This is a genomic window from Roseibium marinum (assembly GCF_002906165.1).
In the GTDB taxonomy this organism is placed as follows: Bacteria; Pseudomonadota; Alphaproteobacteria; order Rhizobiales; family Stappiaceae; genus Roseibium; species Roseibium marinum.
This window is the reverse complement of record NZ_PPCN01000005.1, coordinates 230,687-346,029: the sequence shown is the minus strand read 5'-3', so window position 1 is coordinate 346,029 and position 115,343 is coordinate 230,687. Positions and strand designations below refer to the sequence as shown.

Annotated in this window: 98 protein-coding genes, 1 tRNA gene, 1 other RNA gene and 1 pseudogene (2 of these 101 running past the window's edge); 45 read left to right on the top strand and 56 right to left on the bottom strand. The window is 59.7% G+C overall.

What is annotated here, in order from left to right; all coding sequences use genetic code 11:
* The 5 genes from CLV41_RS14295 to CLV41_RS14280 form a co-directional block, all read right to left on the bottom strand.
* Window positions 1-329, bottom strand: the 5' end (the start) of a protein-coding gene (locus CLV41_RS14295) for a TIGR00282 family metallophosphoesterase (protein WP_103223064.1). It extends 502 nt beyond the left edge of the window; the window shows 329 of its 831 coding nt (coding positions 1-329); its start codon is at window positions 327-329; its stop codon lies beyond the left edge, outside the window.
* 41 nt (window positions 330-370) lie between these two features.
* Complete coding sequence (locus tag CLV41_RS14290; RefSeq protein WP_103223063.1) at window positions 371-949, bottom strand: 5-formyltetrahydrofolate cyclo-ligase; 579 nt, start codon at window positions 947-949, stop codon at window positions 371-373.
* A 42-nt stretch (window positions 950-991) separates the two neighbouring features.
* Window positions 992-1,146, bottom strand: a non-coding RNA gene (gene ssrS / locus CLV41_RS28455) — 6S RNA.
* A 96-nt stretch (window positions 1,147-1,242) separates the two neighbouring features.
* Window positions 1,243-1,623, bottom strand: coding sequence for a cell division protein ZapA (locus tag CLV41_RS14285; protein ID WP_103223062.1), 381 nt, complete (start codon window positions 1,621-1,623; stop codon window positions 1,243-1,245).
* 6 nt (window positions 1,624-1,629) lie between these two features.
* Complete coding sequence (locus CLV41_RS14280) at window positions 1,630-1,926, bottom strand: DUF4164 domain-containing protein (protein ID WP_103223061.1); 297 nt, start codon at window positions 1,924-1,926, stop codon at window positions 1,630-1,632.
* 452 nt (window positions 1,927-2,378) lie between these two features.
* On the opposite strand from CLV41_RS14280, the gene tkt reads away from it, so the two are divergent.
* The 9 genes from tkt (at window position 2,379) to CLV41_RS14230 (ending at window position 12,528) form a co-directional block, all read left to right on the top strand.
* Window positions 2,379-4,367: a transketolase gene (gene tkt, locus CLV41_RS14270; protein ID WP_103223059.1), complete on the top strand. Its 1,989-nt coding sequence runs from the start codon at window positions 2,379-2,381 to the stop codon at window positions 4,365-4,367.
* A gap of 160 nt (window positions 4,368-4,527) precedes the next feature.
* Window positions 4,528-5,532 carry a type I glyceraldehyde-3-phosphate dehydrogenase gene (gap, locus tag CLV41_RS14265; protein ID WP_103223058.1) on the top strand — a complete coding sequence of 335 codons (1,005 nt, stop codon included), beginning with the start codon at window positions 4,528-4,530 and terminating at the stop codon, window positions 5,530-5,532.
* 95 nt (window positions 5,533-5,627) lie between these two features.
* Window positions 5,628-6,251, top strand: a complete 624-nt coding sequence (locus CLV41_RS14260) for a LysE family transporter (protein ID WP_103223057.1) — start codon at window positions 5,628-5,630, stop codon at window positions 6,249-6,251.
* A 13-nt stretch (window positions 6,252-6,264) separates the two neighbouring features.
* Window positions 6,265-7,458, top strand: coding sequence for a phosphoglycerate kinase (locus tag CLV41_RS14255; RefSeq protein ID WP_103223056.1), 1,194 nt, complete (start codon window positions 6,265-6,267; stop codon window positions 7,456-7,458).
* Window positions 7,459-7,823: 365 nt separating this feature from the next.
* A complete protein-coding gene (gene fba / locus CLV41_RS14250; protein ID WP_103223055.1) occupies window positions 7,824-8,891 on the top strand; it encodes a class II fructose-bisphosphate aldolase in 1,068 nt (355 codons plus the stop codon).
* 130 nt (window positions 8,892-9,021) lie between these two features.
* Window positions 9,022-9,672: a thiamine phosphate synthase gene (locus CLV41_RS14245; protein ID WP_103223054.1), complete on the top strand. Its 651-nt coding sequence runs from the start codon at window positions 9,022-9,024 to the stop codon at window positions 9,670-9,672.
* Window positions 9,673-9,683: 11 nt separating this feature from the next.
* Window positions 9,684-10,868 (top strand): tetratricopeptide repeat protein, encoded by a 1,185-nt coding sequence (locus CLV41_RS14240; RefSeq protein ID WP_208987508.1) that lies wholly within the window; start codon window positions 9,684-9,686, stop codon window positions 10,866-10,868.
* Window positions 10,869-11,027: 159 nt separating this feature from the next.
* Complete coding sequence (efp, locus tag CLV41_RS14235; protein ID WP_103223053.1) at window positions 11,028-11,591, top strand: elongation factor P; 564 nt, start codon at window positions 11,028-11,030, stop codon at window positions 11,589-11,591.
* A 130-nt stretch (window positions 11,592-11,721) separates the two neighbouring features.
* A complete protein-coding gene (locus CLV41_RS14230; RefSeq protein ID WP_103223052.1) occupies window positions 11,722-12,528 on the top strand; it encodes an inositol monophosphatase family protein in 807 nt (268 codons plus the stop codon).
* A 992-nt stretch (window positions 12,529-13,520) separates the two neighbouring features.
* On the opposite strand, the gene CLV41_RS14220 is transcribed toward CLV41_RS14230, so the two are convergent.
* Window positions 13,521-14,111, bottom strand: coding sequence for a hypothetical protein (locus CLV41_RS14220; RefSeq protein WP_103223050.1), 591 nt, complete (start codon window positions 14,109-14,111; stop codon window positions 13,521-13,523).
* A gap of 526 nt (window positions 14,112-14,637) precedes the next feature.
* Here CLV41_RS14220 and CLV41_RS14215 point away from each other — a divergent pair.
* The 6 genes from CLV41_RS14215 (at window position 14,638) to ptsP (ending at window position 22,164) form a co-directional block, all read left to right on the top strand.
* Complete coding sequence (locus CLV41_RS14215) at window positions 14,638-15,627, top strand: flagellar motor protein MotA (RefSeq protein ID WP_103223049.1); 990 nt, start codon at window positions 14,638-14,640, stop codon at window positions 15,625-15,627.
* A 4-nt stretch (window positions 15,628-15,631) separates the two neighbouring features.
* Window positions 15,632-16,666, top strand: coding sequence for a peptidoglycan -binding protein (locus tag CLV41_RS14210; protein ID WP_103223048.1), 1,035 nt, complete (start codon window positions 15,632-15,634; stop codon window positions 16,664-16,666).
* Between the two features lie 440 nt (window positions 16,667-17,106).
* Entirely contained in the window at window positions 17,107-17,952 is an 846-nt protein-coding gene (locus CLV41_RS14200) for an MIP/aquaporin family protein (protein WP_103223046.1), read from the top strand.
* Entirely contained in the window at window positions 17,949-19,016 is a 1,068-nt protein-coding gene (gene dhaK, locus CLV41_RS14195) for a dihydroxyacetone kinase subunit DhaK (RefSeq protein ID WP_103223045.1), read from the top strand. Before CLV41_RS14200 ends, dhaK begins: the two co-directional genes overlap by 4 nt.
* Before the next feature lie 2 nt (window positions 19,017-19,018).
* Window positions 19,019-19,678 carry a dihydroxyacetone kinase subunit DhaL gene (gene dhaL / locus CLV41_RS14190; RefSeq protein ID WP_235867136.1) on the top strand — a complete coding sequence of 220 codons (660 nt, stop codon included), beginning with the start codon at window positions 19,019-19,021 and terminating at the stop codon, window positions 19,676-19,678.
* On the top strand, window positions 19,675-22,164 hold the full coding sequence (gene ptsP, locus CLV41_RS14185; RefSeq protein ID WP_103223044.1) for a phosphoenolpyruvate--protein phosphotransferase: 2,490 nt from the start codon (window positions 19,675-19,677) through the stop codon (window positions 22,162-22,164). Before dhaL ends, ptsP begins: the two co-directional genes overlap by 4 nt.
* A 12-nt stretch (window positions 22,165-22,176) precedes the next feature.
* Here the strand turns inward: ptsP and CLV41_RS14180 are convergent, their stop codons facing one another.
* The 10 genes from CLV41_RS14180 to CLV41_RS14135 form a co-directional block, all read right to left on the bottom strand.
* Complete coding sequence (locus CLV41_RS14180; RefSeq protein ID WP_103223043.1) at window positions 22,177-23,283, bottom strand: ABC transporter ATP-binding protein; 1,107 nt, start codon at window positions 23,281-23,283, stop codon at window positions 22,177-22,179.
* Window positions 23,280-24,074 carry an ABC transporter permease gene (locus CLV41_RS14175; protein WP_103223042.1) on the bottom strand — a complete coding sequence of 265 codons (795 nt, stop codon included), beginning with the start codon at window positions 24,072-24,074 and terminating at the stop codon, window positions 23,280-23,282. Before CLV41_RS14175 ends, CLV41_RS14180 begins: the two co-directional genes overlap by 4 nt.
* Window positions 24,071-25,078 (bottom strand): ABC transporter permease, encoded by a 1,008-nt coding sequence (locus CLV41_RS14170; protein WP_103223041.1) that lies wholly within the window; start codon window positions 25,076-25,078, stop codon window positions 24,071-24,073. Before CLV41_RS14170 ends, CLV41_RS14175 begins: the two co-directional genes overlap by 4 nt.
* Window positions 25,079-25,360: 282 nt before the next feature.
* Entirely contained in the window at window positions 25,361-26,467 is a 1,107-nt protein-coding gene (locus tag CLV41_RS14165; protein WP_103223040.1) for an ABC transporter substrate-binding protein, read from the bottom strand.
* 75 nt (window positions 26,468-26,542) lie between these two features.
* Entirely contained in the window at window positions 26,543-27,637 is a 1,095-nt protein-coding gene (locus tag CLV41_RS14160) for an NAD/NADP-dependent octopine/nopaline dehydrogenase family protein (RefSeq protein WP_208987515.1), read from the bottom strand.
* A 14-nt stretch (window positions 27,638-27,651) separates the two neighbouring features.
* Window positions 27,652-28,236, bottom strand: a complete 585-nt coding sequence (locus CLV41_RS14155) for a peroxidase-related enzyme (RefSeq protein ID WP_103223039.1) — start codon at window positions 28,234-28,236, stop codon at window positions 27,652-27,654.
* Window positions 28,233-28,730, bottom strand: a complete 498-nt coding sequence (locus tag CLV41_RS14150; RefSeq protein ID WP_103223038.1) for a hypothetical protein — start codon at window positions 28,728-28,730, stop codon at window positions 28,233-28,235. Before CLV41_RS14150 ends, CLV41_RS14155 begins: the two co-directional genes overlap by 4 nt.
* A complete protein-coding gene (locus tag CLV41_RS14145; protein WP_103223037.1) occupies window positions 28,727-30,214 on the bottom strand; it encodes an NAD(P)-binding domain-containing protein in 1,488 nt (495 codons plus the stop codon). Before CLV41_RS14145 ends, CLV41_RS14150 begins: the two co-directional genes overlap by 4 nt.
* A 35-nt stretch (window positions 30,215-30,249) precedes the next feature.
* Window positions 30,250-31,560: an MFS transporter gene (locus tag CLV41_RS14140; RefSeq protein ID WP_103223036.1), complete on the bottom strand. Its 1,311-nt coding sequence runs from the start codon at window positions 31,558-31,560 to the stop codon at window positions 30,250-30,252.
* A gap of 1 nt (window position 31,561) precedes the next feature.
* The gene (locus CLV41_RS14135; protein ID WP_103223118.1) at window positions 31,562-33,067 is read right to left on the bottom strand and encodes an aminotransferase class V-fold PLP-dependent enzyme; all 1,506 of its coding nucleotides are present in this window, start codon (window positions 33,065-33,067) and stop codon (window positions 31,562-31,564) included.
* An 88-nt stretch (window positions 33,068-33,155) separates the two neighbouring features.
* Here CLV41_RS14135 and CLV41_RS14130 point away from each other — a divergent pair, with 88 nt between their 5' ends.
* On the top strand, window positions 33,156-33,632 hold the full coding sequence (locus tag CLV41_RS14130; protein WP_103223035.1) for an Lrp/AsnC family transcriptional regulator: 477 nt from the start codon (window positions 33,156-33,158) through the stop codon (window positions 33,630-33,632).
* Between the two features lie 111 nt (window positions 33,633-33,743).
* Here the strand turns inward: CLV41_RS14130 and CLV41_RS14125 are convergent, their stop codons facing one another.
* From CLV41_RS14125 to CLV41_RS14110, 4 genes and pseudogenes are all read right to left on the bottom strand, one after another.
* Window positions 33,744-35,537 carry a TRAP transporter permease gene (locus CLV41_RS14125; RefSeq protein WP_208987507.1) on the bottom strand — a complete coding sequence of 598 codons (1,794 nt, stop codon included), beginning with the start codon at window positions 35,535-35,537 and terminating at the stop codon, window positions 33,744-33,746.
* A gap of 139 nt (window positions 35,538-35,676) precedes the next feature.
* Window positions 35,677-36,633 (bottom strand): TAXI family TRAP transporter solute-binding subunit, encoded by a 957-nt coding sequence (locus CLV41_RS14120; protein ID WP_103223034.1) that lies wholly within the window; start codon window positions 36,631-36,633, stop codon window positions 35,677-35,679.
* Window positions 36,634-37,045: 412 nt separating this feature from the next.
* Window positions 37,046-37,759, bottom strand: a pseudogene (locus CLV41_RS14115) (DUF1013 domain-containing protein); the annotation flags it as partial.
* Window positions 37,760-37,912: 153 nt separating this feature from the next.
* Entirely contained in the window at window positions 37,913-38,917 is a 1,005-nt protein-coding gene (locus tag CLV41_RS14110) for an NAD(P)H-quinone oxidoreductase (RefSeq protein ID WP_103223033.1), read from the bottom strand.
* A 148-nt stretch (window positions 38,918-39,065) separates the two neighbouring features.
* On the opposite strand from CLV41_RS14110, the gene CLV41_RS14105 reads away from it, so the two are divergent.
* Window positions 39,066-39,263: a DUF1192 domain-containing protein gene (locus CLV41_RS14105; RefSeq protein ID WP_103223032.1), complete on the top strand. Its 198-nt coding sequence runs from the start codon at window positions 39,066-39,068 to the stop codon at window positions 39,261-39,263.
* Window positions 39,264-39,678: 415 nt separating this feature from the next.
* Window positions 39,679-40,221, top strand: a complete 543-nt coding sequence (rcdA, locus tag CLV41_RS14100) for a protease adaptor protein RcdA (RefSeq protein WP_103223031.1) — start codon at window positions 39,679-39,681, stop codon at window positions 40,219-40,221.
* Window positions 40,222-40,316: 95 nt separating this feature from the next.
* Here the strand turns inward: rcdA and CLV41_RS14095 are convergent, their stop codons facing one another.
* The 3 genes from CLV41_RS14095 to CLV41_RS14085 form a co-directional block, all read right to left on the bottom strand.
* Window positions 40,317-41,285, bottom strand: a complete 969-nt coding sequence (locus CLV41_RS14095; protein ID WP_103223030.1) for a LamG domain-containing protein — start codon at window positions 41,283-41,285, stop codon at window positions 40,317-40,319.
* Window positions 41,263-42,363: a glycosyltransferase family 4 protein gene (locus CLV41_RS14090; protein WP_103223029.1), complete on the bottom strand. Its 1,101-nt coding sequence runs from the start codon at window positions 42,361-42,363 to the stop codon at window positions 41,263-41,265. Before CLV41_RS14090 ends, CLV41_RS14095 begins: the two co-directional genes overlap by 23 nt.
* 184 nt (window positions 42,364-42,547) lie before the next feature.
* The gene (locus CLV41_RS14085; RefSeq protein ID WP_103223028.1) at window positions 42,548-43,930 is read right to left on the bottom strand and encodes an FAD-dependent oxidoreductase; all 1,383 of its coding nucleotides are present in this window, start codon (window positions 43,928-43,930) and stop codon (window positions 42,548-42,550) included.
* 518 nt (window positions 43,931-44,448) lie between these two features.
* On the opposite strand from CLV41_RS14085, the gene CLV41_RS14080 reads away from it, so the two are divergent.
* Window positions 44,449-46,212: an HAD family hydrolase gene (locus tag CLV41_RS14080; protein ID WP_235867134.1), complete on the top strand. Its 1,764-nt coding sequence runs from the start codon at window positions 44,449-44,451 to the stop codon at window positions 46,210-46,212.
* 283 nt (window positions 46,213-46,495) lie between these two features.
* Complete coding sequence (locus CLV41_RS14075) at window positions 46,496-47,935, top strand: oligosaccharide flippase family protein (RefSeq protein WP_103223027.1); 1,440 nt, start codon at window positions 46,496-46,498, stop codon at window positions 47,933-47,935.
* A 202-nt stretch (window positions 47,936-48,137) separates the two neighbouring features.
* Here the strand turns inward: CLV41_RS14075 and CLV41_RS14070 are convergent, their stop codons facing one another.
* The 5 genes from CLV41_RS14070 to CLV41_RS14050 all read right to left on the bottom strand — a co-directional run bounded on the left by CLV41_RS14070 (window position 48,138) and on the right by CLV41_RS14050 (window position 54,896).
* Window positions 48,138-49,832, bottom strand: coding sequence for a GNVR domain-containing protein (locus CLV41_RS14070; RefSeq protein WP_103223026.1), 1,695 nt, complete (start codon window positions 49,830-49,832; stop codon window positions 48,138-48,140).
* The gene (locus CLV41_RS14065; protein WP_103223025.1) at window positions 49,829-51,868 is read right to left on the bottom strand and encodes a glycosyltransferase; all 2,040 of its coding nucleotides are present in this window, start codon (window positions 51,866-51,868) and stop codon (window positions 49,829-49,831) included. Before CLV41_RS14065 ends, CLV41_RS14070 begins: the two co-directional genes overlap by 4 nt.
* Window positions 51,865-53,262 (bottom strand): hypothetical protein, encoded by a 1,398-nt coding sequence (locus CLV41_RS14060; protein ID WP_103223024.1) that lies wholly within the window; start codon window positions 53,260-53,262, stop codon window positions 51,865-51,867. Before CLV41_RS14060 ends, CLV41_RS14065 begins: the two co-directional genes overlap by 4 nt.
* A gap of 68 nt (window positions 53,263-53,330) precedes the next feature.
* Entirely contained in the window at window positions 53,331-54,023 is a 693-nt protein-coding gene (locus CLV41_RS14055) for a class I SAM-dependent methyltransferase (protein ID WP_103223115.1), read from the bottom strand.
* Between the two features lie 147 nt (window positions 54,024-54,170).
* Window positions 54,171-54,896 carry a sugar transferase gene (locus CLV41_RS14050; protein ID WP_103223023.1) on the bottom strand — a complete coding sequence of 242 codons (726 nt, stop codon included), beginning with the start codon at window positions 54,894-54,896 and terminating at the stop codon, window positions 54,171-54,173.
* 320 nt (window positions 54,897-55,216) lie between these two features.
* Here CLV41_RS14050 and CLV41_RS14045 point away from each other — a divergent pair, with 320 nt between their 5' ends.
* The 5 genes from CLV41_RS14045 (at window position 55,217) to CLV41_RS14020 (ending at window position 62,077) form a co-directional block, all read left to right on the top strand.
* Window positions 55,217-56,401 carry a glycosyltransferase gene (locus CLV41_RS14045; protein ID WP_208987505.1) on the top strand — a complete coding sequence of 395 codons (1,185 nt, stop codon included), beginning with the start codon at window positions 55,217-55,219 and terminating at the stop codon, window positions 56,399-56,401.
* Complete coding sequence (locus tag CLV41_RS14040) at window positions 56,398-57,678, top strand: polysaccharide biosynthesis/export family protein (protein WP_103223021.1); 1,281 nt, start codon at window positions 56,398-56,400, stop codon at window positions 57,676-57,678. The genes CLV41_RS14045 and CLV41_RS14040 overlap by 4 nt, the downstream gene beginning before the upstream one ends.
* An 839-nt stretch (window positions 57,679-58,517) precedes the next feature.
* Window positions 58,518-59,174, top strand: coding sequence for an FkbM family methyltransferase (locus CLV41_RS14030; protein ID WP_235867133.1), 657 nt, complete (start codon window positions 58,518-58,520; stop codon window positions 59,172-59,174).
* Between the two features lie 553 nt (window positions 59,175-59,727).
* Window positions 59,728-60,747 carry a glycosyltransferase family 2 protein gene (locus CLV41_RS14025; RefSeq protein WP_103223114.1) on the top strand — a complete coding sequence of 340 codons (1,020 nt, stop codon included), beginning with the start codon at window positions 59,728-59,730 and terminating at the stop codon, window positions 60,745-60,747.
* A 163-nt stretch (window positions 60,748-60,910) separates the two neighbouring features.
* Window positions 60,911-62,077, top strand: coding sequence for a glycosyltransferase (locus CLV41_RS14020; RefSeq protein WP_103223018.1), 1,167 nt, complete (start codon window positions 60,911-60,913; stop codon window positions 62,075-62,077).
* A gap of 561 nt (window positions 62,078-62,638) precedes the next feature.
* Here CLV41_RS14020 and CLV41_RS14010 read toward each other — a convergent pair.
* Both CLV41_RS14010 and rpmE read right to left on the bottom strand, forming a co-directional pair.
* Window positions 62,639-63,370, bottom strand: a complete 732-nt coding sequence (locus CLV41_RS14010) for a hypothetical protein (protein ID WP_103223016.1) — start codon at window positions 63,368-63,370, stop codon at window positions 62,639-62,641.
* 259 nt (window positions 63,371-63,629) lie between these two features.
* On the bottom strand, window positions 63,630-63,854 hold the full coding sequence (gene rpmE, locus CLV41_RS14005; RefSeq protein ID WP_008196026.1) for a 50S ribosomal protein L31: 225 nt from the start codon (window positions 63,852-63,854) through the stop codon (window positions 63,630-63,632).
* Between the two features lie 307 nt (window positions 63,855-64,161).
* Between rpmE and CLV41_RS14000 the strand changes: the two genes are divergently transcribed.
* On the top strand, window positions 64,162-66,060 hold the full coding sequence (locus CLV41_RS14000; RefSeq protein ID WP_103223015.1) for an ABC transporter transmembrane domain-containing protein: 1,899 nt from the start codon (window positions 64,162-64,164) through the stop codon (window positions 66,058-66,060).
* On the opposite strand, the gene CLV41_RS13995 is transcribed toward CLV41_RS14000, so the two are convergent.
* Together CLV41_RS13995 and CLV41_RS13990 are read right to left on the bottom strand one after the other, a co-directional pair.
* A complete protein-coding gene (locus tag CLV41_RS13995; protein WP_103223113.1) occupies window positions 66,030-66,821 on the bottom strand; it encodes an SDR family NAD(P)-dependent oxidoreductase in 792 nt (263 codons plus the stop codon). The genes CLV41_RS14000 and CLV41_RS13995 overlap by 31 nt on opposite strands.
* 135 nt (window positions 66,822-66,956) lie before the next feature.
* Entirely contained in the window at window positions 66,957-68,864 is a 1,908-nt protein-coding gene (locus CLV41_RS13990; protein ID WP_103223014.1) for a propionyl-CoA synthetase, read from the bottom strand.
* 206 nt (window positions 68,865-69,070) lie between these two features.
* On the opposite strand from CLV41_RS13990, the gene CLV41_RS13985 reads away from it, so the two are divergent.
* Both CLV41_RS13985 and CLV41_RS13980 read left to right on the top strand, forming a co-directional pair.
* Window positions 69,071-69,835, top strand: coding sequence for a sulfite exporter TauE/SafE family protein (locus tag CLV41_RS13985; protein ID WP_103223013.1), 765 nt, complete (start codon window positions 69,071-69,073; stop codon window positions 69,833-69,835).
* 100 nt (window positions 69,836-69,935) lie between these two features.
* Window positions 69,936-71,570 (top strand): acyl-CoA synthetase, encoded by a 1,635-nt coding sequence (locus CLV41_RS13980; RefSeq protein WP_103223012.1) that lies wholly within the window; start codon window positions 69,936-69,938, stop codon window positions 71,568-71,570.
* Window positions 71,571-71,659: 89 nt separating this feature from the next.
* On the opposite strand, the gene CLV41_RS13975 is transcribed toward CLV41_RS13980, so the two are convergent.
* Window positions 71,660-71,839 carry a YdcH family protein gene (locus CLV41_RS13975; protein ID WP_103223011.1) on the bottom strand — a complete coding sequence of 60 codons (180 nt, stop codon included), beginning with the start codon at window positions 71,837-71,839 and terminating at the stop codon, window positions 71,660-71,662.
* A 454-nt stretch (window positions 71,840-72,293) separates the two neighbouring features.
* Between CLV41_RS13975 and CLV41_RS13970 the strand changes: the two genes are divergently transcribed.
* From CLV41_RS13970 to CLV41_RS13960, 3 genes are all read left to right on the top strand, one after another.
* The gene (locus tag CLV41_RS13970) at window positions 72,294-72,500 is read left to right on the top strand and encodes a YdcH family protein (RefSeq protein WP_103223010.1); all 207 of its coding nucleotides are present in this window, start codon (window positions 72,294-72,296) and stop codon (window positions 72,498-72,500) included.
* Window positions 72,501-72,689: 189 nt separating this feature from the next.
* Window positions 72,690-73,184, top strand: a complete 495-nt coding sequence (gene purE, locus CLV41_RS13965; protein WP_103223009.1) for a 5-(carboxyamino)imidazole ribonucleotide mutase — start codon at window positions 72,690-72,692, stop codon at window positions 73,182-73,184.
* A gap of 29 nt (window positions 73,185-73,213) precedes the next feature.
* Entirely contained in the window at window positions 73,214-74,308 is a 1,095-nt protein-coding gene (locus CLV41_RS13960; protein WP_103223008.1) for a 5-(carboxyamino)imidazole ribonucleotide synthase, read from the top strand.
* Between the two features lie 5 nt (window positions 74,309-74,313).
* Here CLV41_RS13960 and CLV41_RS13955 read toward each other — a convergent pair whose 3' ends face one another.
* Window positions 74,314-75,711, bottom strand: a complete 1,398-nt coding sequence (locus tag CLV41_RS13955; protein WP_103223007.1) for an MATE family efflux transporter — start codon at window positions 75,709-75,711, stop codon at window positions 74,314-74,316.
* A gap of 400 nt (window positions 75,712-76,111) precedes the next feature.
* Between CLV41_RS13955 and rpsU the strand changes: the two genes are divergently transcribed.
* Together rpsU and CLV41_RS13945 are read left to right on the top strand one after the other, a co-directional pair.
* Window positions 76,112-76,345, top strand: coding sequence for a 30S ribosomal protein S21 (rpsU, locus tag CLV41_RS13950; RefSeq protein WP_103223006.1), 234 nt, complete (start codon window positions 76,112-76,114; stop codon window positions 76,343-76,345).
* Between the two features lie 167 nt (window positions 76,346-76,512).
* Entirely contained in the window at window positions 76,513-77,367 is an 855-nt protein-coding gene (locus CLV41_RS13945; RefSeq protein ID WP_208987504.1) for a tetratricopeptide repeat protein, read from the top strand.
* A 42-nt stretch (window positions 77,368-77,409) separates the two neighbouring features.
* Here CLV41_RS13945 and CLV41_RS13940 read toward each other — a convergent pair whose 3' ends face one another.
* The 5 genes from CLV41_RS13940 to CLV41_RS13920 all read right to left on the bottom strand — a co-directional run bounded on the left by CLV41_RS13940 (window position 77,410) and on the right by CLV41_RS13920 (window position 82,914).
* Entirely contained in the window at window positions 77,410-78,081 is a 672-nt protein-coding gene (locus CLV41_RS13940) for an RluA family pseudouridine synthase (RefSeq protein ID WP_103223005.1), read from the bottom strand.
* A gap of 86 nt (window positions 78,082-78,167) precedes the next feature.
* Window positions 78,168-78,449, bottom strand: a complete 282-nt coding sequence (locus CLV41_RS13935; RefSeq protein ID WP_103223111.1) for an aa3-type cytochrome c oxidase subunit IV — start codon at window positions 78,447-78,449, stop codon at window positions 78,168-78,170.
* 255 nt (window positions 78,450-78,704) lie between these two features.
* Entirely contained in the window at window positions 78,705-80,084 is a 1,380-nt protein-coding gene (locus CLV41_RS13930) for an ABC1 kinase family protein (RefSeq protein ID WP_103223004.1), read from the bottom strand.
* Window positions 80,085-80,165: 81 nt separating this feature from the next.
* Entirely contained in the window at window positions 80,166-81,074 is a 909-nt protein-coding gene (locus tag CLV41_RS13925; RefSeq protein WP_103223003.1) for a heme-dependent oxidative N-demethylase family protein, read from the bottom strand.
* Window positions 81,075-81,093: 19 nt separating this feature from the next.
* Window positions 81,094-82,914 (bottom strand): M3 family oligoendopeptidase, encoded by a 1,821-nt coding sequence (locus CLV41_RS13920; RefSeq protein ID WP_103223110.1) that lies wholly within the window; start codon window positions 82,912-82,914, stop codon window positions 81,094-81,096.
* Between the two features lie 197 nt (window positions 82,915-83,111).
* Here CLV41_RS13920 and CLV41_RS13915 point away from each other — a divergent pair, with 197 nt between their 5' ends.
* Both CLV41_RS13915 and CLV41_RS13910 read left to right on the top strand, forming a co-directional pair.
* Window positions 83,112-84,677, top strand: coding sequence for a sigma-54-dependent transcriptional regulator (locus tag CLV41_RS13915; RefSeq protein ID WP_103223002.1), 1,566 nt, complete (start codon window positions 83,112-83,114; stop codon window positions 84,675-84,677).
* A 283-nt stretch (window positions 84,678-84,960) separates the two neighbouring features.
* The gene (locus CLV41_RS13910) at window positions 84,961-86,778 is read left to right on the top strand and encodes a DUF882 domain-containing protein (protein WP_103223001.1); all 1,818 of its coding nucleotides are present in this window, start codon (window positions 84,961-84,963) and stop codon (window positions 86,776-86,778) included.
* Between the two features lie 72 nt (window positions 86,779-86,850).
* On the opposite strand, the gene CLV41_RS13905 is transcribed toward CLV41_RS13910, so the two are convergent.
* From CLV41_RS13905 to CLV41_RS13895, 3 genes are all read right to left on the bottom strand, one after another.
* On the bottom strand, window positions 86,851-87,117 hold the full coding sequence (locus tag CLV41_RS13905; protein WP_068409682.1) for a DUF2312 domain-containing protein: 267 nt from the start codon (window positions 87,115-87,117) through the stop codon (window positions 86,851-86,853).
* Between the two features lie 174 nt (window positions 87,118-87,291).
* Window positions 87,292-87,588 carry a DUF1244 domain-containing protein gene (locus CLV41_RS13900; RefSeq protein WP_103223000.1) on the bottom strand — a complete coding sequence of 99 codons (297 nt, stop codon included), beginning with the start codon at window positions 87,586-87,588 and terminating at the stop codon, window positions 87,292-87,294.
* A gap of 39 nt (window positions 87,589-87,627) precedes the next feature.
* On the bottom strand, window positions 87,628-88,437 hold the full coding sequence (locus CLV41_RS13895) for an N-formylglutamate amidohydrolase (protein WP_103222999.1): 810 nt from the start codon (window positions 88,435-88,437) through the stop codon (window positions 87,628-87,630).
* Between the two features lie 411 nt (window positions 88,438-88,848).
* Here CLV41_RS13895 and CLV41_RS13890 point away from each other — a divergent pair, with 411 nt between their 5' ends.
* Complete coding sequence (locus tag CLV41_RS13890; RefSeq protein ID WP_208987512.1) at window positions 88,849-89,337, top strand: DUF1036 domain-containing protein; 489 nt, start codon at window positions 88,849-88,851, stop codon at window positions 89,335-89,337.
* Window positions 89,334-90,770, top strand: coding sequence for a pyruvate kinase (gene pyk / locus CLV41_RS13885; RefSeq protein ID WP_103222998.1), 1,437 nt, complete (start codon window positions 89,334-89,336; stop codon window positions 90,768-90,770). Before CLV41_RS13890 ends, pyk begins: the two co-directional genes overlap by 4 nt.
* A gap of 112 nt (window positions 90,771-90,882) precedes the next feature.
* Here pyk and CLV41_RS13880 read toward each other — a convergent pair whose 3' ends face one another.
* The 4 genes from CLV41_RS13880 to cpdR form a co-directional block, all read right to left on the bottom strand.
* Complete coding sequence (locus CLV41_RS13880) at window positions 90,883-91,545, bottom strand: tetratricopeptide repeat protein (protein ID WP_103222997.1); 663 nt, start codon at window positions 91,543-91,545, stop codon at window positions 90,883-90,885.
* Window positions 91,546-91,706: 161 nt separating this feature from the next.
* Window positions 91,707-91,832 carry a type B 50S ribosomal protein L36 gene (gene ykgO, locus CLV41_RS13875; RefSeq protein ID WP_006932207.1) on the bottom strand — a complete coding sequence of 42 codons (126 nt, stop codon included), beginning with the start codon at window positions 91,830-91,832 and terminating at the stop codon, window positions 91,707-91,709.
* Between the two features lie 148 nt (window positions 91,833-91,980).
* Window positions 91,981-92,055: transfer RNA gene (locus CLV41_RS13870), tRNA-Val, on the bottom strand.
* Between the two features lie 135 nt (window positions 92,056-92,190).
* On the bottom strand, window positions 92,191-92,550 hold the full coding sequence (cpdR, locus tag CLV41_RS13865; protein WP_068409675.1) for a cell cycle two-component system response regulator CpdR: 360 nt from the start codon (window positions 92,548-92,550) through the stop codon (window positions 92,191-92,193).
* Window positions 92,551-93,074: 524 nt separating this feature from the next.
* Between cpdR and CLV41_RS13855 the strand changes: the two genes are divergently transcribed.
* Both CLV41_RS13855 and hisN read left to right on the top strand, forming a co-directional pair.
* Window positions 93,075-93,965 carry an N-formylglutamate amidohydrolase gene (locus CLV41_RS13855; RefSeq protein ID WP_103223108.1) on the top strand — a complete coding sequence of 297 codons (891 nt, stop codon included), beginning with the start codon at window positions 93,075-93,077 and terminating at the stop codon, window positions 93,963-93,965.
* A 267-nt stretch (window positions 93,966-94,232) separates the two neighbouring features.
* Window positions 94,233-95,036, top strand: coding sequence for a histidinol-phosphatase (gene hisN, locus CLV41_RS13850; protein WP_103222995.1), 804 nt, complete (start codon window positions 94,233-94,235; stop codon window positions 95,034-95,036).
* Between the two features lie 22 nt (window positions 95,037-95,058).
* Here hisN and CLV41_RS13845 read toward each other — a convergent pair whose 3' ends face one another.
* Both CLV41_RS13845 and CLV41_RS27545 read right to left on the bottom strand, forming a co-directional pair.
* Window positions 95,059-96,147 (bottom strand): alpha/beta fold hydrolase, encoded by a 1,089-nt coding sequence (locus CLV41_RS13845; RefSeq protein WP_208987501.1) that lies wholly within the window; start codon window positions 96,145-96,147, stop codon window positions 95,059-95,061.
* A gap of 111 nt (window positions 96,148-96,258) precedes the next feature.
* Window positions 96,259-96,675: a hypothetical protein gene (locus CLV41_RS27545; protein ID WP_146048566.1), complete on the bottom strand. Its 417-nt coding sequence runs from the start codon at window positions 96,673-96,675 to the stop codon at window positions 96,259-96,261.
* 273 nt (window positions 96,676-96,948) lie between these two features.
* Between CLV41_RS27545 and CLV41_RS13835 the strand changes: the two genes are divergently transcribed.
* Complete coding sequence (locus CLV41_RS13835; protein WP_103222992.1) at window positions 96,949-97,395, top strand: Hsp20 family protein; 447 nt, start codon at window positions 96,949-96,951, stop codon at window positions 97,393-97,395.
* A 103-nt stretch (window positions 97,396-97,498) separates the two neighbouring features.
* Here CLV41_RS13835 and CLV41_RS13830 read toward each other — a convergent pair whose 3' ends face one another.
* The gene (locus tag CLV41_RS13830) at window positions 97,499-98,545 is read right to left on the bottom strand and encodes a threonine aldolase family protein (RefSeq protein ID WP_103223107.1); all 1,047 of its coding nucleotides are present in this window, start codon (window positions 98,543-98,545) and stop codon (window positions 97,499-97,501) included.
* Between the two features lie 345 nt (window positions 98,546-98,890).
* Between CLV41_RS13830 and CLV41_RS13825 the strand changes: the two genes are divergently transcribed.
* Complete coding sequence (locus tag CLV41_RS13825; protein WP_103222991.1) at window positions 98,891-100,390, top strand: tyrosinase family protein; 1,500 nt, start codon at window positions 98,891-98,893, stop codon at window positions 100,388-100,390.
* 1 nt (window position 100,391) lies between these two features.
* Window positions 100,392-101,132, top strand: coding sequence for a copper chaperone (locus tag CLV41_RS13820; protein WP_103222990.1), 741 nt, complete (start codon window positions 100,392-100,394; stop codon window positions 101,130-101,132).
* Window positions 101,133-101,178: 46 nt separating this feature from the next.
* Here CLV41_RS13820 and CLV41_RS13815 read toward each other — a convergent pair whose 3' ends face one another.
* The 4 genes from CLV41_RS13815 to CLV41_RS13800 all read right to left on the bottom strand — a co-directional run bounded on the left by CLV41_RS13815 (window position 101,179) and on the right by CLV41_RS13800 (window position 103,943).
* On the bottom strand, window positions 101,179-101,763 hold the full coding sequence (locus CLV41_RS13815; RefSeq protein WP_103222989.1) for a DoxX family protein: 585 nt from the start codon (window positions 101,761-101,763) through the stop codon (window positions 101,179-101,181).
* A 37-nt stretch (window positions 101,764-101,800) separates the two neighbouring features.
* Window positions 101,801-102,613: an HvfC/BufC N-terminal domain-containing protein gene (locus CLV41_RS13810; RefSeq protein WP_103222988.1), complete on the bottom strand. Its 813-nt coding sequence runs from the start codon at window positions 102,611-102,613 to the stop codon at window positions 101,801-101,803.
* Window positions 102,614-102,615: 2 nt separating this feature from the next.
* Complete coding sequence (gene bufB, locus CLV41_RS13805) at window positions 102,616-103,512, bottom strand: MNIO family bufferin maturase (protein ID WP_103222987.1); 897 nt, start codon at window positions 103,510-103,512, stop codon at window positions 102,616-102,618.
* 131 nt (window positions 103,513-103,643) lie between these two features.
* The gene (locus CLV41_RS13800) at window positions 103,644-103,943 is read right to left on the bottom strand and encodes a BufA1 family periplasmic bufferin-type metallophore (RefSeq protein WP_103222986.1); all 300 of its coding nucleotides are present in this window, start codon (window positions 103,941-103,943) and stop codon (window positions 103,644-103,646) included.
* Between the two features lie 607 nt (window positions 103,944-104,550).
* On the opposite strand from CLV41_RS13800, the gene gltB reads away from it, so the two are divergent.
* Window positions 104,551-109,278 (top strand): glutamate synthase large subunit, encoded by a 4,728-nt coding sequence (gene gltB, locus CLV41_RS13795; protein ID WP_103222985.1) that lies wholly within the window; start codon window positions 104,551-104,553, stop codon window positions 109,276-109,278.
* Window positions 109,279-109,393: 115 nt separating this feature from the next.
* Window positions 109,394-110,824: a glutamate synthase subunit beta gene (locus CLV41_RS13790; protein WP_103223106.1), complete on the top strand. Its 1,431-nt coding sequence runs from the start codon at window positions 109,394-109,396 to the stop codon at window positions 110,822-110,824.
* 464 nt (window positions 110,825-111,288) lie between these two features.
* Here CLV41_RS13790 and CLV41_RS13785 read toward each other — a convergent pair whose 3' ends face one another.
* The gene (locus tag CLV41_RS13785; protein ID WP_103222984.1) at window positions 111,289-112,164 is read right to left on the bottom strand and encodes a LysR family transcriptional regulator; all 876 of its coding nucleotides are present in this window, start codon (window positions 112,162-112,164) and stop codon (window positions 111,289-111,291) included.
* Between the two features lie 95 nt (window positions 112,165-112,259).
* Between CLV41_RS13785 and CLV41_RS13780 the strand changes: the two genes are divergently transcribed.
* Window positions 112,260-113,219, top strand: a complete 960-nt coding sequence (locus CLV41_RS13780; protein WP_103222983.1) for a quinone oxidoreductase family protein — start codon at window positions 112,260-112,262, stop codon at window positions 113,217-113,219.
* A gap of 212 nt (window positions 113,220-113,431) precedes the next feature.
* Here CLV41_RS13780 and CLV41_RS13775 read toward each other — a convergent pair whose 3' ends face one another.
* The gene (locus tag CLV41_RS13775) at window positions 113,432-114,616 is read right to left on the bottom strand and encodes an SGNH/GDSL hydrolase family protein (RefSeq protein WP_103222982.1); all 1,185 of its coding nucleotides are present in this window, start codon (window positions 114,614-114,616) and stop codon (window positions 113,432-113,434) included.
* Window positions 114,617-114,652: 36 nt separating this feature from the next.
* Window positions 114,653-115,343: the 3' portion of a lytic murein transglycosylase gene (locus CLV41_RS13770; RefSeq protein WP_235867139.1), read on the bottom strand. It continues 491 nt past the right edge of the window; 691 of the gene's 1,182 nt are visible here — the last part of the coding sequence; its start codon lies off the right edge, out of view; it ends in the stop codon at window positions 114,653-114,655.

Here is a 115,343-nt window from a genome sequence, read left to right as displayed (position 1 = left end):
TGCGCACCGTTGCGGGCGGTAAAAAGATGCGCACCCCGGCCCGGCGTCCCGGGCGGGTAGTTGACCGGCCGCAGCAGACGGTCCTGCCGCTCGATATAGACGAGCGTGTCGCGCTGGTCCCAGACATGATTGCCCGTCGTGACCACGTCGGCCCCGGCATCCAGAACGTCCTGAAGAATGGCTTCGGTGATGCCGAAACCGGATGCGGAGTTCTCTCCGTTGACGATCACGAAATCGAGCTGGTTGGCCTCCACCAGGTCCGGCAATTTCTCAATGACGGCGGTCCGGCCAACACGGCCGACGAGATCGCCCAGAAACAGAATACGCATCAAATCCTCATTGAACGATCCGCCGCGGCCCTTCCGGCCGGTCAGCCGAACGCCCTGTAGCCCTGTTCGGTCAAAATTCCAGTCAACGGCTTGTCATGCTCTTCCGCGGGCACGCGGTCAACCTCCTGCACGGCGAAGGCCAGGCCGATACACAGAAGAGGTCCCGTCTTTTCCAAGGCGGCGATGGCCGTGTCGTAGTGCCCCTTGCCGTAACCGATCCGGTTGCCTGCCGCGTCGAAACCGGCGAGTGGCATCAGCAGCACCTGAGGGCGCACGGCCGCGGCACCGGGCCCCGGCCCCATGGTGCCGAAACCGGCGGCGGCCAGCTCCGCGCCGCGCTCAAGCGTTCTGAAGATAAGATGCGGTTCGGCGACGACCGGCAGGCACAGCGGATGACCCTTGCGGCGCAGGGCGTCCATCAGCGGTCTCGGGTCAACCTCGTCGCGAATAGGCCAGAAGCCGGCGACGACGGCCGCTTCGGGGAGCGGCAGTTCGTCGGCGTGGTCCGCCAGCGACAGGCTTTTTTCGATCCGGTCCACGCCGCTCAGCGCCGCGCGGCGGGCGAGCGCTTCCTTGCGGAGGACATCTTTTTCAGCGGCGCGCGGAGACGAAACTTTCATGGGCTCTCGTATTTTGGCCCTTCTACCTGGGGAAAGGCAGAAAGTGCGGCCGTCCGACCGTTGGAAGTGCGATCCCGGGAAACCTACTACGTAGGTGGGCGCCGTGTGCAACAGGCCACGGCCCGAAGCAGGGACAGCTCCCTTGGGAATGCTTAAGGCCCCGGGGATATTTTTCCTGACGTATCGGCCAGCCGCGACTAACGCATATAGACCCGCGCCGCGGCAATTACCAGAGCGGCGTGATTTTCATCGAGAGCGGATTTTTCTGCGATCCATGCCGGACCGGTGCGATATCAGGAAGTCCCGGTCGGCTTCAAGCTCTTGGCCAGGCTTTCGGCGAGGCTCTCGATCCGGGCTGCCGCCGTGTTGATCGACCTGGAAAGATCCTGCTCGTTCTGGCTCATGTTGTCCAGCGCGTCCACCTGCTGACGCCTGGCTTCGCTGAGCTCCTCTTCAAGCCCGGCTATTTTTTTCTCAAGCTCGGACAACTGGTCGGTTGCCATGATCCCGGCCATGACCGTAAGCCGCTGATCGCCGATCTCGCCGAACGCGCCGCGCAATTCGGTAATCCATCCGTCGAACCGCTTGGACAGCCCCATCAGACGGTCTTCCTCGCCGTCGTCACAGGCCATGCGAAAGGACTTGCCGTTGATCGTGACGGTGATCTGCGCCATCAGTGCCTAGCCTCCATGAGCATCGAGCACGCTGCGTATGGTCTCCATGGCCGAGACAAGCCGCCGGGACACATCCTTGTTGGCCTCTTCCAGCCGGGAGGCCCGCGCCTGGCTTTCATCCAGCGAGACCGCAAGCTGCGACCGGTCCTCTCCAAGCCGTTGCAGATCGTCCTGCAGGGCATTCAAAGACCTGTCCGCGTCCATACGCCGCTGAACCGCCGTTTCCAGATGGCTTACGGCCTTTTCGAGGCGCATTGCCGCGTCGGCGAGGCTGGTCTTTTCCATGCAGTCGATTTCCGACATGTATTACGTCGTCCCAATATTTTCCGCGGCGGCCCGCCCGTTCCTTCCAAACCGTCATACCGGAGATTTGGCGCATTCACCCGCTCAACTGCCACCCGCTTTGAACATGCCCGCACCGGGCTTTCAAACGTTGGTTCGACGGCGAAAAAGCAAATCCTTATTAGGGCATCAAGCTTAGGCATCGCATCTTCTCTCAGTCAATGCCACCATCGGCAGAATCCTCAACTCAATGAACCTCAAAAGGGGAAATTTCTTTCCCCTCAGGGTGAATGCGGCCTTAAAGCTGCTTTGTTGACTCGTCGCAGGTTCCTGATATTTGTCTGGCGCCTGATCGAATTTTGCGAAAGTCGAATTCTGAGCAACGTACCTCATTCACGCCACGGTGGGCACTTGCGCCTGGCCTGGCGGTCCGCTCTGGAAGCTGGGGCTCCAAAGCAAGCAACGGGAAGACGATGACCGATCTTGATAAACACCAGCGCATGGCAAATGCGATCCGCTTTCTTGCCATCGATGCCGTGGAAAAGGCAAAATCCGGTCACCCCGGACTGCCCATGGGTGCCGCCGACATTGCAACGGTTCTGTTCACCCAGTTCTTGAAATTCGATCCGACCACTCCAAACTGGGCCGACCGCGACCGTTTCGTGCTGTCCGCCGGCCATGGCTCCATGCTGCTTTACAGCCTGCTCTATCTGCTGGGCTATGAAGACTTCTCGCTGGATGAGCTGAAGAATTTCCGTCAGATCGGTTCACGCACCGCCGGCCACCCTGAATACGGGCATGGCGCCGGGATCGAAACGACAACCGGTCCGCTGGGTCAGGGTCTCGGCAACGCAGTCGGCATGGCCATCGCCGAACGTCTGCAAGTCGAGCGCTTCGGCAAGGACCTTGTCGATCACTACACCTATGTTCTGGCAGGCGACGGCTGCCTCATGGAAGGCATCAGCCAGGAAGCCCTGTCGCTCGCAGGCCATCTGAAACTGAACAAGCTCATCGTCTTCTGGGACGACAACGGCATTTCCATCGACGGCAAGGTGGAAATCACCGACAGCACCGATCAGCAGGCGCGCTTCGCTGCCTCCGGCTGGAACACGCTGAGTGTCGACGGCCACGATCCCGAGGCGATCGCCGCCGTGATCCGGCAGGCACAGGCCAGCGACAGACCGACGCTGATCGCCGCCAAGACCACCATCGGCTTCGGCGCGCCGACCAAGGCGGGTACCGCAAAGGTGCATGGCGCTCCGCTGGGCGCGGAGGAAATCGAGGGAACCCGGGCGGCTCTCAACTGGCCGCATCAGCCTTTCGAGGTTCCCAGCGACATTCTGGATGCCTGGCGCATCGCGGGCCTCAGGTCCTCCCAGGCGCACAAGGACTGGCAGAAACGCTTTGCCGAGGCGGACGCTGAAAGCAGGGCGGAATTCGAGCGCCGCAACCGCGGCGATCTTCCGGCCACCTTCACCAAGGCGATGATGGACTACAAGAAGAAGCTCGCCGACGAACAGCCGACCATGGCGACGCGCAAGGCCTCCGAAGCCGTTCTGACCGTCATCAACGAGGTCGTGCCGGAAACCATCGGCGGTTCCGCGGACCTGACGGGGTCCAACAATACCAAGACCCCGCAAACCCAGCCGGTCACTCCGACCGATTTTTCCGGCCGCTACATCCACTACGGCGTTCGTGAGCACGGCATGGCGGCGGCCATGAACGGAATGGCGCTGCATGGCGGGCTGATCCCCTATTCCGGCGGCTTCCTGATCTTTTCCGACTATTGCCGTCCGTCGATCCGCCTCGCGGCCCTGATGGGACAGCGTGTCATTCACGTCATGACGCACGATTCCATCGGCCTTGGCGAGGACGGCCCGACCCACCAGCCGGTGGAGCATTTCGCCGCATTGCGCGCGATCCCGAATCTGACATTCTTCCGTCCGGCGGACATCACCGAGACTCTCGAATGCTGGCAGTTGTCGCTTGAAAACAGGAAGGGCCCGTCGGTCCTGGCCCTCACCCGCCAGAACCTGCCTTCCCTGCGCAAATCCTTCGAGGAAGACAATTTTTGCGCAAGGGGCGCTTATGTGCTGATCGACAGTGAGGACGACGCCGCGGTGACGATCTTTGCCTCCGGGTCCGAGGTAGAAATCGCCACCGACGCTCACCGGGAACTGAGCAACGCGGGCATTACCGCCCGGGTCGTCTCAGTCCCGTCTTTCGAGCTGTTCGAGGCCCAGTCCGACGACTACAAGGCTGACCTCATCGGCACCAGCCCGGTGAAGATCGCCGTCGAAGCGGGCATCCGCATGGGCTGGGACCGTTTCATCGGCAATGACGGCGCCTTTGTCGGCATGAAAGGCTTCGGGGCGAGCGGCCCCTACAAGGAACTCTATGAGCATTTCGGCATCACCAAAGACGCCGTTGTCGCTGTAGCGAAAGAAAGACTTGGGGCTTAACCAGGATCAATTACCGGCGGCATGCATTCCTCCTATGCTGCCGGAAAGGGAGCACAGGCGTGCTTATTGTCGTGGCCACACGTTTGTCGTGACCACAATCTGTGGGTTACCATTTGGCGTTGAAGCTTGAACTGAGCGCCGAAGATTGCGGGAGTGGAATATGGTTACCAAGGTAGCAATCAATGGTTTTGGCCGCATCGGCCGGAATGTTTTGCGCGGCATTATCGAATCCGGCCGTACCGACATCGAAGTCGTTGCCATCAACGACCTCGGCCCGGTCGAAACCAACGCGCATCTGTTGCGCTACGATTCCGTACACGGCCGTTTCCCGGCTGAAGTCTCGGTGAATGGCGACACCATCTCCATCGATGGCGGCAAGCCGATTAAGGTGACCGCGATCCGCGATCCGAAAGACCTGCCCTGGGGCGGCGTCGACGTCGCGTTGGAGTGCACCGGCATCTTTACCGCCAAGGAAAAGGCGTCATTGCTTCTGGAAGCCGGCGCCAAGCGTGTTCTGGTATCCGCTCCTGCGGCCGGTGCCGACAAGACCATCGTCTACGGCGTCAACCACGACGCGCTGACGGCGGACGACCTTGTGGTCTCCAATGCCTCCTGCACCACCAACTGCCTGGCCCCGGTTGTGTTTATCCTCAACGATGTCGTCGGCATCGAAAAGGGTTTCATGACCACGATCCATTCCTATACCGGTGACCAGCCGACCCTGGACACCATGCACAAGGATCTCTACCGCGGCCGCGCGGCGGCCATGTCCATGATCCCGACCTCAACCGGCGCGGCCAAGGCCGTCGGTCTGGTTCTGCCGGAGCTGAACGGCAAGCTCGACGGTGTCGCCATCCGCGTTCCGACCCCGAACGTCTCCGTTGTCGACCTCAACTTCATCGCCAAGCGCGAGACCTCCGTCGAGGAAATCAACGCCGCCATCAGGGACGCCGCCAACGGCAAGCTGAAGGGCATTCTGGGCTACACGGACGACAAGCTGGTCTCCGTGGACTTCAACCATGACAGCCACTCCTCGGTGTTCCATTGCGACCAGACCAAGGTCATGGACGGCACCTTTGTGCGCATCCTGTCCTGGTATGACAACGAATGGGGCTTCTCCAACCGTATGGCCGACACCGCCGTCGCGATGGCAAAGCTGATCTGAATGGAAGGGGGGATGACAAAACATCCCATCTGAAATTCCAGGCGGATGCGGTATGACTGCATCCGCCTTTCTTTTTTCCATGGCCGGAGACCGATTTGCTCGAACTTCTCACCGTCATTTCCCTGACCGTCGTCGCCGCGGTCGTACCGGGACCCGATTTCGCCGTGGTCCTGCGCAACGCCCTGATCGGCGGACGTTTCGCCGGCATCATGACGGCGCTTGGCATTGCCCTGGCGCTCGGCGTTCATGTCACCTACGCCCTGGCCGGCATCGGACTGATCGTCTCCCAGTCGATTTTCCTGTTCAACGCGCTGAAACTGATCGGCGCCGCCTATCTGATTTTCCTCGGCGTGACCATGTACCGAACCGCCTCAAGGGAAATGCCCGCTGAAGACGCGCTTGCCGGCATGCCGCCGCTGAAGGCGCTGCGCTGGGGCTTTTTCACGAACGTGACGAATCCGAAGGCAACCATGTTCGCGCTGAGCGTGTTCCTGCAGGTGACCTCTCCCGCGACCCCGCTGTGGACCCAGATCGGCTACGGCGTGATCATGGCCGGCGGCGTGTTCCTGTGGTTCGTTCTGGTCACCATGTTCTTCACTTTGCCGGCGGTCCGGCAGCAGTTCGCGCGCGCCAAACTCTGGATGGAGCGCTCCTTCGGGGTCCTGCTGACCCTGTTCGGCATCGGCATCGCCGTCACGACCAATTCCACCCGCCCCTGACAGAGGTGTTCCAATGGCTTTCAAATCTCTCGACGATCTGACCGGCATCGCCGGCAAACGCGTTCTGCTCCGTGTTGACCTGAACGTTCCGATGGACGGCGGCAAGGTGACCGACGCCACACGCATCGAACGTGTTTTGCCAACGATACGTGAACTCTCCGCCAAGGGGGCAAAGGTCATCCTGCTTGCCCATTTCGGCCGCCCAAAGGGCGAACGTGTGGCGGAGATGTCTCTCGCACCGGTCGCGCCAGGCGTTTCCGCTCTCCTCGGCAAGCCCGTTGCCTTTGCGGATGACTGCGTCGGCCGGCCTGCCGCCGATGCCATCGCGGCCATGGCCGATGGCGATGTTCTGCTGCTGGAAAACACCCGCTTCCACAAGGGCGAGGAAAAGAACGATCCGGACTTCGCCAAAGCGCTGGCGGAAAACGGCGATATCTACGTCAATGACGCCTTTTCCGCCGCCCACCGGGCGCACGGCTCCACCGAAGGCATCGCCAAACTCCTGCCGGCCTATGCGGGCCGCACCATGCAGGCTGAACTGGAAGCCCTCGGCTCCGCGCTCGGCGCGCCGGTCCGCCCGGTTCTCGCGGTTGTCGGCGGCGCGAAGGTCTCGTCGAAAATCGATCTCCTGGAAAATCTCGTCACGAGGGTCGACATGCTGGTGATCGGCGGCGGCATGGCGAACACGTTCCTGGCCGCGAAAGGCATCGATGTGGGCAAGTCCCTGTGCGAACACGATCTCGCCGATACCGCCAGGAAGATCATGACGGCCGCCGAGGCCGCCGGATGCGAAATCGTCCTGCCGGAAGACGCGGTCGTCGCGAAGGAATTCAAGGCCGGCGCGGCGAACGAGACCGTCGCGCTCGACGCCATTCCGGCGGACGCCATGATCCTGGATGTCGGCGCGGCTTCCATCGCGGCCATCGCGACCAAGATTGACGCCGCGAAAACACTCGTCTGGAACGGCCCGCTCGGCGCCTTCGAAATCGAGCCCTTCGACCGGGCGACCGTTGCGGCCGCCAGGCACGCGGCGAAAAACACCAGGGCAGGCAAGCTGAATTCCGTGGCGGGTGGCGGCGATACCGTGGCCGCTTTGAACCACGCCGGTGCGGCGGACGATTTCTCCTACGTTTCCACCGCTGGCGGGGCTTTCCTGGAGTGGCTGGAAGGCAAGGAACTGCCCGGCGTCACGGCGCTGGAAAGCTGAAGCTTGTCCGGGGTGCTGGAAAGCCTCCACCCCGGACATTCGCATGCGTGCCAGGCAAGTGGCAAAGACAACCTGGACCGGTTGCAATTCAGAACCCGGAGAAGTTTGCCTCGGTGCTTGTTTTGAGGAAAGTCTCCGGGGCGTGTTGTTTCGCGCGGCATTTAATTCACGCGCAGAATTAATTCTATCAATCAACTTTTCAAGCATGTCTTTGTATTTTAATTGATTTAAGCCTTTGCTCCCCTCTTTCAACCATGGAAAATCTTGATAGAACCAACGATGATTGATGCACCGCAACACCGGTGACGCGCGTCCGGGTTATCCTTATAGTGACCACGACGCACCGGACCCTGGGGAGATAAATAATGGCACGTATTACCCTTCGTCAGCTTCTAGATCACGCTGCTGAACACGACTACGGGGTTCCGGCATTCAACATCAACAACATGGAACAGGCTCTGGCGATCATGGCCGCGGCCGATCAGACCGATGCACCGGTCATCATCCAGGCTTCGCGCGGCGCCCGGTCCTATGCCCATGACGTGATGCTGAAACACATGATGGATGCGGTCGTCGAGATCTATCCGCACATTCCGGTATGTGTGCACCTGGATCACGGCAATGCGCCGCAGACCTGCATGACCGCCATTCAGGCCGGTTTCACCTCGGTGATGATGGACGGCTCGCTGGAAGCGGACGGCAAGACGCCCGCGAACTGGGACTACAATGTCGGCGTCACGAAAACCGTTACCGACATGGCTCATCTCGGCGGCATCTCCGTCGAGGGGGAACTCGGCGTGCTCGGCTCGCTGGAAACCGGCATGGGCGACAAGGAGGACGGCCACGGCGCGGAAGGCAAGCTCAGCCAGGATCAGTTGCTGACCGATCCCGAAGAGGCGGTGAAGTTCGTCAAAGAGACCAAAGTGGACGCGCTCGCCATCGCCATGGGAACCAGCCACGGCGCCTACAAGTTCACCCGCAAGCCGGACGGCAAGGTGCTCGCCATGCATGTGATCGAGGAAATTCACCGCCGCCTGCCCGACACCCATCTGGTGATGCACGGCTCGTCCTCCGTTCCCCAGGATCTTCAGGACATCATCAATAAATACGGCGGGGAAATGCCGCAGACATGGGGCGTTCCGGTCGAGGAAATCCAGCGCGGCATCAAGAACGGCGTGCGCAAGGTGAATATCGACACGGACAACCGCATGGCCATGACCGGCCAGATCCGCAAGATCCTGAGCGAAAACCCGGCCGAATTCGATCCGCGCAAATATCTGAAACCTGCCCGCGACGCGATGCAGAAGCTGTGCGTGGGACGTCTGGAAGCCTTCAACACCGCTGGACAGGCCTCCAGGATCAAGAAGGTCATCACGCCCGCGGACATGGCCACGCGCTATCAGGATGGCAGCCTGGACCCGAAAATCGGTTAGAATACAGGTCAGCCGGACCGGCAGATATTTTTACTTTCCTGAGAGAGGGGCCTTGCGTCCCTCTTTCGCCGTCTTTAGGGACAAGAACCCGACAGTCGCCTTTGAACCAGATTGACCAGGACCGCCCGCAGTGAACCGCCCTCGCCTCTTTCTCATCACACCGCCGGAATTCGACGCCGGCGAAATGGCCGCAAAGCTCGAACAGGCTTTTGCCGGCGGCGACATCGCCTGCGTGATGATCTACATGCCCGGTGCCGGAACCAAGGAAATTCAGGCCGCGGCGCAGGTTCTGGTCCCGGTCATCCAGCAGGGGGGAGCGGCGGCGATCATCTATCGCGATACCCAGGCCGCCGGCAGGAGCGGTGCCGACGGCGTTCATGTCGACACGTCCCTGGAGGACGTGAAGCTCGCCGTTGAAAGCTTCCACCCCGATCGGATCGTCGGCACCGGCGGCACGAAACTCAGGCACGAAGCCATGGAATTGGCGGAAACCGGTGTAGACTATATTTTCTTCGGCAAGCTCGATCTTGCCGAGAAGGAGAACGCCCACGCCAAGACCCTGTCCAGCGCCGCCTGGTGGGCGGAGCTCTTCTCGACACCTTGTGTCGCGCTGGCCGGAAACACGATTGAGACCCTGGAAGAGGTGGTGGCGACCGCAGCCGACTTTATCGCGCTCAAGGACGCCCTTTGGCAATCGGGCGGCGACATTGCGTCGCTCGTTTCTCAAGCCAACCGGATCCTGGACGCCCATCCGTTTCCCGAGGACAGCCAGGACGGGTGAGGAGCCAGCCATTGCACGGATTTGAGCAGACCTTTCCAGGACCCTCCCGTGAGGGAGAAGACCATGACGGAAACAAGCGGCGGAAGGGGTTTTCCGCCCTCTTGAACCAGGCCGCGCTCATCCTTGCCGCAGGCCTGCTCGTCACCGGTCTGCTCATCACCGCGCCTGCGCTCGCGCAGGACAGCGGGGAAAGCGGCGACGCCGTTGAAGCCGATCCCGCTGCATCCGCCGAACCGCGGCCCGTGCTGATCGATGTCACCACGTCGGACAAGACGCTTTTGAGCATCGTGGACGCAGGCCCGCCGCATTTGCGGGAAGGTGAGACCGCTACTTCGCAAACCGCCTATTCGGCTTTCCAGCGCGGCTGGTTTCTCACCGCTCTCGGCCTTGCCACCCCGCTCGCCGAACAGGGCGACAAGGCGGCCCAGGCGCTGCTCGGCGTCCTGCACGAGGCCGGACTGGGGATTAAACAGGACAAGGCCAAGGCGGCCGACTGGTATGCCCTCGCCGCGGCACAGGACGATGCCGGTTCGGCCATGCAACTGGCCCAGCTCTATCTGCTCGGCACCGGCGTTGAAACGGACAAGAAAAAAGCCGCCGACTACTTCGAGCAGGCTGCCAATGCGGGCAATGCCTCCGCGCTCTACAATCTCGCCCTGCTTTACCAGGAAGGCGAAGGCCGGCCCTTCGACGAACAGAAATCGCGCGAGCTTCTGGAAGAGGCCGCCCAGCTCAACGATCCGGAAGCCCAGTATGCGCTCGGCCTGTCCTATCTCGAAGCCCAGAGCGGCTTGAACGATCCGGGCCAGGGCGCCTTCTGGCTCGGCAGGGCGGCAAGGCGTGGCCATACATCCGCGCAGGTCTACTACGGCATCCTGCGGTTCCAGGGCAAAGGCGTCGATCCCAACGAGGCGGAAGCCGCGGACTGGTTCGAACGGGCTGCGACCACCGGCAACCCGGTCGCCATGAACCGTCTCGCGAGAATTTATGCCAATGGCCGCGGCCGGGAGCAGGATTTCGCCGCCGCGGCCGGCTGGCACCTGATCGCCCGCACGCTCGGTGTGTCGGACCTGTCGCTGGACCGCATTGTCGAAAGCCTCGATGAAGAGACGTTGACTGATGCCCGCAAACTGGCCGAGCAGTATTCGGCGACCCTGATGGCACCGAGCGAGGATCCCGCGCGGGAATCGCCATAATCTTTCCGGTTGCCGCGGCTTTGAAGACGGAATTCGCCTTTTTTTCTTGAATCCCGCCCGCTTTTGTGGTGGACAGGCGCGAGCAAAATTCAAGCGCGTCAGCCAAAACCTGCCGTCGTCCGCTCCAGATCCATACAAATCGAAAAAGTCGGTCGTTCCATGAAAATCAACGGAAACGAAATCAAGCCCGGTAACGTGCTTCAGCATCAAGATACGCTTTGGGCCGTTGTGAAGGTCCAGCACGTCAAGCCGGGAAAAGGCGGCGCCTTTGCTCAGCTAGAAATGAAGAACCTGATCGATGGCCGCAAGCTCAACGAGCGTTTCCGCTCCGAAGACAAGGTCGAGCGCGTCCGTCTGGAGCAGAAGGACTTCCAGTATCTCTACACCCAGGAAGACATGCTCGTCTTCATGGACACCGAGACCTACGAACAGCTGGAACTTCAGGCCGAATTCGTCGGCGACCGCGCCGCCTTCCTCCAGGACGGCATGATGGTGACCGTGGAACTTCACGAGGAACGCCCGATCGGCATCACCCTGCCGCAATTCGTGACCCTGGAAATCTCGGAAGCCGACGCTGTCGTCAAGGGACAGACCCAGTCGTCCTCCTACAAGCCGGCGATCATGGAAAACGGCGTACGCGTGATGGTGCCGCCGTTCATCACGGCCGGCGAAAAGATCATCGTCGACACCGGCTCGCTGGAGTACGTCCGCCGCGCGGACTGATCCGCCCTGACAGGCCCCCAGACAGGCCTTTGAAATGCCGGTGCGGCGCGCGCCCGCACAAAGGCAGACACGCATTCAAACCGGTTTGCCCGGATCCGCCCGGGCAAAACCCAACAACAAGTGACAATTCATGGCCCGCACAGCTCTCCTCAACGTGATGGTTCAGACCGCCTTCAAGGCCGGCCGTTCCCTGGTCCGCGACTTCGGCGAAGTTGAAAACCTCCAGGTCTCCCGAAAGGGACCGGGCGATTTCGTCTCGGCCGCCGACCGCCGCGCCGAGGACATCATGCGCAGCGAGCTGACGCGAGCCCGCCCGACCTTTGGTCTCGTTATGGAGGAAAGCGGCGAGGTCGAAGGCACCGACGGTCAGCATCGCTGGCACATCGACCCTCTGGACGGCACCACCAACTTCCTGCACGGCATTCCGATCTTCGCGATCTCCATCGCTCTGGAACGGGCGGGCGAAATCGTTGCGGCCGTCGTCTACAACCCGGTGATGGACGAGCTTTACACCGCCGAACGCGGCCGCGGCGCGTTCCTGAACGACCGCCGCCTTCGGGTGGCCGGACGCAGGGACCTGCCGGACATGGTCTTCGGCACCGGCCTGCCCTTCATCGGCATGGGCGATCACGGCCGCTCCCTGCGCGAACTGCGCTACGTCATGCCTGAAGTCGCCGGCGTCCGCCGCATGGGCGCCGCCGCGCTCGACCTTGCCTGGACCGCCTCAGGACGCCTGGACGGCTTCTGGGAGCGCAACCTGAACTCCTGGGACATCGCGGCCGGGATCCTTCTGGTGCGCGAGGCCGGCGGTTTTGTCAGCGATTTCGACGGCAAGAGCAAGATGCTGGAAAGCGGCGATGTGATCGTCGGCAACGAAGACGCCCACAAGCACCTTCTGCGCCTGCTGAAAAAGGCCGAGGCTCCCGCGCAGGAATGAGACCGGCTGCGAAGGCCCGACACCGATGCCGGGTCTTGAAATCATGATTTTTCAAAGTTTGAGACCCTGTTCTCCCTCATCCTGAGGAAGCAAATTCGGCACAAGCGCTCCCGCTGCGCCGACTTGCTGCGTGTGACATGGCCGACGCACGTCCCTCCCTGCCGCCCCGGACAAGCGAAGCGCAGATCCGGGGCCTGCTCGCACAACACCTTGCTGAAGCAAATTTCATGTTCGGTCAGGCCACTCAAAAGGCTGAAAGTCTCTGCAAACGAGTGAGCCCCGGGCCTCGCTCCGCTCGCCCGGGGTGACATTTTCATGTGCCGCACCGTGATCGCCAAACGCGATTGATTGCCCTGTCCGCATCCTGGGGAAGCGGGCAACGCTGTCTCGAAGGATGGGTTGCAGAGGCCCGGGATTACCGTTGTCTTTCGAGAGGTTGCGGACACGCGCGTGAGATATGGGCCGGTCTCGGCCCAAAGCTGACTCCCGTTCGCCTTCGAATGCTGCGTTGCGGCACGCCAATGCTGATGTTCGAGATCCGAGTATTTAGACGACAAACACACGCAGGAGATCCAGGAGTTGATGGTTTATCGGAAAATTGGCCTTGGCTTCCGCGTCGCATGGCAAAACTCGCTCTACATCTTTGAATTGACGCTCCAATGGACTAGGTATGAGGCATATTAATGGTGCGTTGTACTGCGGAAATTGATGGGCAGTGAGGTCCAATACTAGGCCCTCCATTTCCAACCAATAGTGCCACTCATCATTATTTTTGTTGTAGGCTTTAGCAATTCGTACGTCATATTTATACTTCAGGATAAAAGACAAGTGCGTAGAGATTATATCACAACAGCTATATGGATAGCTATAAAGGAACGGAGCATCAATCGAACTACTTTGTGCCAAAAGTAATTTGTTGGCCTCAGCCGCACACTCGCGAATATTATCGATTAATGTCATGGAATGAATAATTCGGTGGAATTTTATATCTCTTACTTGCGATGAGATCTACGCTCTTGCTTTTGTGAAAGCCTACCTCGCAAAAACGCCTTTGGGTCCCAATCACCGTTCAACTCAGCACTACTTTTTGCGAATATTTTGAATTCTTTTCGCAAATCATCCGCAAGTCCCAACGCATCCAAACCAAGCCAAGCATAACCTTCTTGGCGCGTTTCAAAAAGCTCTTCATATTCTGGCGGAAGCGCATGTTCAGCAGAGGCATCAATACGTCTATCGGTGCTGCGGGCTTTGTTCGTCAGGGCGAGCGCTCGGTGCATGAGTGGTTCTTTAATGCTGCGCCATGCAATATCCTCAGGATACTCCAGCGGATAAGGCTTGGCGATCTGAGGTGCATTGTATTCTTCGCCACTTTCAGTTCGGCCCGCAGGCTGCCCGTAGGCAGTGCCGTCGTCGCAAACGACATCAATGCATTTGTCTGCATATTCTTCTAAGATGCAAATAAGCCGTATCGCAGAGTAAGATCCTTCGCGCCGCCGCACAAGTTTTGATACCCACAAATCCTTCGAGATCGTGATCATGCTGCCCACCAAAACACCGGCCAGGCCAATAAATGCTTCGATCATGCAGGCACCTTTGTCGTCATCTCCGTAAACATATCAAGCCGAACTTCGTCCCTGATCCTGCACAGTTTTGTTATTGACCCTATGCGGCCATTTTCCAAGCCATATTCGCAAATATGCGAGCGGCGACTTTGAATGCCTCGAAACTTCGACCAAGCATCTGATCCAGAGTCCGCTTCCCACCCTTTTAAGACCTTCGCCCGACTCGCACCGAGCGGCGGCTCTCTACTCCAGTTCGAGAGCCGGCAACCGACCGAGTTGAGCGCGCAAAGCTGTCCTTGGATAAATTGGATTTTAAGGCCAGCTCAAGCCAGATCCAACGCGCGCTTGGTCAGGACAAATGCCCGCTTCCGCCAATTGAAATTCGCAAGCCGCCCCAGTTCACACCATTCTGCCCGCCCCGCAAACTCCCCCTGCTCACGCCCTTTCCCACCCTTATTCCCGCTTTCCTTCCGATAAGAGGTTTCCAACCTGTTAAAAATCACGCTATCAATCTGTTAGCTCCTCAACAGGTGACAGATAGCGCAATATGGCCCGAGAATTCGACCCCTACAGCCTGTCCAGCCCGCGGGCTTATCTGACTTTCATGATCATCTTTCTGGTGATCGTGGCCTTTATCGCCTTCATCCTGTTTCCGCAGATTTCCACCGCCTTCGTGAGCAACCCGGGCCTCAACGGCCTCATCGTCATGGTCGGCATCTTCGGCGTGCTGCTGCTGTTCGGGCGGGTGATCCGGCTGTTTCCGGAGATCACCTGGGTCAACAGCTTCCGCATCGGCGATCCGGCGCTCGACACACGTTCGCCGGTGTTGCTGGCCCCTATGGCTGCGCTTCTGGGCAACAAGGGCGGCGACATGGCGCTGACCCCGACGACCGCGCGCTCGATCCTCGACAGCATCGGCATGCGCCTTGAGGAATCGCGCGAGATATCGCGCTACCTGACCGGCCTTCTGGTTTTCCTCGGCCTGCTCGGCACCTTCTGGGGACTGCTGCAGACCGTCAGTTCCGTGGGCGCGACCATCCAGTCGCTCGATGTCGGTTCCGGCGACGCGAACGTCATTTTCGAGGACCTGAAGGCCGGGCTCGAAGCCCCGCTTTCCGGCATGGGAACGGCGTTTTCCTCCTCGCTCTTCGGCCTCACCGGCTCTCTCGTACTCGGTTTTCTCGACCTTCAGGCCGGCCAGGCGCAGAACCGCTTCTATAACGAACTGGAAGACTGGCTTTCCACCGTCACCGATATCGATCCGGAGGACAGCCTCTTCAGCGCACCGGATTCACCGGGTGTCGAACACATCCAGGCCTCGATCTCCGCGCTTCAGAAAAGCGTCGAGGAAGGTGGCGGCCGCAACGCCAACCAGGCGATGGCCAATCTGGCGGAAGGCATCCAGGGCCTCGTCAAGCATGTGCGCTCCGAACAGCAGATGATGCGCGACTGGGCCGAGGCCCAGGGCGAACAGCAAAAACGCATCGAGGGACTGCTCTCCTCCATCTCTGCCGCCTTCGACCGCGCGAAGGAGTAAGGAGATGGCAGGAAGTCTCCGCTCGCGCCGCCGGGCCCAGTCGACGGACTACTGGCCCGGCTTCGTCGATGCCATGGCGACGCTCCTGCTCGTCATCATCTTCATGCTGTCGATCTTCATGATCGCCCAGTTCTTTCTGTCGCAGCAGCTCTCCGGCCGCGACACGGTGCTGAACCGCCTGAACATCCAGATCAGCGAACTCACCGAACTGCTGGCGCTGGAACGGGCCAACTCGGGCGAACTGGAAGACACGATCCTCGGCCTTCAGGCAAGCCTGAGCGACGCCGAATCCGAACAGACCCGGCTGATGGGCCTGCTCGACAGCAGCTCCGGCGCCGCCGATACCGCCGGCGGCCGGGCGGCAAGACTGGAAAACCTTCTCGACGATGAACGCCAGGTCAGCCAGGAGGCGCTGGCACAGGTCGAACTTCTCAACCAGCAGATCGCGGCGCTAAGACGCCAGATCGCCGCCGCCAATGCCGCGCTCGAGGCGTCTGAAGCCAAGGAATCCGACAGCCAGGCCAAGATCGCCAGCCTCGGCCGCCGCCTCAACGCGGCCCTCGTCCAGCGCGTCCAGGAGCTGTCCCGCTACCGCTCCGACTTCTTCGGCCGCCTGCGCGAAATCCTGTCCCAGCGCTCCGACATTTCCGTCGTCGGCGACCGCTTCGTGTTCCAGTCCGAGGTGCTGTTCGATTCCGGTTCGGAAGACATCAACCCCGATGGCCGGCAGGAACTCGAAAAGCTCGCCGAAGCCATCCAGGAACTCAGCGGGCAGATCCCTGACGAGATCAACTGGGTGCTGCGCGTCGATGGCCATACCGACGCCCGGCCGCTGTCGGGCACCGGCCGCCTGCGCAACAACTGGGAACTGTCGGCCGCCCGCGCGATTTCCGTCGTCCGCTACCTGATCGAGAAGGGCGTCGACCCGAAACGCCTCGTCGCCGCCGGCTTCGGCGAATTCCAGCCTCTGGAAGAAGGCGAGACACCCGAAGTGCTCGCCAGGAACCGGCGCATCGAGCTGAAACTGACGGAGAGGTAGGAAACCTCCACCGCAGATGAAATCGGCGCGATCCGGCAGACGAAAAGGATAGACCGGCGGTTCGAAAATCCTTATTTTTACAGAGCTTGACGTCTTCCAGACTTTCGCTTGTCACGGGCTGAAGAAATCTCGTGTCCGCCTGCCTGATATGCATTTTCTCAAACTTATATCCATGCAAAAATTGAAAACTCTTGGGACTCCCAAGAAATTCTTCGGCGACCGCCTGAAAGCCGACAGATTTCAACAAGTAGGTTCCCAATCAAGTGTCGAGCCGGAGATAAAATTCGAAAGAATATCCGGCGTTGATCAGGATCAATCAAATTCGCGGCGCTCCTGATACGTTCCTTGCGTGCAACATTGCTTCCCAAAGGAGCAAATGGAGACGGCCGAATTGGCTGGCCCACAATGAAAGTTGCACCTATCGCGTGAGGAGCAAGATTATGAGTAAGGGCATAATTCCCGAAATGATTGCCGAAGGGATAGGAACTTTCATTCTTGTTCTCTTCGGCGTGGGATCGGTTGCGGTATCCGTGTGGACCGGCGGCTTGAGCCTGTGGCCCGTTTCGCTGATGTTCGCGCTCGGCGTCACCCTCGGTGTCTATGCATCCGGCAAGGTATCGGGCGGCCACATCAATCCGGCGGTCACACTCACCCTGGCGGTGTTCACCGGGTTTCCATGGCCCAAGGTCGCACCCTACATCGTCGCGCAGTTCATAGGCGCGATGCTCGCCTCCGCTGCCATTTACGGCTTTTACTCCGGCATCGTCGCGCACTATGAGCTTGGCGCCGGTCTGGTTCGCGGCGCGCCCGGAAGCCAGTTGAGCGCGATGGGTTTCGGAACCTACGCGCCGAATCCCGCCTTCTTTGGAACGGCTGAGGAGGCCTTCGCGCAGGTTTCGCTGGTGAAATGGTTCCTCTCGGAAGCCTTCACGACGTGCATTCTGGTCTTCGGCGTATTGTTCCTCACCGATCAGCACAATACGTCCGCGCCGTCGGCCAACCTTGCACCCTTCTTCATCGGGCTCCTGGTCGCGGCGCTGGTCGCCTATGAGGCACCGATCTCCATGACCGCCATGAACCCGGCGAGAGATCTCGGTCCGCGTCTCATGTCGTTCGTTTTCGGCTGGGGCGAGATGGCTATTCCCGGTCCGCGCGGCGGCTGGTGGATTCCCACAGTAGCCTCAATTGCCGGTGGTCTGGTCGGTGGAGCCTTCTATCGCGGTTACTATCGCGCGGTCTTCCAAGCCTACGACACCGAAACCCCGGAATGGGAGAAAAAGCCATGAAAAAGCTGATCAACAACGCCGAAGACGTCACTGTCGAGCAGTTGAAAGGCTTCGGGCTCGCCTGTGACGACATCGATGTGCATTTCGACCCGAACTTCGTGAATGTCGCCGGCGGCGTCAAGGACCGCGTTGCCATCGTGTCCGGTGGCGGCTCGGGACATGAGCCGCTGCACGGCGGATATGTCGGCTTGGGCATGCTGGACGCGGCGTGCCCGGGTCAGGTGTTCACCTCGCCGACGCCCGACCAGATGTTTGAGGCGGGCAAGACCGTGAATGGCGGGCGGGGCATCCTGCAGATCGTCAAGAACTACACCGGCGACGTGCTGAACTTTCAGATGGCCGCCGACATGTTGCGCGATGAAGGAATAGAGGTGCGCAACGTGATCATCGACGATGACGTGGCGCTGAAGGATTCCCTTTATACCGCCGGCCGCCGCGGCCTCGGGACAACCGTGATTGCCGAGAAGGTCTGTGGTGCTGCCGCTAGGGAAGGCTACGACCTCGACAAGCTTGCCGCCCTTTGCAAGAAGGTCAACATCTACGGCAAGAGCATGGGCATGGCCCTGACCTCCTGCACGACCCCGCAAAACGGCACGCCAAGCTTCGATCTGCCGGAGGACGAGATGGAGATCGGCATCGGCATTCACGGCGAGCCGGGCACCAAGCGTGATAAGATCAAGAGCGCCGATGAGGTGACCGCGATCCTGGCGGGCCGCATTCTGGAAGACGAGGCCTATACGCGCAATCTGAGCGAATGGGACCCGGCGAAAGGCGACTGGGTCGATGTCGAGGTCACCGACATCACGTTCCAGAAAGGCGACGAAGTCATTGCCATCGTCAACGGCATGGGTGGCACCCCCCTGTCCGAGCTCTACACGGTCTATGCCAAACTGGCCGAGCTGACGGCGCAGCATGGCGTGAAGATCGTGCGCAATCTCGTCGGAAACTACATCACCTCGCTCGAAATGGCCGGTGTCTCCATAACGCTGGTCAAGACCGATGAGGAGATATTGCGCCTGTACGATGCTCCTGTGAAAACACCGGCACTGCGTTGGGGGATCTGATCATGGCGGATGCGCGGGCGGGGGCCGGGACTGTCACCGGCCCCATGGTGCGGGCATGGATCGAAAAATCGGCGGAGGTGCTTGCGGAAAACCGCAAGTACCTCACCGAACTCGACTCGCCGATCGGCGATTCCGACCATGGCAACAACATGGACCGCGGCTACAAGGCGGTCGTGGAAAAGCTGCCGGAGGGAGACGACATCGGCGCCATGCTCAAATCGGTGGCGATGTCCCTGATTTCCAAGGTCGGCGGAGCGGCGGGACCGCTTTACGGAACCATGTTTCTCGATGGCAGCAAACCCTTGATCGGCAAGACCGTCGTGAGCGGAGAGGAACTGGCTCAGTTTTTCGCCGATGCGATTAACGGCGTCAAGAAACGCGGCCGTTCGGATGTGGGAATGAAGACGATGCTCGATGCGCTTGCTCCCGCCTCCGACGCCTTCAGGGCGGAATTCGCCAAGGATGGCGATATGCCTGCATCGCTTAAGGCAGCGGCGGCGGCGGCGAAGCAGGGAATGGAAGCGACCATCCCGATGCAGGCACAACGCGGGCGCGCAAGCTATCTCGGCGAACGCAGCATCGGGCATCAGGACCCGGGCGCGACATCCAGCTATCTGATCCTTCAGGCCTTCTCCGACGCCGTTGAAGAGGCGGCGAAGTGATTGGAATTGTCATTGTCTCGCACAGCGGAAAACTGGCTGAGGGCCTGAAGGAAATCGCCGACGTCATGAGCGGCCAGCCGGTGCCTGTCGCAGCGGCCGGAGGTGTGGACGATCCCGAAAGCCCTCTGGGCACGGACGGCATCCGCGTTCTGGAGGCCATCCGCGACGTCATGTCGGACGACGGCGTTCTGGTCTTTGCCGATATCGGTTCCGCCAGACTGAATGCCGAGATGGCGATTGACCTGTTGGAGCCGGATGAACGGGAAAATGTGCATTTTTGCGATGCGCCCCTTGTCGAAGGCGTGCTTGCCGCCGCCGTCCAGATAGGTGCGGGAAGCCCTCTTCAGACAGTCATGCGGGAAGCCCGTGAGGCGGCGCTGCAAAAAGCCCCCCCTCCCGGGGAACCGCAGGAAACGCGGACCGGCGGCGTGGTGCGTGAATTCACCATCCGCAATCCGATGGGCCTGCATGCCCGGCCCGCCGCGCTTCTGGTCACCACCATGAACGGGTTTTCCGGAGATATCCGGCTGGCCAACCTCAGCAAGGGCAGGAATCCGGTCAACGCCAAAAGCATCAACGGCATCATGCTGTCCGAAGTAACCGCCAACGACCGGATTTCCGTGACGGCCGACCCTGCCGAGGCGGAGGCCGTCTTCGCCGCGATCGAAGAACTGATCCGGGCGAATTTCGGCGAGGAAGGATCTGTCGCCTCCAGGCCCGCACCGGCCGGCGTCCCTCCCCGGCCGGAAACAACGTCTCCTGCCGTGAGCGCGTCCGGTGCGCTTGCAGGCATTTCGATCGCGCCCGGCTTCGCGCTCGGCCCGTTGCACCATGTCAGGAGCACCCTGCCGGAGATCGAACCGGTGGCGGTCACGGACCCTGTGGCCGAAGCCGAACGCTTCACACGGGCCCTGTCCGGCGCGGAGACCGAAATCAGAACGTCGCTGGCCGATGCGGGACAGCGGATCAGCGCATATGACCGCAAGATTTTCGATGCCCATATCAGTTATCTGCACGACCCGGAAATCATCGAAACCGTGAAGCAGCGCATTATCGGGGAACATGTCTGCGCGGAAGCGGTCTGGCGCGATGTCGTCGCCGGTCTCGCCCGAACCTACGCGGCATTGGAAGACCCGTTGCTGCAGGCAAGGGCAGGGGATGTGATCGATGTCGGGCAACGCGTCCTGCGCTTTCTGACAGGTGGCGAGACCTCGCCTGCCGCCGTGAGCGAACCTTCGGTTCTGGCCTTTGAGGACCTGCGTCCTTCGGATGTCCTTGCCATCGACGAAAAGACGATTCTGGGCATTTGCACCATGTCCGGCGGCAAAACCTCGCATGCCGGCATTCTCGCCAGCGCGTTGAGCATTCCGGTGGTCTTTGCAGTTGGAGATGCGCTGGCAGGCGTTGCGGAAGGCAGGCAGGTCCTGCTCGACGGCACGGCAGGCACGATCGTCCTCGCCCCTGACGCGGAAACCATCGCCGCCATGGAAAAGGACCGCAAGACCTGGGAAGACCGGCGCGCGCGCGCCGAAGCGGTCAGAACGCTTCCCGCGCGAACATCGGACGGTCACGAAATCCGGGTCGCCGCGAACATGGCATCCGTGGAAGAACTGGGCGTGATCGCCGGCAGCGGGGCGCAGGAAGTCGGCCTTCTGCGCACCGAATTCCTGTTCATGCACCACGATTCAGCGCCAGGCGAAGACGAGCAGTATGAGGTGTACCGCACCATTGTGGCAGGACTGTCGGGCAGGCCGCTGACTGTGCGCACGGCGGATATCGGCGGGGACAAGCCGGTCCCCTATATGGACCGGCCACCGGAGGCAAACCCCAATCTGGGCTGGCGCGGTCTGCGCTACAGCCTCGGCGTGCCGGAGTTTTTCGATGTGCAGCTTGCCGCGATCCTTCGCGCCAGCGCCCATGGCCCCGTGCGGATCATGTTTCCGCTCGTCAGCACCCTTCACGAGGTAAAGGCCGCGAAGGAACGGCTCCGGGCCGTGATGAAGAAGCTTCGGGCCCGCAACCTGGCCTTTGACGAGAACGTCGAAGTCGGTCTCATGATAGAGGTGCCGGCGGCGGCGGAGATGGCGGACATCCTCGCGCCGGAAGTCGATTTTTTCAGTATCGGCACCAACGATCTGACGCAATACGTCATGGCCGCCGATCGTGCCAACGCCAAGGTTCAGGATCTATTCGACCCATTCAATCCTGCCGTCCTGCGCATGATCGCCCGCTCGATCGAGGCGGCCCATGAAGCGGGCATCTGGATCGGGATGTGTGGCGCGATGGCCGGCAGCCCGGTTGCCGCCCCGATCCTGATCGGGCTCGGGCTAGATGAATTCAGCATGACGCCGTCCGACATCGCCGAATTCAAGCTCACCCTGAGTGGATTGTCCCTTCCGGCCTGCCGCGATCTGGCGGTGGACGTCCTGAAATTGAGCTCGGCGGACGCCGTTCGCGACCGGGCAAATGTTCTGCTCGGCCGCTAGGAACGCAGATCCTCAGTCCCGCAGGACCGCCATGGCTTCCTGCGACCAGCTGGCCCAGACCGGGGCTTCACCCAGCCCGTTGGCGAGAGACGTATCCACATAGGCCCGCATGGCGAAATCGGGAGCGTTTTCCGCGCGCAGGTCCAGTTCGGTCCGGCTGCCCTTGAAGGTCCGTCCGGCAATCCGGACGGCAACCGCGTTGGGCTGGTCCTCCGGCTTGTCGAGGGAAAGCTTCATGCCTTCGAGACGGATCGAGGCGGCCACCTGTTTGCCGGGCTGCAACCCTCCGGACACGGGCGGACGACCGGCCAGTTTCAGGCCTTTCCAGTCGAGCGTGACATCGGAGCCGCTGACGGCATCGACCCGCCCCTCGATCAGGTTCGTCTCGCCCACGAATTCGGCGACGAAGCGCGAAGTGGGATGGAAGTACAGCTCTTCCGGCGTGCCGTCCTGTTCCACCACACCGTGGTTCATGACAACGATGCGGTCCGACATGGTGAGCGCTTCGTCCTGATCGTGGGTCACGAAGAAGAAGGTCTTGGACGTCCGGCGCTGGATCGATTTCAGCTCCGCCTGCACCTGTCCGCGCAGCTTGGCATCCAGCGCGCCCAGCGGCTCGTCCAGCAGCAGCAGTGCCGGATCGGGAGCCAGGGCCCGGGCAAGCGCCACACGCTGGCGCTGTCCACCCGAAAGCTGGTCGGGAAGACGGTCGGCGAGAACCGAGAGCTCCAGAAATTCCATCAGCTCGTTGCAGCGCTGCGCGATATCTCTCTTGCTCAGGCCCTTGAGTTCCAGGCCGAAGGAAATGTTGCGGCGGACCGTCATATGCGGGAACAGCGCATAATCCTGAAACACCATGTTGACCTTGCGGCGGTTGGGCGGAAGCCTGGTCACGTCTTCGCCGTTGACGATGACCCGGCCGGAGGTGGGGGTCTCGAAACCGCCGAGAATACGCAAGGTGGTGGACTTGCCGCAGCCCGACGGCCCCAGGAAGGTGACGAATTCGCCCTCCCTGATCGTCATCGTCAGGCTTTTCAGGGCTTCCGTGTCGCCAAAGCGCTTGTTGATCGCTTCCAGGCGAACAATCTCCCCGGCACCGTTTTCTTGGGAGTCTGTCATGATTGTAATTTCCCTTGTTTCATCCGGCGCGTGGTCCGTTCGGCCCAGATGCCGAGGAGGCCGGTCAGAACCAGAACCACTGTCGCGATTGCGTTGATTTCCGGCGACATTCCCGAGCGAAGCTTGGCGAAAATGAGCACCGGGAGCGTCGGCTGATAGCCTCCCAGAAAGAAGGAACGCACGAAATCGTCGAAACTGATCAGCATGCAGAAGATGCCGCCGCCAATGAGAGCCGGCCGCAGATAGGGCAAGGTGACCCGAAGGAAGGCAATGATGGGATCGGCGCCGAGATCCTGGGCCGCGTCGAGATGGCTCTTCGGCAAAGTACTCAGCCGGGCCGCGACGATCAGCATGACGAACGGCACGTTGTGCACGGCATGGCACCAGATGATGGCGCCGGTTCCGGGCGGAATACCCCAGAGCTGCGCATAGATGCGGAAGGAAATCGCCGAGATGATGCCCGGGATGAGAGCCGGCAGCAGCGTCAGTCCGTAGATGAGGCCCTTGCCGATGAAACCGCGTCCGTTGAGAAGCACCGCGATCCAGATGCCGACGACCAGGGAGATGAGCGTGGAGGAGACGCCGATCAGCATGGAATAGCCGAAGGCCGACAGGACTTCCGAATCCTTGAAGACCTCCACATACCAGTCGAGTGTCCACGAGCGGATCGGGAAGCCGATGAATTTGGAATCCTTGAACCCCATCGTGATCATGAGGATCAGGGGAACGAAGATATAAAGGACGAACGCCCAATAAATCATCGACATCACAAGACGTGTGTGGCGGGTCATTTGCGCACTCCCTTCTGCAGGCGGGTCATCAGGCGCCCGAAGGCCAGGCTGATCGCCAGCGCCGTCACGAACATCAGACACGCGAAGGCCGCACCGGTCGGCCACTCATCGCCGGCCGTATGGAAGAAGCCGGCAATGGTTTCCGCGAAGACCGTCGTCGACGGACCGCCCAGCAGAACCGGGGTTGCGTAATATCCCGTCGAGATCAGGAAGACGAGCGTTGCGCCTGAGGAAATGCCTTCCAGCGAAAGCGGCAGCGTCACCTTCCAGAAGCGCGTCCAGGGTCCCGCCCCCAGGTCGGCCGCGGCTTCCGTGTAGCTGCGCGGCAGCTTCTCAAGGGCCGAATAAAGCGGCAGCAGCATGTACAGCGCGCTGAGATAGATGATGCCGACCGACAGGGAAAAACCCGTGTACATGAAGGGGATCGGCCGGTCGATCAGGCCCAGCCACTTGAGTGCGAGGTTCACCGCGCCGTTATTGCCCAGAAGGATCATGATCGCGTAGGTGCGCACGATCTCGCCGACCCAGAACGGGATCAGCAGGAGCAGCAGAAAGACCATCTGATTTGAGCGCTTGACGTGACGGGCCAGGAAATAGGCGACCGGATAGGTCAGGACAAGCGTCGCGAGCGTCAGCGTCGCGGCGAAGGCAAGTGTCCGGAAAAACGGCATGACGAATATGGCGCTGCCGAAGAACCGCGCGTAGTTGTCGAAGGTGAATTGCTGTTCGTAGCCGCGCGAAACCGGATAGGCATCGACGAAACTGACATAGAACATTTGCAGCATGGGGCCGAGATGCTGGGTCAGCACCCACAGCACGGGAAATGCAAGCAGTATGACGAATTGGCGTCGCGGCGAACTCAGGAGCGCGTTTGAGAACGTCTGATAGAGCTGCGAAGCCGCTATCGCTCCCCAGAAGGATCGTCCTTCCCGCTCACCCGTCCGGTTCCCGGCGCCGCGCTCTCCCGCCAGTGTCGCAGCGCTGGTCTGAACCTTTCCAGACATTGTTTTTCCTTCGAACAAGACTGCGGGCCCTGGTAGTGGCCGCGGTCATAAGAATTATATCCGGATTTCGAATTATGCCGTACCCGGTTGAGCGACGCCTTCCCCTCGAAGGTCGAACGCGATGAACCGTCCGGCACCTGAATGCATTCCGGCAAGACCCCCGGAGACGCGAAACGCGCCTCCGGAGGCTCGTCTTGCCGGTGCTCCGTCCCGGGACATTTTTAAAAAATGTGTCCGGGACGATGCACTTGCAGTCGTAGCCTGAAAGCCGGTCGTCAGCGATCAGGCAGCCTTGATCTCTTCCACCGCCGGGTCGACAAGCTCGTACTTCATCTTGTTGGCTTCCGCCCTGAAGAACCTCATGTTCGCGAGTTCTTCTTCCGGGAAGCTGGTCGAAGCCTTTTCGGCATCCGTAAGATGCTGCGAAGCGTCCTTGTAGGTCGAAATGAAGCCCGATGCCCGGCTCATGGACGCACCGATCTCGCCTGAAGCCAGAATGGCGTTCAGGAAGGTGTAGGCATTGTCCTCGTTGGGAGCGTTGTTGGCAATGTTGTAGGTGTACACAAAGCCGTAGCTGCCTTGCTTGGGAATGGACATGGCGACCGGGAAACCATCACTCATGAGCGACGCGATCGGACCGTTCCAGGCACACGCCATGACGATGTCCTGGTTGATGAACATCTGCTGCACTTCGGCGCCGCCATCGTAGTACTTGCGGACAAGCGGCTTTTTCTCGATCAGGAAGTCCCGTGCTTCGGCAACGATCGCCGCGGCTTTTTCCGGATCGTCCAGATAGGCGACCATATTTCCGTCGTAGCCCTTCATCAGCATGACGATGGACAACATGTCCTGAAGGACATAGGCCGACTGGCCGGCATATTTGTCGGAGAAAAGCGTGTCCCAGGTGGTTGCTTCTTCAGGTGAGATCACTTCGGTGTTGTAGGCGAACACTTCCATGCCCGAAAGGATCGGCGCGCCCCACTTGTTGCCGTTGATCGTCGACCAGTCGCTTTCCGAGTAAACCGGATTGATGTTGCCCCAGTTCGACAGGCGGGTCGGGTCCATCGGTGCCAGAAGATCGCTGTCGATGAACTGCAGGAACCGGTGGCCGGCGACCGTCATGATGTCCACTGTGGGATTGTCGGCTTCCGCGGCCAGCAGGTTGAACTGCTTGCCCTGGTCGTCGACCAGCCGGACATTGACCTTGATCCCGGTTTCGCTCTCGAACTGCTCCTTGAATTCATCCGGAACGAAGTTGGCATATGTCCAGATATTCACTTCGCCGCCGGCGGCATAGGAGCGGCGCAGATAGGCCGGCGAAGCCAGGGTGGCTCCCGTCGCGGCCGCTGTGCCAAGGAAAGCTCTTCGGTTTAATATCAACTTTTTCATGCAGTTTCTCCACTGTTTGTCCACGCGATGATCTTTTATATTTGGTGGACGGTCCCCTCTTATGGCCGAAACGAACTAAGCCCGCTCGCCCGCTTCCGGCAGGTGGCCCGTCGAGGCCGCCTGACACAAGTCGTCCAGATTCATGTGCTCCAGGCCGATGGCCGGAAGCAGGTCATTCTCGCCAAAAAAATCACGTCCGTACATGGCTGAGAAAATTTCAACTCCCGCCTGGTGCAGCACCGCGGGACAACCGGCCATTCGGCCCAACGCCACCGTAACCGCCAATCCGAACGGAACGTCTTCGGTTACATAGCGGCTATCCGCCGTCGCCGGCCCCGTGCCGCCGCGGCCCAATTCATGCATTTCCCGGTTCATCTCGCTGATGGAGGCCACGGGCACGTGAAACGACAGATGAAAGTGCTCGAAGATGGTCCTGACGGACAGGCCAAGCTTGTCTGCGATGGCAAGCCGTTCCCGGTCGAGGGCTTCCAGAAGACGCCCGACATTCGGTGTCACGTGGTCCCCCTGCCCCCATGTTTCGCCCTTTTCCATCCGGGTGGCGTTCGCCAGCGCGATACCCATGTGGTTTTGAGGATTGAGGTTGGAAAGCGTTATCGCCAGCAGCCCGTCGCGGAGATTGAAGCGCTCACCGAACAACTGCTCGCACAGGGCCTTGCCGGCGTCGCTTTCCGTGGCCGGAACCGTGCACAGGTCGACAAGGGAACGCACCGTGTTGACCTGAACATGATCCGCGGCCTGTTTGCGGCCGGTCACCACCGTGGTGCCCCATGCGGTAATCGGCAGGACGACGCCTCTCGCCCTCAGCCTGTCGGCCAGATAGAGCGCGCCGAAGGATGCATGTGAGGAAATGATGACCGGCTGGCCATCGCGCAGATGGGGTACCAGCGTATCCATGACAGCCTTGTGCCCGTAGCCCGGGATAGCCAGGACGATCACGTCGTTTCCCGACACAAGCTCGCGGGCATCGCCGGCAAGAGCCGGCGTGAACACGGCCTCGATCGCACCCGTCGCCTTGAGCTTGCCGCCCGCGCGCAATCCCGCGGTTCCCTCGCCCGACGGCGACCAGAGCATCGGCTCATGCCCCATCTGGTGCAGCAGCGCGGCCGTTCCAAACGCGATTGATCCGGCGCCGGCAACGCCGACCTTCAAAGGTGTATCGGTCATCATGCGCCGCCTTTCCGCACCGGATCGCCGAGAACATGCATGAGCCTGTTGGCCCAGCCGAACAACGCGGCGGACAGGATAAGATCGAGAATTTCCGCATCCTCCAGCCCTGCGGCGCGCAGCGCCGACATCTGTTCCGGGCTTGCCTCGGAAGGCGTCTGCGACAGGGCATGGGCAAAATCGAAAATCGCCCGGTTACGGGGTGAAAGATCGGCCCTCGTTCCCTTTGCGAAGAGCTCGTCGGTGACGGACGTGTCCTTTGCGATCTGGGCATGCCGGCTGGCGTGAACCGCGGCGCAATAGATGCAGTGATTGACCATCGAGGCGGCCAGGGCGCCGAGTTCACGTTCCTCGCGGGACAATCCGCCCTTGTCATACATGATGCCGTTGAACAGCGGCGAGCGGACCTTCAGGGTCTCCACGTCATGGGCAAGCGTCAGCACATAGGCGGAAATCTTGGTATTGGACGGTGTCACCTGAAGCGCTTCCAGCTGCTCCGGCGTCGCGTCTTCCAGTTTGATCGGCTCGACCCTCGGCCGCCAGTCGGGAACGTTGCGGGTGAATTTGCGGATGACATCGCTCATGGGCGGGCCTCCTTCATCAGCCGGATCCCCGCCAGGACACGGACCTGGTAGGCCATGAAGGCGTTGATTTCGCAAAGCCGGACAATATCGGCGTCGGACACGCCCGCCTCTTGCAGGGACTTGATGTCCGGCGCGTCGATATCGCGCGTTTGCACCGCCACCTTGTCCATGAAATCACATATTGTTTCGAGGCCCTGCGCTTTGCCGGAACGAAGAGGATCCGCCAGATCGGCGACGCTCGCATCTTCAATGAGCGCGCAATAGCGATCGGCCAAGGCGGTTTCGCCGTTCAACGCCGCGATACGGGCGGCGAGCGCCGCGCGGATATCATGCGACCATGCCCCCGTCTCCAGCGGCTTGAGCACCGCATCCTCGGTCGTCTGGGACAAGGCGATGATGTTGGAGCGCCCGTCGATGGCCGCCGCGACCGGACTGCCTGCAGGTATGCCCGATAATTCCAGAAGAGTGCTTTTCGTCAATGTCTCGGTACTCACGATAGGGCCTCTGCGGCTTCCGGTTCGGGTTGGGGCAACGGGGTCGGTGTCCATTCCTCGCCGGTCAGTTCGGGGGTAGCGTAATCCTGAAAGGCCTGCCAATGCGCCCCGATGTCCTCGCAATAGAGCTCGGCGGCAATCGCCTTCGCCAGCCATGCGGCCCCTTCCGAGATGCCCGGAATGTCTCCGGAAACCTTGCCGAGGCTCGCCGTTGCGCCGTAGTTGAAGCAGTAGACGCTGGACAGCCAGGGCGCTTTGCCCGGTGTTCTTTCCCGGAAGGTGAAGTCCTGGTTCAGATAGGGGAAATGCCCCAGATCCCGGTTTTCCTCTCCGTGAGGGGGCTGATAGACATCGCGCCAAAGGGCGATCTCCCCGGCAGCGGGACCGAATTCGGCACGCGCCATGGGATCGACGCAAAAGCCGGTCCCGAGGATGAGATAGTCTGCGTGGTAGACTGAATTCTCGCCAAGGCTCAGCTTCAGGCCGCTGCCCGCTTCTTCCACTTTTCTGACCGGCAGATCGAAATGGAAATGGGCGTTCTCATGACGGGAGACCCGCAATGTCGATCCGTGCGGAGGGGGCGTCTGGGTGACGAAGGAATAATTCATGAAGCGCCAGCGCCATTCGTCCGGCATCGCGCTAAAGCCGGCGGTGAACCCGTAGCTGCCGATGCCCATCATCTTGTTGATGGTGGGCATCTCCTTGCGGCGGACCAGATGGCGCACTTCGGCCGCGCCATGTTCGAGTGCCTCCGCGGCATTGTCCACGGCCGAGGCTCCGACGCCGATCACGGCAACCTTTTTCCCCTTGAGCGCCGGAAAATCGATCTCGTCCGAGCTGTGGGCCCAGCACTTGCGCGAGATCCCGTCCATGAACACGGGAATGTTCGGAACACCTGTGCCGTCCCGGCCCGTTGCCATGACAAGCTTGCGCGTCAGGATCGAAGCCGTCTCAGCGCCCGTCAGGTGAAGACGCAAAAGCCCGCCTTCCGGCTCCACCCGTTCCAGGGCCACACCGTTTTCAACCGGAATGCCGAGGGCCTTGCGGTACCATTTCAGGTAATCCATCCACATGGGACGCGGGGCCTTGTCCAGCGTGTCCCAGGCTTTCGTGCCGAATTGCGCCCTGTACCACGCCTGAAACGTAAGCATGCCGTGACCGAAGGCCGGGCCTGTCAGCGTCTTGGGAGAGCGCAGCGTTTCCATCCGGGCGTAGTTCAGCCACGGGCCCTCGAGCCCTTCCGGATTGCGATCGAGAACCCGGATGTTGGCGACACCGCCGGTGCGCAGCGCCAGCCACGCCACCATTCCGCACATGCCGCCGCCGATGACGACAACATCGCTCACCGGTTCCCCGACCGCCTGTTTCGGCGGCACCCAGGACTTGCCCGGCCAGCACAGATATTCCAGGTTTTCCCGCAAGCGCTCTTCCAGAACCGTCAGGCCGGCGCCATCCAGGGCAAACGTGGAACTCGATTCAGACATCAGTCAATCCTTCAATACGCCGAATGGCGTTCTTCTCAGGCATCCCAACGCGGATGCAATTCGTCGATGTAAAAGGGATGGGCATGGACGCCCCGGTGAGTGCTCGCAATATGCGGATGATCCGGCGGCAGGTCCGGATGACTGTGTTCACGCAAATCGGGATCCTTTGCCGGCCACACCGCCAGACCGGCGATTGTCACAAGAGTGGCCAGGATCGCCAGCATGATCAGAGCGGTCGCGGGAGCAAACGCCGCGCCCAGCCAGCCGGCAAGGGGATAGGCGACGAGCCAGCCCGCATGGGACAGGGAAAACTGCGCCGCGAATACAGCCGGCCGGTCGGTGTCGGATGCCGAGCGCGTCAGCACCAGCCCGCCGGGTGTCAGGGTCAATGTACAGGCAGCCCCGAATGACGCCCAGAGCACCACCAGTTCCGGCAGGGCCGGTTGCAGCAGGATCAGCGGCGACAGAATGGCAAAGGTGAACGTTCCCGCCGCCATGACCCGCCGTTCGGGAAAAGAGCGCAGCAGGGACGGCAGCGCGAAGGCCATCAGGGCAGCGCCCGCACCGTAGCCTCCCATCAGCCAGGGGAAGACCTGCTCGGCATTTTCAAACCGCGTTCCGGCATAGACGATGGTGTTGACCAGGATCCAGGCCATGACCAGGGACAACCCGAAATTCAGGACAAACAGGCCGCGCAGCCGGGGCGTCCTGGCATAGATCCAAAGACCGCGCACCGCGCGTGTGAGAAATGGATCCTGACTTTGGACGCGCACGTCGCCTCCCCCCCGGGACAGCAGGAGGCAGACCGCGGATCCGGTGAAGCCCAGCGCGGCAAGGGCAAAGAGATATTCCGTGTGCATGAACAGCAGCGCCGCCCCGACCAGGATAGGCGTCAGGATGCTTTCCAGCGTATAGGCGATCCGGGAAAGGGCGAGAGCCTCCGAATAAGTCTCCTTGTCCGGCAGAACGGAAGGGATCATGGCCTGAAACAGCGGCGTGAAGGCGGAGGAGACCGCGAAAAACACAAAGGCCAGGGCGGCGATCGTCCACCAGGAGGACACAAAGGCCAGCGGCACCATGAACAGCAGCCGGGCCACATCCAGGCCGACCAGGGCACGCAAGCGCGGAATTCGCGTCAGGGCGGCCTGGGCAAAAGGCGAAAAACCGACATAGGCAATCATTTTAAGAGCGAAAAACAGTCCCAGTATCGGCCCCGCATGGCTCGCGCCACCGATCCGCCACGCCGCAAGCGACAATCCCGCCGTCATCAAACCGACGCCAGTGAGAGAAAGCACCTGCGATGCGAAGAGGAAGCGGAAGGTACTGTGGCGAAGTGGGTTCAGCATTTCAGGGCCGGGCCTGTTCAAGGAGCGTCGCGGAAAACCGGCCGTTTGAGATGTCGGCCACATAATGTCGGGAAAAAGCCGCCTGTTCCCGGGCCAGCCTGTCCACCGATGCGATGACGAAATCGACTTTTTCATCGCGCATCAATGGCGACAAGTTTAACCGGACCCATCCCGGCTTTTCAATCTCTTCACCCGCGTCCAGCGCCTTCTTGATGGTGGCGGATGCCTCCCGGTCGATATCCAGAAGCGCATGGGCGTAGGATCCGGCACAGGCGCATCCACCGCGCGCCTGGATCCCGTAAACATCCGAAAGCATCCGCGTGAAGAGTTGATGATGAACCCGTTTCCCGTCCGCGTCGCGCACCTGGAATGAGAATATCGGCAAGGCTTTCGCGTCCTGATGGCCGAGAAGTTCGAGGTGCGGGTTACTGCGCCAGACGGCCAGAGCCCGGGCACGCAAATCCTGCTGACGTTCAGCCAGCCAGGTCGGGTCGATCGCATCCTTGACCATCAGCGCAAGACCGGCCCGGATGTCCCCCAGAACATTCGGTGTACCGCCTTCTTCACGATGTTCCAGGCTGGAAGAATAGATGTGATCCCAAGGGGATACAAATGATACCGTGCCACCGCCCGGCAGCGTCGGTGTCTTGCGCCGCGCGATGGCATCGCGGATTATCATGACGCCGGACCCGCCGGGACCGCCGGGAAACTTGTGCGGCGAGAAGACGATTGCGTCCTTGGCGGCATCCGTGCCGGCTTCCATGCGCATCGGCACATAGGGACCGGAACATCCATAGTCCCAGACCGCCAGGGCGCCGTGTGCCTTCAACAAACGCGTGACGGCAATGTCATCGGTCAGTATTCCGGTGACGTTCGAGGCGGACCCGAACGCACCGACGATGAGTTCGGCACCGGCATTCTCGCGCAAACGGCGTTCAAGAACATCCAGATCAGCACCGCCGCCGGAGCCCTCCGGGATTTCGATCACCTCGGCTCCGCTTTCCCGCCAGGGCAACAGGTTGGAATGATGTTCATAGGGACCGATCAGCACCACGGCACGCTTGCCGGATGCAACGATATGCGGAATGTCCAGGAGCATGACGATCCGGTTCAGACCGGCGGTCGATCCGGACCCCGTGAAGACGACCGAATAGCCCTCCCCCGCTCCGGTGATGCGCGCGATCTCCGCCCGGATCCGGGTCCGCAATTGGGTGATGAAAGCACCGCAGAAAGAAGCCTGCGTATGGCTGTTGGCGTAATAGGGAAGGACCCTGTTGCGAATAAAATCCTCGATCTGGCTCAGGGCGCGGCCCGAGGCGACATAATCCGCGTAGACGAGCTTCTTTGGGCCATCGAGACCGGGCACAAGGGCATCCTCGCCGATCAGGCCCTCCCGCAGCGCTTCAATGAGGTTCGGGTCACGCAAGGTGTTCCGAAAATCATCCAGGACGGTCTCCTGGCGTATGGCGGCCGGATGTAATTCCGTGGCGTTTATTCTTTCGCTCATAAATGTAATCTTGACATTCGAATTGAATGAATTCATCACATATTTTTAGCGATAACGCTTCCCAATTGGGTCATATGAACCATTAAACATGCTCAAGCTAGATCAAATTGATTGCCGCATTCTCGAAGAGCTTCAACGAGACGCGGCCCAGTCGCAACGAGAGCTAGCCGACCGGATCGGCCTTTCCCAAAACGCCTGCTGGCGGCGCCTCAAGGCGCTGGAGGCCGCGGGGGCTATCCGCAGCCAGACGGTGCTGCTCAACCGGGAAAAACTGGGAGCCGGTCTCGTCGTCATCATGATGATCCGGACCCGGCATCATTCCTCGAGTTGGCTGGCGACCTTCCGTGACCATGTCTCCTCCATACCGAATGTTGTCGATTTTTACAGGATCGGAGGGGACTATGACTACCTTATCAAGGTGGTAACACGCGACATGACCAGCTATGACGCGATATATCAGCGTCTCATTTCAGAGGTGGAACTGGAAAACGTGACCTCCTATTTCGCCATGGAAGCAATCGAGGAGCAGCGTCCTTTTCCGGTGTGCCGGACGGAGGACGATTAGACATGCGGGGCGCTCAGGCAGTCCCCCATGCACCATCCAGCCAACGGCATCATACGGATTGATCCTGCCGAAACGTCAAAAAACGGTGGCTTTCTGTCTCTTCCTTGCAGCCTATATCAGGTTGCCACCGACGAAGATCACGGCGAGACCGGTGCCTGCGGACAGCAGCCTTTTCCACGGCGTCCTGTAGCCGATGATGCCAAAGGACACGAGACCGAGACCAGCCCCGATCTTGACTGCCGACGCAATCGCGGCGACCGGCGCGACCGACAATTGGATGACGGACGGATTGGCGATCATGGCAAGCGGAATGACATAAAGGCCAACGCCAAGCGCCATCGCCGTCATCGCGACCTTGAGCCAGTTTTCCCCCACCATGCCGGCGGCGATGAAAACGGCGCCGCACACCGGCGGCGTGATCGTCGAGAGCAGGGCGAACCAGAATACGAACAGATGCGCCTGCAGCGGCTCAAGCCCCTGCTGTATCAGCGCGGGACCTGCGACGGACACGCATATGACGTAGGCGGCGGTTGTCGGAACTTCCATGCCGAGCACAAGACAGGCCAGCGCCGTCAGGAACAGCGACGGCCACAGATACCCGCCCGAGCCGGACAGGATCAGGGATGTGATCTTGACCCCGAGCCCCGTGATCGCGAGAACGCCGATGATGATAGACGCACAGACAATGATGGCGGCAATAACGGAGACCTGGCGCGCCGCGTTCAGGAACGCTTCTTCCATCCTTCGAAGGATTTCCCGGGGATCGAAGCTGCCCCTTGCATTGAAGAAGAGCAGCACGAACCCGGCCAGGATGGCGATGCAGGCCGCATATTGCGGCGTATAGTTCGCCAAGAACATGCCGTGGAGCAGAACCAGGAACGGCACCAGGAAAAAAGCCGAGGTGATGACAACCTGCCTCAGGTGCGGTTGATCTTCCCGTGCGACCGAAGCAAGGTCGAAGCGACGGGCGTAGGCATTGATACCCACCCAGACAGCGAAGAAATACAGCACGGCCGGAAGCAGAGCCGCCGCCATGATCTGGGTGTAGGGTACACGGGTCAACTCGACCATGACGAAGGCCCCGGCGCCCATCAGCGGCGGCATGATCTGACCGCCCGAGGAGGCCACCGCTTCGACCGCACCGGCCAGTCTCCTGGGATAGCCGAGCCGGGTCATGGCCGGCAGGGTGATCGCACCGGTGGAGGCGACATTCGCGGAAGCTGACCCGGAGATCGATCCAAACAGCGCCGACGACAGGACCGACACCTTGGCCGCTCCCCCCTTCAGACGGCCCGCTGCGGCGGCGGCAACATTCATGAAGCCCTGTCCCGCCTCCCCCGCATTGAGCACCGCGCCGAAGATCACGAAGATCGCCACGACGTTGACCGAAACGCCGGTCAGGCTTCCCCAGATGCCGCCTTCCGCTATTGTCAGCGTTCCCAGAAAGCTGGCAACCGGCGTTCCCGAATGACCGAACTCACCGGGTATATGCTGTCCGAAAAGACCGTAGGCGAGGGCAAGACCGGCAACGATCGGCAGCGGCCAGCCGATGGCGCGCCGCGCGCCCTCCAGGACAGTCACCAGCAAAACAACGGCAACGACGCGCTGGAAGGTGCCTTCCAGAAAACCGTACTGGTCGGACAGCGCGGACTGGTTGACCGCGACCCAGATGCAGGCGGCAACTCCCGCGGCGCAGAAAACCGCGCCACTCGCCCGCCGGGTGGCTCCGCCGCCCGCGAAAACGAAAATCCAGGGCAGCGCCAGAGCAAGATGCAGCGGCCGGCTGACGAGATTGGGAACGAGCCCGGAAAAGATCAGCCCGAGGTGAAAGGCGACGAGAGTGACGGCAAGAACGATCATCGCCGTTCGCCAATAAGGCGTGTTTGCAGGTTCGCTGCGGATCATGGAATTGCTTGTCTGACTGAGATCGGATTGCGGGTTGACCGGCACCGGTCGGTACGTCCGGCCAAAGACATCCGGCACACGGAGCCGGCAGCAACTGCTGACGGCCGTGCACCGGACGATTCAAGACACCGAGCGGTGATTACTGCTGCGCGTCCGTAAGTTCAATGCCGGCTTCCTTGTAGTAGCGCACAGCACCGGGATGAAGCTTGCCGGTAATATTCGCCATCAGCGCCTGATCGACACCGTTCCACCACGGCGCGTCCTCGCCCATACCGGCCTTTTGCTCCCAGAAGGTCTTGGTCAGCGTATAGGCCGTGTCGTCATCCATGGCTGTGGTCGTGAAGGCGGCGACCGGCAATGAGGTGGTCGCAATGTCTTCTTCCTGACCGGCATATGTGCCCGCGGGGATCACCAGTTTTGCGCGCTTTGTCTGCGCGATCTGGTCATCATTCAGAGAAAGGACATGGACATCGGAGGACGCGGCGGCCTCAATGACATTCGGCGCCGGCCAGGAGCCGGCCGTCACGAAACCGTCGATCTGACCGTTTTTCAGTGCCGCAACCGCGTTCGACAGCTCGACCTCGGCAAGATCGATCTTGCCTTCCAGACCGAACTGCTTGAGGTATTTTTCACCTTCCGTGGCTCCGAACGATCCCTTGCCGAGCAGGATGGTCTTGCCTTCCATGCCCGCGAAATCCGTCACGCCGCTTTTTTTTGACATCACGAAATGCATGGTCAGCGAAGGGATCGGAAACAGGGCGCGGATCTCGTCGAACTTCGGGTCTCCCTTGCCCTCGAACATCGCCTTCCCGCCCTGAGCCAGCGACACCAGCACCGGAGGAGTGGTAAAGACATAGTCTCCACCTCTCGCCTTGGCTTCCATCACGTTCTGGACGGAGCCCTGACTTTCCTCGACGGTCACGATCATCTCGCCATCGCTTCCGGCCTTGATGGCTTCGGCAATCTGAACGCCCATCTGGTAGTAGGAGGAAGCTGACTTTGCGGACTTGTAGGTGATCCGCGTTTCGGCCTGTGCCTGTGTGACACCGAAGGCGAGTGCGAGCGTAAAGCCCAGTTTGAGCAGGTTGTTCGACATCTTGTTCTCCCTGAAAGGCCGGAAGACTATGTCCTGATCAACAACGTGGCAACGCGTTTTCGCCGCTCATCCGGAAAACGAGGTTTTCAGGGTAACAAAAAACCGCCGACTGTATCGGTCGGCGGTTTGACAGTTCGCAACAGAACGGATTGAAAGCCTACTTTTCCTTGGCAGCTTCGTCAGTTTCCGTTTCGTCAACGGCTTCGGCCTCTGCGCCAGCTTCAGCCTCTGCGTCAGTTTCCGCCTCTGCGTCAGCCTCTTCGGCAGCCACGACCTCTGCCTCAGCTTCTGCTTCGGCTTCCACGCCGGCTTCAGCCTCTTCGCCAGCCACGACCTCTGCTTCAGCTTCAGCTTTCGCCTCCACGCCAGCTTCAACCTCCTCGCCAGCAGCATCGGCCTCGACTTCGACGGCCTCCTCACCGCTCACCTTTTTCGGCATGCCCAGGTTCGCAAAGACCGCTTCCGCGTCGAACACCTCTTCTTCCTCACGCTTGATCGGTTTGCTCGTGCCGAACGAGAAGGCAGCGGCGAGGGCATCATCGCTGGTCGATTCCTCGACCGGCATCAGCGTTTCGACGGGACCGCCGGCGACCGGCTGCGGTGCATTCTTGGCGGCCTTTTCGACTTCCATATCCAGTTCAAGCTGGCTGCACAGGCTTAGGGTGACCGGATCGGAGGGAATCAGGTTTGACGAATTCCAGTGGGTACGGTCGCGGATCGCCGCGATTGTCGGCTTGGTTGTACCGACCAGCCGCATGATCTGCGCGTCCTTCAGTTCCGGATGGTTGCGCACCAGCCACAGGATGGCGTTCGGACGGTCCTGGCGGCGCGAGACGGGCGTGTAACGTGGTCCCTTGCGCTTGGATTCCGGCACCACCACTTTCGAGCCCTGAAGTTTCAACTGGTAGTTCGGGTCGCCCTGTGCCTTCTCGACTTCCTCACGGGTGAGCTGGCCCGTCAGGATGGGATCGAGGCCCTTGATTCCCTGCGCGGCTTCGCCATCGGCAATCGCCTTCACTTCAAGTGGGTGAAGCTTGCAGAATGCGGCAATCTGGGTGAAGCTCAGCGCGGTATTGTCCACAAGCCAGACTGCGGTTGCCTTCGGCATAAGCGGCGTATTCGCCATCGGATAAATTCCTCTCGTGTGCTCCCTTGCCCGGCAGGGCAAAAAAGCGATGTTCGATTTCCATTTTAAGGGAAGTGGCCGGAATATAGGAGAAACGCCGCCAAAACGCAACGCACTTGCATTCCGGCGTTTCCTCGCGCCTTCCCTCGTAACTCAGCCCCCCACGGTCAGGACTATTTTGCCAATATGACCAGAGCTTTCCATCCGCCGATGCGCCTCGGCAGCCTCGGCCAGCGGAAAGGTTGAATCCATGACCGGCCGGATTTTTCCCGATTCGATCAGCGGCCAGACCTTTGCTTTCAGAGCCTCCGCGATCGCGGTCTTGAAGGCATCGCTGCGCGGTCTGAGCGTACTTCCCGTATGCGTCAGCCGCTTGACCATCAGTCGGGAGAAATTCACCTTTTCCGATACGCCGTTCAGCGTCGCGATCTGGCAGATCCGCCCCTCCACCGCGGCCGCTTTCCAGTTCCGCTCGACATAATCGCCGCCGACCATATCCAGAATCACATCGACGCCTTCGCCATTCGTGACATCCAGGATGACCTTTTCAAACGCCTCCTCACGGTAAGTGATGACATGGTCCGCGCCGAGTTTACGAACAGCCTCCGCTTTTTCCGGCGAGCCGACTGTTGTGAACACCTCCGCTCCGAAGGCCTTGGCGAGCTGGATCGCGGTTGTCCCGATGCCGGACGTTCCGCCGTGAACCAGAAACCGCTCGCCGCTTTTCAGCCCGCACCGGTCGAACACATTGCTCCAGACCGTGAAGAATGTTTCCGGGAGCGCCGCGGCTTCTTCCAGCGACAACCCTGCCGGCACCGGCAAGGCATGGCCTTCCGCCACCTTGCAGAACTCCGCGTAGCCACCTCCCGAGCACAGAGCCGCGACCTTGTCGCCGATTGCGTGACGCCCGGCCCCTTCGCCGCAGGCCACCACCTCCCCGGCAACCTCGAGACCGGGAAGGTCCGAAGCGCCTTTCGGCGGCGGATAGGCTCCCGAGCGCTGCAGGACATCCGGCCGGTTAACGCCCGCGGCGGCAACCCGGATCAGGATCTCCCCCGGAGCCGGTTCCGGCAACGGGCGGTTTTCGAGCATCAGCACCTCCGGACCGCCAGGCTCCGATATCGCCACCGCGGTCATGCTGTCGGGCAGATTCTGCATAGCAACCCTTCCTTCTGGTTCATTTTGGGACTGGCTAGGCGATCCGTGCCTGGCATATGGTAAAATCGTACTGAACCTATTTGAAAGAATGCGGATCAGACAAGCGGAATGGAACGAATTTGCATGTCATGCTTGAGGGAATGAGGCCATGGGTCTGTTTGACGAAGATGTCCCCAAAAAACCCGCTTCGGGCGCGATTACCGTTGGGGAAGATTTGTCCACACTTTCGGAGACCGATCTCGCGGACCGGATCCAGGCGCTGAGTGACGAAATTAACCGCACTCGGCAGGAGCTGGAGCAACGCGGGAATATTCGCAATGCCGCCAACTCTATTTTTCAAAAATAACTTGGCAGATTTCTATAAAACTTCAAATAAATCCAGTCTGTTACCAACCCATATGGTAAACAGAGCAGGTAAAAATTAACTTGTTTACCTCTTGTTAATCTTTCCAAATTATAAATTTATGCATCCAGTCATCTGGATGTGAGTGGCTCCTGTCCACTCTGTTTGACGCCTCCCTGTTAATGACTCAGAGCCGCATTCCAGCGGCTCTTTTTTTTGGCTCCGCCCCATAGTACAGTGTCGCTGTTCTGGTTAATGACCGTTTGCCTTCGTAAATGGCACACGGATTGCTCAGTAAATGGCATGAAGACCTGCATTGTTCCAAAAAGGAACACATTGTCCCGGATGTTTAATCCTGGGTCAGCTCCAGAAGAGATGCAAGGTTCAACCGGAAGAGCAACTGAGGCGCAGTAATCCTATGACGGAAGACATGAAAAAAGCCGGTGGTCCTGTTGAAACGGTGCACATCGCGCATCACCTGGCCAGTTCCGACAACTTTCAGAGCCTGTTCCAGGAAGGCATGTCGCTGGTCGAGGAAACGGCCATGTACCTGGACGGAGAAGGCCGCGAGGAAGCCAAGCAGCTTCCCCGGCCCAGCTCGCTCGCCTATGCCACCGAATCCATGCGCCTGACGACCCGGCTGATGCAGCTCGCCTCCTGGCTTTTGCTCCAGCGGGCCGTGAACGAGGGCGAGATGTCCCGTGAACAGGCCGGCAGTGACAAGAACAAGGTCCGCCTCGACAAATTGAGCAGCGCGACCGGCGGCCCGGTCTGGGAAGAACTTCCCCAAACCCTGCGCGACCTGGTCGAACGCTCCACCCGCCTGCAGGAACGCGTGGTGCATCTCGACAAGATGCTCTACCGCAAGGACGAGGCAGAGCGGTCCGAAGAAGCCAATAACGACAACCCGGTCGCCTCGCAGATCAGCCAGCTTCACGCCGCCTTCGGCAAGCTCGGCTGAGCAGCAAAGTTTGTCCACCGATCCTGAAAGCCGCCTCCGGGCGGCTTTTTTATGGCTCCCGAGGCGATCCGATCCCTGCCGGCGACGGCCCCATTTCAGCGCCAGACGCGGAAATAATCCACGTGAAGGGCGGTCTGGCGGTGTTCTTCAATAAGGGGATCGGGAAACGGAACATCGGAGAGAAGAGCAAGGGTTATCAGCGGCCAGAAGACATCGTTTTGCCCGTCCATCTCGTCTGCCCGGCCGATATTCCAGATGACCGGTTCGCCGGAGACCGGGTCCTCGATCCTCTGGCGTTCAAAAAACAGACTGCAAGTCGCGCCATCGACAAGCATCCCGTAACGGAAATATCCGGTGGTGACGTCAACAGGGGTTGGCACACCGATGCTTTCGTGATGCTGCCCCGGCTCACCCCACTCATGCAGGTAAGCGCCGTAAACCTTCGGCTCGAATCCCTTGTGCTCGGCAATGTCCAGTTCGATGCTCGTTTCCGGATGAAGTATGCTGCGGCCGTTCAGGAACCAGAAGCCCGGAAAGGTCAACGGGTGTGCCGGAAACCACATGCGCGCTTCAAAATAACCGTCCCGCCATCCCTTCAGAAGCGTGCCGTCGGGTTTTGCTGTCTGGATATTGCCTGAGATCCACTGATATTCCGGCAGATCGTTGCCGTAATAGCTCGGCACGTTCATTTTGCGGCCGATATAGCGCGCTGAAATCTTGAGCGCCTTGCCGTTTTCCGTCTGTGGGTCATCCACGATTTCATAGGGCTGGAAACCTTCTTCACCTTCAATTCGTGCGAAGGCCGAGCGGCCGTAAAATCCGCTATCGAATGTGGTTGCCTTGCGGCCTGCATGCCAGATTTCCGGATCAAGCATTGCAAAAACCTCATCGAAAACCAGCGTGCGCCCGGCCAGCGGATCCATTCCCTCCTCAGCTGTGGGGACAGATGCGTACAAGGCCGTGGACAGCCCGCCGGCGGCGCCAGCGGTACGAATGAGAAGATCACGTCGGCTTATCAAGTCGGGCACTCCTCCGGAGGGATTACTGCTCCATCCTGTGCGCATCTGGTTCAATCGCGGACTTGCCGAAGGAGCCTCTTATGTTCGCGTAAATCTCGCAAGTTTGCAGAGCGACCCGGTCGACTGTCAGATAGCTGATCCTGATCTGGCTCCGTTTCTTCCATTCCGCCAACGTTTGCGGTTCGGCCAGAAGCTTGCACAGCTCCTCGGCGAGTGCCGCCGAATTCTGCGCCGGGACGATCAGGCCGGCTTCACCATATTCAAGAAGTTGAGGGATACCCCCAGCATCGCTGCCGATGACAGCGCATCCGGCTTCACGCGCCTCGCAAATGACGAGTGGCGCCGGATCGGCAAGCGACGGCAACACGAATATATCCGCAGCCTCCATCCATTTAAACGGTTCGTTCTGGCCGCCCAGAAACGTGATATTGCCGCTGGAGGACTGGGCAGCCGCTTTCTCCCGGTATTCCAGTTCATGAGGTCCACTGCCGACGATGTATAGATTGGCGGCGGGGTATTTCTCCCAGGCGCTGTCGAAGGCTTCGAGAAGATAGGTAAGTCCCTTGCGCGGATGCAGCCCTGCAACGATGAGAATGGCAGGATGTTTCAGATCGGCTTTCGTATCGTCCCGCTCTTCAAAGCGGGCAGAACCGATTGTTCCGTTCAGGACCACCCGCAATTTCGAAGCCGGGACACCGCGCCGTTCCATCGAATCCCTCACGGCCTGGCTGACGGCGATAACCCGATCGCCGAGCCGCATGAGATCGGCGCTTTTTTCAAACTCGTTGTGCACGGTTGTGACAAGTGGAATTCTCAAAAGCTTGCAGACCGGCCAGGCGAGAACGGCGCTTGTCATCATGTGCGCGTGAATGACGTCCGGTTTCCATTTCCGGACTAGAAAGAAGAGTTTCCAGAGCGATTTCAGCAAGGTGAAAGGCCGGCGCTCATGAGAAATTTCGAACCGCTCGACGCCCTGTCTTTTGAGCAGGTCATCGAAGTCGCCACTACCGCTGGCGATTGATACCTCATGTCCCTGTTTCTTCTGGGCGCAGGAAAGATCGACCGCCGCATGGACATGGCCATTCAGACGTTTGGAGTGATTGAGTAAATGCAAGACGCGCATATAAAATCCGTACTCTGGCAACCGAAGGAGACAAGCTAAACCACCTGCACTTCGCCGGCCGCGGAAATGAGAGAAGCCGTAAAAAAGTCAGCTCGCAAAATAACACACCATAGATCTGCAAATGCAAATATTGTGAAATTTGCCAATAAGAAAAACACAAAAGACTCGAAGAATCCAGTAAATTTTACATTTTTATTTGTTCCTCCTTGATCTCACCAACAACTTCAACAGTCTGTTTGAGATTGAAACCTTGCATCGCGCTTTCGGCTTCGATCGTCGAGACACGCGCCGTGGGCTGATAGTTGAACCCTCCCTGACGTCCGAAGGAGAGGATGCCGAAATCCCGAAGTGCCGAAATCGCGTCTTCAGCTTGTTTGACGGAACCCCGGCTGTAGATCGGGTAGGCATTTTCCAGGACCTGACTTCCCTCCAGCTTCAGGTCACCGGAGAAAAGTCGTGCATCGCGTACATGCGCGCGGAAATCCTTCTCGGCTTCCTCAACGCCCGCTCCGAGAAAATTGGAGATGACTTCAACCGCGAAATATTCCCGGCCATGAACCTGTCCGTAGAAGTCGGAATAAACGGTAAGACGCTTCCACGCGCCTTCATCGGAAAAATTATAGATTATCGACTGATCGAAACCTCTGTTTCCGGAGAAACTGAAATAGAGGGTTATCAGCGTGATGGTTCTGAGTTCGCTTCCCATTTCAATGCCGCAAAGGTTTGTGGCCTGGCTGACCGGGATCGTCGACACCACGTTTGCAGCACGGAAGGTACCGCCTTCGGTAACGACCGTGAAGCCGTATTTCGATTTCTGGACGGCATTCAGTTTTTTGCCGAGACTAAACTCGACCCCCAACTTGCTCAGCTTTTGCCGGACGGTATCATAGAGCGGCGCGAAACCTTCTTTTGGCCGGACGAGCTGCCTGTTTGACGGTGGCATGGACTTCTTGAAGCGGTGTTTCAATCTCTGCCAGACGCCGCGAAAGGAGGCGTTTTCACTGATCCAGAGCATCCTCTTTTTTGCCAGGTCGATATCAATCTGGCTGGGTTCGATTCCGTAAAACCGGTGCATATATGTCTTGAGCCCGGATCTGGTTAAAAGGCAGGATCCGATCCAGTAACGGGCGAATTCTTCGGCGCTATCCATCTGCCTTTGAAAAATCCGGGCGTAGAGCGCGGACACCAGGATCCGTGCGGTTACAAGCGGCCCCCCCGCCAGGATATCGTCGCGGACCGACACCGGGTAAGCGGTTATTTTTCCCTGCGGGTTCAGCCTTGCCCATTCCGGATGGACATTGACATAATGCGGCAGGAGTTCCGGAAAGTGTTTGATCAGCGGAGAATCGTCCTGAAAAATCAGGCTCCCGATGTCGAACGTGTAGCCGTTGGACGACCAATCAAGGTGATTGCCACCCAGGTGATCGTATTCATCGATGACAAGAATCCTGCCACAACCTTGTTCGGCAAGGATTGAAGCCGACACAAGTCCCGAAATTCCCGCACCAAGGATAGCTGTGTGAAATACCTGGTCCGGAGCTTCATCGTTTGGGAAAAAATTTTTCATTCACCGCCTTAAAATTTGCCCAAGAAATAAGCAAACCCGCCTAAAGATTAGAATAGTTCAGGTTATCTTATTGCTATATAATTTTTATACAAAGCCATTTGCGCAAGGAATTCTGGTTGGCGCAACAGTTTTACAAATTATACAAAAAATTTACTGTAAAGACATAACAGGATGAGCTATCCTTGACTTGCAATCAAACATATCTTGATCGTGCATATGAATTCTTGAAACAGAATTACCCTCAGTAAAACCAAGCTGAAGTTAAAAAAAATCTTTAGATTAAGAAATTTAGACGCGTTGAAATATCAAGAGGATGCGTTTTGCGTAAGGTTTCCCGATTTTCAATTGATATTCTGGACAACATACAAGTAGTTTCAACAGATGTTTTCGACACATTGCTGCTACGGAAAGTCAAATCTCAGACCTCGAGAATTTCCAAATGCGAAAGAGAGTTCTCCTCAATCCTCAAGAAGAACGGTTACGAGGTCGAAGCCTGTGACCTTGTAAAGGCCAGGCGCATGACCCAGCAGATGGTCTATCGGGCGCTGAATGTCGGTGGAAATGTGGGCGAGGTGCGGCTGACCGATATCGTTCGGTGGCAGCTTGAGCTGCTGTCACTGCCGGAAAGCTTTCTCGAACACCGTCTGGCCATCGAGGTCGAGACCGAGAAAAGGTCGCTTTTCGCCAACCGTGAACTGGCGCATTTTCTTGGCGCGTGCCGTCAGAAAGGTCTGAGAACGATTGCTGTCAGCGACACCGCCCTCTCCGCATATCAGGTCGCGGAACTAATCGGACATTTCCACGCCCCCGAACTCATCGACCGGGTCTATTCGAGCGCAGATGCCCAGGCGAGCAAACGGCACGGGGCGTTGTTCCGGCATGTCTTGGAAGAGGAAGGCGTTCGCGCGGACCAGGTACTCCATCTTGGAGATGACCATGTAGCCGACAGCCGTGTACCCGAAACGCTGGGACTGAAATCCCGCCACCTGCCGCGGAACCCGATCATGCGGTATCGTTCACTGGCGAACGGGGCCGCCACCAGATCCATGCAGATGTTCGGTGAGAAACTCTCCCGGCGCGGTGCCATCCACCGTACAGCCGATCCAGCCGAGTTCGGACACGATGTGTTTGGCCCAATCGTCGCCGAGTTCTGCCTGAAGATATGGCTATATGCCCAGCAGGCCCAGTCAGCCGACAAACCCTCCGTGCTTCTTTTTTGCGCGCGTGGCGGCGTCGGCATCCGCGAAGCGTATGAGCGCATCCTCGATGTGTTGGGTTTGCCCGGAGATGTCCGCCGCGAAACTTTCATGATTTCACGTCTCATTGCCGCGCGTGCCGCGGTCGAGAGCCGGAGCGCCGCTGCCCTCGACGAAATCGGCCGCGAATTCAACGGGCGGACTTTTTCCGATGTCGCCAAGGCGCTCGGTGGCGCCAGCCATGGCACATCGCCAGACTGGCAGAAGCCGTTTGATGCGGCCGGTTTCTATGCCCTGCTCGACAGCGAAGGCGGACGCGAACTGCGCGAGGAGATCCACGCTCAGAATACCATGTTCCAGCAGCATCTCGATCAGGTCGGCTGCAATGCCACGCGCCTCATCCTGTGTGACACCGGGCTTTACGGCAGCACGCAACGGCTTCTGGCGGCGGGACTAACCCAAAAAGGCTTCGAAACGGTTCACTTTGCCCGGAGCAACTACAAGGGCTTCGGCGAGGAGCATTTCGAAAAAGTCTCGGGATTGGTTGTCGAGCAGAACAAGTATGATCCGTTCCGTACCGAAAGCGTCGTACTCAGATACTGGCACATTATCGAAAGCCTCTTTGAACCGAAGGTTCCGTCGGTCCGCAGGTTCGAGCGGAACGACGACGGCAGTGTCGGCACCAACTCGGTCGATATGTCCTACCCGATCGACAAGGACCTCCTGAGCCCGATGCTTAGTGGAGTACTTCGTTACATTGACACCTTAAAAAGCGGCGAGCAGGTTTTTCGCGACGCCAGCACAGCCTGGCCACGCCTTAAGCAGGCGATTACCTTTCCACGGAGCCTCGATCTCGCGGTTCTCGAAGTCGGTGAGCGCTCTGTCGATTTCGGAAGGGCGGACTACGTCAAGGTTCTCAAGGAAAGCGGCAACCACAGCCTGCGGAACAAACTGGTGACGGTCAAATCGAACCTCTGGAAGGAAGGGGCGATCTCCCGTGATTTTTCCTCATTTGGCCTGCCTTTGCTGATAGCCTTGGAAATTACCTACGCGTTGCGGGGTGTATCCGCACGGTTTCAGAAGTAGCGGGAGGCACTAATGACTGCACTCATGATTTACGGTTTCAAGCTCCTCGCTTCCCATTGCCGGATCCTGCAGGCCTACGCAAATTTTTCAATTCCGCCGGACCACAGGACGGCTCAAACAGTCCGGAACAGTTTCAGTTGCGGCAAACTTTAAAAAATCCGGCGTGGAATGCCGGGAAATAATATAAATTTTCAAGAACTTGACCGAAATCCGCTTTAGCCGCTTGGATCCACCTCTGCGGTGCGCGGCCTGTGTTTGCGGACACAACATTCGAAAGTCGCAAATGATTGCACTCAGAGCTCTCAAGGGCGCCGGTTGGCTGGTATTTTCGCGCTTCACGGGGCGGGCGATCGATTTCATCATGCTTCCCATTCTTGCCCGCGTCCTGACACCGGCCGATTTCGGTCTGGCCGCGCTGGCGATGTCTCTGGTCCTGATTATCGATACCATTCTGGAAGTGCCGGTGACGCAGGCCCTGGTGCGGCTGGAGAAGATAGATCGGGAACACCTGGATACCGGTTTTACGCTGGGCGCGATGCGAAGCGGTCTCGTCGCACTGGTCGTTCTTGTGCTGATATGGCCTTTTTCACACATCAATGACGAGCAGAGACTTGTCCCGCTGATCCTGTTCATCGTCACCGGATCCATCGCCAAGGGTTTCGTCAGCCCGGCCATGGTTCACTTCGCGCGCAAACTCGGATTTCTGCAAACCTTCATGATGGAATTCGGGGGCAAGATCTGTGCTTTCGGGGCCGCAATGATCTTGCTTTATGCAGGCGCGACCTACTGGGCGATAGCGGCCAACTACGTTGCCGCTGCATTCGCCGCGACCGCCCTGTCCTATATTCTGGCCCCTTACCGTCCAAGGCTTTCGCTGAAGCGGCTCAATGACTTTGCGGCCTTCATAGGCTGGTACAGTGTTGCGCAACTGGTTTCGGCACTCAACTGGCAATTCGACCGGCTTCTCGTCGGCCTGGGATCCGACAAGGCCTCGCTGGGCCGCTATGCGATCGCTAGCGACCTTGCGACGATGCCGACGCAGAGCCTGATCGGACCTGCGCTTCAATCCGTCATGGCGGCGTTTTCCCTGATCGGCAACGACCGGGAGCGGCTTCAGCAGGCTTTCTTGAAGGCTGTCCGATTCGCTATGATGATCTCCGTGCCGGCGTGCGTGGGTATTTCCCTGACCGCCGATCTCGCGACCGCATTACTGCTCGGACCGAAATGGGCAGACGCAGCCGTTTATGTCAGCATTCTTGCGCTTGCGGTTCTTCCAATACCGTATTTTCAGACGCTCTATTCGATGTGCCTGGCGATCGACAGGCCCTTCCTGATTGTCAGAGTGAACGTGATTGATCTGTGTTTGCGGCTGCTGCTTCTGACGGCTGGCTTTTATGCCTTTTCCGTTCTTGGGGTCAGTATCGCCCGCGCATTCCTCGCGGTTCTGATGAGCGGCTTCTATCTTTATTATGCACGCCAGGTGGTGGGTGTCGGCATTGTCCAGCAGGTGAAGAACTTGTGGAAGATAGGCGTTGCCGCGATCGCCATGGCGATAGGCGTCGCAATCCTGCGGAGGGAAATGGCGGATCTGGAATGGCCGGCTTTTTATGAGCTAGCGGTCGTTGCTCCCGTGGGAGCCGCCGTCTATTTTGCGGCCCTTTTTGCTCTGGGACTGAGAGTGATCATCGGACGGTCCCGACTGGAGTTTTTCGACAGATACTGATGTCTCCGAAAGGTCCCGTTTTTCGCCAAAGGCACCGCACGGCACATCCGCCCGGTCGTCTTGGTAAACGACGGTCAGCCGAGCCTGGCTTTTCTCAATTTCCAGGCACAGGCTGGTTCGCGCCCTGAATCGTGAATGGCCATGCGTCTTTGAACTGTCTGTCGGCACTGACTGCGCAGCCCCGACAGATTTCAGGCCAGGGTCACCCCTGCACGAAAACCGTCCCGATAAGGTTGGCGCCAACCCGCATGAGTTGACGTTCCGCGTCCTGAACGTTTCCCAGAGTCGTCTTTCCGGCAGTGATCACGATAATAACGGCGTCCGCCTGAACGGAGAGCGACAAGCCGTCCGCCGAACCGTTCAGGGGCGGCAGCGACATCAATATCTTGCCGCGTCCGACCAAACTGCCGATAAGGTCTTTGGCACGCGCTCCGCTGAGATCCACACGCAGATTGATATCTGAATTTTGCGAATAGACCGGAAGAAACAGCAACCTCGGATTCTCTGTCAGCACCGTTTCGTCAAGGGTCGAAGGATCAACCACGGCATCTGCGAATGTAATGGTCTGGCTGGCGCGTTTTTCCCCGCCAGAACGATTGTTCCTGCTGCAGCCAGCATCCAGTAGCGTAACACGATGACCGCTGCGAATGTTCAATTCAGCCAGTCCGAGGCCTACGGTCGTTGGCGTCACGCTGTCTTCCCACGAAACGAGTGCAACGACGGAATTCCGCTTTTCGGCGAAAGGCGCACAAATCAGATCGATAGTCGTGCGCAGGTCTCGGAGAGCAGACGGAAATTTGCCTTCCGGATGGCGGTATATGACAGACGCAACGGAAGCGGGTGCAAGTTTGGAGCGCCGCCGCAGCCTGCGAGGCAGGGGAATATAACCAAGGCAGGGACCATTGAACTTGTTCTGCAGGTCGTTGATTTTCCAGATTTTCTTGTCAAGGGTGAACCGCAGGGCCGCCAGGCAGACCCCGAGTATGAGCCCGAGTATTGCGCCGAAAGCCGCGATCAGCGACTTTCGCGGAGCCGAAGGGCTCAGCGGAACCTGTGCCTCGCCGATGACACGCGCATTCGCATCCGGAATTGGCCTGTCGGGCACCCTGCCAGCCATCATGGCGTCTCTGGACGTGTTTATCTGCTCCGAAAGCGCGTCCAGCCGGCCCTGCAGGGTTCCAGCGCCCGTAAGCAGGGTCTGATACTCCGCGTTGACAGTCTGCAACAGATAGGCCGAGACAATCGCGTTTGCGACCCGGGACGCAAGTTTGGCGTCGGAGGAGGCGTATGTAACGGACAGGACGAAGGACTGACCCACTCGTGAGGCGCTGACGCGATTGCTGAAACGGCTGAACGCAGTCAGCCAGTCCCTGTTGGACTGGTCGGTCGCCGTGGTGGCTGCGGAAGAGTTTGATCCTCCCTCGCCACCGCTTATCGAGGCAAGGATGCCGGCAATCCACTCCTTGGCTTCGCCTGCATAGCGGGAAAGGGTGCTGGGCTCTCTGTTTGCCAGCTCCGGGTCGGAACTCATCTCGAGACTGTCGAACACTTCGGAAAGCAAGCGCTCGGAACTGATGACCACCAGTTCGCTATCGACGCGGTTCAGGTTCAATTCCTGCTGAAAGGAGCTCTGACCGTCAACCTTGACGACGCGCTTCGGCTCCAGAAGAACGCTTGCCGTGGCCTTGTAGACTGGCGGCAAGGTGCTGGCATAATAGGCGGAAAGCACAAGCCCGGCCAGCACACAGCCCGTAAGCATGATCTTGTACCGGAAAACGATCGCCAGAACCAACTCGACGAGAGCCTGCGGGCCCCGTTCCGGTTGCTCACCCTGAGGATGAAGGGGATGGACACGTCTGAAAATCTGACCGGAAGCTGGAATGTCTTTGTAAGTCAACTTTGTTTCTCCACGCCACTGAGGCCAACCGAACTTTTTGGCGAAATGAGAGCTGCCGCCCGCTCGGGCTCAAGCCGGCCTCGCAGAAGGTCCTGAAGCCCAAGAAGGTTGCCCTTCACTCTTCCGCGCCTGTCGATGAACGGCTCGGGGCGAAAGGCGCGCGCCAGGTTGCTCGCCACATTTCTGAATATCTGTCCGCAGACTTCCCGGAGCGACATGGTCCCCTTTCTCAGCATGTAGATCGGATTGATGATCTGCGAGTATCCGAGCTTGTGACCGCTGACACGGCCGGACTTGGTTCCCATGTGAACTCCGGAAGCTTGATTGAATTTCACAAGCTGGCCGCCACGCCTGGCGAGCGTAGCCCCGAAATCGCGATCTTCCAGCCATCCGTACATCACGAGCCGCTCGTCAAACCTTTCACTTGCCACTGCCGCCATCCGAAAGGCCATGTTGCAGCCATAGGGACTGAAGGGTTCGATCCATGACGCATCATCCTTCTCCTGGTCTTCCTCCACGGCCCGGACGGCGTCCTCAAAACTGATTCCAGGGCCCTTGATGCCATCTGCGATGACGCGCCCGGTAAATCCAACCACCTGCTTTTCATCCTGAAACGTTTGCGCCGCGACCGCCAGCCAATCCTTGTGAGCAATGAAATCATCGTCGAAGAATACAACGATATCGATCTCGTCGGACAGGGCCGACAGACCCGTATTGCGTTGTGCCGGCAACCCGCCCGGTCCTGTGAGGACCTTGACGCCGTCCAGTTCACCAAGGTCGCCGGCATCGTCCGAATCGACACATGAAACAATGACCGTATCCGGTTTCAGGGTCTGGGTTTCAAGCAGATGACGGACTGTGGCGCTGACCACCGAGGGTCTGCCCCGTGTCGCGAAAACCACTCCGACCTTCAATCCGCGAACCTCTGTTCCCGTAGCGCGGGTTTGCCTGAACGCGGATGTTTCCATGAGATCCAGGTACCCTTGAGCTGTTTGCGCCCAGGAAAACCTTTCGGCCTGCTCGAAACCTTTTTCGATCAATTCGACGCGCAAGTCCGGCGAAGCGCAGAGCGCCTTCACATGCTCCACCCACTGGCGGGTATCGAAGGGCGAGGCCAGCAGCGCAGCCGTGCCGCAGACTTCCGGCATACTGGCAAGATTGGAGGAAATAACGGGGCAGCCCCGTGCCATGGCCTCTATGATGGGCAGGCCGAACCCTTCAGTCAGTGATGGGAACACGAGACAGAGAGCGCTGTCCAGAAGGTAGGCGAGATCGGCATCCGGCACACGTCCGAGCAGGTGCACGTTCGTCCGCTCCTCCAGCCTCTCGCGCTCGAAGATGCCGGCATCTCCCCCCGCGATCAGGATATCGACGCCAATTGCCTCCAAGGCTGGTGCGGCACGGATCAGTAAATCCAGATTCTTGTGCGGGGATCTCGAGCCCAGAGCGAGCACGAACCGGCGACCGCGCAGGTAACAGATCTGCTCGACAAAATGGGGGGCGATCTCGGCCTGTGCAGCGTCCCAGTTCAATGCGTGTTCGTGGCCGTTCGGCAGGACGACGATATCTGCCAGAGGGATTTGCAGATGCCGCGCGATCTGGCGCGCCGAGGCATGAGAAACGGTTGCGACCCGGTAAGCCCGCCGGGCCAGATAGGGCTGTATCAGGCGATAGTAAGCCCGGAACTTGGCACTATAGCTTTCCGGCGCGATGACCACATTGGCGTCATGCATGCAGATGACCTGATTGCGCTTCACGAGCGGCGCCGTGTTGCACAGGTTCAGCAAACGGTCCGGCCAGACGTTCGGCAGCGAAAGCTGTTCCCACATGTGACCGGAAAACGCTCCTTTGCGCTCGATCGACGCCTGGAAACCGGGAACATCCGGTGTCGACTGCGGAGCGATGACCGGCAGGCTGGCAGAATCGGGAACCGATCTCTGCATGGCGTTCACGACATTGAATGCGTATCGCTGGACACCTGTCATGTTCTGCAGCAGGAAGCGTCCATTGATCGCATAGGGCAAGGGGGAATTCATCGGACCGCCACCATCGATACCTGCGGCTTGCGCTCGGTTGCGGTCACAGTGCCTGCTGCTGCGAGCGCGGCCAGCATGTAGAAGAACAGCCCCTGGTCGATCGAGGGGCTGACGACAAGATCGCCGACGAGCAATCCCAGGCATCCATTGCGTGCCGCCAGGCGGACGGCGTGTCCGTGAAAGGTGACCTGCCACGATTTCCCTATGAAGGCCGTGTAGCAGAAGGCGAAATAGAACAATGTTCCCGGAATTCCCACACCTGCCAGCAAAGCGTAAAACAGGCTCGATGCCCGAATGGTGCCAAGACCGACGCCCAGCCCGTAACTGGCGGTAAAATTCTGCCAGGCCAATTCGTTCCAGGAGCCGCGTTCAACCCCTGAGTCAGAGGATGCCTTGTCCAGAACCACCAGATTGACGTAGTCGAAAATCTGGTTCCACAACGCCCCGTCGATGATCAGAAGCAGCAGAACGGCGATGACGCAAAGCGGAGAAATCAGAAGGAAGAAGAGGCTGTATCCGTGGAGACCGTAAGTGAAGGCCAGTTGCAGACCGGTAGCGTAAAGGATGAGCATCACGACCGGCGCTCCGGCGAGACCTGTTGAGGATGTCGACATCACGACCATCACCACGGCGGTAAATGTGAGGATGCTTGTCAGAACCGGACGATAGCCTGCCAGCCACAATGTGCCGGCGAAACCGAGGACGCCGAGGGTCGAGCGGGCGAAGGAAGAAGCCTCCGTAAAGGACCCCACGATGCGCTTCATTCCGGCAACCTGATCGTTGACATGCAGCGTGTAGCGGATGTTGCGAATGAAGGACATGAATGATTGGGTACCTGTGGCATATGTCACAAGGTCCAGGATCGCGAAAAAAAGATTCGCCACGCAATAAGCGATCAGCGCCTTCACAACGAAATTGAAACCTTCAGGCCTGCCGGCAACTGCCGAAACCAGACCGAAGCAGAGCACATCTGAAATCAGGTAGATGCTTTGGGTCAGGTTGCTTGAGACCGGACCCAGCGGCACCGTCGAACCGGTGTCGGCATAGGAAGATCTTCCCAGCGGTACGATCGCCATGTCTTCGGCGAACAGGCGTGGTGCGAAATACGCGCTCAAGACGCCGTAAATCACCAGAAGCAGAAGCCAGAAGCCGGGTTTTCCAAATTCGAACCCGTGAAAAAAGGTATTCGCCGTCGACTTGTCCGCCATAACGCCGAATGCCAGAAAGCCCAGCAGGACATGAGCCGGAGGAATATTTGTATTTCCGACAAAAAGAGCAGCGGCGGCTCCCAAGACCGCGGCTATCGCCAACATTCTCACAAGAGCGGCATTTCCCAGGAGAAAACTTGAGAACCCGCCAATGATCGAAACAATTCCAATGAACGCAATACTCATAAGGGTCGCTCACCCATTCCTGCATCGGCAATACACCGGGCCGATACGCAGCTTTGGTACCGGCCGGGTCATTCCGCGAGAACGAGAAGTGAATAACCACCCAGAACGCGGACCGTCCAATCGGGAAAGACGGAAAAGCAAAGCCGGCGTGGCAGTTTCATCAATCGGCTACTCAGGGCTTGTTTCGGAAGCTCAAGCCTGCTCGCTGTGTATTTGAAATCAATTATCGAATAACCGCAGTCCCTCAGGGCATCCAGCGCGGAATCCTTGAAGAAATAATGTATGTGTCCCACGTTCTTGCGAAGGTTGCTGATCGGCCAGCCGCGGAAAACCGACTGGACCGAAAGATCGAGCGGTATGTGAAAGATCTTGTAGCGCCCGAAGCCCTTCATTCCTTTCACGAACCCGATATAGTCTTCGACATGCTCAATGACATCGGCAATCAGGACAACGTCGAAATTGGCGTTCTTTTCCTCCAGCGCATCGCCGAATTTGAAGGTAAGTTGCGAGGTTTCCTTCTCTTTCGCCCGCTGGTAGGCATGAGGTGCAATCTCGTACCCCGTAAATTGGACATCGGGGTAACTGTTTGTAAGATTGAGTAGAATTTCGCCAGTTCCGCAGCCGACCTCACAAAAGGAAGAAATCTCCAGGTTGTTGCGGTCAATGATGTCTCGCACCTGCCGCGCCTTCCAAGGTGAATCCTCTTCATGCCAGGTCGGGTTCAACTCCGCATAATGTTCGCTTAAATATATATCTTGCACGTCAAGCCATTCTCTTATTTTAAACTGGTTTATATTTTTCATTTCCATATTTTTTCGATCTGATTGCTTAAAAAATCAGATCCGCGTTTAAAATAATTAAAAATATACTTCAGCTCTAATATTCAGCCCAGATTATTCAGCCAGAACTTAGTAGCTTCCCCGTCTGGCGAGAACCGCTGGAATGGTTTTTAAAATGATGACCATGTCCCCGACGAAGCTCTGTTCGGCTACATACCGCGCATCAAGCTCGACACGGGCGTTATAGCTGATTTCGTTGCGCCCACTGACCTGCCAAAGGCCGGTCAGACCCGGACGAATCGCGATGTAGTCGATGAAACGGTGCCCATACAATTGCGCTTCGCCTGTAGTGATCGGACGTGGTCCGACCAAGCTCATTTCACCTCGCAAAATGTTGAAAAGCTGCGGGATTTCATCGATGCTCGAACTGCGCAGAATTCCGCCGAAAGCGGTAATGCGCGGATCGGACTTCAACTTGCGAGTGGCTTCCCATTCTTTTCTAGCCTCCGGGTTGGATGCCAGATACTGCTCCAGAAACTGGTCGGCGTTACGAACCATTGTCCGGAACTTGATGCAGTCGAACAGGTTGCCGTTCTTGCCGATGCGCTTGTGGAAGATGAAAATCGGACGGCCCTGCAAGACCAGAAGAACACCTGCCACCATCAGGATCATCGGCGCCAGAACAATCAGCCCCAGGAACGCCAGGACGACGTCGGTGGAATACTTAAGTACAAGAGCAGGATGAAAGCGTTTCCTGGGGCTCCGGAGAGCCACGCGACTTCCAGCGTCGCTCAGCTCATGTACCTTGATGTCGTTGACGTACTTAAATTGGCTACTCAAATCAAGCTCACTCATACCAGCTCGCCTCTCGTTAAATCTCTCACGGTTCAGGTTTTTTCAGGTCAAGACCGCGATCGGTCGGTCAAAAAAAAAATCTCGAATACATTGAATAGTAAATATTAGACTAACAATTTTTACAATGATTAAATTAGTGCACTGCAACTAAATTTCGCTCAGGCCCCATCGGGCCTTCCGGAACGTTTGCAATATGTTGACTTAAATTATTGAAAAAAATAATTTAACTGGAAAACAGTCAATTGTCGAACTACGATCCAAAAGTTAGGCAGATTCTTGTATTGCACAATTTTTAGCCGTTTTATCAGGCGAGGTACAGCATGCGCATAGCTTTGGTGCATTATTGGCTCGTAGGGATGCGCGGAGGTGAAAAAGTTCTTGAAGCACTCTGCGAGATGTACCCCGAGGCCGACATTTTCACACATGTCTACAATCCGAACCTAGCCTCCAAGGTAATCACCTCTCACAAAATCACGACGTCCTTTATCAACAGGCTACCCTTTTCCGAAAAAATGTACCCTCGATACCTGCCGTTGATGCCTCTTGCACTCGAGCAACTGGATCTTCGAGGATATGACCTGGTAATCAGCAGTGAGTCCGGCCCCGCAAAGGGAATTATTCCTGACTCAAACGCGGTACATCTTTGCTATTGTCATTCACCAATGCGCTATTTGTGGAACATGTACCGGAATTATTATGAAGATGCCGGAATGATCACAAAGCTCATGATGCCGCCGCTGGCGCATTACCTGCGGGCCTGGGATGTGACAACGGCTCACAGGGTCGACCAATTCGCCGCAAATTCCGCGACTGTCGCCAACAGGATCAAGCGGTACTATAATCGAACGGCACGAATTGTGCATCCACCTGTCGATACCGCAAGCTTCCACCCTGTTGAAACTGCGGATGTGAGCGATTATTATCTGATGGTTGGTGAACTGGTGCGCTACAAGAAGCCCGATCTGGCTGTTCAGGCATTCAATAAAATGAAGGCCAAGCTGGTTGTTATCGGCCAGGGTGAGATGCTGGCAGAACTGAAAAAGATTGCCGGCCCGACTGTTGAACTGCTCGGAGCTCAGCCTTTTGAGACGTTGAAACATCATTATGCCCGTTGCAAGGCGCTGGTATTTCCCGGCGAAGAGGATTTCGGCATCGTGCCGCTTGAGGCAATGGCGAGTGGCCGACCGGTCATTGCGTATGGCAAGGGCGGCGCGACGGAAACGGTCGTTTCCGGAAAAACCGGACTTTTTTTCGACCATCAGTCCGTCGATGGCCTCATCGAAGCCGTTCAGAAGTTCGAGAATATGTCTTTCAAGCCCGCTGACGCGGTGGCACGGGCAGCCGGCTTTGGCAAGGATGTCTTCAAGGACAAGTTCAAGATGTTTGTCGATCACGCAATGATTGAAGCCACAGGCTCGAAACAGACCGCTTACGCGGGTGAAAAACAAAACCCGGATTCCTCGGGCACAAACACAATGAATTTCGCTGTAGGAGCAACTACATGAAGGCATTTCATGCCGGAAAATTTGAAATCGGGCGCCTCGGTTGCAAGGTCTTCTTCCTGTTGAGCGGGTTGCTTGCGGGATTATTTTTCTCAGCCCCCATCCAGGCAAGCGACTATCTCGTCGGCCCGCAGGACAAACTCAATATCGAGGTCGTCGAATGGCGTGCGAACACGGCATCCATTTTTGAATGGAGCCCCCTGACAGGCGAGTTCACTGTTTCGACGAGCGGAAACCTGACCTTGCCCATTCTCGGCTCCCTTCCTGTCGCGGAAAAGACGGTCGAACAGATTTCCGCCCAGATAAGCGAGGGCCTCCAGAAAATCGTCGGTCTCCAAAAGCCGCCGAGTGCATCGGTCGAGGTCTCTGAGTACCGTCCGTTTTTCGTGGGTGGACTCGTCTCCAAACCTGGAAAATACGATTACTTTCCCGGCCTCACTGTCCTTCAGGCACTCAGCATCGCGGGCGGATACGCCCGTCCGGTAGACAGGGATGCAATGGGAATTCAGCGGGAGGTCCTGTCCAGCCGCGGAACTCTACGCCAGTTGCAGGCCGAACGTCTGTCTCTCCTGGCCCGAAACGCGCGCCTCGAAGCGGTCATACGTGGGGAACCGGAGATTTCATTTCCCGAAGAAATCACCTCCCAATCGCACAAACCGGAAATCCGGCAGATCCTCAAGGAGGAGCAACAGATCTTCACCGCCACACAGAAGGCGATGGAGGCGGAGATCAACTCGCTCAGCCGCAACATGAGCTATGCGGCCGATCACACTGAAGTTCTGAAGTCCAAACAGGAGACCCTGGAAAAGCAGGCAACGCTGGCGGATGATGAACTGGGAAAGATAAGCGGCCTCGTGTCCAAGGGGCTTACGGTTTCAACTCGTCAGTTCGGCGCTGAGCAGTTTGTCTCAGAGCTTCAAACCAGACAGCTTGATGTGGCGATGGCGCTCATCACGACCCAGCAGGCGGTTGCCATGGCGGAATACAAGATCGAGGACGTGCAGGAAAAATACCGTCTGGAAGCACAGATCCAGCAGACGGAGGTAAGGGATCGGCTGACATCCGTTGCCGCGGGGATACAGACCACGCGCGCGCTGATCCAAAATATCGAACTGTATGCCCCGGAAGCCGCTGCATCCGCCGGTTTCGATACCGGAACGGAGTTCACAATGATGATCATTCGCAACGTGAACGGCGAAATTCAGCGTTTCTCCGTCGACGAACTCAGCACAGTTCTGCCGGGCGACGTTGTGCAGGTGGAACGAAAAGACGACGGTTGATCCGGCCGAACGGTGGAGGCACACGAAATTGCCCAATAAATGGTTACTGCCTTTTGCGGATAATTTGTTCGTGTCGCTTCCAGTTAACGCTTGTTTCACTACCAGCAATATTTAATAAGAAGGAGTACATGTTGTGATGTGGGAGCGGGAACGGGTTACGTGGAACTATGGATAGCTATAGTAGCAATTGCTCTCGGCGCAGTTTCCTCGCTGCGTATCCCGGCTTTGGTTTTCGCGTTAATAGTTTTCGGAGCCCTGTGCGTCTATATTGTCACCCGGCTCTTTTTGGGCGACGCCGTTTTGCAGGTAATCTGGTGGGCGATCGTCTATGAGTTCGCATTTGAAGGCGGATATGTTGCTGGGCACGTGCTCCGGTATATATTCAGATCCGGCGAGCGCAAAAGAAGCGGAATGACTGCCGGCAAAAAAACCGTTCCCTATACAGCCGAACAGAGCGGGACAACCAAATCCTAGGTCGCATTATTCCACAACCTGACTGTAGATTTTGTCATTAAATATCTGGAAATTTTTATAGACACTTGCTTCGTCAGTTATTTTACCGTTCCGGCCAGACATGGTTTTTACGAAAGATTTTTTTAGTAGGAAAATTTGAGATAAACTACTCTTCGAGTGTAGTTTACCAAGAACAATTCTTGCTAAAGGTTCAACTGCGACCCTAACATTATAGAGAACCGCTTATGGCTATCAGGAATCATTTGTTAAGGCTAGTAGCAAATATTTCAATTACATTTATAAAGCGAAAATCAATTCAGCAGATATTATTCAATGGCATCCGCCTTCAACGGCAAGAACTTGGCGATATCCTGGTCGACCGGAATTTGAAATTTCTGGGCTACTGTCTGGGGCGGCGCGAGTGGTCCAAATCGCAAATTCTTCAGGACCTCTGGGTCTGCTTCGAACTCGGTGAGAAACCGAACGGTTTCTTTGTGGAGTTCGGGGCCACCAACGGACTTGTGAACAGCAACACCTGGCTGCTGGAGACGAAATTCGGCTGGAAGGGAATACTCGCCGAACCAAATCCTGTGTGGCACGCGGAGCTGAAAAACAACCGGTCAGCTCACATCGAAGAGCTGTGCGTGTTCTCAAAAAGCGGTGAAACGGTCGAGTTCCTCACGACCGACGATTCCGACCCGGAGCTCAGTTCCATTGCGGGCTTTTCCGAGGATGACCATTTCGCGGGAGTCCGGCAATCTGGAAACCGGCTCTCAATCGGCACGATTTCGCTGTCGGATCTTCTCGTAAAATACGACGCGCCGGAGACGATCGACTACATCTCTATCGACACGGAAGGGAGCGAGCTCGATATTCTCAAGGCCTTCGATTTCGACAGGTACAAATTCAGGCTTCTGTCCATCGAATTGAATCCGAAGACCGAAAGCAAAATCCAGAAGCTTTTGGAGGACAAGGGATATGAGCGGGTGTTCCCCGTATTCTCCCAGTGGGATGGCTGGTTCAGGAGAGCTGGAGGCGTTTGAGCCGGATCGCAAGGCATCGGTTCCTCGCACAAGCTATCTTGCAAAGCATCCTTCAAACATGTGTGTCTGGATCCCTTTCGGCCCCCATCTCATGGGCCAGACAGGACAGGACAAAGCAAGCAGACAGGCGAGAGATCTTTATTGCGCACCGCAAACAAATTTGTTACCAATAATCAAGTGCTGCTCAGTGAAGAACATCTACTATCCGAGACTGCTTTGTTGCATGGCATACATTTTTATTTGGTTTGTCGACAGAGATATTGACCAAGTTCACAATACCAGGAGAAAGAAGCAAAATTTACTTTCCAATCCTGCAGTATCTTGAAAAATTCTCACTTGAGCAATTGGAAAGCTTGCGGATTGCGGTTAATTTTCTGCACTGTGTGAACGGAGTACTTGCATTCCTGCGCCCAGCTGGAGATAGCCGGCGGAATCCACTGGATCATCGATTTCTGCGCTTATAACGGCTCTTGGAGAATTGGCGCAGGATGCCGCCAATGAGACCGCCTTTATACTGGCAGCTTTTTCCGCGTTTCGTTCTCTGGAGACGATCATGTCTGATCAACCGAAACTCGCCATTGTCATAACCTGTTACAATTACGAAAATTTCGTGGAACATGCTATCCGCAGCGTCACGGATCAGAACCGTGACGACTGCGAGCTTGTGGTAGTCGATGACGGGTCGACGGACGACTCCTGGAACTCAATTCAGAAGTTCTCCGGCATCAAGACTTTCAGAACCGAAAACAAGGGGCAGCCGAAAGCCTGCCTCTACGGTTTCAGCCAGACGACGGCTCCCTTCGTCATGTTTCTGGATGCGGACGATGAATTGAAGCCGGGATCGATTTCAAGGATTATCGATCATCTGGATCCGGGGGTTGCCAAAATCCAGTTCATGCTGACCCGGATCGATGCGGGTGGCAATGTCATCGGCGAAGCGAGTTATTCAAGCAAATCCTTCCGCAACCGCAGCGATCTCACCCGCCAGGTTCTCAAAACCGGCGTCTACAGATCGCCCCCGACTTCGGGAAACGTGTTTCGCCGGGATGTTTGCGAACTCCTCAAGGATTGTTCCTACGATACCGCGGTCGATGGTGTGATCGTCTTCGCGGCACCGTTCCTGGGAGATATTGTCAGCATTCCCGAAGCTCTGGGGCGCTATCGCGTTCACGACCGCAACATATCCGGCTTCGGAAGGAAGCCGGATGCGAAGATCATTGCTAAAGATATTCAGCATTTCGAGCAGAGGATGGATCACCTGCGGACGATCATCCGACCGGTCGCCGGGAGCGAAAATCTCGTGGACGCGGAAAAAACCTTTTACCATCAGGAGCGGAGTTTCTTTCTCTCCATAGCAACGGGGCAGAAACCCCGCGTATCCGCGCTCGCGAAACTGCTTGTGAAGCTCGTAACCCAGGACTTTTCGCTCCGCAACAAGGCAGGAATGGCCCTGTTCTTCACCCTCACGTCGGTCTTGCCGATCGCTCGAGCCCAGGCTCTTCTGGCCTATCGTCTCAATGTGGGGCAGCGATCACCGATGGGATTTCTGCACCTGATCTTCAAGGGAGCTTAGGGTACGGACGAGCGAGAACTCGCAAGATGTCCTTCGTTCCGAAGCTTCTGCATCTAAATGAATCCACATGAAGGCTGGCTGATCCGGCGCAATGGTTGGGGAAGAATATGCTACGCAAAGTTTCGACTGCCACTGACAAACAGCTCTCCAGGAGCGGGACGAGATGACAGCGGTCAGCATGCCTACCCAGATGCCCGGAGACGGAATTCCCCTCTCTAAACTCAGGATATTGTACGTTCAGCCGGCTACGAAGTCCTTTGCCGGCATTGAGCGTGTCGTGGATGAAATTTGCACAGAACTCGCTTTGAAATACGGCGATACGTTTGAAATCGACGTATTGTATCTTTCACGGTTCGACAATTACGAGGTGAAGGACAAGCCGTACAATTACATCCAGATGGAAATCGGCGGGCGCTGGGACCTGGTGCGGAACCTCCGAAGCGCCATAGGAAGCAAGCCATACGATCTGGTTGTCATACCGCAAGTGGAGCCCACGGTGATCGCGTGGTTCGCCTGTCTCGGGCTCGGGCGCAAATTCGCCATGCATCTGCATGGCAATCCGAGGCTCGAGCAGAGCCACCTCAAGGCGAAAATCCTGTTCTTTATAATGAAGACGCTTGTCCTGAACCGACTGTCAGGCGTTTTTGGCACATCTCCGAAGCAGTTGGAAACTTTCAAGACACTGTTTCCATCCGACACTCCCCACTTCTGGACGCCCAATCCGGTGCGCCGGTTTGACGTCGATGACGTACCCATTCGGCGCGACAAGGATGTGGTGACGTATGTGAAAGTCGGCCGCTTTGCCTATCAGAAGGGGCAGGATATCCTGATCGACGCCTTTTCGAAGCTGTATGAACTGCGCAAGAATGTCAGGCTCAAGATTGTCGGCTATGGCGCGGGAGAATCCGAGATTAAAAGCCAGATTGCCCGCCTTGGCCTGCAGGATGTCGTTTCAATCGAGCACCACCCGAGCACCCCCCAGGTACCGCTTTCAAAAAGCGATATTTATGTTTCCACATCCCGTTGGGAGGGTTGGTCCCTCGCAATTTGTGAGGCCCTGCGCTTCGGGCTGCCGGTCGTCTCGATCGATTGCGAGTTCGGGCCGAGTGATATCCTCGTCGATCAGAGGCTCGGTCGGCTTGTACCGCTTCCCGGAGGGGACGGTCTGGTAGACGCCATGCTTTACTACTGCGACAATATCGAGACAGAAAGAGCTCATTCCCACTACAGAAAAGAGTTCATCGACAGGTTCAGCTCCGGCGAAGTCGTGCATGTCCACGCAAAAGCGCTCGGTGCCGCCGCGTTGGAGCGGCCGCAAATTTCAGCCTGACGCTTCCTGATACCTGAAACGGCGCTTCCCGCCTGGAACATTTTTCGATCATTTTGAATCATTTGACCGAGACAAAATTGGTCCCTGGCGAGGCGGATTGCGCGCGGTGGTGATACTTGCCTCAAGCACAACCCAAAGATTCTGGGAACAATTTTGTCCGGCCCATACAGCTATTTTTTCAACTGCTTCTGCTCTTGTCGGATAGCTTCAAACAGCTCACTCGGCAAGGCGCTTCGTGAAGCGCACCGCAGTTGTGCGGCGGCTCCAAGCCCCGCCTGATCAACCCGGATACTCTAGGGTCTGTGGACAATAAGGATTTGGTCGAGGTTTGGATGCAAAACGCCCAGTTCAAGAAGCAAGGTCGCAGGAAGGGTGTTCCCTTTCAAGACATTGCGACGCTGAAATGGGCGTTTTGCGCCAAATCTCTTCGAGACGCGGCGGATTTCGGTCCCGACTGCGTCGGAAAGTCCTTGTGGTGGGGCGCACCACTGCGGACTTTCCTCCTGTTCGGACACCGAAATCCGGCTCGCGCCGCGACCCAAACCTAATTGTCCACAGACCCTAGGCCCGCCCGAGTTGGCGCTTTAGAAAACTACCGGTGTGCGGGTCGGCATAGTGAAACAGCACAGTCGCGCGAACCATTTCGTCATCCACGGCTTCATTCGTGTGAATGCTGCGATAGCCCCAAAAGAGATAGAGATTTCCCGGTGTCAGCGAGATGCGCTTCACGCGCTGGCCATCAGAGATGCGACGGCGCAGCATCTTTTGTGTCAGCGCATTATCGAGCAGAACCTTGTCCAGCAGGTTCAAGGCATAGCTTGAACGCATGTGACGCGTATTGGGGATGATCAGAAAGTCGCCCCGCATGCCTTTAGAGGGCACCACTATGGGGACCAGCGCCGTTATCATGTAGGAATCGTAATGGAATTTCCAGGAATGAGCTGCTGCACTCTCGCCAGTCAGGCAGCGAAGTATCTGGTAGCAGTCAAGATTCGGAGGCGGCGTTCCGAAGCCTGTCGAATAAAGCCGGAAAATGAAATCCGAAAATTCCGAAGAATCGACAAGTTCGTTCAGTCTCGTATCGGATGCTTCGTCCTTTTTCAGCGAAACGGTTTTGTTGCCGGCCTTCTCAATCGCTGCAGAAACGAACTCTTGCATATGAAGCAATTCGTCCTTGGACAGAAATTCCGGTGCGGAATAAATTCCCTCGGTGTTTATCTGGCTGACAATGGATCCAATGTCGCTGTCCGACAAAGTAGACAACCAGGATTTTGCTTTTAAAAACCTCGACATAGGCCACATGTCCTTTGGAGGCTAAAATGTCTCAAGAAGAGAATTACAAGAACAAACTGAAAGTAATACGTGTTGCCAATTCAGACAACGTCAAATTATGCCCAAGGGGTGCATCCGCATGAGTAAAAAATGTGCTGCATGACTTTGCGTGACTTGCGGGCGTAACCGGGACCTATCCGCATGATAAACCTGCGTCTGAAAACAAAAAAACCCGGCCAGAGGCCGGGTTTTCGAAACCGAAGCTGTTGTCGCGGGCTGATCAGGAGCCCAGGAAACCAGCGAACTTGTTCTTGAAGCGGGACACGCGGCCGCCGCGGTCCATCAGCTGACGGTCGCCGCCGGTCCACGCCGGATGAGACGTCGGATCGATGTCCAGCTGCAGCGTGTCGCCTTCCGCGCCATAGGTGGAGCGGGTGGTGAATTCGGTACCATCGGTCATGACGACCTTGATGGTGTGATAGTCGGGATGGATATCCGCTTTCATGGCCGGTCCTTTCAAGCGCCTCGAAACGTCTTTCCGTAAAAGCCGCAACGCCAGCGCAAACGAGATAAAGGGCAGCCGATCCGGATGCGGACGCCGCCCTCAGAAACATGTGGCGGGGATATACCCCAAGGCGACGGGCAAGACAAGGGGCAAAATCCGGCAATCTCCTCCTGCCTTCGGGAAAGGAACCGATACGCTTCCCAGCACCTCCCAGCGCTTCCCCCTGGCGGCGTTTGGGCTCCCGGCAGCTTCAACAACGCCATCATGCGCTCGGACTTGACCTATGCCATTGAGCCCGTCGCCGAACATGTTAAAGACGTGCGCAAACGACGAGGAGATCCTCTTGGCCGACGCCCAAGCTTCAGACGCAAATTCCCCCACGATTTCATCCGCGGGATCATCGCGAAAATCGCTCAGGCCGCTGACCCGGCTGCTGCCCTATCTGCTGAAACACAAGGGTGTCGTGACGGCCGCGGTCATCGCGTTGTTTTCGGCGGCCGTCATCACCCTGGTCCTGCCCGCCGCCGTCCGCCGGATGATCGATTTCGGCTTCGGGGCCGATGATCCCGCTCTGGTGAATTCCTATTTCGCCGTCCTGGTCGGGGTCGTATGCGCTCTGGCGCTGGCAAGCTCCATCCGCTATTTCCTGGTGATGTGGATCAGCGAACGGGTGGTGAGCGATGTCCGCTCGGATGTTTTTGCTCATCTGACCCGCCTCAGCCCCGCCTTCTACGACAGCGCGAAATCCGGGGAAATTCTCTCCCGCCTGACAGCCGACACCACACAGATCAAGTCGGCCTTCGGCTCCAGCGCCTCGCTTGCCATGCGCAACCTGATCATGTTCGCCGGCGCATCGGTGATGATGGTGGTCACCAGCCCCCGGCTCTCCGTCATTGTCCTTGCGGCCATTCCCGTCATCCTTGTTCCCATCCTCGGCTTTGGACGCCAGGTGCGCAGAAGATCCCGCTTCGCCCAGGATACACTCGCGGACGCCTCCGCTTTCGCCGGCGAAATGCTCGGCGCGGTCCGCACCCTGCAGGCCTTCACCCATGAACGCCGCAGCGCCGATCGCTACCGGGCCGCTGTCGAGGCCGCGTTTCAGGCGGCCCGCCAGGCGATCATGGCCCGTGCCGCGCTGACCGGTTTTGCGATCTTCGTCATCGGGGCCAGCATTGTCGCGGTTCTGTGGATCGGCGCGAGTGACGTGTTTTCCGGCAGGATCACCGGCGGGGAACTGAGCCAGTTCCTGCTCTATTCCATCCTGGCAGCCGGGTCCCTGGCCGCGCTGTCCGAGGTCTGGGGCGAGCTCTCCCAGGCAGCAGGCGCCGCCGAGCGCCTGTCCGAACTTATGGAGATCCAGCCGGAAATCAGCGCTCCGGCCGATCCGGTCCGCCTCCCGGAAACACCGAGGGGCGAAATATCCTTCGACCAGGTTTCCTTTGCCTATGAAAACAGTCGGTCGCTGCCCGTTCTCACCGAGCTGGCCCTTACGGTTTCCCCTGGAGAAACCGTCGCGGTGGTCGGCCCGTCGGGTGCGGGAAAATCCACGCTCTTCAGCCTGCTGATGCGCTACTACGACCCGACGGCGGGAAGCATCCGGCTGAACGGTGTTGATATAAGACAGCTCGATCCGGAAGACCTGCGCGGGCACATCGCCCTGGTCCCCCAGGACACGGCCATTTTTGGAGCGAGCATTGCGGAAAACATCGCCTATGGCCGGCCGGACGCCTCCCGCGAGGAAATCGTCGCCGCCGCGCAGGCAGCCCTAGCCGCGCCTTTCATCGACACCATGACGAACGGCTACGACACCCTGGTGGGCGAGCGCGGCATTACCCTTTCCGGCGGCCAGCGCCAGCGCATCGCCATCGCGAGAGCGGTTCTCAAGAGCGCCCCCGTCCTGCTTCTGGACGAAGCCACCAGCGCCCTCGATGCAGAAAGCGAGAACCTCGTCCAGCAGGCGCTCGACCGGCTGATGGAAAACCGCACCACGCTGGTGATCGCCCACCGGCTTGCGACCGTGCTCAAAGCGGATCGCATCCTTGTGATGGAGGGTGGCCGGATTGCCGAGACCGGCACCCACGCCGAACTCAGCGCCGCCGGCGGCCTCTACGCCAAACTCGCCCGGCTGCAGTTCGGAGCCGAGGAAGAGCTGGCGCAAGCGGCAGAAGAAGAAGATCAATCCTCGTCAGGCACGGCGACCGTGTAGTTCAGCGGCATCCTGCCGCCATCGGCGAAGATGGTCTGCCCGGTCACGTAGCTGGCATCTTCGGACGCCAGGAATGCGGCAACGCCGGCGATTTCGGATGGATCGCCGATCCGCAGCATCGGCGTGCGGGACATGATGCGGTTTTTCGCCGCCGGATCGTCGTTCACGGAGGCAAGCATATCGGTCATGATCGATCCCGGACCGACCGCGTTCACCCGGATGCCGTATTTGGCCAGTGACAGCGCGGTCGCCTTTGTCAGCTGCGACAGGCCGCCCTTGGAAACGCAATAGGGGATCTGGTTGGGGATCGCCAGGACCGAATTGATCGACGACATGTTGACGATGCAGCCCGGAGCGCCTCCGCTTTCCACCTTCTCCACCATGTGGCGGGCGACGGCCTGCGAACACAGGAACGCCCCCTTCAGGTTGATGGAAAGAACCCGGTCGAAATCATCTTCCTCCAGATCAAGGAAATCGGCACCGGCGACAATCCCGGCATTGTTGACCAGAACATTGATATCGCCGTGGGCGTTCAGCGTTTCCGCGACCAGATTGCGGACGTCCAGACGCTCGGCGACATTGCAGTGGATATACATCGCTTCACCCAGGGAATTCAGATCCCCGGCCGCCGCTTCTCCGGCCTCATCGTCGACATCGGCGATAACGACCTTCGCGCCGTCCATGACGAAACGCCTGGCAATGGCGAGCCCTATTCCACGGGCTGCGCCGGTTACGATGGCGACCTTATTTTCCAAAGACACGGAAACCTCACGGCTGCTTGAGTAAATTCGCACCGCGTCAGATACGCGGGCCGCTTCGCGGCGGCCCGACATTAAGAGGCATTACAGGCGCTGTCGATGGCCGTTATTCGCCTCCACCGTCGGCATTTCGGTTTATCAAACGGAAATGCCGTGTGTTTTCAAGGCGTCGCTGATCTCGTCCAGAATCGCCGGATCGTCAATGGTCGCGGGCATCCTGTAGCTCTCACCGTCGGCGATCTGGCGCATCGTGCCGCGCAGGATCTTGCCGGACCGGGTCTTGGGAAGCCGCTCCACCGTGATCGCGATCTTGAAGGCGGCGACGGGCCCGATCTTTTCGCGCACCAGTTTGACCAGTTCCTTTTCGATTTCGTCGTGAGGCCGCTCGACACCCGACTTCAGAACCACGAAGCCGCAGGGCAGCTGCCCCTTCAGCTTGTCGGCAATGCCGACCACCGCGCATTCGGCGACATCCGGATGGGTCGCCAGGACCTCCTCCATGCCGCCGGTGGACAGCCGGTGTCCGGCCACGTTGATGATGTCGTCCGTCCGCGACATGATCGACAGATAGCCGTCGTCGTCAATCACCCCGGCGTCGGAGGTCTTGTAGTAGCCCGGGAATTCCGCCAGGTAGGCGTCGAAGAATCGCTTGTCGGCGTTCCAGAGCGTCAGCAGCGCGCCCGGTGGCAGTGGCAGTTTCACCACGACGTTGCCCAGCGTGTTCGTCCCCAGGGGATGACCGGCATCGTCCAGCACCTGCACATCGTAACCGGGCATCGGAACGGTGGGAGAGCCGGGTTTGACCGGCAGCTGCCCAAGACCGAGCGGGTTGCCGACGATGCACCAGCCGGTCTCGGTCTGCCACCAATGATCGATGACCGGCACCTGCAGCTGGTCGATCGCCCAGTTGACGGTTTCCGGGTCGGCGCGTTCACCGGCCAGGAACAGCGACCGGTACCGGGAAAGGTCGTATTTCCCGATCAGTTCGCCGTTCGGGTCTTCCTTGCGGATCGCCCGGAAGGCGGTCGGCGCGGTGAAGAGCGACACCACGTCGTGGTCCGATATCACCCGCCAGAAGACGCCCGCATCGGGCGTGCCCACCGGTTTCCCCTCGAATACGATGGTCGTGCAGCCATGCAGCAGCGGCGCGTAGCAGATATAGGAATGACCGACCACCCAGCCGACATCGGACGCGGCCCAGAAGACCTCCCCGGGCTGGACGTCGTAGAGATTGCTCATCGACCATTTGAGTGAGACCATATGGCCGCCATTATCACGCACGACGCCTTTCGGCTGGCCGGTCGTGCCGGAGGTGTAGAGAATATAGAGCGGGTCGGTTGCCATGACAGGCACCGGCGCGATCCGCCGGCCGGCGGCCTTCGCCTCATCCTGCAAGGCGCCGAGATCATGGTCCCTGCCTTCCGTCAGACCGGCGGCCAGTTCCTCCCTCTGAAACACCAGACAGCTTTCCGGCTTGTGCCGCGCCTGCTCGATCGCGGCATCGATCAGCGGTTTATAGGCGATGACCCGGCCCGGCTCGATGCCGCAGGACGCGGCGATGATGGTTTTCGGCGTGGCATCGTCGATGCGGGTCGCCAGTTCATTCGCGGCGAAACCGCCGAAGACGACGGAATGAACGACACCCAGGCGCGCGCAGGCGAGCATCGCCATCACCGCCTGCGGCGTCATCGGCATGTAGAGGATCGCCCTGTCGCCCTTCTCCAGCCCCTTGTCGGCAAGAACGCAGGCAAGCGCCTCGACCTCCTCCAGCAGTTCCGAATAGGTATAGGTCGCGGTTCTGCCGGTGATCGGGCTGTCGTAGATCAGCGCGGGCTGTCCGGGCCGTCCGCGCTCCACATGGCGGTCGAGGCAGTTGTAGCAGGTGTTGCATTGCCAGTCCGGAAACCAGCGCCCGTATTGCCCCCCGTCGGGATCGAAGACCCGGTCGGACGTCGAAATCCAGTCGATTTCCGAGGCCGCATCCTTCCAGAATCCCAGCGGATCGTCCTTCCAGCCCTGATAAACCTCGTGATACCGGCTCGCCATGACTTCTCCTCCCAGATAGCCACCCGCTTCAGCCGCGATCGTCTGATCGCGGCTGAAGCGGGCTTTTGCACAATAGAGTGCTGTAAGGGCATGAGGAATTGCAAGCCTCCCCGCATAAGCAATTCGGTGGTCGGGACTTTACGTAATCATTCTGGCATGCTTGTCTGCCGGTCCTGTCCCGATCCACGATCCCACCTTAAAAGCTCATGTCCCCGATTTCAGACCCCTGGTTCTATGCAGCCGCCATTCCGTCCGTGTTTCTCGTCGGCCTTTCAAAGGGGGGCTTCGGCGGGACATTCGCCATGCTCGGCGTCCCGGTCATGGCCCTTGTCGTTTCGCCGCTGCAGGCCGCGGGCATCATGCTGCCGATCCTGATCGTGATGGATGTGATCGCACTTCTCGCCTACAAGGGCCGCGCCGACTGGAAAAGCCTGACCATCCTGTTTCCGGCCGCTGTCGTGGGGATCGGCGCCGGCTGGGCTGCTGCCGCCTATGTGAACGACTCCTTCGTCACCCTGCTGGTCGGTGTCATTTCCATCGCCTTTGTCGCCGACTACGTCTTCGTGCGGCGCAAGGAAACCAGCGCACCGGGCCACAATGTGCCCAAGGGCACATTCTGGGGAGCGGTCACGGGCTTCACCAGCTTTATCAGCCACACGGGCGGTCCCCCGTTCCAGATGTACATGCTGCCCCTGCGCCTCGCTCCCCTGCTGTTCGCCGGCACGGCCGTAATCTTCTTCGCCGCCGTGAACGCCATCAAGCTGGTGCCCTACTTTCTGCTCGGCCAGTTCGATTCCACCAATCTGACGACGTCGGTCATGCTGTTTCCGGTCGCCCTGATCGCCACCCTGGCCGGAGTCCGCCTCGTGCGCATCGTCAAGGCGGAAACCTTCTACGGCATCATCTACGTCTTCATGGCCGTGATCGGCGTCAAACTGACCTATGACGGCATTTCGGCTTTCTTCGTCTAGGTCGCAAGGCGACAAGACCATCCATTATCTGCAAATCAGGCATTGCGCGCTGTCCGCTTTCCGGTTTTGATTCCGGTAAAAGGATCGAGGGAGGAAGACCATGGATGCCAGTGTCAGCCCGTTCGCCCAAGGACTGGACAAGACCACCGCGAACTATGCCGCGCTGAGCCCGCTCAGCTTTCTCGCACGGGCCGCCGATGTGTTTCCCGACACGGTTGCGATCGTCCACGGCAATCAGCGCACCGACTATCGCGACTTTTACCGCCGCGCGCGCCAGCTTGCCTCCGCGCTCGCCGGGCTCGGTGTCGGCAGGAACGATACGGTCAGCGTGATGCTCCCCAATGTGCCGCCGATGCTGGAAGCCCATTACGGCGTGCCCATGTCCGGCGCGGTCCTGCATTCGCTGAATACGCGTCTGGACGCGGCCGTCCTCGCCTTCCAGCTGGATCACGCCGAATGCAAGGTCCTGATCACCGACCGGGAATATGCCCCGGTCGTCAAGGAGGCCTTGTCGATCGCCAGCGTGCGTCCCGTGGTGATCGATTATTCCGATCCCCAGTTTCCCCAGGACGGCGAGCGCCTCGGCACGCTCGACTACGAGGGTTTCCTGCAATCGGGCGATCCGGACTATCGCTGGACCTTGCCCGAAGACGAATGGGACGCGATCGCGCTCAACTATACGTCCGGCACGACGGGCAATCCAAAGGGCGTCGTCTACCATCACCGCGGCGCCTATCTGCTCGCCCAGGCGAATGTGATCACGGCCGCCATGACCGGGCACCCGGTGTATCTGTGGACCCTGCCGATGTTTCACTGCAACGGCTGGTGCTTTCCCTGGTCCCTGTCGGTGGTCGCCGGCACTCATGTCTGCCTGCGCTGGATCAGGCCGAAAGCCATGTGGGACCTGATCGCCGACCGAAAAGTCACCCATCTGTGCGGCGCGCCGATCATCATGTCGACGCTGCTGAACGCGGCGCCCGACCAGAAACGCGCGCTCGATCACGTGGTTGAGTTCTTTACCGCCGCAGCACCGCCGCCGGAAAGCGTGCTTGCGGCCATGAAGACCGCCGGTTTCAACGTCACGCATCTCTACGGCCTGACCGAAGTCTACGGCCCGGCCGTCGTCAACGACTGGAAGGCGGAATGGGATGCGCTGCCGCTGGACCTGCAGGCACACAAGAAGGCCCGCCAGGGCGTGCGTTATGTCGCCCTGGAAGATCTGGCCGTGCTCGATCCGGAGACGCTGGAACCTGTTCCCGCCGATGGCCAGACCCTCGGCGAGGTCATGTTCCGGGGCAACGTGGTGATGAAAGGCTATCTGAAGAACCCCGACGCCACCGAAAAGGCGTTTGCCGGCGGCTGGTTCCATTCCGGCGATCTCGGCGTGATGCATCCGGACGGCTATATCCAGCTCAAGGACCGGTCCAAGGACATCATCATTTCGGGCGGCGAGAACATCTCGTCCATCGAGGTGGAGGAGGTGCTCTACAAGCATCCGGACGTACAGGCCGCAGCGGTCGTTGCCCGGCCGGACGAAAAGTGGGGGGAGACACCCTGTGCTTTTGTCGAACTCCGGCAGGGCGCGGAAGTCGGAGAGGCGGATCTGATCGCCTTCTGCCGGGAACATATGGCCCCCTTCAAGGCTCCCAAAACGGTCGTCTTCTGCGAACTGCCTAAAACCTCCACCGGCAAGATCCAGAAATTCGCGCTTCGCGAACAGGCGAAGGCGCTTTAGGTCCAGGATACGGCCGGCCGGGGGAGTGTATAAAAAACAAAAAACGCCGCGGCGAAGCGCGGCGTTCTCGAAACATCTGGCAAACGCTGCTAGTGAAGCGTCACATCCTGCCGTATTCGCTCGATCTCGTCCTTGATCTTCAGTTTTTGTCGTTTCATGCCAGCCAATTCCAGAGAGTCCGTACTCGGGTGCAAGTTTGCATTTTCGATCTTGCGTTCCATTTCCGCGTGACGGCGCTCAAGTTCTGCGAGATGTGACTGCATTGACATGGAAAAACCTCCTGTCCGTTGGCTTGACACGGTCATCGTGCCATAGGAAATCCGCCCTTGTCGATTGCGGTTTCTGCATATCTTGATCGTTTCGCCGTCAAATTACGCATTCTCGCTGCTATCCTTAGAAAACTCTAAAAATGGCTCCACAAATAAGCGGTTCTAAACTCACGAATTTTCTCCATGAGAATTTTACCGGCCCACAGGTTTTCCCAAGGGTGAAAATCTGTGCGGTTTATGGTCACGCCCGTGTCGGGCATGATGGACGGCGGCACCCCGGCAAAGATGCTATCTTGCCCGCCGGCGGAAAAATGGACTACATCACCCTGCCCGCTTGTGGAATCACGTGAAAGCGGAAAAGGTGATCGTTCTTTAGGTATGAGGGTATCTCTCCTGCATTGGGCCCGACGTGGGAAAGATGTTCTGGAACTGATCCCGTTTCCGGGGAATACAGATGGCGCAAATGGACAATGATGCTTTACGGACGGAGCTCGCGCAGCTTCGTCAGGAGCACAGGGATCTTGACGTTGCAGTGGAGGCGCTGGCGACAACATCCAACCATGACGCCTTGCAGCTTCAGCGGCTGAAAAAGAAAAAGCTGATGATCAAGGACCGGATCAGCGCGCTGGAAGACCAGTTTTTTCCCGACATCATCGCGTAACGGGCGTCCATGGCAGTCAATCCTTTCAACTGCCTACCGCTGACGTCGGCGCAGGTTTTTTCCGGTAATTGCGGCTTGCGATGAACGGCGCGCTGCCTATACTCCGCCGCTCTTCGAGATCAACGGACGTTCGACCGTCAAAGGCCGGACGCCAGAAAATTGATCCTTCCCAGGGTGGTGGAGCAACGAATGGCAAACGCGGATGTGGCAATCATCATGGGCAGTCAGTCGGACTGGCCGACAATGAAACACGCGGCCGATACGCTCGATCAGCTCGGTGTGACGTATGAAGCCCGGATCGTCTCCGCTCACCGCACGCCGGACCGCATGTATGACTTTGCCAGAAGCGCGAAGTCGGAAGGCTTCAAGCTCATAATCGCCGGTGCCGGCGGCGCGGCCCATCTTCCCGGAATGGTTGCCGCGCTGACGCCGCTGCCGGTCTTCGGCGTTCCGGTGGAGAGCAAGGCCCTTTCAGGGGAAGACAGCCTTTTGTCGATCGTGCAGATGCCGGCCGGCATCCCGGTCGGAACGCTCGCGATCGGCAAGGCGGGCGCGACCAACGCTGCCCTGCTTGCCGCCGCAGTGCTTGCCCTGACCGATCCCGGTGTAGAAACCGCTCTGGATACCTTTCGCGCCGAACGCACCGCGGCAGTCGCCGAGGTTCCCTCAAACGAGGCGCATTGAACTTTCGCGTGGAAACAGGAATTCAGGCCATGAGCTCCAAAAACCGGCTGAGCCCGGGCGATACGATCGGAATTCTCGGCGGAGGTCAGCTTGGGCGGATGCTCGCGCAATCGGCAGCCAGCCTGGGCCTGAAGGCGCATATCTTCTGCCCCGATCCGGATAGCCCCGCATTCGACGTCAGCGCCGGTTTCACGGTTGCTCCCTATGACGATATCTCCGCTCTCGATCGGTTCGCCGCCGCCGTTTCCGTCGTCACCTACGAATTTGAAAACGTCCCCGGCCCGACTGCCGCGCATCTCGATGCGAAAGTGCCGGTCCGGCCCGGCGTGCGTGCGCTTCAGGTCGCACAGGACCGTCTGTCCGAAAAACAGTTCCTGACCGAAGCCGGTGTCACGATAGCCGGTTTCGCGAAAGTGGATTCGCAAGAGGACCTGGAAACCGCCTTGACCGCCTTTGACGGCAAGGGGGTCCTGAAAACCCGCCGCTTCGGTTATGACGGCAAGGGCCAGTTGATGATCCGCGGCCGGGAAGACGCTGCCGGTGCATTTGAGAAAATCGGTGCGGTCCCCGCCGTGCTTGAGGACCTCATCTCTTTCGAATGCGAAGTCTCGGTGATCGTCGCCAGGGATCTGGATGGCACCTGCGCCAGCTATGACATCGCCCGCAACCATCACGAAAATCACATTCTGAAAACCTCAACGGTTCCGGCCGGCGTCTCCGGGGAAACCACGGCCTCGGCCCGAGCCATGGCCGAGCGCATTGTCACCGGTCTCGACTATGTCGGCGTGATGGGGGTGGAGATGTTCCTGGTCCGCGATGGTGCCGGAGAACGGCTCCTGGTCAACGAAATCGCTCCGCGGGTGCATAATTCCGGCCACTGGACACAGGATGCCTGCCTGACATCCCAGTTCGACCAGCATATCCGCGCGGTCGCCGGCTGGCCCCTGGGCTCCGCCGAACGCCATTCAGACGCGGTGATGGAGAACCTGATCGGTTTTGAGGCCGACGGCTGGCGCGCCGTGCTTGAGGATCCTGCCGCCCGGCTGCATCTTTACGGCAAGTCGCAAACCCGCGCGGGCCGCAAGATGGGCCATGTGAACCGGATTTCCCAAAAGACGGTCTGAGGCGATCAGGCCCTGACCAGTCCAAGCTTTTGCCGGCGCGCGAAGCGCAGGTTTGCCAGCAGGGCGACCGAGGCAAGGCCGCCGGCCAGCCCGGTCCAGACACCGACGCCGCCCCAGCCGGCCGCGAATCCGAGACCGAGCGACAGGCTGATACCGACCACCCAGTACCCGAAAAGCGCATAAAACAGCGGGATCGTGGTATCGCCAAGCCCGCGCAGGTTGTTCACCCCGATGATCTGTCCGCCATCGGCGAGCTGGAAGATCGCGGCGACCAGCAGGAACGAAGTCCCGTAGGCCATGACATCACGGGCTTGCGGATCGTCGAGGTCGAGATAGAAGCCGACCAGGGTTTCCGGCAGGGTCCAGAACAGAACCGCGAAACTGCCCATGCAGACCATGGTCACCGCGAGCGCCGTCCACCCTGCCCGGCCGACAGCCACGTGATCGCCGCGTCCCGCCGCCAGGCTGACACGGGTCATGGCCGCCACGGAAAAGCCGACGGGCACCATGAAGGTGACCGACGCGATCTGTAGCGCGATGCCGTGCCCGGCCAGGGGGAGGGTTCCGAGCCAGCCGATCATGATGGAGGACGCCGTGAACAGGGCGCCTTCCGCGATGATCGTCAGGCCAATGGGCGTTCCCAGGCGGACGATCTGAAAGAACGCCGGCCAGTCCGAACGCCAGATCCGGCCGAGGATATTGTAGCGCCGCAGTTTCGGATGCCGGATGGCGTAAAGAATGAGAAACAGGCAGGTGGTCGACGCACTGAACACCGAGGCGATCCCCGCCCCGACAAGCTCCAGGCGCGGAAATCCGAACTCCCCGAAAATGAGCAGATAGTCGAGGATGGCATTGACGAGCGCTCCGGCAATCGTCGCCCACAGCACCACCTGGGTGCGCTCCATGACGGTCAGGAAGCCGCGGACCGCCATGATGAGAAGCGCGGGCAGCATCGTCCATTGCAGATAGCGCATGTAAAGGCCGGCCGTCGCTGCCAGGTCCGGTTCCTGTCCGAGCGCCAGCAGAATGGATTCGGTGAAGAACAGAACGCCCCAGACCGGTATGCAGAAGAGCACGGAAATCCAGAAGCCCATGCGCACGGCCCGGCGCAGGTCCCGAGGTTTGCGCTGGCCGCGCGCCCTTGCGGCAAGCGGAATGACCGCCTGCAGGACCCCCATGCCGAAGAACCATGTGAGCATATAGAAATTGAACGCCAGCACGGAAGCCGCCAGCTCTTCCGCTCCCAGACGGCCGATCATAAGGACATCCGTGGTATTGATCGCCATCTGCGCCAGCTGTGCGCCCGCCAGGGGCAGACCCAGAGCAAGTGTGGGGAGAATGTCGCTTCGCCAGAGGGATGTGCCCGTATGCGAATCGGGGGCCTTTGACGCGAACTGCGCCATTGTTTCCTCCAGCAGTCAGGGTTAGAAAAGGTGGGGTCCACCTCTAGTCTCCTGGAGAGGCGGTGCCAACCCTTAAATTGCCGCCGCAGCCCGGCGGAAGATGCGCGTATCCGGGTGGCAGGCTCGGTGCCTGCGTCCCCTTTCTTTTCGAATGACTGTGGACACGGCCGATTGGCTCTGGTATTAACCCGGCCAAAGTGAGCGACGCGTCAGCGGCGATCAGGTTTCCGTTCACATGTGGTGCTCGATACACATGTAAACGAGATGGGCGTTGGCTGCGTGTTTTCAGGGCGGCTGCAGAAACCGCTGGCAAAGCCTCGCTTCAATCATTGTCCAATACTGGCCAAGTCCAATTCTGGCTGCGGATCGGTCGCAGCGCAACGAAAATGGGAAAAAACGCGTGCAGGTTCTGGTTCGCGACAACAATGTCGATCAAGCGCTGAAGGCGCTCAAGAAAAAGATGCAGCGCGAAGGCATCTTCCGTGAAATGAAACTTCGCGGTCATTTCGAAAAACCGTCTGAAAAGAAGGCGCGTGAAAAGGCTGAAGCAATTCGCCGCGCGCGCAAGCTGGCTCGCAAGCGGGCGCAGCGTGAAGGTCTGCTTCCGGGCAAACCGGCTGCCGCTCGCCGCTAAGCGGCTTGAGCGTGCCTGGCGGCATTGACCGCCCGCCTCATACAAAACTGCCGTAAGGCCGACCGGAGCCACGGTCGGCTTTTTGGCGTTTTGTGGAGAAAGCCTCGGACACAGGCACTCCCGGAAGCCAAGCCACATTCACGCCCTATTGGAGGCAGAAGAACGGCATGTTCAGTCCCTTGACGATAAGAGATCACATGTGCCGCATGCGCAAACTTCTGCCTTTTGCCACGTTGCTCTGCCTGTCCGCGCTTCTGGCGGCATGCAACACCGGTGGCGTCTATAACGATGTGCCCATCGACACCTCTGCCGGATCCTCCACCAACATCGCGTCGCTGACAGCGGTGATCGAGTCCAATCCTTCCGATGCCCATGCCTATTCCACGCGCGGGATCGCCTATGGCAAGGCCGGCAAGCTCGATCAGGCGGTGGAAGACTTCAACAGGGCGCTGCAACTCGATCCCCAGTCCTATCAGACCTATGCCAACCGGGCACTCGTCTACCGCCGGCTGGACCGGAACGACCTTGCCGTTGCCGACTACACCCGTGCGATCAACATCAAACCCGATTACGATGTCGCCTATGTCGGGCGCGGCAACATCTATCGCCAGCAGGGCAATTTCAGCGCCGCTCTGGCGGATTTCAATTCCGTGATTTCCCGCGACAGCAGCGATGCCCGCGCGTTCTACAATCGCGGCCTGATCTTTCAGGCGCAGAACCAGAACAACCGCGCGATCGAGGATTTCGCCACCGCGATCGGCCTCAACCCGAAGGCCGCCGCACCCTATACCGCCCGCGGGATCGCCTATATCGCGGTCAATGACCCGACCGCCGCCTTCTCGGATCTGTCCATGGCCGTCAACCTTGACCGGAACTCCGCCATCGCCTGGGCAAACCGCGGGCTTGCCCTGGAAATGCTCGGCAACCAGAAGGACGCCCGCCGCAATTACTCCAAGGCGATCACTCTGGACAATTCCAACAAGCTTGCGCGTGAGGGCATCGGCCGCGTCGGCCAGAGCTGACGCTTCGGAACGGATGACAGGACAAGGAAGTCCGCCTGCGCTTCAGAAAGGGCACGGGCTTTCAAAGAGAACCCGGACACCGTCGGCAGGATGATGCAGCTCAAGGCTTTCCGCGTGCAGGGCCAGACGCCCGGACGCGTTCAGAGCCTCTCCTGAAGCGTAGAACCTGTCCCCGACAATCGGATGGCCAAGGGAAAGCATGTGCACCCGGAGCTGATGCGATCGGCCCGTGTGCGGAAACAGCCTGACGCGTGTCGTTCTTTCCCGCCTCTCAAGAACTTTCCAGCGCGTCAGCGCCTGCCTGCCGTGCTCGGGACTGACCATCTGCTTGGGCCGGTTCGGCCAGTCGCAGATCAGCGGCAGGTCGATCTCGCCTTCCTCGGCGGCCGGATGCCCCCAGACTTCCGCGATATAGGTCTTGACGGTCTTGCGCCGTTCGAACTGGAGACCGAGATGGCGATGGGCCGCGGAGGTCATCGCCAGGACCATCACGCCGGACGTATCCATATCCAGCCGATGAACGATACGCGCTTGCCCATGGATCACCTTCGCCCTGTATTCAAGACAATCGGAATGTTCGGCGGCTTTGCCGGGAACACTCAAAAGTCCGCTCGGCTTGTCCACCACAAGCAGCTTGTCATCCAGATGAACGACAGTCAGATACGGCTCCGACGGAGGATCGTAGACAAACGGAACAGGCGCGGACGGGTTCATGACACCTGCTTATAGCGCATGTTGTTCAATAAAAAGGCGCGGTTCGGACCGCGCCTTCCTGCAAAGCGGACTGCAGTGGCGGAAAATCAGACCGTCAGGATCGCCAGAATACCGGTCAGGACGAAAACAATTGCGGGCGGGATCCAGCCGGATGCCCCGAGGGCGAGACCGATTGCGGTGGCAACCATGGTCCCGATCAGCATCAGCCAGCCGAAGACAGTCGCGGCGGTACCACCGAAACTGAACATGATCAGACACAACACGATGGTCAGTACCGCGATAGTGCCAACCTTGGAGAAGTTGATGAACCCTTCGTAAGTCTGCTCGTGAGCGTCGTAGTCCATTGTCGGAGCGTTATCGTCAGACATAAAGTCCCCCGGGAAATTCACTGGATCAACGAACGTCCAACCGGATCCGGCAAGGCGTCCAAAGTTGATCGGTCTTAAAGTTTCAAGAGCACCTTGTCTGCGTTCATGTGAATGCAGGACGCTCTGGCCGGTTGCCTTCATACAATAAAGTTTTGCTGTTGGGCAATGTTCCCGTGTGCACAAACCCATCCGGCAGGCGCGACTTTTTGCCGGGGGCAGATCAGGGGCCGGTTTTTCCCGGCCGGATGCCGCCTGTCAGGCCGCGTGCGGCGTTGCCCCAAGTCCGGCCGCGGCAAGCACCTCATCCTGGCGGCGTCGGACCGTCGCAGCCTCGAACCCGTCGATCTGTTCGTTGAACAGGCGGAAGAAATTCACTTCGGCCCGCAAGTGAAGAAAGACGCCGCCGAGCCCGATGGCCGCCCTGTCCATGAAAACGAATTCCTGCGGCACCGTGACCGGGCCCAGTTCCTTCAACGCGCTATGCACCCGGAAAGCTTCCTTGCGGCCATATTCGGCAGCCGACACACCGTCGGCGACGGATCGTGTCCGATCCGTCAGAAGCGGCCCGTAGATAAAGCGCGCCCAGATGTTGAGAACCTCGATCACGTCCTTTTTGAGGTTCTTGAACCCCCAGCGCTCATAGGCGGACACGACACGGTCGTCGTCACCCTCCAGGAGCCCTCGATAGAGATCGACCACACCCTCGACAAAACCCTCGGGGAAGACACGGATACAGCCGTAGTCCAGAAGGTTGATGCCGGCCGGCGCCCCATCCGTTTCGAAAACCGTATAGTTGCCCAGATGCGGATCGCCATGAATGACGCCGAAATGGCTGAACGGATGCCACCAGGCATGAAACATGGTCTCCGCCAGAAGGTTGCGCTCTTCCTGGCTGTGGTCCTTGAAATCCAGAAGCGGTTTTCCGGCGAGCCAACCCATTGTCAGGAGGCGTCCGGTCGAAAGCGGTTCGACAACCTCGGGCACACGGATACGGCCGCTTCCGGCGAGTATCCGTTGGTACATGGCGATATGCGCCGCCTCGCGGACGTAATCGAGTTCTTCCCGCACCCGGGCGCTTATTTCCTTGGCGATCTCCCGCGTATCGATCGCCGGGCTCATGCGCCGGTGCACGGAAAACAGCATCTGCAGCTGCTTGAGATCCGCTTCCACGGCGGAGGCCATATCCGGATATTGCAGCTTGCAGGCAAGGATCCTGCCGTCATGACCGACCGCGCGATGCACCTGCCCGAGCGACGCGGCCGCGGCCGGTTCCCGGCCGAAGTCCTCGAACCGGCTTTGCCAGTCGGCGCCGAGTTCCGCGCGCATCCGGCGCTTGACGAACGCCCATCCCATCGGCGGGGCGTTTGCCTGCAATTTGGCAAGCTCGGTCGTATATTCCGGCGGCAGCACATCGGGGATTGTCGACAGGAGCTGGGCGACCTTCATCAGCGGTCCCTTGAGACCGCCCAGCGCGGCTGCCAGCTCAGTCGCGTTTTTGGCATTGTCCAGTTCCATGCCGAACAGCCTCGCGCCGGCAACCTTGGCGGCGATGCCGCCCATATTTGTGCCGACCCTGGCATAGCGGCCCATGCGGGCACTGAACCGGTTGCTTTCCCGGTCTTTGGACTGCGGCATGCGGATACAGGCTCCATTTTTTGAGGCGCGGCTTCATCGTCTAAATATGCAGAGGCCCGATAATATCCAGCCCTGCTCGTGCTATTGCACTGCGACGGAAAGTCCTTCGAGTGCTTTTACAAGCGCGTCGCGCGTACTCACCAGCCCCTTGTAGGCAAGCTGATCCGCGTCCAGATCGACAAGCTGCTGCCTGAGCCCTGCCGCGAGCTTCGCGCGGTCCTCGTGGGCTTCCAGCGCAGCCAGCGGGTCGTGGTGGACCTTGATCGTGAACAGGATATCGCCGCTTTCGGGCAGCCGCCGCAAGGTCTGGCGCTCGACGCGCAGAAACAGCCGGGCGAGCCCGCTGCCGGAAATCTCGGGGCGGATCTGTTTCGGGCGCGGGTGATGCAGATTGCCGTCCGGGTAAACCGACCAGTTGAACCTGCCGACAAGCTGTTCCGGTTTCAGGTTGTCGAAAAGGCGCGCCACGGTCTGGCCCATGCGCGCACCGTTGAAGCCGGGCACGTTTTCGTGAATGCCGTGCATCGACTGGCCGAATTTCTCGTCAAGCGACCAGGAAGACGGAAAGCACAGGGACGCCGCCACCAGCCGGTAGCCTTCAGGTCCGGGCCGCATGATGATGAGATCTTCCTGGACGAGCCGGGACGCTGTGAGAAGGCCAGGCCCTTCCGAAAGCCGCACGATGCGGCCGGCAGCCGGGATCTCGATCGTGCCGGTACCGCGGCGGTGCGTGCCGCCGTGAAAGCGGGCCAGATTGCCGGCGACGAGAGCCAGCACTTCCGCCTGGGCGGCCTCCGTTCCGGCTTCCGCCCGGAACACCGTCTCCAGATCGGCGGAAAACAACCGCTCCTTCTCGCTCAGATACGCGCCGAGGGACGTATCCGGTTCCAGGAAGGCCGATTCTTCGATCGGCTTCAGACCGACCGTGAAAGGCTGGCTGGAGCCGTCATAGGGCGAATGCCTGAACGGCGGATTGGGATACGGGTTCATGCAGTGCCGGTGTCCAGTCTCAAGCCTGATCGAGTTCTTCCAGTTCGTCGATGATGCGTTCGATCACCGAAAGGCCCTTTTTCCAGAAGTCCGGATCGGTGGCATCGAGACCGAAAGGTGCGAGCAGCTCGGAATGGTGTTTGGTGCCACCGGCTTTCAGAAGATCGAAATACTTCTCCTGAAACCCTGCCTCGGCCTCCTCGTAAACCGCGTAAAGCGAGTTCACCAGGCAATCGCCGAACGCATAGGCATAGACGTAGAACGGCGAATGGATGAAATGCGGGATATAGGTCCAGAAGGACTCATAGCCTTCGCTCAGCTTGATCGCCGGCCCGAGGCTCTCGCCCTGGACGGACAGCCAGAGCTCGCCGATCTTTTCGGCGGTCAGTTCGCCGTTGCGCCGTTCCGTGTGCACCTTGCGCTCGAACGTATAGAAGGCGATCTGCCGGACCACTGTGTTGATCATGTCCTCGGCCTTGGAGGCCAGCATGATCTTGCGGGTCTGCGGATTGTCCGCCTTGGCCAGCAGGGATTTGAACGTCAGCATTTCACCGAAGACGCTCGCGGTTTCCGCCAGCGTCAGAGGTGTCGGCGCCATCAGCGGGCCGTTGGGTCCGGCAAGCACCTGATGGACGCCATGGCCCAGTTCGTGGGCCAGCGTCATCACATCGCGGATCTTGCCCTGGTAATTGACCAGCACATAGGGATGCACGCTCGGCACCGTCGGATGGGCGAAGGCCCCGGGCGCCTTGCCGGACCGTGCCGGCGCGTCGATCCAGCCCTTGTCGAAGAAGCGTCCGGCGATCTCGGCCATGTCGGGCGAGAAGGTGCTGTAGGCTGACAACACCGTGTTTCTCGCCTCGTCCCAGGGGATGATCCGCGTATCGGCATCGGGCAACGGCGCGTTGCGGTCCCATGTATTGAGCTGATCCATGCCGAGCCATTTGGCCTTCAGCTTGTAATAGCGGTGCGACAGGCGCGGATAGGCGTCCCGGACGGCGGCGACCATGGCATCCACCACTTCCCGCTCCACGCGATTCGCCAGATGGCGGCTGTCGGCGATATCGGAAAAATTCCGCCAGCGGTCGGAAATCTCCTTGTCCTTGGCAAGCGTGTTGGTGATGAGCGTGAAGGTCCTCAGGTTCTCCTTGAAGGTCGTCGTCAGCGCCTGCGAAGCAATCTGGCGCTTTTCCGGTGCCGGATCGACAAGCAGGTTGAGCGTCTGTTCGATGGCGAGTTCCTCGCCGTCGACATTGAATTTCAGCGATGCCATGGTCTCGTCGAAGAGACGGTTCCAGGCGCCTGCCCCGGTGACCGATTTTTCGTGGAAAAGCTGTTCGACCCGGTCCTCAAGCTGATAGGGCTTGCCCTTGCGCAGGTCCTCGATCCACGGACGATAGTGGCCAAGATGCGGGTCCTGAAGGGCGGCATCCATCACAGCGTCGTCGATCTTGTTCAGCTCCAGCGTGAAGAACAGGAGATGAGAACTGGCCGTGGTGATCTGTTCCTGCACGTCGCCGTAGAATTTCTGCGACGCCGGATCGATGGTGTTCTCCGCGTAGACCAGCCCCGCGAAGGAGACCAGCCGGCCCATGAGATCTTCCAGTTCCTCATAGGCGCGGATCGCGGTGACGAGCGCCGCCACGTTGTCCCGCGCCATTTCGGCGAGGCGGCCCTTGTAGGAGGTCTCGAAGGTTTTCGACCGGTCCAGGCTCTCTTTCAGGTCCGCGGCTACCTCCGGTGCATCCAGAGCCGGATAAAGATCCGTCAGATCCCATTCGGGCAGATGTCCGAGTTCGGCGGACGAAGAAGACTGAGGCGCAAAAACGGGGTGCGGCATCTTCGGCATTTCTTACTCCGGTAAACGGTCGCCTTGGCGAGGCTTGGGTATTTCAGCTACAGAACTAGTAGGCCGGGCCAACACCGCCCCGCAATCGCAAATGCCAAACTTTTTTGCCTCGCCCTGGACGATTTGTTTACCCAATTGCGACCAGAATGGTTCGAAACGAGACAAATCAGGACGGGTCCGGCCGGCAAATGCAAGCAATCAACGGTAAAATTCTTATTGTAGACGATGATCCGATCCAGCGGAGATTGCTTCAGGAAGCCGTTGTGAAATTCGGCTACCGGTTCAAGACCGCGGAAAACGGCGCGGAAGCCGTGCGTATCATGACGGGGCCGGAAGCAAGCGAAATCGACCTGATCATTCTGGACATGGTCATGCCGGAACTCGACGGCCTCGGTGTCCTGCAGCGCCTGCGCGGCGACAGGATCGCCACGCCGGTCATCGTCCAGACGGCCCATGGCGGCATCGATACCGTCGTCAGCGTGATGAATGCCGGCGCCCAGGACTTTGCCGTCAAGCCGGTTGCGCCGGAGCGGCTCAACGTCTCGATCCGCAATCTGCTGAAGACGTCGGCGCTCGAGGACGAGATCACCCGTTTCCGCAAGCAGGCTTCCGGCACGCTCACTTTCGCGGACATCATCACCCATTCCCCTGCCATGGAACGGGTGATCAATCTCGGCAAACGCGCCGCCGCCTCGAATATTCCCATCCTGATCGAGGGGGAAAGCGGTGTCGGCAAGGAGATGATCGCCAGCGCCATCCAGGGCTCAAGCGACCGGAAATCCAAACCCCTGGTGACGGTGAATTGCGGCGCCATCCCGGAAAACCTCGTAGAATCGATCCTTTTCGGCCACGAGAAGGGCGCTTTCACCGGCGCCGTCGACAAGCATGTCGGCAAGTTCCAGGAAGCCCATGGCGGCACGCTCTTCCTCGACGAGGTCGGCGAACTGCCGCAGGAGGTTCAGGTCAAGCTGCTGCGCGCCATCCAGGAAGGCGAGATCGACCCGATCGGCGCCCGGCGTCCGGTCAAGGTGGACTTCCGGCTGATTTCCGCGACCAACCGCCGCCTGATCGATCAGGTCAAGGATGGCGCGTTCCGCGAGGATCTTTATTACCGTCTCAACGTCTTTCCGATCTGGATACCGCCGCTGCGCGACCGGCGTGAGGATATTCCCGCCCTGACGCGCCATTTCCTGGCAAGGTTCGCCGCGGAGGAACGCAAGCCCCAGGTGGCCGGTGTGAGCGCCGATACACTCGCCATGCTTCAGGCCTATCACTGGCCGGGCAACATCCGGCAACTGGAAAATGCCGTCTTCCGGGCCGTTGTCCTGTGTGACGGCGCTCAACTGACGGCGCACGATTTCCCCCAGGTCGCCGCCGCCGTCGATCAGCCGGCCGTCCCGTCTCCTGCGTCTGGCTCTGCCCCCGCCGGTTTCGCGGGCATTGCCGAAGCGCCGGTTCCTGCCGCCGTTCCTTCGGCGTCCGTTCTGGCAAGACCGCTGGATCCTGCAGCGCATCCCGCCCCCCGAGCCGGCTTCGAACAGGCTGCCCCCTTCGGGTTCATGCGCAATCTCGATCAGGACGGCCATGTGCGCAAGCTCGCCGACATCGAGGAAGAACTGATTCGCACCGCCATCAACCACTACTCGGGCCGCATGACGGAAGTCGCCAAGCGCCTTGGGATCGGCCGTTCGACGCTCTACCGCAAGCTGAAGGAATATGGCCTGGAGGAAGGCGGCGAGGACGCCGCCGCCTGAAATCGGCGGAAAAGCACCGGGAGACCAGTGTCCGGCCTTCCAGGAGGGCTCCCGGGAATGCCTTCAAGCTCCCGCCAGGCTGCCTCCGCGGCCGCTTCACCGGAATTCGGACGATTTTTTGACGCATTCTGCCGATATGCAGATCTGCGGAGGGCTTATTATCGAATTTCCTGTTGCGCCGTTGCAATTCAGCAACGATTATCGCGCAGATGAAATTAGGGTAAAAACTTCTTAACTTGCTGCGGCTAATGTGGAGCTCCTGCTGGGGAGCACGGGATGGGTGATGCCATCAAAAACGGCGAGACAGATATTGCGTAAACGGTTGTTTGATTTCAACGCCGTCAACTGGCTGAAGAACGCGGCTACGGCGGCCGGCGCGCTGGCAGTTGTGTGTGCTTTCCTCACGGGTGCCGCGCAAGCGGAAACCCGTACGCTGAAGCTTTACAACACGCATACAAAAGAGCGTGTTTCGATCACCTTCAAGAAAAACGGCCGCTACCTGCCCGAAGGCCTGCGCGAGGCCAACCGCTTCCTGCGGGACTGGCGGCGCAACGAGATCATCAAGATGGATCCGGAGCTTCTGGATCTGGTCTGGGAGGTCTATCAGAACGTTCGCGCGCGCGAACCCATCAACGTCGTCTCCAGTTACCGCTCTCCGGCAACCAACAACATGCTGCGCAAGCGGTCTTCCGGCGTTGCGAAAAACAGCCAGCACACGCTCGGCAAGGCAATGGACTTCTACATTCCCGGGGTCAATCTCGCCACGCTGCGGGCAACCGGCCTGCGCAAGGAAGTGGGCGGCGTCGGTTATTATCCGCGCTCGGGTTCGCCTTTCGTCCACATGGATACGGGCAATATCCGCCACTGGCCGCGCATGAGCCGCTCGCAGCTCGCCAAGGTTTTCCCGGATGGCAAGACCCTGCACATCCCTTCCGACGGCAAGCCGATGAGCGGCTACAAGGTTGCCCTTGCCGAATCCCGGTCCGGTGGCCGCAGCTCGTCGCGGCCGACAATTGTCGCCTCGAACGATCGACCGGCTTCCAACAGCCGTCCCGCCAGTACCCGGGATCAGAGCCTGACCAAGCCCGGTACGCCGATCCCGGTGGCCGCCGCCAACGACGACAAGCCCGCAGCTGGTGGAAACCTGTTCGCGAGCCTGTTCGGCGGCAACAACCGCGGTGAGCAGAACCAGCGCCCGGGCGCGGTCGGCAATACCCCCCCCGCGCCCTTGACCGCGGAGGCCTCGCCGGTCCTGAAAAATCCGCCCGTCCCGACCCGCAAAGTGCTTGAGAGCGAGCCGGCAACACCCGTTCAGCAAGACCAGCCGATCGTCGTGGCCAGTGCTGAACCGGTCCTGAAGCCGGATACCGAGACACCAGTGGCTTCCCTCGCTCCCTCGGCTCCCGCGCCCGCCGCACCTTCGCCGAATACTCTCGACGCACAACGGTTCGCATTGGACTCGGGCCAGCCGGCTTCCACCAGGGAAGTGATCGATACGCGGTTTCAGGTTGCCCGTGCCCCGGTTCAAAAGCCAAATACCGGCCTGAGCAACGCGGCCAGGGCTGCGGCTGAAACTCTCGGCCTTTCCGAAACCGTTCCCGCCTCCGATCCGGTGGCGGCGATTGCTGCGGCAACGGGATCGGTCCCCTCTCCCTCGCCGGCACCACGTCCTGAAACCACCCTCGCCTATGCCTCAGCGAGCGCGGCGCCCCAGAGCCTGAGCCGCTCGCTGCGGCCGTCCGCAAGCGTGCCGCAGCAAAGGTCCGAAAGCCGCGCCGGTCCGGCAGCGCCCGCGACAGGCGGGCGGAAGCAGCCGTCCGTTTCCGGACGCATCCCCAAGGATCAGATCATCGATCCGCTTGCCGGATTTGCCAGCCTGCCGGACAAGTCCGCGGCGACGCTGCTGTCGGGTGCGGGCACCACGCGCCATCAGGCCTTTGCGGCGCTGAGCCATCCCAACCAGCGGCAACTTGAAAATGTCATGATGCCCGGCAACCGCTTCGTTGACGCAAGCTTCGAGCGCGATCCCTATGCCGGCCTGCGCACCGACAGGTTCGAGGGCCCTGCCATCGTGGTTCTGCCCGTCCGGTTCGCACGCTGACACCTGCCTGAAACGAACAAAAAAAGAGCGGCCATTGTGCCGCTCTTTTTCGTCTGTTCACTCTTGAGCAAATCAGCCTTCGGACGGTGCCTGAGCAGCCATGCCGAGCGCATGCATGTAAAGATCCAGAACCGCTTCTTCTTCCTCACGCTCGTGCGGCTGCTTTTTCCGCAGCGAAACAACCTTGCGCAGGATTTTCACGTCGTAGCCGTTGCCCTTTGCCTCGGCATAGACGTCCTTGATGTCATCGGAGATGACCTTCTTTTCTTCTTCAAGGCGCTCGATGCGTTCCACGAATGCCCGCAGCTGATCGGCTGCCACTCCACCCGGATCGGACATGAATTCAGTTCTCCTTTAGTCGTCTTTTCGGTTTGTTGAAATTGACGACCCGGTTCGGTTGCGAATCCCGGGCCGCTCTAAAATCCGACCGTGCCGTGCCAGACTTGTGCATAGCCGTCAAGCAATGCCGGTGCAAAACCCTGATTGCCTTTGGTCCGTAACCGGGTCACGGATCTAATGCTGCGGTTTGTTTTTATCGAACGCCGCCTTCTGGTCCGCTGAGGCTTCCGCCTGATATTTCGTCTTCCAGTCGTCATAGGGCATGCCATAAACGACTTCGCGCGCCTCGGCCTTGTCCATTTCCAACCCCTTTTCCTCGGCAGCCTCCTGATACCAGTTGGACAGACAGTTCCGGCAGAACCCCGCCAGGTTCATCAGATCGATATTCTGCACATCCGTGCGGCCACGAAGGTGCTCCACAAGACGTCTGAACACCGCCGCTTCCAATTCCACTCTGGTCTGCTCGTCCATACTCATGAACTCCCTTTGCCGCAACGGGGCTGCGCGCACTCAGTCGCTGTCGCAGCGTGATTTGAAATACCGGGTCTGCCGGCAATCCGGCAACCGGGCGATATCTCTCAGGACAGGCTCCAGACGGTCCGCCCATTCCTGTGCGCCGGCCGTATCGGCGATAAGATCCTGACGCAGCTCGAGTAACGCCTGAGCCAATCCCCGCAGCGTTGCGTGCTGGTACATTGTGTCGTTTTTGAGAGCACCGTCATAGGGCTCGTTGTCTCCGACGATCAGCCCGTCCTGCGCCCGCAGCCCCTCCAGCAGCGGCTCGACGGCCCGCGGATCGCTGTCCCAGAGAACCGTGACATGCCAGGGCCGCGGCACACCGCGCCACACCGGCGTGAAACTGTGGATCGAAAAGATCACCGGGGGCGGGGCCTTTTCCAGCATCGCATCGAGTGTGCGCGCGATCAGCTGGTGATAGGGGCGATGAAATCTCTCGATCCTGCGGGAGCGCTCGGCGGCATCCACCGCGGCATTGCCGGGGACGACGGCTCCATCCGACAGGCGCATGATCAGCGTCGGATCGTCATCGCCGCGATTCGGATCGATCAGCAGACGGGAAAAACTCGTCAGGCAGGCAGGAACGCCAAGCCGCCTGGCCAGTTCGAGCGTGACCGCGCGCGCACCGATATCGTAACCGATATGGCGTTCGAACTGCTCGGGCGGAACACCGAGGTTCCCGTAGCCGGGGGGCACCGCGTTGCAGGCGTGATCGCACAGGAGCAGGATACCCGAACCGAGGTCGCCATCGATATATTCCGTCGGCTGAAAGGCCTCTCCGGCCGCGGCTGCTGATTTTGTCATTTCTCGCTTCGTGGAAAGTCACTGGACATGCGAAGGTACAGGCCGACAGGTTTACGGCAAACCGTCGCTGGAACCAAGCCGCATCAGGCAGAATCTGATCGGTGATTCGCAGTGCGCGAATATCGGTTCGACCAGAGATTGAGCCTTGGATTTACAGGCAGTTTTGCCAAGTGCGGACCAGCCTGTATAAGGTTTATCGACGGCTAAATTCTAACACGGAAGCTCCGGTCATGTTACCGCCCCATTTCTGACCCCATAGAGGGAGATCGCACCTCGAGGCAGAAGTGGGTGGGCGGTTTCCAGTGTCAAGATTGGGCGAAAGCACTCCTGATCCTGTTAACGACGTTGACAAGCACTCCTCGTCAACGCAAAAAGCGAATGTCTGTAAAGCAGCAAAGTGAACGACTGCATATGTTTGAGGTTGGGGAACGGAACCAGGATGGGTCTCGGGCACGTATCGGCGCGCCCCTGAAAACTGTCTGTGCCGCTCTTCTTGCCCTGCTGTTTCTCCCGGCAACCAGCGACGAAGCGAAGGCTGACCTGCGGCTCTGCAACAAGACCGACAGTCAGGTTGGCGTGGCCATCGGCTACAAGGACAAGACCGACTGGGTCACCGAAGGGTGGTGGAATCTTTCCTCCAATTCCTGTGAAACGCTGGTACCGGGCGCATTGGTGTCACGATACTATTACATCTACGCAGTTGATTATGACCAATTCGGTGAATGGGGAGGCCGGGCGTTCATGTGCACCCGGGAGAAGGAATTCACCATTCGCGGAATCGAAGACTGTGTGGCCCGTGGCTTTGAGCGGACAGGCTTTTTTGAAATCGACACGGGTGAACAGAGCAGCTGGACAGTTCAGCTGACCGAACCCGTGCAACAGGGAACAGGTGGGCGATGAGGCGTAACCGGCGAGTTAAAATTCTGGCAACTCTCGGCCCCTCTTCCTCAGAACAAGACATCATCGAAAAACTGTACCGGGCCGGTGCTGATGTGTTTCGCATCAACATGAGCCATACAGATCATGATCGTCTGAAGATGCTTGTTGAACGCATCCGTTCTGTCGAGGAAAAAATAGGACGGCCAATCGGCATTCTGGCCGATCTTCAGGGTCCCAAACTGCGGGTGGGAACCTTCTCCAACGGCCCGGTCATGCTGGAGAACGGTGCGTCCTTCACCCTGGATGCCGACACCTCCGGCGGCGATGTCAACCGGGTTCACCTTCCTCATCCGGAAATCCTGCAGGCTCTTGAACCGGGTCACCGGCTGCTGCTGGATGACGGCAAGATTCAGCTCAAGGTCGTCGAAGCCAGCGCTACCAGCGCCGTCACGGAAGTGATCGTCGGCGGCAAGCTGTCCGACCGCAAGGGCGTCAGCGTCCCGGATTCCGAAATCGCCACCAGCGCGATGACGGAGAAGGATCACAAGGATCTCATCGCGGCGCTGGATCAGAATGTCGACTGGATTGCCCTGTCCTTCGTGCAGCGTCCGGACGACCTTGCCGAAGTGCGCAAGATCACCCGCGGCCGCGCCGGTGTCCTCGCCAAGATCGAAAAACCTCAGGCTATCGGTCGCCTGGACGAAATCATCGAACTCTCCGACGCCATCATGGTGGCCCGCGGCGACCTTGGCGTGGAAATGCCTCTGGAACAGGTCCCCGGCCTGCAGAAACGCATTACCCGCGCCTGCCGCCGTGCCGGCAAGCCCGTTGTGGTGGCAACGCAGATGCTCGAATCCATGATCTCCTCGCCGGTTCCGACCCGCGCGGAAGTCTCCGACGTCGCGACCGCCGTGTTCGAGGGGGCCGATGCGGTCATGCTGTCCGCCGAATCCGCCGCCGGCAACTTTCCCATCGAAGCCGTTTCCACGATGGACAAGATCGCCAATGAGGTGGAACAGGACGCGAATTATCAAAACATCATCTATGCGCAGCGGACCGAGCCGGAAGCCACGGGGGCGGATGCGATTTCCGCGGCGGCGCGGCAGATCGCCGAAACGCTCAACCTGGCTGCGGTCGTCTGCTACACCACTTCGGGCGCCACTGGTCTTCGCGCGGCCCGCGAGCGCCCCGCTTGCCCCGTGATCGTGCTCTCTCCCGTTCTGGCAACCGCCCGCCGGCTGTCACTCGCCTGGGGCCTTCACTGCGTTGTCAGTGAGGATGCCGCCAACGAGGAGGACATGATCGACCGTGCCTGCCGCATCTCCTATCTGGAAGAATATGCCAAGCCGGGCCAGCGGATCATAGTCACCGCCGGCGTGCCCTTCGGCACCCCGGGATCCACCAACCTGTTGCGGATTGCCTTTGTCGGCAGTGACGGACAGGGTGGGATTTGAGTTTCTAATCGGTTGAATGAAAAAGGCGGCCTGCATTGGCCGCCTTTTTTCGTTCCACCATTCGCCGCCGCAGCCTTCCCGCCCCCCGACCGCAAGCTCTGGCCGGAAAGCTTCAGGCGCCTTCGCCTTCGGCGTTTTTCTCCAGATCCACGATCGCCTTGGCGGCGTTCTCAAGGCCCGGATTGACGTCCAGCGCCTTCCTGAAGGTGTCCAGCGCATCGTCCTCGAAACCCAGACGGCGCTGGATGATCGCCAGACCGGACAGGGCGCCCCAGTGCCGTGGCTCCAGGGCGAGCGTACGCTCGATATCGACGAGGGACTTGCCGAAATCCTCACGCATGTAATGCACGGTCGCCCGGCGGTTCCAGCCCTCCGCGTAGGATGGCTTGAGGATGACGACCACATCGAGAAAATCGAGGGCAAGGGCCGGATCTTCCGACTGGATGGCCTTGCCCGCGCGCGACATCAGTACATCGACCGTATCGCTGCCTGAAGCCATCCAGATCATCTGGATTTCCCGCGCGATCCGCTCCGCCGACTTCGGGGATTTTGCCTCGGCAAGATCGGAATAGAGCTGTTCCAGGCGGGATTTTTCCGCGTCCGGGTCCGTCTCATCGACGACCACCTTGCCTCCCTCTTCTGGAAGCTCCTCGGGCAACGGGTTGAAATCTTCCGCGGACGGCGGCTCGACTTCCGGCCCCAGGTCGGGAACGGTCTGCGCGCCCGCCAGGGGCACGCTCAGCATATAAAGGAGGGCAAATACAAAAATCCGCATTCGACGATTATGGATCGTTGAATGCGGCGGTCAATCCGGGATTTTGACACATCTTCGTGCGCACCGGCTGCCGGGGCTGTCACAGTGACGGGATCGGCGCGTTAAGTGCTTCACCCGCAACGTGTTTCAGAACCCCGCAGCGCTTCGCGCGGCAACAGGACTCAGCCCTGGCGTGCCTTGAAGCGCGGGTTTTTCTTGTTGATGATGTACACGCGGCCTTTGCGGCGAACCATACGGTTGTCCCGGTGGCGCGTCATCAGTGCTTTGAGCGAGTTCTTGATCTTCATGTCACTGTCCCCCGAAGGGGTCCTGCTTCTTTAAACCAAATGAGCGCCTGTGGCGCCCGGGTGCTTCCGGCTGTTCACGAAGCAGCAGCAGAGTTTGCGCCGGCTTCAGAACAACCCGCGCCTCATGAAACCTCAATCAGCGCTAAAATGGTGGGCGTGACAGGGATTGAACCTGTGACCCCTTCGATGTCAACGAAGTGCTCTCCCGCTGAGCTACACGCCCGAATTTATCGGACCTCCGACGCCCCAACGCCGTGGTGGAGTGCGATATAACGGGGAACGCCGATCTGTGCAACCCCCCTTTTCACCGATCCGGCAAAATTTCCAGGTCCTTTCGACGCTCTTTGCAGAGCCCGTCTCAGGCCGCTAGCATACGCTCCACTTCCTGCACAAGATCCTTCAAATGAAAGGGTTTTGACAGAACCTTCGCGTCCTTGGGAGCATCCGATTCCGGGTTGAGCGCCACCGCCGCAAACCCGGTAATGAACATCACCTTGAGATCAGGATCGAGTTCGGTTGCCCGGCGCGCCAATTCTATCCCATCCATCTCCGGCATCACGATGTCGGTCAAAAGAAGAGAGAAAGGCTCTTCGCGCAGGCGTTCATAAGCGCTTTTGCCGTTATCGAACGAAACGACATCATAGCCGGCATTTTCCAACGCCTTCGCCAGAAAGCGGCGCATGTCATTATCATCTTCGGCAAGCAGGATACGTGGCATCGTAATCGACCAATCTCCTAAATATGCGTTGGCTGTGCGGTTCCCTTTTGCCGGTTATAGCTCGAATTCCAAAGAATGATAGCGAGAATCGGTTCTTTCAGGCAGCCGTGTGGATAGAACCGCCGCGCCGGTTTACACAGATTTGTTGCGGACAGGCCAGAGGCGGAGATGGTGGCGCGGACGGACAGGCGGCAATGGCCGGCATGGACCGCGCGCGCCAGCGTCAAATCTGTTCAATCCCCAGATGACGCTGCGTATTCCCGCTGGAGCATCCTGCGTTCAATTGAACCAAGACGAGATGCTCCACCGCTTTAAAAGCTATCTGCAGACCTCCAATCGGTTCCAATGCGGGGCCTGTGACCTGGCCATGATTTGCCGGTCGTACGCTGATGCAAGGAACAAATGCCGCCATGACACGGGCTTTCGCCTCCGCGAGAGTGGACTGCGGGGCGATTCCTTGGCACGATAGGAAAAGACCAGACGGGACACATCATTTGACTGACGACAAGCGGCCTGCTTTTCAAATGCCCTTTGAAGCCGACTTTAACGGCTTGCCCGCGTTTGAAGTCCTGTGTCCAGCCGATCAGCGTTTGCCGTATGTCTTCAATTCCCCGCATTCGGGCCGCCAGTATTCCAAAAGCTTTCTGGCCTCCTCGCGCCTGAATGAAAACTCCATCAGGCGTTCGGAAGATGCCTATGTGGACGACCTGTTCGCGCATGTCGTGCCTTTGGGCGCGCCGCTCCTGCGGGCTCATTTCCCAAGAGCCTATCTGGATGTGAACCGGGAGCCCTACGAACTCGATCCGAAGATGTTCGACGGCCGACTTCCGATCTATGCGAACAGCCGTTCCATCCGGGTGGCCGGCGGCCTGGGCACGGTAGCGCGGATTGTCAGCGAGAACCACGAGATCTACCGGCACAAGCTGCCGGTGGAAGAAGCGCTGAGCCGGGTCGAGGAGATCTACAAGCCCTATCACTCGACCCTGCGGCGCCTGCTGGCCCAGACGCACGTGACCTTCGGCTATTCGGTCCTGATCGACTGCCATTCGATGCCGTCAAGCGTGAAGTGCCAGACAACCGACACCCGCCCCGATTTCATTCTCGGCGACCGCTACGGCACCAGTTGCAGCAGCGACCTGACGGAGTTTGCCTGTTCGGTTCTCAGAAACATGGGCTACAGCGTTTCACGCAACAAACCCTATGCCGGCGGATTCATCACCGAACACTACGGCAGACCCGCGAGCGGCCTGCACGCTCTGCAGATCGAGATCAATCGCGGTCTCTACATGGACGAGGCATCTCACCAGCCTTCCGCCGGATTCGCCGATCTGTTCCACAATCTGCGTAATTTCGCCCGTGAGCTCACCTCAATGCCCGACGCAGCCCTGCCCGCCGACTCCATCGCAGCGGAATAAAAAAAAGGCCGCACTCAATTGAGGCGGCCTGAAGTCTAGGGAGGAAACGCCCAAGGAGGGCGGTGCAATACAACGTATCGCACTGCAATAAAATCGCACCGCACCGCACAAAGGTCAAGCCCGTGGGGGTTCGGAATCTGATCAAACAATGTGCAAATGAAGCGATTTTACCGATTCAATTTTCGGCACAAGCGGTTATACAAGTGGCAAATCGGACTTTTTTCGCTATCCGAAAAATTTCCCGCTCGCGAAACCCGGAAGGCATCGATGACCCAGGGCCAGATATCCAGTTCCAATGAATTCGTCCCTTTTCTGGACCGTCTGGCGGACGCCGCCAGCGCGGCCATCATGCCTCACTTCCGGCAGAGGTTCGCCGTCGACAACAAATGGGAGACCGGGTTCGACCCGGTCACCGTCGCCGACAGGAATGGCGAAACAGCCATGCGGACGCTCATCAACAGCACGTATCCCGCCCACGGCATTTTGGGCGAGGAGCACGGCCCGGAGAACCTGGACGCGGAAAACGTCTGGATACTCGACCCGATCGACGGTACCCGCGCCTTCATCACCGGATTGCCGACCTGGGGAACCCTGATCGGCCTGCGCACCGGCGGCAAGCCCAGCCTCGGCATGATGGCTCAGCCCTATATCGGCGAACGCTTCGGCGGGGATGGCAACATCGCCTGGTACAGCGGTCCGCTCGGAACCAAAAAGCTCGACTGCCGCCCCTGTGACCGACTGGAGGAGGCGACGATCTTCACGACGACGCCCGCGCTGTTCAACGACGCGGAGCGGGCAGCCTTTGACCGGGTCGAGGACGCCGTACAGCTTTCCCGCTACGGGACGGATTGCTATGCCTATTGCATGGTCGCGGCGGGCCATGGCGACGCTGTCATCGAATCCGGCCTGCAGGCCTACGACATCGTCGCGCTCGTGCCGATCGTCGAGGGTGCCGGCGGCGTGGTGACGACCTGGACGGGCGGCTCGCCGTCAGACGGCGGGCAGATCGTCGCTTCCGGCGATCCGCGCCTTCATGAGATCCTCCTGAGGGAACTCGCCAGGACTTCGTGACCCGGGTTGCAGGCCGCCCTGCTCAGAGCCCGGCACGTTCCAGCTCTAGTTCCGCTTCCAGACCGGGCACAAAGGCGTCGAACGCGGCCCAGAACTGATCCCGAAACACATCGCGTTCCATCATCAACTCGTGTTCGGCACCCGGAATTTCCAGATAGGCCGCGGCCTTCGCCCGGGAGACGAAATCCTCGATAGCGGGTGTCGAGACGATCCGGTCGTTGCCTGCCGCCAGAACGAGGCAGGGCAGCTTCATGTTCGGGCCGGCGTCTCTTTTGCGCAGGGCCAGCATCGCCCTTGCCGCGGCGTTCAGCCAGCCAAGGGTCGGCGCGCCGACGCCCAGCTCGGGCGCGGCTTCCAGCACCTTGTTGAAACGGTCGAACCGGGCCTTGTCCGAGGTCTGCCGGTTCGTCTCGAACGGCACGCGGATTTCGCCGTTGCCACCGGGAAGGAACAACCGCCCCAGTCCAATAGCCGAGCAAAGCCGCGCAAGAGGAAATCCGACCCGTTCACTGAAGGCCGCCCCCTTGCGCGCCCTCGCCTGATGCGCCGGACGCCCGAGCGAGCCGAGACTGAGGATTTTCAACGCAGAGCGGGAAAATCCGCCCAGATTGGGAGGCAAGGTGCCGGAAGGAAGGCCGAGCAGCGGCGAGGTCAGCACCGCACGGTCAAGCATTGTCCGCAGCCGCTCCGAATCGGACAGCAGCACCAGGGCGCCGGTGGAATGCGCGAGCGCAAAATGCGGACCCGGATAGGTCGCCAGGGAAATCTCCTTCAGCACGGTGCGCAAATCGAGGCGGAACCTGCCGAAATTCGAAACATGCCCGCGTTTCGGATTGGTGGTCAGCCGCTGCGAGCCGCCCTGCCCGCGCCAGTCGAAGGTAACGACCGCGAAGCCGCGTTCGCGCAGGTCTGAAATTATCTCGAAATATTTCTCGATATATTCCGCGCGCCCCTGTAGCAGCGTCACCGTTCCCATCCGCTGCCGGCCACCCGCCGGCCAATGCGCGTAGCGGATCCTGACACCGTCAGGAGCCTCGACATATCCGGTCCTGGCGCCCTCCGGCACCGGGTTGTCTGGAAGATCTATCAGGTTCATGGCGATCCGATTCACTCAAGAGACGCCTTTTGATAACCGGCTTCGTGCGGGCTCACAACAGACTTCAGGCCGGCACTGAAAGGCGCCGACCCTGAAAGAAGTTAGCGGAAAAACGTGGCAGCCGCGTTACCAGCGATGACCGCCGCGGGTCATCGGACGGCTGCGAACGATGTGAGCGGTGCGGGAATCGACGACCAGTCGAACCGGCATGCCCCGCCAACCATTCGCGGTCACGACATACATCGGGCCGCGGCGGTCGACGATCTGGATGCGGTGGAAGCCGCGGTGACGCAGGCTGCGGCGGATCTGACGCGGACCCATATGCTGCTGGTTCCAGCCATGACCGCCCTGCCAGCCACGACCACCTTTGCGCCCGTGCCCGCCCTTGCGGTGATCGACATTCACGACCAGTTCGGACTGCGCCGTCTGGCCTTTCAGTCCGGCGGCCTGCGGCGCGGCGACGGCTGTGGAAATGAACCCGGCGGATACCAGAAAAATGGCGCCGGCGATCGGGGCGGAAAGTTTTGAAACATTGGCAAACATCGTTGATCTCCTGTCTTTGCCGCCAGCGCCGTGCTGACGTTGACCGGAAGATGCACCGCGCCGCTTGAACCGGACCGGAAGGCTTCATTCATCCGGCGTTCATCTTCAGCCTGCGGTGCACCGCGCCCTCTTGAAATGAAAAAAAGCAGTTCCCACCTTTATTGTGCAGGCGCCAAAAAAGGGTCTGCATCGCGCTCCAGTCCCGCCACTCCGGGGGACCTGAAGGAACGCGACCCCAGTGAAGTATCAGTTGCTCAAAGAGAGGACAGACACATGCGTCACTTCGACTTTTCTCCCCTTTACCGGTCCACCGTCGGGTTTGATCGGCTTTTCTCGATGCTGGACACCGCCGGCAGCGACGCCCCAAGCTATCCGCCCTACAACATCGAGCGGACCGGCGAAAACACCTACCGCATCACCATGGCGGTTGCCGGTTTCTCCGATGACGAGCTTTCCGTTGAAGCCAAGGAACATGTTCTCGCTATCAAGGGTGAGAAGGCGGAAGAGGATTCCGAACGGGAAATCCTCTATCGCGGCATCGCATCGCGCACTTTCGAGCGCCGCTTCCAGATCGCCGAACACGTCCGCGTGGAAGGCGCCAGCCTGGAAAACGGCCTGCTTCATGTCGATCTCGTCCGGGAAATCCCGGAAGCCATGAAACCGCGCAAGATCGAAATCAGCTCCAGCGCGGCCAAGCAGATCGAAACCACCGCTCACTAAGGCCGCGGCCTTAAAGTGAAATGTGCCAGGACGCGGGGCGCCCGGGAAACCGGGCGCTCGTTTGGCGCAGGAATGTGCCGGATGCCTTATCTCAAACCGCTTCCTACAGCACCTTCAGGAATGTCTTCACATCCTCGTCCGTGGTCGCGAAACTGGTGACCATACGCAGGCAGACTTCGTCTTCCGCCGGAGCGATGTTTGAGGAAAGGTCCTTCGCGGGCCATTCGTAAAGCCTGGCGCCTGCCGCCTCCAGCGCCTCGAACTGACTGCGCTTCAGGATCGGAAACACCTCGTTGGCGTCCACCGCCCAGGCGGTTCGCCCACCCTGGTCCCGGATACCTTGCGCCAGCCTGGCCGCCATTTCATTGGCGTGACCTGCGGCCGCGAGCCATGTGCCGTCTTCGAAATAACCGTCGAGTTGCGCGGCGACAAATCGGCTCTTGGAAAACAGGTGTCCGCCGCGCTTGCGCAGATATTCAAATCCCCTGGCGGCTTCAGCATCGAAAAAGACGACGGCCTCCGCGCACCAGCAGCCATTCTTGGTCGCCCCGAAGGACAGCACATCGACGCCGGCCTTCCAGGTCATGTCAGCCGGTGTGCAGCCGAGCGTGACGAGGGCGTTGGCGAAGCGCGCGCCATCCATATGCAGAGGCACGGCGCGTGACCTGGCGGCCTCCTTGACGGCGGCAATCTCGTCCAGGGTATAAATCGTGCCGCATTCCGTGGCCTGGCTGATCGACACCGCCGCCACCTGGCCGTGATGCACGACCCCGTCCGGATGGGCCGCCATCGCTTCGCGAAGGCCTTGCGGCGTGACTTTGCCCTGCGGGCCCGGAACGCCGGCCAGCTTGCTGCCGCCGGTCATGAATTCGGGGCAGTTGCATTCATCGACCCGGATGTGAGCATCGCTGTGACAGAAGATGACGCCGCCCGGCCTGGCATAGGCGGCCAGCGCTAGCGAATTGGCGGCCGACCCAGTCGCCACGAAAAAGACGGCCACCTCCCGCTCGAAGATTTCATTGAATTTTTCCGAGATTCGGTCCGTCAACGGGTCCGTGCCATAAGCCGGCGCGAACCCGGAATTATGGCGGGTCAGCGCCGACATCACCGCCGGAGCCGCACCCGCCCAATTGTCGCTTGCGAAATTCATGGACCGGTTCATACCAACTGTCGGCCGCGATGACCACCATGACACCTGTCATCAGGCAGTTTGCGGTGGCACCCTGCCGTGTTCTCCGGTGTTCCTGCCCGGCTTCAACCCGCAAAACCACCTTGACAATACAACCCTGAATGGATCAAGCTGAACCCTTACATTCATCTACAATAATACTCATTAAAATTTCAGCGCCATTTCGCAAGAATTTAAAACGCCAGATAAAAATGAAAAAGCCGCAGCACAGGCTGCCGGTCAGAGATTTTTTTACTGATTGAAGACTGAGAGCAAGGACCGCGACCATGAGCGGCCACCTGCCGGTCCCATTGGAGGTTTTGCAGAATGACCCGGATACGCAAGGATATCGCCAAGCTGAACGGCCCCTGGCCGGAGGAATTGCTATGGTACGCCAGGGCAGTCGCGGCAATGAGGGCCCGCCCGTTCGCCGACCGGACCAGTTGGCTTTATTTCGGTGCAATTCACGGTTTCGATCAGAACGGCTGGATCCGGCAGAACATTATCACCGCCGGCACCGCTGTTCCGCCCGATATCGAGCAGCGCAACGTTCTTAACCAGTGCCAGCACGCGGGCTGGTTTTTTCTGCCCTGGCATCGCGGCTATCTGGCAGCCTTCGAGGCTTTGACAGCCGACTGGATTGCCGCCCAGGGCGGCCCGGACGACTGGGCTCTTCCCTATTGGAATTATCTGGATTCGCAGAACCAGGATGCGCGCAAGATCCCGGCCGAATTTCTTGCAGACAAACTGCCCGACGGCACTGACAATCCCTTGTCCGCCGCCTCGCGCGGCGGCTTGCAGGTTCTGGGGCCGATGCCGCGGATCGGAATACCCGACATAAATCTTGATGCACAGTCGATCGATATCTACACGGCCGTCGCACCGGGCGTTCTGGGATATGGCGGCCCCGTGAGCCGCTTCGCTCAACAGGGCAACAGTTTCGGCGGCATCGAAGCCAATCCGCACGGCCCGGTTCACGTCATGATCGGTGGTGTCACACCCACCTTCCAGCCGGCCGGCTGGATGACGGATCCCGACTACGCCGCGCTGGATCCGGTTTTCTGGCTGCATCATTGCAACATCGACCGGCTCTGGGAAGCATGGTTGTCCGATCCCGCCAATTCCCAGGAAGTCAGCGGCATCTGGAAAAACGGTCCGTTTCCAAGACAGTTTCTCATGCCGACGGTATCCGGCGGCATAGATGTATTCACACCCGGCGAAACGCTGCCGGGCGGCCCGCTTGCTCCGCTTTACGATGACCTTGAGGACGGCACGGGCATCGTCATACCGGCCGCAGCCGGCGAACCGGAGATTGCCATGGTCAGTTCAGAGCGCCCCGGCGGCGCATCGCGCGAGATGAAATCGGCCCTGATGGGTTCCAATACCGAAAGCCTCGAGGTCGGCGACGCATCGGTTTCCTCCAGAGTCGGCCTCCGGCAGACCAAAATGGCGGAAGCCGCCTTTGCAAGCCCCGCAGCTGTCGATGGAACGCATATCTTTCTCAATCTTGAGGGCGTTCGGGGATCGGTGCCGACAGGCGCCCTTCTCGTATCGCTGGCGGTGCCTTCCGGGCCGGGTGGCGACCGTGAAATCATCGAACTGGAGCCGGTTGTCCTGTTCGGTCTGGGCAAGGCGTCTTCCACCGAAGGATCTCACGCGGGCAACGGCTTCACGGTCGCGATCGACATAACCTCGGCTGTTTCCCGCATACAGGCGGACGGCCGGACGTCCCTCGACGCGCTGGAAGTGACCGTCGCGCAGCCGAAAGGTGCGGAAAGCCCGATCACGGTCGATCGCATCAGCATCTATCGCCAGATTTCCGACTGACATGAGCCGGTTGGCCGCCTTTGCGTTCCAGTTGAAATTGAGCCCGATGCCTCAGCTGCTCGGGCTGTCCGCCGCCGCGTTCATGGTGCTCGGCCTGCAGCCGGCATCGGTGAGGATTTCGTCGATCTGCGGTGGGGTTTCACTGGACTATCTTGCCGATATCCTGATCCTGGAAGCCCTGGTGCGATCCCCGTCCGCTCTTGTGCTTGACTGGCTGATCATGGTTCTCGCCATGATGCCGCCGCTGCTGTCCTTGCCTGTTTCCCATATATTGCGCGCCCCGGCAAAAGGTTACCGGATCGGCGCCGCGTGCCTGTTCGCTCTGGGATACGGTCTGTGCTGGCTTCTGGCGGGAGCTGTGCTGGTTCCCCTGGCGTTCGTCGTTGCCGCCGCCGCGCCCTTTCCTCTGGACACAGTGGCCTCGTTCGCGTTCGCGCTCGTGTGGAGTGCCAGCCCGTCTGCGCAAAGTGCACGCAACCGGTGCCACCGGCTCCGCCGGATTTCCGCCTCCGGCCTGCGCACGCTTCGCGACTGCGCGGACCAGGGCGCAATGACAGGCACGGCCTGCGTCGCGGCGTGCTGGCCCTGGATGATCGTACCGATGACGGTTGAAAATCTGCATCTGACCGCAATGGCGGCCGTAACCATCGTATTGTTTGCCGAACGTCTCGCGCCCCCGGCCAAACCGCAATGGCGCAGCCCGCCCGTCTGGGAAACTCTGGCAGGCTTCAGTCCTGTCTGAAGCCTGCATTCCTCGCAAAGCGGAAGATCCTGAAATCCAGAGTGGCCTAGTAGTACATTTCCCGCCTGCGGTAGTAGCGCCCCAGCAGCCAGTCGAGGGAAATCACTCCGGGGCCCTTGAGCGTCGGCACCAGCAGCAGGAAGATCCACAGCAGCCGGTCATCCGAGATGATCGCATAGGGCTCGCCGTCGAACAGCGCGCCGATCGTTTTGGCATCCACCCCGTGGCCGTAGACGTCCACATAGGTCATGACGCAGATAAAGACGATCATGCCGAGACTGGCGAACCGCGTGAACAGGCCGACCACCACCATCGCCGGAAGGATGAACTCGCCCCAGGTACCGAGCAGAACCATCAGACCGTAAGGGAAAAAGGCGATCTGGCTGATGTCGTAACTGACCTGCTCCATCATTTTCGGCAACATCTGCGCATAGGCGCCCGCCGTGGGCGTGAAGATGTTCATGATGTTTCCGCCGATTTTCGTCAGCGCGGAATTCCAGAAGAACTGCAACAGGATCGCCGCGAAAACGAACCGGGCTGCCAACCCCAGAAACCAGCCATTGGTCAGGCGTTCCAGCGCTCCGAACACCAGCGTGTACACTCTTACGAAGAAACCGATCAGCGCACCCATGAAATCCCCCTTTTAAAGCGTCCCGGTCCTGCCGGGCTCAGTATCCTTCGATAGCGGTGAATGCACCGCTTGAAAGGCAGTCCGACAAGCAGTCGGGAAGTGAAAACTCCGAAGTCTTTTCCAGCGCCGAAGCAGCGGCCCCCTCCAGAGTGGAGCCCTCGAGCAAGGCACTTAAGAACACTTCCCCGCCCGGCCGCAACAAAAAGACACCGACTTCCAGATCCGGCCGGGTGACCAGCACCGCTTGCGGCTCGTCGAGATCGATACCGGCCGCCGCGTCCGTCGCAAACCTGTTTGCGCGCACGAGATCCAGAACCGGCCATTTCGAGGCGACGACGGCCGCCGCGGGATGGCGTGTGAACCTGACTGCCGGAACATCTTCCGGCGCGACCGCGCTCAGGGCGGCCGGATCGAGCGGTGCGGCGTCCGCCGCGTGATAGGCCTGAAGCCAGGCCCATTCCACCCGGGCCACATCCGCCAGATAGGGATAGGCCGCGAGCGGCGGAAAACTTTCCAGGAAACCGGCAAACGCACCGCCATACCACATGAGCACCGGCGACTGCGGCGGATGACGGGTCACGAAGGCGCGCGCCAGCGCATTGAAATAGTCGTCCCCCACAAGGGATACGATGGCCGGAAAGGTCTGCCCAAGGGCTTCACTGAGACTGACGATCACATTGTTGCGGTAGACGTTGAAGCGCTTCGGCGCCGCTTTGCCGTCCGGTCCGACCAGGCCTGCCGGCGGAGCGGCTTCGGGGTCCAGCAGGGCCCTGCCGAATTCCCCGGAACCAGTCCTGACCGTGACGTCAGTCAGGCCGGCCACACTGGAAAGTGACTTTGGCGCGGCCATTCTCACACCGCGCGCCTGAGGCCGGGTTCCGCCGCTTGGACAAGGATCCGCTCCGCCGCCCTGACCTCGGCGAACAGAACGGGCCAGGCGGGAACGTCATTGTCCCATTCGATCAGAGTCGGCAGCGGACCGTTATTTCGAACGACGCTCTCATAAAGTTTCCAGACGGCGTCATCGACCTCCCGGTCATGCGCATCGATCAGCAGCGGTCGGCCGGCATCGTCCGTGTCGGGAGCATGACCGCCCAGATGAATTTCGCCGACTGCGTTGAGGGGAAAATCCGCGAGGTAGTCCTCGGCGGACCGCTGGTGATTGGTGCAGGAGACATGGACGTTATTGATATCGAGAAGCAGCCCGCAACCGGTCCGGCGCGTGATTTCCTTCAGGAAGTCCAATTCGCTCATCGTGCTTTGTTCAAAGGCGACATAGGTAGACGGGTTCTCCAGAAGCATGCGCCGCCCGACGGTCTCCTGAACCTCGTCTATGTGATCGCACACCCGCTCAAGCGCCGCTTCGTCATAGGGAACCGGCAGAAGATCGTTGAAATAGGCCGTGTCGTGGGTCGACCAGGCCAGATGTTCGGAAAAAAGGCCCGGTTCGTAACGCCGGTTCAGCCCGGCGAGCCGCTGGAGATGCGCCTTGTCCAGAGCCTGTTCGCCGCCGATGGACAACCCGACGCCGTGAAGCGACAGCGGATAGTCCTGACGAATCGCTTCCAGTTGACGGTGTGGCGGACCGCCCGCACCCATGTAGTTCTCCGCGTGGACCTCGAAGAAGCCGATATCCGCGCGGTCCGCCAGAATTTCGGCGATATGCTCCGGCTTGAGGCCCGCTCCGGCATGCGCCGGGATTGTGGCATCGGCACGGGACTGTCGGGACGGTGAACCCTCGGAAAACATGGCAGGCTCCAGAGCGGGAAAACGGATGTCGTGGCAACCGCCGTTAATAAGGACGCATCGGACAGGTGTCTATTGACGACAGTTGGTCTCAGGCAGGCGGCGTCATTCCCGCCTGCCCGAATATCCCGGGATCAGGCTGCCGGGAGGTCCCGCTTCAGTTCGGTCAGAGAGCCGTGGCGATCGCCCGGCACGTCCATGGTTACGCAGGTGCCCTTGGGGACCAGCGTCCAGGCATTGCCCTGATAGTTGACCGTTGACGTGCCTGCACAAGTGGTTCCAGCGCCTGCCTTGCAGTCGTTCTTGCCCTTCAGGGAAACACCGAAGCATTTCTCCTTCGCCTGTGCGTGAGCCGGCACGGTGGACGACAGACCGGCAACCGCGGTTGCAACGGCACCGGCGACAATCGCCGCGGACATCGCTTTATGCTTCATCTCGAACTCCTCTGGTCGTTCTTCGGATCCTGTGTCAGCCGTGGCTCCTGGAAAGCAGCCCGGACACAGGGTGTAAATGAGCGTCTTGACGATAAATAGGAAATCAAACGCGTGTTACTCTTTTGCGAGCCGCGCTAAGAAAACTTTAAGATACGCAAGATTCTTTCTCAAACTCCCCCGGAATAGACCTTTCCAGACGATTGGCACTTTTTGCGCGAAACAATTATAATACCTGCTACAAGAAACGGACTTGCTCCTGACTGAGAAATCTGTCATGGTCGCGCCGCCTGTAATAGGACAGGGATACTGTCCCATTTACTGCGGCGCTACCGGCCTTTGACGATGCCGGGCCAGGAGCAGCGGACAGGTTGACCATTCTGCAGATCCGGGGAGGGTTTGCGAAGCGGCGAGACGGAAAGTTTCGGCAGCGGAAACTCCGCTGTGTCATTGCGACGGTTTATTTTGATGGACCGGCGCAGTAAATACAACAACAGAGCCGGGGCGGGAAAGCCAGGGTTCGCCGAGCCGCATTCTTGAAGGAATGCGACCCGAACGGAACCGGACGCTTCAAGCCACGGTGGCACTGGGGTTAACAGTGAGGGCGCACATGAGAAAAACGGAGCTGACGACCAGCACAGCCATACAGGCCGGCGGCGTGGATTTGAAACCCACTGCCACACTTGCCGATCGACTGGGCACGGCCGCCGACAAAGGGCTCTACAATCCCTCGCGCGAACACGATGCCTGCGGTGTTGGCTTCGTCGCCCAAATGAAGGGCGTGAAATCTCACAGGATCATCGCGGACGGATTGCAGGTTCTGGAAAACCTGACCCACCGCGGCGCGGTCGGTGCCGATCCGCTCATGGGCGACGGCGCGGGCATGCTGGTGCAGATCCCGCACGACTTCTTCGCTGAGGAAATGCAAAAGGCGGGCAGCGCGCTGCCGGCCAGCGGCGACTATGGCGTCGGCTTCATCTTCATGCCTCAGGACCCGTCCCTGCGTGCCCGATGCGAAGAAATCATCGAAAACATCATCGAGGAAGAAGGCAAGGAGCTGATCGGCTGGCGCGACGTTCCTGTCGACAATTCCTCGCTCTCCAAGTCCCCCGATATCGCCGCGACCGAGCCCTATTCCCGTCAGGTCTTCATCCGCAAGACCAACGGCGACGATCCGGACTCCTTTGAGCGCCGGCTTTACGTGCTGCGCAAGGTGATTTCCAACCGGGTGCGCGCGGAAACCGAAGCGGTCGGCAAGGGCTTCTACATCGTATCGCTCTCCAGCCGCACCATCGTCTATAAAGGCATGTTCCTCGCCTATCAGCTCGGCGCCTATTACGCCGACCTGAAGGACGAGCGCTTCACCTCCTCGCTTGCTTTGGTGCACCAGCGCTTCTCCACCAACACCTTCCCGTCCTGGGACCTGTCCCACCCTTACCGGATGGTTGCGCATAACGGCGAAATCAACACGTTGCGCGGCAACGTCAACTGGATGGCGGCCCGTCAGGCCTCCGTCTCCTCGGCGCTGCTGGGGGACGATATCTCCAAGCTCTGGCCGATCTCCTATGAAGGCCAGTCCGATACCGCGTGCTTCGACAACGCGCTGGAATTCCTCGTCATGGGCGGTTATTCCCTCGCCCATGCCGCGATGATGCTGATCCCGGAAGCCTGGGCGGGAAATCCGCTGATGGATGACAACCGCCGGGCCTTTTACGAATATCACGCGGCGCTGATGGAGCCGTGGGACGGACCGGCCGCCGTCGCCTTCACCGATGGCCGCCAGATCGGCGCGACGCTTGACCGCAACGGCCTGCGCCCGGCCCGCTACATCGTCACCAACGACGACTATGTCATCATGTCCTCGGAAGTCGGCGTACTGCCGGTCGAAGAGGAACGCGTCCTCCAGAAATGGCGCCTGCAGCCGGGCAAGATGCTGCTGATCGACCTGGAAGAGGGCCGGATCGTCTCCGACGACGAAATCAAGCGGCAGCTGTCGACCGCCAACCCCTACAAGGACTGGCTGCACCGCTCCCAGATCGTTCTGGAAGATCTGCCGGGCGTGCGCCAGCGGGCGCCGGTCGCCGGCGAAAGCCTGCTCGACCGTCAGCAGGCCTTCGGCTACACCCAGGAAGACATCAAGCTTCTGATGACACCGATGGCGACCGTCGGCCAGGAAGCCATCGGCTCCATGGGAACGGACACGCCGATCTCGGCCCTGTCCGACAAGTCGAAGCTGCTTTACACCTATTTCAAGCAGAACTTCGCCCAGGTCACGAACCCGCCGATCGATCCGATCCGCGAAGAACTGGTGATGAGCCTTGTCTCCTTCATCGGCCCGCGCCCGAACCTCTTCGATCTGGAAGGCATGTCGACATCCAAGCGCCTGGAAGTGCGCCAGCCGATCCTCACCAACGAGGACCTGGAGAAGATCCGCGCCATCGGCGATATCGCCGACAACCAGTTCTCCGCCAAGACGCTGGACATCACCTATAATTCCGAAAAGGGCGCCGGCGGCATGGCGGGCGCGGTGGAGGAACTGTGCGAGCGCGCCGAAAAGGCGGTCACGGACGGTTACAACATCATCATCCTGTCCGACCGGCTGATCAGCCGCTCGCGGATCGCGATCCCGGCCCTGCTCGCCACGGCCGCCGTGCATCATCACCTGATCCGCAAGGGCCTCAGGACCTCAGTCGGCCTGGTGGTGGAAACCGGCGAGGCCCGTGAAATCCATCATTTCTGCGTTCTGGCAGGCTACGGGGCGGAGGCCATCAACCCCTATCTCGCCTTCGAGACGCTCCTGTCGATGCATATGGAGATGGACTTCCCGCAAGAGGTCGATCAGCACGAGGTCGTCAAGCGCTACATCAAATCCATCGACAAGGGCATCTTGAAGGTCATGTCCAAGATGGGCATCTCGACCTACCAGTCCTATTGCGGCGCGCAGATTTTCGACGCCATCGGCCTGTCTTCGCAATTCGTGAAGAAATATTTCTTCGGCACCGCCACCATGATCGAGGGGATCGGGCTTGGCGAAGTTGCCGAGGAGACGGTCCTTCGCCACGCAGAAGCTTTCGGCGATGTCGCCATTTTGCGCCGCTCGCTGGACGTCGGCGGCGAATATGCCTTCCGGACCCGGGGCGAAAGCCACATGTGGACGCCGGACTCCGTCGCCACGCTGCAGCATGCCGTGCGCTCGGCGCTGCCGGAGATGTACCGGGCCTTCGCCAAACAGGTGAACGAGGAAAGCGGCCGCTACGCCATCCGCGGACTTTTCCGCATCAGGGGCGCGGAAGAAATCGGCCGCAAGCCCATCGACATTTCCGAAGTGGAATCGGCGGAAAGCATCGTCAAGCGCTTCGTCACCGGCGCCATGTCCTTCGGCTCCATCTCGCGCGAGGCCCATACCACGCTTGCGATGGCCATGAACCGGATCGGCGGCAAGTCCAACACCGGCGAAGGCGGTGAGGAGCCCGAGCGCTTCAATCCGCTGCCCGATGGCTCGATGAACCCGCAGCGCTCCGCCATCAAGCAGGTTGCTTCCGGCCGCTTCGGCGTGACCAGCGAATATCTGGTCAACGCCGACATGATCCAGATCAAGGTCGCCCAGGGCGCGAAGCCCGGCGAAGGCGGACAGTTGCCGGGCCACAAGGTGGACGCGGTCATCGCCAAGGTGCGCCACTCCACGCCGGGCGTCGGCCTGATCTCACCGCCCCCGCACCATGACATCTATTCCATCGAGGATCTGGCGCAGCTCATCTACGACCTGAAGAACGTCAATCCGCGGGCGGACATTTCCGTCAAGCTGGTGTCCGAGGTCGGCGTCGGCACGGTTGCCGCGGGCGTCGCCAAGGCAAGGGCGGACCACATCACCATCTCCGGCTATGACGGCGGCACGGGCGCGTCTCCGCTCACCTCCATCAAGCATGCCGGCTCGCCCTGGGAAATCGGCCTTGCCGAAACCCAGCAGACCCTGGTGCTGAACGGCCTGCGCTCGCGCATCGCCCTTCAGGTGGACGGCGGCCTGCGCACCGGCCGGGACGTCATTGTCGGCGCACTGCTCGGTGCGGACGAATTCGGCTTCTCGACGGCTCCGCTGATCGCGGCCGGTTGCCTGATGATGCGCAAATGCCATCTCAATACCTGCCCGGTCGGCATCGCCACCCAGGACCCGGTCCTGCGCAAGCGGTTCAAGGGTGCTCCGGAACATGTGATCAACTACTTCTTCTTCGTAGCCGAGGAAGTGCGCGAACTGATGGCCGGGCTTGGCGTCGCCAGGCTGGACGATCTTGTCGGCAGGTCCGACTTCCTCGACAAGAATGCGGCGATCGACCATTGGAAAGCCAGGGGACTCGATTTCTCCCGGATCTTCTTCCAGCCGGAAGCCGCGCCGGAAGAAACCCGCTGGACAAAGCGCCAGCAGCATCCGATCGACGATATTCTCGATCGCCGCCTGATCGCGGCGGCCATGCCGGCTCTGGAAAACCTGGAGCCGACCGTGATCGAGGAAACCATCTGCTCGGTCGATCGGTCGGTCGGCGCGATGCTCTCCGGCGAGATCGCCAGGCGCTACGGCAACAAGGGGCTCAAGCGGCCCGACACCCTGAAGATCAATCTGAAGGGAACCGCCGGTCAGGCCTTCGGTGCCTTTGTCGCCCGCGGGGTCACGATCGATCTGGCCGGCGATGCCAACGACTATGTCGGCAAGGGCCTGTCGGGCGGCAAGCTCATCGTGCGTCCGCCGGAAAACACCCGCATCGTCGCGGAAAATTCCATCATCGTCGGCAACACCGTTCTGTATGGCGCGACCGAGGGGGAATGTTATTTCCGCGGCGTGGCGGGTGAACGCTTCGCGGTCCGCAATTCCGGCGCCATTGCCGTTGTGGAAGGCGTTGGCGACCACGGCTGCGAATACATGACCGGCGGTGTCGTCGTCGTTATCGGCCAGACCGGACGCAACTTCGCGGCCGGCATGTCCGGCGGCATCGCCTATGTCCTCGACGAGGACGGCACCTTCGGGTCCCGCTGCAACCTGGCCATGGTTGAGCTGGAACCGGTGAGCGAGGAAGACGATCTTCTGGAAAAGCTGCATCACCATGGCGGCGACATCGAGCACAAGGGCCGGGTCGACCTGTCCTGTGACATGTCCCGCCACGATGACGAACGCCTGCGCCAGATGCTTGCCAAGCATCTGGAACTGACCGGTTCCGCCAAGGCGGAAGCCATCCTGGACGACTGGCCCGCCTACCGGCCGAAGTTCGTCAAGGTGATGCCGGTGGAATACCGCCGCGCGCTGCGGGAAATGGAAGATCAGCGGTTGGGCATGGTCGCGGCGGAATAACGGGACAATTGAACAACTGGGCTCTCGGCCGCATTCCGCGGCCGATTGCAGCCACTTAGTTTGACCTGCATCGATGTGAAATCACGTGAATGCAGCACAGTTTGAGGAGGTCGCCTTGGGGAAGGTAACCGGGTTTTTGGAAATCGACCGGCAGGAACAGAAGTACCAGCCCGCGTCAGACCGTATCCGCCATTTCCGCGAATTCATCATTCCGCTGAATGAGCAGGAAGTCGTCAACCAGGCGGCGCGCTGCATGGATTGCGGCATTCCGTTCTGCCACGGTCCCGACGGATGTCCGGTCAACAACCAGATCCCGGACTGGAACGACCTCGTCTACCAGGGCGACTGGGACATCGCCCTGCGCAACCTGCATTCGACCAACAATTTTCCCGAATTCACCGGCCGCATCTGCCCGGCGCCGTGCGAGGAAGCCTGCACGCTCAATCTGGAAGATGTTCCGGTCAACATCAAAAGCGTCGAACAGGCCATCGCCGACAAGGGCTGGGAAGAAGGCTGGATCGTTCCCGAACCTTCCGCCACCAAGACCGGCATGGCGGTTGCCATCGTCGGCTCCGGCCCGGCCGGCATGGCCGCGGCCCAGCAGCTGGCACGCGCCGGACACACCGTGCACGTCTACGAGCGCGAGCCGAAAGCCGGCGGCCTGCTGCGCTACGGCATTCCCGACTTCAAGATGGAAAAGCACTATATCGACCGCCGCGTGAGCCAGATGGAAGCCGAAGGTGTGAGCTTCCATTACGGTGTCAATGTCGGCGTGACCGTCAGCCTGGAAGAACTCGCCGAGCGTCATGACGCGGTCATCCTGTGCGCCGGCGCCGAGCGCCCGCGCGATCCCGGTGTCGGCGGCATGGAGCTGGAAGGCTGCCACTGGGCCATGCCCTATCTTGTCCAGCAGAACCGCCGTGTCGGCGGCGAACCGGAAAGCGACGAGGCGCCGATCTGGGCGGGCGGCAAGCATGTCGTCGTCATCGGCGGCGGCGACACGGCCTCCGACTGCGTCGGCACCGCCTTCCGCCAGGGCGCTCTTTCCGTCACCCAGCTCGACATCCGGTCGATCCCGCCGCTCAAGGAAGACAAGCTCGCCGTCTGGCCCTACTGGCCGACCAAGTTCCGCACGTCGTCCTCGCAGGCCGAAGGCGCCGAGCGGGAGTTTTCCGCGGCCACCCTCGCCCTTGTCGGAGAAGACGGCAAGGTGACCGGCGTCAAATGCGCCCGCGTCGATGAAAAGCGCCGCCCGATCGAAGGCACCGAATTCATCCTGCGCGCCGATCTGGTTCTGGCCGCCATCGGCTTTTCCGGCCCCCTGCTGGAAACCTACATCACCCAGGCCGGCGACAAGCTCGAACTCGACGGGCGCACCAATGTAAAGGCCGATACGGAAACCTACAGGACCAGCCTCGACAAGGTCTTCGCCGCCGGCGACGTCCGCAAGGGCCAGTCCCTCGTCGTCTGGGCCATCCGCGAAGGCCGCCAGGCAGCCCGCTCCGTCGACCTCTTCCTGACCGGTGCAACCGACCTGCCACGTTAAAGGCCGCAGCGTATCGTTGTCTCCGGCACTCTCTGTGCCGCCCCGGCCTCGCGCCGGGGCCTCAGCGCCCGTGTGAGCGGACCTGAAACGACCCGCATTGAAGCTCCGTTCCGGGCCTCTCCGGAACATGTGCGATATGGCGCTCGCCCCGGGAAACGGGCGGATTGTAGGCGTCGGGCGGAAGGGGACGGATGGCTTTCGGACAAGTAAGTACCTAAGCGGACATTCGAACTGGCAAAGCTCTTGGGCAAGTTTTAGCCCTTAGCAGAACTTGCATGGCAGCCCAATCAACGACTGCTCAACACCCTCATCCCGGACATCAAAGGCCCACAGGCCAAGTTCCAAAAGCCGCCATTCATCACGCGGTCTCTAACGGCCTGCGACTACTTCTGCCGATGTGTTCGACTGCCACCCGGTCCGCAAGGCACCGGCGATTGCGTGGCCGGAATTCCTGTCCCCTGCCGCTACCGATGACCGCCTGCCTTTTTTGTACGATATTCGGCAAGCGCGGTTTTCAGCGCTTCGATTGTGATGCGTATGCCTGTAGCGGCCTTCATATCCGAATGAACGGCCAACCAGATATCGCGATGGAAAACAAACCCGTTCGCGTTCACGCGCACGAGCGCGGTGTCTCCCTCAACGGTGAATTCAGGTAAAATCGCGACACCGGCGCCAGCCCTGGTTGCCGCCAATTGTATCTCTATTGTGCTGGCAGTGAAGGCGACGGGTCTGCCGGCCGCAATTTCGCGAAGCTTCATTTGCTGGGGCGCGGATGTCATGGGTTCGTCATAGCCGATGAAAGTCCAGTCCTGCTCCGGCGTCTCCTCCAGATAGGTTGGATTGGCATAGAGATGAAATGTCATCACACCGAGCTTTGTGATCGTGAACTCGCCCTCTTCGGGGCGGCTGAGCCGAAGGGCGATATCCGCTTCGCGCCGTTCCAGCGCCGCGCTGCGGGATTCGCCGATGAGCCGGATCTCCAGCCCGGGATGGCGCCGGCGCAAGGCAGCAAGCGGCGCCGCGAGCCGGGCCGCCGCGAAAGCCGGCGGAGCACTGATCGTGATCTTGCCGCTCAGTTCGGCGCGTGCGCCGGCAGCCGCACGTTCGATTGTCGCGGCATCGCTATCCATGCCTCTGGCAATCGCCGCGATCCGCTCACCATCCGGTGTCAGCATCAGACGACGCCCGCGCCGATCGACCAGCTTGACCTGGAGGTACTCCTCCAGCGCGGCTATCCGGCGGGCGACCGTCGCATGCTCCACCGTGAGCATACGCGCCGCGCCCGTCAGACTGCCATGCGTCGCGAAGGCCGAAAAATGGCGCAAGCTCTCCCAATCCATATGTTAAAATATTCCCTTCCAATGAGAAAATAAAGGGAATTTCCCCGTGTTCCGCAAGCCGGCATCATCGTGTCGGTTAGATGGAGGCAATACTCATGGATATACAGGTTCGTATAGCGGCACACGGCGGTCCGGAAGTCCTGGAGACAATGGAAGCCACGCGGCGGGTGCCCGGCCCAGGTGAGATTCTCCTGCGCCAGTTCGCAATCGGCATCAATTTCATCGACATCTACCATCGCAGCGGTCTTTATCCGTTGCCGGAGCCTCGCATTCCAGGCGTCGAAGGGGCTGGTATTGTCGAGGCTGTCGGTCCTGACGTGGAGGGGCTCCGGATCGGGGATCGCGTGGTCTATGCGGGCGTTCCCGGCGGCTATACCTCGATCAGGCTGCTACCCGCTTGGCGGGCCGTTCGGTTGCCTCTGAGCGTTCCCTTCGAAACCGCGGCCACGTCGATGCTGCGCGGCCTGACCGCGAATATGCTGCTGACGGTCAGTTTTCCGGTGCGAGCCGGCTCGGTCCTGCTGGTTCATGCCGCCGCGGGCGGCCTTGGCGCGATGCTCGTCCGCAGGGCCAAACGTCTCGGAGCCACTGTGATCGGGACGGCAAGCACGCAGGAGAAAGCAGCATTCGCCACGGCGGCTGGCGCCGACCATGTCATTGTCGGCCGAACTGCGGATGTCGCCGGGGAAATCGCCGATTTCACAGACGGAAAAGGCGTCGACTTCGTGATCGACGGTATCGGAGGTGACATGTTGAGACAATCGCTCAGGTGCGTTCGTCCCTTCGGCACGGTAGCCAGCATCGGCTGGGTGGCTGGACCGGTTCCTCCGATCCGGATCGAGGAATTGGGGATGGCCGCGTTGGCAAAGCCGAGCGTCATGGCCTATTCGGCCGACCGGGGCCGCTATCGCGAAGCGGCCCAAGCGGTCATCGAGGCAATCGAAGCTGGCATTGCCGTTGAGATCGGCGGGCAATTCCGACTGGCGGAGGCCGCAAAGGCACATATGAAGCTCGAGGCAGGCGACACGACCGGCAGTCTGGTTCTTCTGCCGTGAATGCCTGCCTGTAGCCTCATAACGCTATGGCACAGCAATCTTGCCCGGTCTTATCCTGCACGACCCCGCCCAGCGGGATTCGGATCGCAACTCTGCCGGTCGAACATACGCATAAGTCCGCTTTCTCAGGTTCACGCGCCGGAAACAGAGAGCCTCCTTACGGCCCAGGATGGAGAGCAGCCCTTCTGGTCAAGCGGTCTGGTGTTACGCCTCTACGACCCGCTCGGCACGGCGTCCCCGAGCGCCGAAGCTCCCCCCACCGGCATGCGCGGATCGTCGACGCGGCCGGGGACCGGAGGTAGCGGTTTTCCCGCGACGAAGAGGCCATAGGCCGCGCTGTCCTTGTCCATCCGCGCCTCCTCCTCACCGCCCAGAAGCAGGGTTTCAGGCGAGGTCGTGCGGCCGGTCAGGACGATGAAGTTCGGATCGTCCTCGACCCCTTCGAAGGCCAGACCGCCATAACCGCCCAGAAGGCGCGACAATTCCCGTTCGACGAAAAACGCGACCTTGCGGTAACCGGCCCAGGTGAAATCGATCCTGTTGTTCGCCCGCAGCTTGGCGTTCTTGCCGTCCACATCCGGCCCATAGGAGGAATAGCTGCCGTCATCGGCCAGGAAAATGTCCCAGATATCGACATAACGGACCCGCCGGTCTTCAGCGGCGCTCTGGAAAATCGAATTGAGCTGGGTGAAGTCGCCGTTGAGGAGTTCCTGGTTGGTGGGCGGCAAACCGGCCCAGACAATCGGCTTTCTCTCCTGCCGGACCACACGGACGAGGGCATCGACCTTCTTGCGGTAAGTGTCCAGCCATTCGGCGGTCATGAACTCCACCGGCGGCTCGCCGGGAAAGGTCTTGCCGATATCCTGCTGGCCGATCATCACCACCACGGCCTTGACGTCCGCTCCGCGGATCTTCGACAGCACCTGGGCCGCCCAGTCCGGCGCGGTGTCGCCGGCAAAACCGGCCTTGTCTTCGCTCACCGCTTCAACGCGGATCTGCGGTTTGTCCGCGAGCGTGAATTTGAGACCGTCCGCGACCCCGCGCGCCATCCGGTCGCCGACCACCAGGATCAGGCCCGCATCCGGATCCTTCGCCATGATTTCGAACCTGGGCGGCGTTCCGGCGGGCCGGGCCACCTGTGGTTTACGCGTTCGGGAAGGTTGCTTCTTCGCGGGTTTGCGCTCCCGTCCGCCGCCAAACAGCCGTTGCAGCGGCGCGAAGGGATTGAACCCGCCGAATACCCCGTTCTGCGCGACGATAATCTCCTCGCCCGGAGCATCCTGCGCCAGGGCGGCGGGAAGCCCGTCGCTCAAAAGAACAAGTGAAAAAGCAATTGCCAGCCCTGCAATCGACCTTGATGCCTGGCCGGCTCTGTTCTTCCAGGTTCGGATGGTCACACCGGGCTCCAGATGGAAATGGGTCTCGGGCCGACTTTACCCGTCCATCTTCAGATGCGCCAGCAGAACCACGGAGGCATAGCCGTCCGGAACGAGGCCTCTGGAACTCTGATAGGCACGGATGCCCCGGCGGGTCGCGGGTCCGATCTTGCCGTCGGCGGTCCCCACGGAAAATCCGCGGCGGTTGAGCAGCGCCTGAAGTTCCGCCGTCTCGGAGCGGTTGAGCGGCATATGCTCCCGCGACCAGTCGCCTTCCAGCGTGCCGCCGCCGATGATGCGGTCCGCCAGAAGTCCGACCCCGAGGGCATAGGCGGTCGCGTTGTTGTAGCGCTTGATCACATAGAAATTGCGCAGCATCAGAAACGCCGGACCGCTGGCTCCGGCGGGCAGAACCAGGATGGCGTTGTCGGAAGGCCGGGGAAAACCCTTGCCGTTCGAACGGCGGATACCGTATCGGCCCCATTCGCCCAGGGTCAGCGTCTTGTCGCCATCGGCCAGATGATAATCGAAACCGGCCGGCAGCTTGACTTCGTACCCCCAGGTTTTGCCTGTCTGCCAGCCGTGCTTGCGCAGATAGGCGGCCGTGGAGGCAAGGGCGTCGGGGATTGAGGTCCAGATATCCCGGCGGCCGTCTCCGTCATAATCTGCCGCATAGGCCTTCCAGCTGGACGGCATGAATTGCGTATGCCCCATGGCCCCGGCCCATGAGCCCTCCATGTCCTGAAAG

Excerpts from the sequence above, each read along its gene's own strand:
- CLV41_RS14020 (WP_103223018.1), top strand. The coding sequence starts at position 60,911 with ATGACAGCGGTCAGCATGCCTACCCAGATGCCCGGAGACGGAATTCCC.
- CLV41_RS14130 (WP_103223035.1), top strand. The coding sequence starts at position 33,156 with ATGCTCAAGCTAGATCAAATTGATTGCCGCATTCTCGAAGAGCTTCAA.
- CLV41_RS13900 (WP_103223000.1), bottom strand. The coding sequence starts at position 87,588 with ATGGACGAGCAGACCAGAGTGGAATTGGAAGCGGCGGTGTTCAGACGT.
- CLV41_RS13820 (WP_103222990.1), top strand. The coding sequence starts at position 100,392 with ATGAGCCGGTTGGCCGCCTTTGCGTTCCAGTTGAAATTGAGCCCGATG.
- CLV41_RS14085 (WP_103223028.1), bottom strand. The coding sequence starts at position 43,930 with ATGAAAAATTTTTTCCCAAACGATGAAGCTCCGGACCAGGTATTTCAC.
- CLV41_RS14290 (WP_103223063.1), bottom strand. The coding sequence starts at position 949 with ATGAAAGTTTCGTCTCCGCGCGCCGCTGAAAAAGATGTCCTCCGCAAG.
- CLV41_RS14050 (WP_103223023.1), bottom strand. The coding sequence starts at position 54,896 with ATGAGTGAGCTTGATTTGAGTAGCCAATTTAAGTACGTCAACGACATC.
- fba (WP_103223055.1), top strand. The coding sequence starts at position 7,824 with ATGGCACGTATTACCCTTCGTCAGCTTCTAGATCACGCTGCTGAACAC.
- CLV41_RS13985 (WP_103223013.1), top strand. The coding sequence starts at position 69,071 with ATGTCCCCGATTTCAGACCCCTGGTTCTATGCAGCCGCCATTCCGTCC.
- CLV41_RS14040 (WP_103223021.1), top strand. The coding sequence starts at position 56,398 with ATGAAGGCATTTCATGCCGGAAAATTTGAAATCGGGCGCCTCGGTTGC.
- CLV41_RS13855 (WP_103223108.1), top strand. The coding sequence starts at position 93,075 with ATGCCCTTTGAAGCCGACTTTAACGGCTTGCCCGCGTTTGAAGTCCTG.
- CLV41_RS13825 (WP_103222991.1), top strand. The coding sequence starts at position 98,891 with ATGACCCGGATACGCAAGGATATCGCCAAGCTGAACGGCCCCTGGCCG.
- rcdA (WP_103223031.1), top strand. The coding sequence starts at position 39,679 with ATGACGGAAGACATGAAAAAAGCCGGTGGTCCTGTTGAAACGGTGCAC.
- CLV41_RS14000 (WP_103223015.1), top strand. The coding sequence starts at position 64,162 with ATGTTAAAGACGTGCGCAAACGACGAGGAGATCCTCTTGGCCGACGCC.
- CLV41_RS14200 (WP_103223046.1), top strand. The coding sequence starts at position 17,107 with ATGAGTAAGGGCATAATTCCCGAAATGATTGCCGAAGGGATAGGAACT.
- CLV41_RS14230 (WP_103223052.1), top strand. The coding sequence starts at position 11,722 with ATGGCCCGCACAGCTCTCCTCAACGTGATGGTTCAGACCGCCTTCAAG.
- CLV41_RS13880 (WP_103222997.1), bottom strand. The coding sequence starts at position 91,545 with ATGCGGATTTTTGTATTTGCCCTCCTTTATATGCTGAGCGTGCCCCTG.
- CLV41_RS13935 (WP_103223111.1), bottom strand. The coding sequence starts at position 78,449 with ATGTCTGACGATAACGCTCCGACAATGGACTACGACGCTCACGAGCAG.
- CLV41_RS13895 (WP_103222999.1), bottom strand. The coding sequence starts at position 88,437 with ATGACAAAATCAGCAGCCGCGGCCGGAGAGGCCTTTCAGCCGACGGAA.
- CLV41_RS13910 (WP_103223001.1), top strand. The coding sequence starts at position 84,961 with ATGCCATCAAAAACGGCGAGACAGATATTGCGTAAACGGTTGTTTGAT.
- CLV41_RS14210 (WP_103223048.1), top strand. The coding sequence starts at position 15,632 with ATGGCAGGAAGTCTCCGCTCGCGCCGCCGGGCCCAGTCGACGGACTAC.
- gap (WP_103223058.1), top strand. The coding sequence starts at position 4,528 with ATGGTTACCAAGGTAGCAATCAATGGTTTTGGCCGCATCGGCCGGAAT.
- CLV41_RS13955 (WP_103223007.1), bottom strand. The coding sequence starts at position 75,711 with ATGGCGCAGTTCGCGTCAAAGGCCCCCGATTCGCATACGGGCACATCC.
- CLV41_RS14140 (WP_103223036.1), bottom strand. The coding sequence starts at position 31,560 with ATGCTGAACCCACTTCGCCACAGTACCTTCCGCTTCCTCTTCGCATCG.
- dhaL (WP_235867136.1), top strand. The coding sequence starts at position 19,019 with ATGGCGGATGCGCGGGCGGGGGCCGGGACTGTCACCGGCCCCATGGTG.
- CLV41_RS13830 (WP_103223107.1), bottom strand. The coding sequence starts at position 98,545 with ATGAATTTCGCAAGCGACAATTGGGCGGGTGCGGCTCCGGCGGTGATG.
- CLV41_RS13815 (WP_103222989.1), bottom strand. The coding sequence starts at position 101,763 with ATGGGTGCGCTGATCGGTTTCTTCGTAAGAGTGTACACGCTGGTGTTC.
- CLV41_RS14080 (WP_235867134.1), top strand. The coding sequence starts at position 44,449 with ATGACCCAGCAGATGGTCTATCGGGCGCTGAATGTCGGTGGAAATGTG.
- CLV41_RS14095 (WP_103223030.1), bottom strand. The coding sequence starts at position 41,285 with ATGCGCACAGGATGGAGCAGTAATCCCTCCGGAGGAGTGCCCGACTTG.
- CLV41_RS13835 (WP_103222992.1), top strand. The coding sequence starts at position 96,949 with ATGCGTCACTTCGACTTTTCTCCCCTTTACCGGTCCACCGTCGGGTTT.
- dhaK (WP_103223045.1), top strand. The coding sequence starts at position 17,949 with ATGAAAAAGCTGATCAACAACGCCGAAGACGTCACTGTCGAGCAGTTG.
- CLV41_RS13975 (WP_103223011.1), bottom strand. The coding sequence starts at position 71,839 with ATGTCAATGCAGTCACATCTCGCAGAACTTGAGCGCCGTCACGCGGAA.
- CLV41_RS13990 (WP_103223014.1), bottom strand. The coding sequence starts at position 68,864 with ATGGCGAGCCGGTATCACGAGGTTTATCAGGGCTGGAAGGACGATCCG.
- hisN (WP_103222995.1), top strand. The coding sequence starts at position 94,233 with ATGACCCAGGGCCAGATATCCAGTTCCAATGAATTCGTCCCTTTTCTG.
- CLV41_RS14105 (WP_103223032.1), top strand. The coding sequence starts at position 39,066 with ATGGGTCTGTTTGACGAAGATGTCCCCAAAAAACCCGCTTCGGGCGCG.
- CLV41_RS14155 (WP_103223039.1), bottom strand. The coding sequence starts at position 28,236 with ATGAGCGATGTCATCCGCAAATTCACCCGCAACGTTCCCGACTGGCGG.
- CLV41_RS13920 (WP_103223110.1), bottom strand. The coding sequence starts at position 82,914 with ATGCCGCACCCCGTTTTTGCGCCTCAGTCTTCTTCGTCCGCCGAACTC.
- CLV41_RS14285 (WP_103223062.1), bottom strand. The coding sequence starts at position 1,623 with ATGGCGCAGATCACCGTCACGATCAACGGCAAGTCCTTTCGCATGGCC.
- cpdR (WP_068409675.1), bottom strand. The coding sequence starts at position 92,550 with ATGCCACGTATCCTGCTTGCCGAAGATGATAATGACATGCGCCGCTTT.
- CLV41_RS14125 (WP_208987507.1), bottom strand. The coding sequence starts at position 35,537 with ATGATCCGCAGCGAACCTGCAAACACGCCTTATTGGCGAACGGCGATG.
- CLV41_RS13800 (WP_103222986.1), bottom strand. The coding sequence starts at position 103,943 with ATGAAGCATAAAGCGATGTCCGCGGCGATTGTCGCCGGTGCCGTTGCA.
- CLV41_RS13785 (WP_103222984.1), bottom strand. The coding sequence starts at position 112,164 with ATGGATTGGGAGAGCTTGCGCCATTTTTCGGCCTTCGCGACGCATGGC.
- CLV41_RS14165 (WP_103223040.1), bottom strand. The coding sequence starts at position 26,467 with ATGAAAAAGTTGATATTAAACCGAAGAGCTTTCCTTGGCACAGCGGCC.
- ykgO (WP_006932207.1), bottom strand. The coding sequence starts at position 91,832 with ATGAAGATCAAGAACTCGCTCAAAGCACTGATGACGCGCCACCGGGAC.
- CLV41_RS14215 (WP_103223049.1), top strand. The coding sequence starts at position 14,638 with ATGGCCCGAGAATTCGACCCCTACAGCCTGTCCAGCCCGCGGGCTTAT.
- CLV41_RS14135 (WP_103223118.1), bottom strand. The coding sequence starts at position 33,067 with ATGAGCGAAAGAATAAACGCCACGGAATTACATCCGGCCGCCATACGC.
- CLV41_RS14255 (WP_103223056.1), top strand. The coding sequence starts at position 6,265 with ATGGCTTTCAAATCTCTCGACGATCTGACCGGCATCGCCGGCAAACGC.
- CLV41_RS14075 (WP_103223027.1), top strand. The coding sequence starts at position 46,496 with ATGATTGCACTCAGAGCTCTCAAGGGCGCCGGTTGGCTGGTATTTTCG.
- CLV41_RS13970 (WP_103223010.1), top strand. The coding sequence starts at position 72,294 with ATGGCGCAAATGGACAATGATGCTTTACGGACGGAGCTCGCGCAGCTT.
- CLV41_RS13890 (WP_208987512.1), top strand. The coding sequence starts at position 88,849 with ATGTTTGAGGTTGGGGAACGGAACCAGGATGGGTCTCGGGCACGTATC.
- CLV41_RS14180 (WP_103223043.1), bottom strand. The coding sequence starts at position 23,283 with ATGACAGACTCCCAAGAAAACGGTGCCGGGGAGATTGTTCGCCTGGAA.
- bufB (WP_103222987.1), bottom strand. The coding sequence starts at position 103,512 with ATGTTTTCCGAGGGTTCACCGTCCCGACAGTCCCGTGCCGATGCCACA.
- CLV41_RS14060 (WP_103223024.1), bottom strand. The coding sequence starts at position 53,262 with ATGAGTATTGCGTTCATTGGAATTGTTTCGATCATTGGCGGGTTCTCA.
- CLV41_RS14010 (WP_103223016.1), bottom strand. The coding sequence starts at position 63,370 with ATGTCGAGGTTTTTAAAAGCAAAATCCTGGTTGTCTACTTTGTCGGAC.
- CLV41_RS27545 (WP_146048566.1), bottom strand. The coding sequence starts at position 96,675 with ATGTTTGCCAATGTTTCAAAACTTTCCGCCCCGATCGCCGGCGCCATT.
- CLV41_RS13905 (WP_068409682.1), bottom strand. The coding sequence starts at position 87,117 with ATGTCCGATCCGGGTGGAGTGGCAGCCGATCAGCTGCGGGCATTCGTG.
- CLV41_RS14025 (WP_103223114.1), top strand. The coding sequence starts at position 59,728 with ATGTCTGATCAACCGAAACTCGCCATTGTCATAACCTGTTACAATTAC.
- CLV41_RS13980 (WP_103223012.1), top strand. The coding sequence starts at position 69,936 with ATGGATGCCAGTGTCAGCCCGTTCGCCCAAGGACTGGACAAGACCACC.
- CLV41_RS13940 (WP_103223005.1), bottom strand. The coding sequence starts at position 78,081 with ATGAACCCGTCCGCGCCTGTTCCGTTTGTCTACGATCCTCCGTCGGAG.
- purE (WP_103223009.1), top strand. The coding sequence starts at position 72,690 with ATGGCAAACGCGGATGTGGCAATCATCATGGGCAGTCAGTCGGACTGG.
- CLV41_RS14280 (WP_103223061.1), bottom strand. The coding sequence starts at position 1,926 with ATGTCGGAAATCGACTGCATGGAAAAGACCAGCCTCGCCGACGCGGCA.
- gltB (WP_103222985.1), top strand. The coding sequence starts at position 104,551 with ATGAGAAAAACGGAGCTGACGACCAGCACAGCCATACAGGCCGGCGGC.
- CLV41_RS14090 (WP_103223029.1), bottom strand. The coding sequence starts at position 42,363 with ATGCGCGTCTTGCATTTACTCAATCACTCCAAACGTCTGAATGGCCAT.
- tkt (WP_103223059.1), top strand. The coding sequence starts at position 2,379 with ATGACCGATCTTGATAAACACCAGCGCATGGCAAATGCGATCCGCTTT.
- CLV41_RS14175 (WP_103223042.1), bottom strand. The coding sequence starts at position 24,074 with ATGACCCGCCACACACGTCTTGTGATGTCGATGATTTATTGGGCGTTC.
- pyk (WP_103222998.1), top strand. The coding sequence starts at position 89,334 with ATGAGGCGTAACCGGCGAGTTAAAATTCTGGCAACTCTCGGCCCCTCT.
- CLV41_RS13810 (WP_103222988.1), bottom strand. The coding sequence starts at position 102,613 with ATGGCCGCGCCAAAGTCACTTTCCAGTGTGGCCGGCCTGACTGACGTC.
- CLV41_RS14110 (WP_103223033.1), bottom strand. The coding sequence starts at position 38,917 with ATGCAGAATCTGCCCGACAGCATGACCGCGGTGGCGATATCGGAGCCT.
- CLV41_RS14120 (WP_103223034.1), bottom strand. The coding sequence starts at position 36,633 with ATGTCGAACAACCTGCTCAAACTGGGCTTTACGCTCGCACTCGCCTTC.
- CLV41_RS14145 (WP_103223037.1), bottom strand. The coding sequence starts at position 30,214 with ATGTCTGAATCGAGTTCCACGTTTGCCCTGGATGGCGCCGGCCTGACG.
- CLV41_RS13925 (WP_103223003.1), bottom strand. The coding sequence starts at position 81,074 with ATGAACCCGTATCCCAATCCGCCGTTCAGGCATTCGCCCTATGACGGC.
- CLV41_RS13915 (WP_103223002.1), top strand. The coding sequence starts at position 83,112 with ATGCAAGCAATCAACGGTAAAATTCTTATTGTAGACGATGATCCGATC.
- CLV41_RS14170 (WP_103223041.1), bottom strand. The coding sequence starts at position 25,078 with ATGTCTGGAAAGGTTCAGACCAGCGCTGCGACACTGGCGGGAGAGCGC.
- CLV41_RS14045 (WP_208987505.1), top strand. The coding sequence starts at position 55,217 with ATGCGCATAGCTTTGGTGCATTATTGGCTCGTAGGGATGCGCGGAGGT.
- efp (WP_103223053.1), top strand. The coding sequence starts at position 11,028 with ATGAAAATCAACGGAAACGAAATCAAGCCCGGTAACGTGCTTCAGCAT.
- rpmE (WP_008196026.1), bottom strand. The coding sequence starts at position 63,854 with ATGAAAGCGGATATCCATCCCGACTATCACACCATCAAGGTCGTCATG.
- CLV41_RS13945 (WP_208987504.1), top strand. The coding sequence starts at position 76,513 with ATGTTCAGTCCCTTGACGATAAGAGATCACATGTGCCGCATGCGCAAA.
- CLV41_RS13780 (WP_103222983.1), top strand. The coding sequence starts at position 112,260 with ATGGATATACAGGTTCGTATAGCGGCACACGGCGGTCCGGAAGTCCTG.
- CLV41_RS13930 (WP_103223004.1), bottom strand. The coding sequence starts at position 80,084 with ATGCCGCAGTCCAAAGACCGGGAAAGCAACCGGTTCAGTGCCCGCATG.
- CLV41_RS14065 (WP_103223025.1), bottom strand. The coding sequence starts at position 51,868 with ATGAATTCCCCCTTGCCCTATGCGATCAATGGACGCTTCCTGCTGCAG.
- CLV41_RS14220 (WP_103223050.1), bottom strand. The coding sequence starts at position 14,111 with ATGATCGAAGCATTTATTGGCCTGGCCGGTGTTTTGGTGGGCAGCATG.
- CLV41_RS13960 (WP_103223008.1), top strand. The coding sequence starts at position 73,214 with ATGAGCTCCAAAAACCGGCTGAGCCCGGGCGATACGATCGGAATTCTC.